Annotated in this window: 83 protein-coding genes and 3 pseudogenes; 26 read left to right on the plus strand and 60 right to left on the minus strand. The window is 56.3% G+C overall.

The annotated features are described in order from the left end of the window. Window positions 1–186: 186 nt before the first annotated feature. Window positions 187–1,242: a helix-turn-helix domain-containing protein gene (locus ACR1XU_RS20400; RefSeq protein ID WP_480908478.1), complete on the plus strand. Its 1,056-nt coding sequence runs from the start codon at window positions 187–189 to the stop codon at window positions 1,240–1,242. A gap of 31 nt (window positions 1,243–1,273) precedes the next feature. On the opposite strand, the gene ACR1XU_RS20405 is transcribed toward ACR1XU_RS20400, so the two are convergent. Next, a complete protein-coding gene (locus ACR1XU_RS20405; protein ID WP_480908476.1) occupies window positions 1,274–3,223 on the minus strand; it encodes a C1 family peptidase in 1,950 nt (649 codons plus the stop codon). Window positions 3,224–3,426: 203 nt separating this feature from the next. After that, entirely contained in the window at window positions 3,427–4,452 is a 1,026-nt protein-coding gene (locus tag ACR1XU_RS20410; RefSeq protein WP_480908474.1) for a zinc ABC transporter substrate-binding protein, read from the minus strand. A 57-nt stretch (window positions 4,453–4,509) separates the two neighbouring features. Between ACR1XU_RS20410 and ACR1XU_RS20415 the strand changes: the two genes are divergently transcribed. The 4 genes from ACR1XU_RS20415 (at window position 4,510) to ACR1XU_RS20430 (ending at window position 6,936) form a co-directional block, all read left to right on the plus strand. After that, a complete protein-coding gene (locus tag ACR1XU_RS20415; RefSeq protein WP_170613938.1) occupies window positions 4,510–5,022 on the plus strand; it encodes a transcriptional repressor in 513 nt (170 codons plus the stop codon). Then, window positions 5,019–5,753, plus strand: a complete 735-nt coding sequence (locus ACR1XU_RS20420; protein ID WP_170682418.1) for a metal ABC transporter ATP-binding protein — start codon at window positions 5,019–5,021, stop codon at window positions 5,751–5,753. The genes ACR1XU_RS20415 and ACR1XU_RS20420 overlap by 4 nt, the downstream gene beginning before the upstream one ends. Beyond that, window positions 5,753–6,547 carry a metal ABC transporter permease gene (locus ACR1XU_RS20425; RefSeq protein WP_170613936.1) on the plus strand — a complete coding sequence of 265 codons (795 nt, stop codon included), beginning with the start codon at window positions 5,753–5,755 and terminating at the stop codon, window positions 6,545–6,547. Before ACR1XU_RS20420 ends, ACR1XU_RS20425 begins: the two co-directional genes overlap by 1 nt. Before the next feature lie 149 nt (window positions 6,548–6,696). Further along, window positions 6,697–6,936 (plus strand): hypothetical protein, encoded by a 240-nt coding sequence (locus tag ACR1XU_RS20430; RefSeq protein WP_170682419.1) that lies wholly within the window; start codon window positions 6,697–6,699, stop codon window positions 6,934–6,936. A gap of 108 nt (window positions 6,937–7,044) precedes the next feature. Here the strand turns inward: ACR1XU_RS20430 and mtnA are convergent, their stop codons facing one another. The 13 genes from mtnA to ACR1XU_RS20495 form a co-directional block, all read right to left on the minus strand. Further along, a complete protein-coding gene (mtnA, locus tag ACR1XU_RS20435; protein ID WP_480908472.1) occupies window positions 7,045–8,148 on the minus strand; it encodes an S-methyl-5-thioribose-1-phosphate isomerase in 1,104 nt (367 codons plus the stop codon). A 144-nt stretch (window positions 8,149–8,292) separates the two neighbouring features. After that, on the minus strand, window positions 8,293–9,279 hold the full coding sequence (locus ACR1XU_RS20440) for a methylenetetrahydrofolate reductase (protein WP_480908470.1): 987 nt from the start codon (window positions 9,277–9,279) through the stop codon (window positions 8,293–8,295). Further along, complete coding sequence (locus tag ACR1XU_RS20445) at window positions 9,276–9,851, minus strand: methylenetetrahydrofolate reductase C-terminal domain-containing protein (RefSeq protein WP_170613933.1); 576 nt, start codon at window positions 9,849–9,851, stop codon at window positions 9,276–9,278. The genes ACR1XU_RS20440 and ACR1XU_RS20445 overlap by 4 nt, the downstream gene beginning before the upstream one ends. A gap of 194 nt (window positions 9,852–10,045) precedes the next feature. Then, window positions 10,046–10,555 (minus strand): hypothetical protein, encoded by a 510-nt coding sequence (locus tag ACR1XU_RS20450; RefSeq protein ID WP_480908468.1) that lies wholly within the window; start codon window positions 10,553–10,555, stop codon window positions 10,046–10,048. Continuing rightward, complete coding sequence (locus ACR1XU_RS20455) at window positions 10,548–13,346, minus strand: 2Fe-2S iron-sulfur cluster-binding protein (protein ID WP_480908466.1); 2,799 nt, start codon at window positions 13,344–13,346, stop codon at window positions 10,548–10,550. The genes ACR1XU_RS20450 and ACR1XU_RS20455 overlap by 8 nt, the downstream gene beginning before the upstream one ends. Further along, the gene (locus ACR1XU_RS20460) at window positions 13,343–13,609 is read right to left on the minus strand and encodes a sarcosine oxidase subunit delta (RefSeq protein ID WP_480908464.1); all 267 of its coding nucleotides are present in this window, start codon (window positions 13,607–13,609) and stop codon (window positions 13,343–13,345) included. The genes ACR1XU_RS20455 and ACR1XU_RS20460 overlap by 4 nt, the downstream gene beginning before the upstream one ends. A gap of 9 nt (window positions 13,610–13,618) precedes the next feature. Further along, window positions 13,619–14,869, minus strand: coding sequence for a sarcosine oxidase subunit beta family protein (locus ACR1XU_RS20465; protein ID WP_480908462.1), 1,251 nt, complete (start codon window positions 14,867–14,869; stop codon window positions 13,619–13,621). Further along, window positions 14,866–15,540: a TetR/AcrR family transcriptional regulator gene (locus tag ACR1XU_RS20470; RefSeq protein WP_170808161.1), complete on the minus strand. Its 675-nt coding sequence runs from the start codon at window positions 15,538–15,540 to the stop codon at window positions 14,866–14,868. The genes ACR1XU_RS20465 and ACR1XU_RS20470 overlap by 4 nt, the downstream gene beginning before the upstream one ends. Continuing rightward, window positions 15,541–17,091, minus strand: a complete 1,551-nt coding sequence (locus tag ACR1XU_RS20475) for a trimethylamine methyltransferase family protein (RefSeq protein WP_480908460.1) — start codon at window positions 17,089–17,091, stop codon at window positions 15,541–15,543. Window positions 17,092–17,095: 4 nt separating this feature from the next. After that, a complete protein-coding gene (locus tag ACR1XU_RS20480) occupies window positions 17,096–19,498 on the minus strand; it encodes a GcvT family protein (RefSeq protein ID WP_480908458.1) in 2,403 nt (800 codons plus the stop codon). Between the two features lie 151 nt (window positions 19,499–19,649). Beyond that, entirely contained in the window at window positions 19,650–21,380 is a 1,731-nt protein-coding gene (locus ACR1XU_RS20485) for a hypothetical protein (protein ID WP_480908457.1), read from the minus strand. A 103-nt stretch (window positions 21,381–21,483) separates the two neighbouring features. Next, window positions 21,484–22,194: an MBL fold metallo-hydrolase gene (locus ACR1XU_RS20490; protein ID WP_480908455.1), complete on the minus strand. Its 711-nt coding sequence runs from the start codon at window positions 22,192–22,194 to the stop codon at window positions 21,484–21,486. A gap of 21 nt (window positions 22,195–22,215) precedes the next feature. After that, on the minus strand, window positions 22,216–23,022 hold the full coding sequence (locus ACR1XU_RS20495; protein ID WP_480812908.1) for a gamma-glutamylcyclotransferase family protein: 807 nt from the start codon (window positions 23,020–23,022) through the stop codon (window positions 22,216–22,218). A gap of 109 nt (window positions 23,023–23,131) precedes the next feature. On the opposite strand from ACR1XU_RS20495, the gene ACR1XU_RS20500 reads away from it, so the two are divergent. Beyond that, window positions 23,132–28,342, plus strand: a complete 5,211-nt coding sequence (locus ACR1XU_RS20500) for an AAA family ATPase (protein ID WP_480908453.1) — start codon at window positions 23,132–23,134, stop codon at window positions 28,340–28,342. A gap of 42 nt (window positions 28,343–28,384) precedes the next feature. Here ACR1XU_RS20500 and ACR1XU_RS20505 read toward each other — a convergent pair whose 3' ends face one another. Together ACR1XU_RS20505 and ACR1XU_RS20510 are read right to left on the minus strand one after the other, a co-directional pair. Then, window positions 28,385–29,707 (minus strand): hypothetical protein, encoded by a 1,323-nt coding sequence (locus ACR1XU_RS20505; RefSeq protein ID WP_480908451.1) that lies wholly within the window; start codon window positions 29,705–29,707, stop codon window positions 28,385–28,387. Between the two features lie 4 nt (window positions 29,708–29,711). After that, window positions 29,712–31,910 carry an alkaline phosphatase family protein gene (locus ACR1XU_RS20510; RefSeq protein WP_480908449.1) on the minus strand — a complete coding sequence of 733 codons (2,199 nt, stop codon included), beginning with the start codon at window positions 31,908–31,910 and terminating at the stop codon, window positions 29,712–29,714. A 632-nt stretch (window positions 31,911–32,542) separates the two neighbouring features. Between ACR1XU_RS20510 and ACR1XU_RS20515 the strand changes: the two genes are divergently transcribed. Beyond that, window positions 32,543–33,121 carry a helix-turn-helix domain-containing protein gene (locus tag ACR1XU_RS20515; protein WP_480908447.1) on the plus strand — a complete coding sequence of 193 codons (579 nt, stop codon included), beginning with the start codon at window positions 32,543–32,545 and terminating at the stop codon, window positions 33,119–33,121. A gap of 40 nt (window positions 33,122–33,161) precedes the next feature. Here ACR1XU_RS20515 and ACR1XU_RS20520 read toward each other — a convergent pair whose 3' ends face one another. The 8 genes from ACR1XU_RS20520 to ACR1XU_RS20555 all read right to left on the minus strand — a co-directional run bounded on the left by ACR1XU_RS20520 (window position 33,162) and on the right by ACR1XU_RS20555 (window position 41,528). After that, window positions 33,162–33,734 carry a thiamine pyrophosphate-dependent enzyme gene (locus ACR1XU_RS20520; RefSeq protein WP_480908445.1) on the minus strand — a complete coding sequence of 191 codons (573 nt, stop codon included), beginning with the start codon at window positions 33,732–33,734 and terminating at the stop codon, window positions 33,162–33,164. Beyond that, window positions 33,731–34,279, minus strand: coding sequence for a decarboxylase (locus tag ACR1XU_RS20525; RefSeq protein WP_480908444.1), 549 nt, complete (start codon window positions 34,277–34,279; stop codon window positions 33,731–33,733). Before ACR1XU_RS20525 ends, ACR1XU_RS20520 begins: the two co-directional genes overlap by 4 nt. Next, a complete protein-coding gene (locus ACR1XU_RS20530) occupies window positions 34,279–35,373 on the minus strand; it encodes a pyridoxal phosphate-dependent aminotransferase (RefSeq protein ID WP_480908442.1) in 1,095 nt (364 codons plus the stop codon). The genes ACR1XU_RS20525 and ACR1XU_RS20530 overlap by 1 nt, the downstream gene beginning before the upstream one ends. Before the next feature lie 242 nt (window positions 35,374–35,615). Beyond that, a complete protein-coding gene (locus tag ACR1XU_RS20535; protein WP_170613915.1) occupies window positions 35,616–36,548 on the minus strand; it encodes an AEC family transporter in 933 nt (310 codons plus the stop codon). Window positions 36,549–36,734: 186 nt separating this feature from the next. Next, a complete protein-coding gene (locus tag ACR1XU_RS20540) occupies window positions 36,735–37,232 on the minus strand; it encodes a sarcosine oxidase subunit gamma (RefSeq protein ID WP_480908440.1) in 498 nt (165 codons plus the stop codon). A 1-nt stretch (window position 37,233) separates the two neighbouring features. Further along, a complete protein-coding gene (locus ACR1XU_RS20545; RefSeq protein WP_480908438.1) occupies window positions 37,234–40,104 on the minus strand; it encodes a 2Fe-2S iron-sulfur cluster-binding protein in 2,871 nt (956 codons plus the stop codon). Continuing rightward, complete coding sequence (locus ACR1XU_RS20550; protein WP_480908437.1) at window positions 40,091–40,348, minus strand: sarcosine oxidase subunit delta; 258 nt, start codon at window positions 40,346–40,348, stop codon at window positions 40,091–40,093. The genes ACR1XU_RS20545 and ACR1XU_RS20550 overlap by 14 nt, the downstream gene beginning before the upstream one ends. Before the next feature lie 13 nt (window positions 40,349–40,361). Then, on the minus strand, window positions 40,362–41,528 hold the full coding sequence (locus tag ACR1XU_RS20555) for an FAD-dependent oxidoreductase (RefSeq protein WP_480915656.1): 1,167 nt from the start codon (window positions 41,526–41,528) through the stop codon (window positions 40,362–40,364). Between the two features lie 438 nt (window positions 41,529–41,966). Here ACR1XU_RS20555 and ACR1XU_RS20560 point away from each other — a divergent pair, with 438 nt between their 5' ends. Beyond that, window positions 41,967–42,755, plus strand: coding sequence for a phytanoyl-CoA dioxygenase family protein (locus ACR1XU_RS20560; RefSeq protein ID WP_480908433.1), 789 nt, complete (start codon window positions 41,967–41,969; stop codon window positions 42,753–42,755). 44 nt (window positions 42,756–42,799) lie between these two features. Here ACR1XU_RS20560 and ACR1XU_RS20565 read toward each other — a convergent pair whose 3' ends face one another. Both ACR1XU_RS20565 and ACR1XU_RS20570 read right to left on the minus strand, forming a co-directional pair. Further along, on the minus strand, window positions 42,800–43,849 hold the full coding sequence (locus ACR1XU_RS20565) for an aromatic ring-hydroxylating dioxygenase subunit alpha (RefSeq protein ID WP_480908431.1): 1,050 nt from the start codon (window positions 43,847–43,849) through the stop codon (window positions 42,800–42,802). A gap of 98 nt (window positions 43,850–43,947) precedes the next feature. Beyond that, entirely contained in the window at window positions 43,948–44,877 is a 930-nt protein-coding gene (locus tag ACR1XU_RS20570; protein WP_170808145.1) for a LysR substrate-binding domain-containing protein, read from the minus strand. Between the two features lie 95 nt (window positions 44,878–44,972). On the opposite strand from ACR1XU_RS20570, the gene ACR1XU_RS20575 reads away from it, so the two are divergent. The 3 genes from ACR1XU_RS20575 (at window position 44,973) to ACR1XU_RS20585 (ending at window position 47,492) form a co-directional block, all read left to right on the plus strand. Then, the gene (locus tag ACR1XU_RS20575; RefSeq protein ID WP_480812898.1) at window positions 44,973–46,058 is read left to right on the plus strand and encodes a hypothetical protein; all 1,086 of its coding nucleotides are present in this window, start codon (window positions 44,973–44,975) and stop codon (window positions 46,056–46,058) included. Window positions 46,059–46,214: 156 nt separating this feature from the next. Beyond that, the gene (locus ACR1XU_RS20580; RefSeq protein ID WP_480908429.1) at window positions 46,215–47,171 is read left to right on the plus strand and encodes a fatty acid desaturase family protein; all 957 of its coding nucleotides are present in this window, start codon (window positions 46,215–46,217) and stop codon (window positions 47,169–47,171) included. 3 nt (window positions 47,172–47,174) lie between these two features. Continuing rightward, the gene (locus ACR1XU_RS20585) at window positions 47,175–47,492 is read left to right on the plus strand and encodes a non-heme iron oxygenase ferredoxin subunit (RefSeq protein WP_480908427.1); all 318 of its coding nucleotides are present in this window, start codon (window positions 47,175–47,177) and stop codon (window positions 47,490–47,492) included. Window positions 47,493–47,525: 33 nt separating this feature from the next. Here the strand turns inward: ACR1XU_RS20585 and ACR1XU_RS20590 are convergent, their stop codons facing one another. From ACR1XU_RS20590 to ACR1XU_RS20605, 4 genes are read right to left on the minus strand one after another with little or no spacing between them, the layout of a single operon-like run. Beyond that, window positions 47,526–48,407, minus strand: coding sequence for an amino acid ABC transporter permease (locus ACR1XU_RS20590; protein WP_170613904.1), 882 nt, complete (start codon window positions 48,405–48,407; stop codon window positions 47,526–47,528). 55 nt (window positions 48,408–48,462) lie between these two features. Further along, entirely contained in the window at window positions 48,463–49,296 is an 834-nt protein-coding gene (locus ACR1XU_RS20595; protein ID WP_480908425.1) for a transporter substrate-binding domain-containing protein, read from the minus strand. Between the two features lie 36 nt (window positions 49,297–49,332). Next, the gene (locus ACR1XU_RS20600; RefSeq protein ID WP_170613902.1) at window positions 49,333–50,175 is read right to left on the minus strand and encodes an amino acid ABC transporter permease; all 843 of its coding nucleotides are present in this window, start codon (window positions 50,173–50,175) and stop codon (window positions 49,333–49,335) included. Between the two features lies 1 nt (window position 50,176). Continuing rightward, entirely contained in the window at window positions 50,177–50,923 is a 747-nt protein-coding gene (locus ACR1XU_RS20605) for an amino acid ABC transporter ATP-binding protein (RefSeq protein WP_480492299.1), read from the minus strand. A 313-nt stretch (window positions 50,924–51,236) separates the two neighbouring features. Here ACR1XU_RS20605 and ACR1XU_RS20610 point away from each other — a divergent pair, with 313 nt between their 5' ends. The 3 genes from ACR1XU_RS20610 to ACR1XU_RS20620 are packed head-to-tail and all read left to right on the plus strand — an operon-like array spanning window position 51,237 to window position 53,803. Continuing rightward, on the plus strand, window positions 51,237–51,815 hold the full coding sequence (locus ACR1XU_RS20610) for a carboxymuconolactone decarboxylase family protein (protein WP_480908422.1): 579 nt from the start codon (window positions 51,237–51,239) through the stop codon (window positions 51,813–51,815). Between the two features lie 11 nt (window positions 51,816–51,826). Next, complete coding sequence (locus ACR1XU_RS20615) at window positions 51,827–52,414, plus strand: helix-turn-helix transcriptional regulator (protein WP_170613900.1); 588 nt, start codon at window positions 51,827–51,829, stop codon at window positions 52,412–52,414. Between the two features lie 12 nt (window positions 52,415–52,426). Beyond that, a complete protein-coding gene (locus ACR1XU_RS20620) occupies window positions 52,427–53,803 on the plus strand; it encodes an MATE family efflux transporter (protein WP_480908420.1) in 1,377 nt (458 codons plus the stop codon). A gap of 48 nt (window positions 53,804–53,851) precedes the next feature. Here the strand turns inward: ACR1XU_RS20620 and ACR1XU_RS20625 are convergent, their stop codons facing one another. Continuing rightward, a complete protein-coding gene (locus ACR1XU_RS20625; protein ID WP_480908418.1) occupies window positions 53,852–54,046 on the minus strand; it encodes a hypothetical protein in 195 nt (64 codons plus the stop codon). A gap of 197 nt (window positions 54,047–54,243) precedes the next feature. Here ACR1XU_RS20625 and ACR1XU_RS20630 point away from each other — a divergent pair, with 197 nt between their 5' ends. Then, a complete protein-coding gene (locus tag ACR1XU_RS20630; RefSeq protein WP_480492294.1) occupies window positions 54,244–54,735 on the plus strand; it encodes a MaoC family dehydratase in 492 nt (163 codons plus the stop codon). Window positions 54,736–55,107: 372 nt separating this feature from the next. Here ACR1XU_RS20630 and ACR1XU_RS20635 read toward each other — a convergent pair whose 3' ends face one another. Further along, on the minus strand, window positions 55,108–56,202 hold the full coding sequence (locus tag ACR1XU_RS20635) for an Ntn hydrolase family protein (protein WP_480908416.1): 1,095 nt from the start codon (window positions 56,200–56,202) through the stop codon (window positions 55,108–55,110). A 198-nt stretch (window positions 56,203–56,400) separates the two neighbouring features. On the opposite strand from ACR1XU_RS20635, the gene ACR1XU_RS20640 reads away from it, so the two are divergent. Next, window positions 56,401–56,739 carry a helix-turn-helix domain-containing protein gene (locus tag ACR1XU_RS20640; protein WP_170613896.1) on the plus strand — a complete coding sequence of 113 codons (339 nt, stop codon included), beginning with the start codon at window positions 56,401–56,403 and terminating at the stop codon, window positions 56,737–56,739. Between the two features lie 285 nt (window positions 56,740–57,024). On the opposite strand, the gene ACR1XU_RS20645 is transcribed toward ACR1XU_RS20640, so the two are convergent. From ACR1XU_RS20645 to ACR1XU_RS20695, 11 genes are all read right to left on the minus strand, one after another. After that, window positions 57,025–58,533 carry an aldehyde dehydrogenase (NADP(+)) gene (locus ACR1XU_RS20645; protein WP_480908415.1) on the minus strand — a complete coding sequence of 503 codons (1,509 nt, stop codon included), beginning with the start codon at window positions 58,531–58,533 and terminating at the stop codon, window positions 57,025–57,027. A 3-nt stretch (window positions 58,534–58,536) separates the two neighbouring features. After that, on the minus strand, window positions 58,537–59,532 hold the full coding sequence (locus ACR1XU_RS20650; RefSeq protein WP_170808136.1) for a 4-hydroxythreonine-4-phosphate dehydrogenase PdxA: 996 nt from the start codon (window positions 59,530–59,532) through the stop codon (window positions 58,537–58,539). Window positions 59,533–59,535: 3 nt separating this feature from the next. Continuing rightward, on the minus strand, window positions 59,536–60,246 hold the full coding sequence (locus ACR1XU_RS20655; RefSeq protein WP_170613893.1) for a GntR family transcriptional regulator: 711 nt from the start codon (window positions 60,244–60,246) through the stop codon (window positions 59,536–59,538). A gap of 1 nt (window position 60,247) precedes the next feature. Further along, window positions 60,248–61,162 carry a dihydrodipicolinate synthase family protein gene (locus ACR1XU_RS20660; RefSeq protein ID WP_480908413.1) on the minus strand — a complete coding sequence of 305 codons (915 nt, stop codon included), beginning with the start codon at window positions 61,160–61,162 and terminating at the stop codon, window positions 60,248–60,250. Continuing rightward, window positions 61,159–62,334 (minus strand): L-rhamnonate dehydratase, encoded by a 1,176-nt coding sequence (locus ACR1XU_RS20665; RefSeq protein ID WP_480908411.1) that lies wholly within the window; start codon window positions 62,332–62,334, stop codon window positions 61,159–61,161. The genes ACR1XU_RS20660 and ACR1XU_RS20665 overlap by 4 nt, the downstream gene beginning before the upstream one ends. Window positions 62,335–62,336: 2 nt before the next feature. Continuing rightward, window positions 62,337–63,836, minus strand: a complete 1,500-nt coding sequence (locus ACR1XU_RS20670; protein ID WP_170808133.1) for a tripartite tricarboxylate transporter permease — start codon at window positions 63,834–63,836, stop codon at window positions 62,337–62,339. A 5-nt stretch (window positions 63,837–63,841) separates the two neighbouring features. Then, on the minus strand, window positions 63,842–64,327 hold the full coding sequence (locus tag ACR1XU_RS20675; RefSeq protein ID WP_170613889.1) for a tripartite tricarboxylate transporter TctB family protein: 486 nt from the start codon (window positions 64,325–64,327) through the stop codon (window positions 63,842–63,844). Window positions 64,328–64,396: 69 nt separating this feature from the next. Beyond that, window positions 64,397–65,347, minus strand: a complete 951-nt coding sequence (locus ACR1XU_RS20680; RefSeq protein WP_170613888.1) for a tripartite tricarboxylate transporter substrate binding protein — start codon at window positions 65,345–65,347, stop codon at window positions 64,397–64,399. A gap of 500 nt (window positions 65,348–65,847) precedes the next feature. Beyond that, window positions 65,848–67,371 carry a tripartite tricarboxylate transporter permease gene (locus ACR1XU_RS20685; RefSeq protein ID WP_170613887.1) on the minus strand — a complete coding sequence of 508 codons (1,524 nt, stop codon included), beginning with the start codon at window positions 67,369–67,371 and terminating at the stop codon, window positions 65,848–65,850. A 1-nt stretch (window position 67,372) separates the two neighbouring features. Next, window positions 67,373–67,864: a tripartite tricarboxylate transporter TctB family protein gene (locus ACR1XU_RS20690; RefSeq protein ID WP_170613886.1), complete on the minus strand. Its 492-nt coding sequence runs from the start codon at window positions 67,862–67,864 to the stop codon at window positions 67,373–67,375. Window positions 67,865–67,940: 76 nt separating this feature from the next. After that, on the minus strand, window positions 67,941–68,924 hold the full coding sequence (locus tag ACR1XU_RS20695; RefSeq protein WP_480909651.1) for a tripartite tricarboxylate transporter substrate binding protein: 984 nt from the start codon (window positions 68,922–68,924) through the stop codon (window positions 67,941–67,943). Between the two features lie 108 nt (window positions 68,925–69,032). Here ACR1XU_RS20695 and ACR1XU_RS20700 point away from each other — a divergent pair, with 108 nt between their 5' ends. The 3 genes from ACR1XU_RS20700 to ACR1XU_RS20710 are packed head-to-tail and all read left to right on the plus strand — an operon-like array spanning window position 69,033 to window position 72,029. Then, complete coding sequence (locus ACR1XU_RS20700) at window positions 69,033–69,701, plus strand: response regulator transcription factor (RefSeq protein WP_480909648.1); 669 nt, start codon at window positions 69,033–69,035, stop codon at window positions 69,699–69,701. Further along, on the plus strand, window positions 69,694–71,043 hold the full coding sequence (locus tag ACR1XU_RS20705; protein ID WP_480915659.1) for a sensor histidine kinase: 1,350 nt from the start codon (window positions 69,694–69,696) through the stop codon (window positions 71,041–71,043). Before ACR1XU_RS20700 ends, ACR1XU_RS20705 begins: the two co-directional genes overlap by 8 nt. Then, on the plus strand, window positions 71,022–72,029 hold the full coding sequence (locus tag ACR1XU_RS20710; protein ID WP_480909681.1) for an ABC transporter substrate-binding protein: 1,008 nt from the start codon (window positions 71,022–71,024) through the stop codon (window positions 72,027–72,029). Before ACR1XU_RS20705 ends, ACR1XU_RS20710 begins: the two co-directional genes overlap by 22 nt. 145 nt (window positions 72,030–72,174) lie before the next feature. Here the strand turns inward: ACR1XU_RS20710 and sigZ are convergent, their stop codons facing one another. After that, a complete protein-coding gene (sigZ, locus tag ACR1XU_RS20715) occupies window positions 72,175–72,732 on the minus strand; it encodes an RNA polymerase sigma factor SigZ (protein ID WP_480915657.1) in 558 nt (185 codons plus the stop codon). Between the two features lie 131 nt (window positions 72,733–72,863). Between sigZ and ACR1XU_RS20720 the strand changes: the two genes are divergently transcribed. Both ACR1XU_RS20720 and ACR1XU_RS20725 read left to right on the plus strand, forming a co-directional pair. After that, a complete protein-coding gene (locus ACR1XU_RS20720; RefSeq protein ID WP_480915658.1) occupies window positions 72,864–73,574 on the plus strand; it encodes a glutathione S-transferase family protein in 711 nt (236 codons plus the stop codon). Between the two features lie 87 nt (window positions 73,575–73,661). Then, on the plus strand, window positions 73,662–74,705 hold the full coding sequence (locus ACR1XU_RS20725; RefSeq protein ID WP_480909296.1) for a PLP-dependent cysteine synthase family protein: 1,044 nt from the start codon (window positions 73,662–73,664) through the stop codon (window positions 74,703–74,705). Window positions 74,706–74,871: 166 nt separating this feature from the next. On the opposite strand, the gene ACR1XU_RS20730 is transcribed toward ACR1XU_RS20725, so the two are convergent. From ACR1XU_RS20730 to ACR1XU_RS20755, 6 genes are all read right to left on the minus strand, one after another. Beyond that, window positions 74,872–75,888 carry a GlxA family transcriptional regulator gene (locus tag ACR1XU_RS20730; protein ID WP_480909299.1) on the minus strand — a complete coding sequence of 339 codons (1,017 nt, stop codon included), beginning with the start codon at window positions 75,886–75,888 and terminating at the stop codon, window positions 74,872–74,874. Between the two features lie 340 nt (window positions 75,889–76,228). Beyond that, window positions 76,229–76,483, minus strand: coding sequence for a Na+/H+ antiporter NhaC family protein (locus ACR1XU_RS20735; protein ID WP_480909301.1), 255 nt, complete (start codon window positions 76,481–76,483; stop codon window positions 76,229–76,231). Between the two features lie 171 nt (window positions 76,484–76,654). Continuing rightward, entirely contained in the window at window positions 76,655–76,783 is a 129-nt protein-coding gene (locus ACR1XU_RS20740; protein ID WP_480909304.1) for a hypothetical protein, read from the minus strand. A 785-nt stretch (window positions 76,784–77,568) separates the two neighbouring features. Continuing rightward, entirely contained in the window at window positions 77,569–78,828 is a 1,260-nt protein-coding gene (gene gntH, locus ACR1XU_RS20745) for a guanitoxin biosynthesis MBL fold metallo-hydrolase GntH (RefSeq protein WP_480909307.1), read from the minus strand. Window positions 78,829–78,881: 53 nt separating this feature from the next. Then, the gene (locus ACR1XU_RS20750) at window positions 78,882–79,499 is read right to left on the minus strand and encodes a GFA family protein (RefSeq protein WP_480909309.1); all 618 of its coding nucleotides are present in this window, start codon (window positions 79,497–79,499) and stop codon (window positions 78,882–78,884) included. Between the two features lie 177 nt (window positions 79,500–79,676). Then, window positions 79,677–80,456, minus strand: a complete 780-nt coding sequence (locus ACR1XU_RS20755; protein WP_480909311.1) for a methyltransferase domain-containing protein — start codon at window positions 80,454–80,456, stop codon at window positions 79,677–79,679. 205 nt (window positions 80,457–80,661) lie between these two features. On the opposite strand from ACR1XU_RS20755, the gene ACR1XU_RS20760 reads away from it, so the two are divergent. Then, the gene (locus ACR1XU_RS20760; RefSeq protein WP_480909313.1) at window positions 80,662–81,294 is read left to right on the plus strand and encodes a tyrosine-type recombinase/integrase; all 633 of its coding nucleotides are present in this window, start codon (window positions 80,662–80,664) and stop codon (window positions 81,292–81,294) included. 507 nt (window positions 81,295–81,801) lie between these two features. Here ACR1XU_RS20760 and ureG read toward each other — a convergent pair. The 9 genes from ureG to ACR1XU_RS20805 all read right to left on the minus strand — a co-directional run bounded on the left by ureG (window position 81,802) and on the right by ACR1XU_RS20805 (window position 87,205). Continuing rightward, the gene (ureG, locus tag ACR1XU_RS20765) at window positions 81,802–82,431 is read right to left on the minus strand and encodes an urease accessory protein UreG (RefSeq protein ID WP_170613833.1); all 630 of its coding nucleotides are present in this window, start codon (window positions 82,429–82,431) and stop codon (window positions 81,802–81,804) included. Then, on the minus strand, window positions 82,428–83,099 hold the full coding sequence (locus ACR1XU_RS20770) for an urease accessory protein UreF (protein WP_480909316.1): 672 nt from the start codon (window positions 83,097–83,099) through the stop codon (window positions 82,428–82,430). Before ACR1XU_RS20770 ends, ureG begins: the two co-directional genes overlap by 4 nt. Next, the gene (gene ureE / locus ACR1XU_RS20775; RefSeq protein WP_480909319.1) at window positions 83,065–83,517 is read right to left on the minus strand and encodes an urease accessory protein UreE; all 453 of its coding nucleotides are present in this window, start codon (window positions 83,515–83,517) and stop codon (window positions 83,065–83,067) included. The genes ACR1XU_RS20770 and ureE overlap by 35 nt, the downstream gene beginning before the upstream one ends. A 28-nt stretch (window positions 83,518–83,545) precedes the next feature. Continuing rightward, window positions 83,546–83,770, minus strand: coding sequence for a DUF1127 domain-containing protein (locus tag ACR1XU_RS20780; RefSeq protein ID WP_170613839.1), 225 nt, complete (start codon window positions 83,768–83,770; stop codon window positions 83,546–83,548). Between the two features lie 120 nt (window positions 83,771–83,890). Then, on the minus strand, window positions 83,891–85,651 hold the full coding sequence (ureC, locus tag ACR1XU_RS20785; protein WP_480909322.1) for an urease subunit alpha: 1,761 nt from the start codon (window positions 85,649–85,651) through the stop codon (window positions 83,891–83,893). Continuing rightward, a complete protein-coding gene (locus tag ACR1XU_RS20790) occupies window positions 85,626–85,958 on the minus strand; it encodes an urease subunit beta (RefSeq protein ID WP_170613842.1) in 333 nt (110 codons plus the stop codon). Before ACR1XU_RS20790 ends, ureC begins: the two co-directional genes overlap by 26 nt. Continuing rightward, a complete protein-coding gene (locus tag ACR1XU_RS20795) occupies window positions 85,955–86,116 on the minus strand; it encodes a hypothetical protein (protein ID WP_480909325.1) in 162 nt (53 codons plus the stop codon). The genes ACR1XU_RS20790 and ACR1XU_RS20795 overlap by 4 nt, the downstream gene beginning before the upstream one ends. Before the next feature lie 17 nt (window positions 86,117–86,133). Continuing rightward, window positions 86,134–86,436 carry an urease subunit gamma gene (locus ACR1XU_RS20800; RefSeq protein ID WP_170613846.1) on the minus strand — a complete coding sequence of 101 codons (303 nt, stop codon included), beginning with the start codon at window positions 86,434–86,436 and terminating at the stop codon, window positions 86,134–86,136. A gap of 1 nt (window position 86,437) precedes the next feature. Further along, window positions 86,438–87,205, minus strand: coding sequence for an urease accessory protein UreD (locus ACR1XU_RS20805; protein WP_480909327.1), 768 nt, complete (start codon window positions 87,203–87,205; stop codon window positions 86,438–86,440). A 260-nt stretch (window positions 87,206–87,465) separates the two neighbouring features. Here ACR1XU_RS20805 and ACR1XU_RS20810 point away from each other — a divergent pair. The 4 genes and pseudogenes from ACR1XU_RS20810 to ACR1XU_RS20825 all read left to right on the plus strand — a co-directional run. After that, window positions 87,466–87,717: pseudogene (locus ACR1XU_RS20810) on the plus strand (ABC transporter ATP-binding protein); the annotation flags it as partial. Between the two features lie 636 nt (window positions 87,718–88,353). Next, window positions 88,354–88,886, plus strand: a pseudogene (locus tag ACR1XU_RS20815) (alpha/beta-hydrolase N-terminal domain-containing protein); the annotation flags it as partial. Between the two features lie 21 nt (window positions 88,887–88,907). Next, window positions 88,908–89,909, plus strand: coding sequence for an alpha/beta-hydrolase family protein (locus tag ACR1XU_RS20820; protein WP_480909330.1), 1,002 nt, complete (start codon window positions 88,908–88,910; stop codon window positions 89,907–89,909). 305 nt (window positions 89,910–90,214) lie between these two features. Further along, a pseudogene (locus ACR1XU_RS20825) lies at window positions 90,215–90,311 on the plus strand (IS5/IS1182 family transposase); the annotation flags it as partial.

Genomic DNA, 90,311 nt, shown 5'->3' on the forward strand with positions numbered 1-90,311 from the left:
AACCGCGTCGACAACGCATACGGCGACAGAAACCTCATCTGCACATGCCCTCCAATGTCAGAATACGAAGAAGCCGCTGAGTGAAAGATAAAACCCCTCGCCGGAAACATCCGGCGGGGGCACCATTCAGCCACCTTCGCAGCCACACTCCGGTGCACAAATTGAAAGCAGGTCACTGTTATTGAGATGAAGCACTATATCCCTAAAAACGCCAGCAGCGAGCTGGCTGAGCCGGCCGCGATCAAGGCCCTGAAGGTTCATGAAGTTGACGTTTTCGTAAAGGAAACGGGTTCACTGCCATCCACAGATATGATCGTCGAATTCTACGACGCGTTGAACGATCTGATCGAGGGGCACTCCTACAAGGTAAACATCCGGCGTGTCGCCGTTGAAAGCGCGGGGACACCCTTGTACTGGGCCGGACGGACCGCGATTTTCTGGGGCGATATTCACAAAAACTGGAAACTCTCCTCGCGCGAGCGCAACTGGACCTCGCAGGTGTTTAGCCTGGCACCCAGAACAATTCTGGTCGGTGGCGCCGTTCTGCTGCTGGCGCAGATGGGACGGGCCGACAAGACAGACGCCGCTGTCCATTCAAACTTTGTCGCCGCAGCGCAGGAAAACGGGTTGCAGCAATGCGGAACCGATACGCATCTTGCTTCGACAGGTCGCATGCACAGTGCTTCGACCCGGCTCAGCTCGCTGCGGCTGATGTCGGAATTCGTGTCGCTTGATCACGGGGCCTACATTGCGGAATCCCTGCGCGACTATATCGGTCTGACCGAGTCGGGACCACAATACCAAAGCCAACTGGCCATCCGGCTTATACAACGGTCGGGCGCAGACCCACTGGTCAGGCAGGCCGTGGACACTATGCTGACCCACATTGAAGAGCCGCTGAAAATCCCCGACATCTCGACCGTACTGGGTACGTCGACCCGGCAGCTTCAGCGAAGGTTTCTGAGCAAAACAGGAACCAAGCTGCTATGCACTTACAGGGCGCTGAGGCTGGAGCGTGCAAACAGCCTGCTGCGCAATACGGACATGTCATTGCGAGAAATATCTGCCGCGACCGGGTTTTCGTCGATCACGTCCCTGGGTCGGTCCTTTCGGACAATGTACAACAACACTCCGGAAAAGGTCCGGGAACAGCGGTTCTCCGGATGCCTGCCTGGACCGGTGAAACACCAAAGTTCAGGGACCGCCGCATTGGCCAAGTTTCCGTCCTCGGTCGCTTATTGAACTGACGTCTGCGTTCTAACCAGAGCGCATGTCAGTAACCGACAAGGTCGCTGGGCTGGAACCCGGTCGCCGGTGACGGTTTTTTCCCAAGGATATTTTTGAGAATATCGTTCATTGTCTTGCGATCATTGTCGAATCCGCCATGGGTGTGACTGTCCGTTATAGATGATGCACGCCCGGCAAAGTGCACTTTGTAGCCCTTCTTCCCGGGAACCTTTTTGCCGAACTTGTCCATGCCCAGGATCGGCATTTCCTTTTGGTCTTCAAATGCATTGGACACGAAATACAGCAGGGATTTCCGATAGGGCCCGACACTGTCATCCTGTTCGCGCTGATCGATAAGGTTATACTGCCAAAGGTTTGTGACACCGCTGGCAACTCCGGTTTTGCGTATTCTGGGGTGATAGCTTTTCTTGAACAGATCGATGGTGCAGGCCGGAGCCATCAGGGAACATGATGCAACCGGAGTGTTGAGTGGGTTCATTTTGTCCATGGCATCCAGCATGTGCGCCAGAAGTATCGAGCCCGCGCTGTGACCCACAAAGTGGATCTGAAGGGGTTTGGACCGCTGCGCGTTGCCCTTTAGAAGTGCCTTGACAGCTTTACGCCCGCCGCCCCCGGCCCTAAAGCTTTCCCGGGCGTCCCATTTCATGTCGCGCCATACAGCTGTTCCCGGTTTGCGGGCAAAAGATTCCAGGGCGGTATCGAAGAAATCCGACAGGCCGCCGACCCGAGCCTCGGCCCTACTGCGCGATGAAAAGACGACATCTGTGAGCGATTCAAAAAAACCGGTCTCCCACATGAAGTGGATGGGGTAAATTCCGTTGCGCTTGAACACTTCCTTCATCTTCCGGACGCGATTGGCCGAGGCGTTGGCGTTGTTCAGGCCGCCATGCGCATAGAATAACAGGTGTTCGTACCCACGCTCAGCCGTTGCGGCTTCGTCGGACAGAAAGTCCGCAGTCTCCTGTATGGTCGTCATCGGTGTCGGGTATTTCCCGGTTTCCCTAAGCTGACCGTCATCGAGATGGATGATGTGTCCGATGATGTCTTCGTGCCGGGGCGCGCGGACTTCCTGTGAACCGAACAGGGTTCGAGATTGAGGTGAAGGATTGCTGATTGTCAGGTCAAAGGCGTCCGGCGTCGGAACCGCCAGGCGCAACACCCAGGCATCCATAATGGTGGCGGACCAGTCTTCATACTTCCACAGGGCAATTCCCGGACGGCCATTGAATCCGCCCCAGTCCTCGCCCCATGAATTCTGGATCAGGAACCCGCGTTCATTATAGCCGACGATGATGAAGGCGTGTCCGCCCTCGCTGAAATATGAGGGTTCGATTTCGCCATCCGCCGGATTTCGCCATCCCCGGTGAATCCGCGCGGACACGTAGATGACGCCGACCTCATTCAAAGCGGCGTGGTAGTCGATAATTTCCGGGCGCATGCGATAATATGCGCCCAGTCCAAGGTTGCGGGCCTCTTTGGCGTGCTCAACAGTCAGATGCCAGCCGGAGTCACCATCCTGGTACGGTGCGGTTTCGTCGCTGCAGACGCCGTTGTGGTAGAACCCTTTCAAGGCCGCACGGATGCTGGACCCTTCGTAGTCTTCCCCGGGCCATTCATCGTTGATTTTGGCCATCTCATACAGCATGCGTGCACTGGCCATCGGGACCTGTGCGGACGGATCGATCCGTGCGTGGCGCTGCCGGTTCATCAGGGTGATCGCACTGGACAGGGCAAACCCGGTACAAGCCCCTTCCCGTCCCTGATCCCGTATGGGGCTTAGATCGGGATGCGGCGGATCCATCGTCAGGCGAAGCTGTCGCAATGTTGGCTTATATGCTCTGTCCCGCAGGTCAGTCATATCCCTGTGAGCGTTCAGCACCCGGTTACCAAGCCGCGGGGCCGCAGCAAGCGCTTTTGGCAAGCTGGACTTTCCGCCAGACTTTGACTTCCGCGATTTTGTGGGACGTTTGCTCATGACTTTTCCTCTCAAAAAACAAATGAATGCCGGGACAGCGGTAAATACTCGTTTTCAATGAGAGAAGTGTAGCCGAGGAGTTGCTGCGCGAAAAGCGTTGCGCTGAAATTCGGCGGATTCAAATGAATCCGCCGGTCAACCGAACGGTTTCCTTGCGAGGTTTCGGCCTGCACTCCGATTTCAGCGGAATGCAGGCCGGATGGTCAAAGGCAATCCGAGAGGGTGGTTGCAAGATTACGAAGAAGTTGAGGATAAAACGATGGACCCGGTTCGATATTTGCGCCGATCGGATCGCTGACGCCGATATTGGCCTCGGTCCCGTCCAGAACCGTCTGGACCAGTCTGGGGTCGAACTGAGGTTCGGTCAGCACACAGTCGATGCCCTCCGCACGAATACGGCCCTGAATCTCGGCGATCCGTGCCGGGCTGGGATCGGAGGCATCAGAAAGCGAAATTGCCCCGGCGGCCGGAATATCGAAGGCAACTTCGAAATATTGGTAGGCATCATGGAAGACAATGAACTCTTTCCCGCGCGCCGGTTCCAATATCTCGTTGATCTCGGTTTTCAGGGCTTCGATTTCTTCCCGTGCCGCCGCAGCGTTCGAGAAATAGGCACTTGCATTGTCCGGATCAGAGGCTGAGAGCTTCCCGGCGATCAGGTTCAGCCAGATTGCCGCGTTCTCGGGTGACAACCAGACATGAGTGTCGTGTGACCCATGATCGTGTTCAGCATGTTCGTCGTGATCGTGGTCGTCATGATCTTTTTCTTCGGCATGATCGTCATCATGTTCATCATGGTTTTCATGATCATTGTGGTCATCGTGATCGTGATTGTCCGAGTCGGCATGTGCTTCATGGTCATGCGCTTCGAACAACGCGCTCTCGCGAAGCTCCAGTTCGACCGTGCCCTCAGCCTCCATCAGGGATGTCACATCTGCGTTTTCCGAAAGCGTTTCGATTGCCCCTTCCAACCAGGGTGTCAGGTCTTCTCCGACCCAAAACACCAAGTCCGCGTCTTGTAGCGCAGCAGCGTCCGACGGGCGCAGGGAGTATTCGTGCGGCGAAGCTCCGGGTTGAACAATCAAAACCGGGCTGCCGACACCATCCATTACCCGAGCGACCAGTGAATGCACGGGCGCGATATCAACTGCGACATTCGGCGTTTCAGCCCACGCCACACTTCCAAACAAGGTTGCGCTGATGGACAGGGAAAGAAGCTTTCTGGACATGGGGTTCCCTATGTGATTGTATAACATTAATCGCTCAATTATACGATATGTAATAACATGACAAGTGACTTGCAGAACCGCGAGGAAGCCGTCAGCGTCGGGTTCGAACAGCATGACCATTCGGCCTGCGTTACCGACGCGATTGCGTCGGCAGATGCGCGTTGCGAGAAAGAGAACCTTCGCTTTACACCCGTTCGACGCAAGGTGTTGCAAGTGCTGCTGGAAGACCACAAGGCGCTTGGCGCCTATGCGATCCTTGAAAGGCTGCGCGAGGCGGGTTTCGGATCTCAACCACCGGTCGCGTATCGTGCGCTGGATTTTCTGGTTGAGCATGGATTCGTTCACAAAATCGAACGACTGAACGCGTTCGTTGCCTGCGCCCATCCCGGCGAAGCGCACGCCCCTGCCTTCATGATCTGCCGAAACTGCGAAATAGTCGCCGAGGCACAATCCACCCCCGAAAAAGGGGCATTGGGAGAAGCTGCCAAGACATCCGGATTCCGGATTGAACGAACCATCATCGAAGTAGAAGGCCTTTGCCCGACCTGCGTTGGGAAAGAAAATTCATGAGTCTGGCAACCATTGAAGGCCTCAGCATCCGCTACGGCGCAAAAACCGTGCTGCGCGATGTGAACCTGTCGATAAATCCGGGTGAGATCGTCACGATAGTCGGGCCAAACGGATCTGGAAAGACAAGCCTGCTGCGGTCCCTGATCGGGGCGACGCGTGCTTCGACTGGCCGTGTACGACTAAAACCGGGCCTGAGGCTGGGTTATGTGCCGCAGCGGCTGCATATCGACCCTACGCTTCCGATCACTGTGGAACGATTCATGCGTCTTCCGGGCGCCGTTGATCGATCGGCCTGCAGACAAGCGCTGAAACGTGCGGGCGTTCCCGATCTTTCGGGGCAGCAAATGTCGCAACTGTCCGGTGGGCAGTTCCAGCGCGTCCTGCTGGCGCGGGCTTTGCTGAATCAGCCCGAGTTGCTGTTGCTGGACGAGGCGACTCAGGGGCTCGATCAACCGGGTTCTGCAGCGTTTTATCAACAGATCGAAGCCACCCGTGCCGAGACCGGATGCGCCGTACTGATGATCAGCCATGATCTACACGTGGTCATGAGCGCCTCGGACCGTGTCATATGCCTGAACGGCCACGTCTGTTGCGAGGGTACGCCTGCAACGGTGGCAACCGCACCGGAATACCGGGCCCTGTTCGGTTCGGGGACAGGTGGTGCCCTCGCACTGTATCGCCATGACCACGACCATGGTCATGATCACGCTTCGAAGGAGGCTGCCGAGTAATGCTGGACGATTTTTTGACGCGCGCCACGCTGGCCGGGGTTGGTGTAGCGTGCGCAGCGGCACCTTTGGGTTCTTTTGTGGTCTGGCGGCGCATGGCCTATTTCGGCGATGCAACCGCCCATGCCGCAATTCTGGGGGTTGCCTTGTCCCTTTCTTTTCAGGTGTCGATCTTTGCAGGCGCGACTGCTGTTGCGCTTCTTCTGGCACTTACAGTGACGTTCCTGTCCGGGCGCGGATACACGATGGACACCTTGTTGGGGGTACTGGCCCATTCCGCACTTGCCTTCGGTCTGGTCGCCGTTTCGTTTCTGTCAGGGGTGCGTATAGACCTGATGGCCTATCTGTTTGGTGATATTCTGGCCGTATCACGCGGTGACTTGGCCGTAATCTGGGGCGGTGCGGCGCTGGTTGTTCTGTTGATCTCGTGGCGCTGGTCGGCATTGCTGACGGCGACCCTCAACACCGATCTGGCTTATGCAAGCGGTATTGACCCAAGACGAGAGCAGTTGTTTCTCACACTGGCGCTGGCTGTCACGGTTGCAGTTGCCATCAAGGTTGTTGGCGTGTTGCTTATCGGCGCAATGCTGATCATCCCTTCGGCAGCAGCCCGGCCTCTGGCCCGTACGCCTGAAAGCATGGCGGTGATAGCTGCCGTGATCGGCACCTTATCGGTTATTGGGGGGCTACGCGCTGCCTTGGAATTCGATACGCCTGCCGGGCCAACAATCGTTTGTGTGGCTGCCTTGCTCTTCGCGGCAACAAGCGTGACGAACATGGTGAACAGGGCAAACTAACCTCGGTTCATACACTGTCAAAACGTAATGTGGGTGGCAGGATATGAACGGAAAGTAGGCTTTCCGGGCATATATCAGCGCATAACTCGACGTCCTCCGGGAATTTCGTTGCCCAAATTTTGCCGCATTGTTAGAAATGGGCAAAAGGGGTGCAAAGCCCGGAGGCAAAAATCGAGCAGAAAGTCAAAAAATCGCGGCGCTTGGTGCCGGAATCCCTGGTAGGGAAACGTGAGGGCCTGTTTTTTCTTTGGGCAGAGCTTGAGCGGGCACGTATCCGGGCGGCAAGGGCACAGGAAGCTGCCCCTCACCAGGCCAAAGCGAATGGCATCAGCACAGGCAAAGCTCAGGCGTTTCATCCGTTCCACGTGGATGAATTCATTTTCTTCTAAAGCCTGAGTTTCGCCTTCGAAAGCATCTAGCCCGCCATAGTTAGGCGGGCTGCAAGTGCACCAGCGTTTTGCTAAATAACTATTTGATCTGTTCTGTGCCGTGCCAGATCAGGCAGCGCCGCGCTGCATTTCGGGGAACCCTGCTGCCAGACTTTCCTCTGAAGCTTCAAATACGCCACGTTCAGTGATCAGCCCCGTGACAAGCCGCGCGGGTGTGACGTCGAACGCAAAATCCATGCCTTCTGTTCCGTCAGGCGTCACTTGCACCGAGGAGATTTCGTTCGCATCGTCCCTGCCCCAGATATGCGTAACTTCGCGCGGATCGCGTTTCTCGATCGGGATTTCGCGAACGCCGTCACTGACCGTCCAGTCAATGGTCGGCGACGGCAGAGCCACATAGAAAGGCACATTGTTGTCATGGGCGGCCAACGCCTTGAGATAGGTTCCGATTTTGTTGCAGACATCGCCGCGGCGGGTGGTCCGGTCGGTGCCGACAATGACCATGTCGACCTGCCCGTGCTGCATCAGGTGCCCGCCTGCGTTGTCGACAATATAGGTGTGCGGCACGCCGTGGTTGCCCAGTTCCCATGATGTCAGCGCACCCTGGTTGCGCGGCCGGGTTTCATCGGCCCACACATGGATGGGAATACCTGCATCATGGGCGTGATACATCGGGCTGGTGGCGGTGCCCCAATCGACCGTCGCCAACCAGCCGGCGTTGCAATGGGTCAGCAGGCGGACCGGTTCGCCTTCGGGCTTCTTCGCTGCAATGTCGCGGATCAGTTCAAGTCCGTGGACACCGATCATCCGATTGATCTCGACATCTTCGTCCGCAATGTCATGGGCCAATTGCAATGCCGCTGCCGCCCGGTCAGACGGGGCCAACTGACGCATAGCCGTTCGGCACCGGTCCAACGCCCACCGAAGGTTGATCGCGGTCGGTCGTGTGGCGTGCAGCGTTTCCCAGGCCTGATCCATTGCCGCATCCGATGGGTCCAGCCGCATTTGCAGCGCCATGCCGTAAGCGGCGGTCGCTCCGATCAAAGGCGCGCCACGTACGCTCATTTCCACGATTGCGGTGCAAAAGGCATCCATCGTGTCGACAGGCCGGATCACCAGCTTGTGCGGCAGCCATCGCTGATCAATGATCTCCAGCACATCCTTTTCTGTGTTGAACCAGAGCGAGCGGTAATGCTTGCCGTCAATTTTCATGATGCAGACCTTCCCTTGAATTAGACCGCCACAGGCGCACACAGCCAGCGCCGCTGTCTTTCGGTTTTGTTGTTCAATACTCTAATGATATTCAAATTCTTTGCCACAATCCAAGTTCGCTGCGCTTGGACGAGGGCGCCGGTGTCATCGGTTGGTCCTGCGGCGGGCGTGCAGAACTCCGGCTTCGCGGATGATATCAGCAACCATATGTTCGCGTCGATAAGCCATGACATGCGCCCCAGCGACGCCCCTGATCTGCTGTACCTGCTGAAGCAGTTCAATGCAGATCCTTTTGCCTTCCTCGCTGGGATTGTCCGCTTTTTCAAGCCGTTCGATGACCGCGTCCGGGATATGAATCCCGGGCACGTTGTTGCGCATCCAGCGGGCCGCTCGGGCCGATGCTAGCGGGCCGACCCCCGCCAGAATGAACACTTTCTTGTCCAATCCTTCGTCCCGGACACGAGACATGAAAGATTCGAACAACGGCATGTCGAAAATGTAGTTGGTCTGGATGAAATCTGCCCCGGCAGTGATCTTTTTGGCCAATCGGTTTGGACGCCATTCATACGGGGGAATACACGGGTTCTCGGCTGCGCCCAAAAACATCTGCGGCGGCGCGGTTATTTTGCGCCCCGACAAAAATGTTCCGTTGTCCCGCATCGAGCGGATGGTGCGCAGCAACGTCAGCGAATCAAAGTCAAAAACCGGTTTCGCGCCGGGCTGATCCCCTGCACCGACCCCGTCGCCCGTCAGGCAGAGGACGTTGCTGACACCAAGCGCGGCAGCGCCCAGCACATCGCCTTGAATTGCGATACGGTTACGATCACGGCAGGAGATCTGATAGACGGGCGAGTACCCGGCCCGTGTCAGCAACGCGGATATGCCGATCGAGGACATGTGACAGTTGGCACCCGAAGCATCCGTTGCGTTGATGGCGTCGGCAACCTCGCTGAGCGGCTGGGCGGCATCGTAGACATCGGACGGATCGGCGCTGTCAGGAGGATTCAATTCGGCCGTGACGGCAAACCGGCCAGACCGCAGGACTTTTTCCAGACGACTGTGTGAGACAAATCCTTCCGAAAGTGCGGAACGGGATGAATGAGTGTCCAGCGCTTCGATATGACCAGTCATTTCTTACCGCTCCCGATATTTTCGGGTTCCTGCGCCAAAGGAGCGGCAACCGGCTCCATCGACCGGGCCTCGGGGAAGGACTGCGCCAGGGCTTGTTTGGCCAGGTCACGTTGATCCCGCGCACGCATTGCTTTTTCCCGACTGACCCGCAGCCACGAAGACGTCCCCTGCAAGGTGTGCTCGACCGGAGGCAAAACCTCATTGATCTGTGCCGCACCGCTGCTCATCCGGCTCGCCCCGCTCCAAGCCAATGCCCAGACGCATTTCATGTCCGGTTTCACTTCGCAGTATTCGCCGGGCCGAACCCCGCCGCAGGGGCCGTTGCGCAACTGTTTCGGGCAATTCATGGGGCAAGACATACCAGTTGATGACAAAACGCATTGACCGCACATGCGGCAATCAAACAGCAGCGATTTCACACCCCGTTCAACCAGCGCAACAGGTTTTTCCACCCGGTGATATCCGATCCGGTCGAACAGCGGGTCAAGCGCAACCATCGCCCTTTCCACGTATTTGTAAATTTTTTCAAATGTACCCGAATGCCGGACCGAAAATAGACGAAGGCGATACATGTTCCTAGCCCTCCTGCGGAATCTGGCGGGTCAGATAGCGGAATGCCCACCGAGCCCGATAAACCCCTCTGACTTAACGGTTCCTGCTTGGAGAAGCCAAGTCAAGCCAAACGTGGGTTTTTGCCTCACTCGCTGATCAACCGAACGACCATTCATCTGCCCAAAACGGGCCTGCGCTCGCGACACGGGTACTGTCAGAAAGCATTGGCCGCTTTGGTAAGAAACTCACACAAAGCGTGGTCGTGCGCATTTGCGACATGCAGGCGAAACCGGGTTTCCGATTGAACGCGGTAAAGAATGACCTCGAACCCGAAAAATCGACGGACCGCGCTTTTTGATGGCTGATCAAGCCGAATTTCGGTTCCGCGCTGTAGCAACTCCATCGCCCCCGGCCCACTCAGGTCAAAAACCGAATAGGCGTGCGAAACGTCAGAAACAGCCATGTTCTGTTCTTCGTGCCAGCCTTCCTGTCGGTCTGCTCCGTTGATCTCAAGCAATCTGTCGCGACGCAGGGCGATGGTGTAGACGTCATCTGCCACGACATCAGGCCAGCCGGTGCTCGGGGCCACCGACCGCGATGCAAGGTAGAGGCCGGACATCAGGGTCTGGCGTTCGAGATGCACTCGGGACATAGCGGCTGACCCCAAATCAATCTCTTGCCCGTATTGCCCAGCGGGGGCCCATTTGTTCCGGTCGTCACGCATTCAGACGCTCCCCTTCCGGGTCGTAGAAGCAAGGCGCGCACAACGTCGCCTTGCGTCGCTGGCCGTCGTGCCAGATGTCAATCATTTCGCCTGTTCGTTCTGCACCGCTTTCCATCAACCCCAATGCAATCGGCGCGCCGACACTTGGACTGTCATAGCTTGATGTTACGTAACCCAGCGAGCGGGGTGGTGTGTCACCAGTCACCATATGCGCGCCGGTCGGAATGGCCGATTCGCCCGCCGGAACGGTCAGGCCGACCAGTGTCTTGCGGTCCAAACGGTTGGCCGTGGCGGTGTGAAGGCTGCGGTCCCCGACAAATGGGGTTTTCTTCTTTTCCCGGGGGATGGAATAACCCAGATCGTGCGGCATGGTCTCTCCATCCGTGTCCTTGCCGATCATGATATAGCCTTTTTCGGCTCGCAGGACCGAGATTGCCTCGATGCCGACAGGGGCGGCGCCGAAAGGCGCAGCCGCCTCAACTGCGGCCTGCCACAGGCTGCGCCCAGACGATGCAGGGACCGAGATTTCATAGCTGAGGTCGCCGGTAAAACTGACACGTGACACCCGAACAGAGGCATCATTGAAGCTCCCTTCGCGAAATGTCATGTGAGGGAACGCCTGAGCGGACAGATCAATGCCCAGATCGAGAACCGTCAGGATTTCCCGGGCTTTGGGCCCGGTGACCGTAACCGTGACATATTGATGGGTCAGGTCGTGCACAAAAATACGATCGGGGTCGTTGCCATCCTGACGCCAGGATTCCAGGTGCATGCGCACGCTGTCCACGTGGCTGGACGAGCAGGAAATCACAAACCGGTTCTGATCCAACCGCGAGATCACCCCGTCATCATAAACGATGCCGCCTTCGGTCAGCATGAATCCGTAGCGGATTGCACCGGGTTTGAGTGTTTTGATGGTATTATAAAAGATGAAATTCACAAAGGCTTCGGCATCCGGGCCCATCACCTCGATCTTACCCAAGGGAGAGCCATCGAGAATGCCCGCGCTCTCGCGTGTGCGCACTGCCTCGGCCCGGATCAATTGTTCCGGCGTTCCGTTGCCGTACCATCCCGGGCGTAGCCACCCGCCATATTCACAAAGCGCCGCTTCAAGCGTGCGATGCTGCGGTTCCAGCGGCAAGCGTTTCAGCGGATTGCAAAGTTCCTTGGTCCGCGCCCCATGATAGGTCTCTATCGGGACCGGCACAAAGGGCGGGCGGAAAGTTGTGGTGCCGACCTCGGGGATTGGCCGGTCCTGAATGGCCGCCATTGCCGCAAGCCCGGCCATGTTTGATGTCTTGCCCTGATCGGACGCCATCCCAAGTGTCGTGTAGCGTTTCAGATGCTCGACCGAGACGAAGTTTTCGCGGGCGGCAAGTTCCACGTCTTTGAGCGTGACATCATGCTGAAAATCGATCCACTGGCGCCCTTTCGAGCCGGGTGTTGGCCACAACGGGTTAAGGATAATATTGGTGTTCGGACGTGTTGTAGTTTCGCCCCGACCGGCCGCACTTGCCTCATCCAGCGCTGCGTTCAGATCGTAGGTGCCGTTGGCCGCGCCGATTGCGACCATCCCGCCAGGTGCGGCACCAGGCAGGAAGGTCTGCCGCGTGGCGCACCAATCCAGTTTACCCCCAGCGTGCCGCCACAGATGCACCAGCGGCGTCAACCCGCCTGAGCTCAGCACGGTATCGACCGGATAGGTTCTGTCACCTGCAAAGATTGATTTCAGAGACTTGCCGCCAGAAACTTTGACCGGTCCCGTCGAAGGGTCGATTTGGACGACCCGCGCCCCGGTGTCCTTGAGCTTGGCAATGATCGGATCGGCCAATGAGTGATTGCTGAGAACCGCAACCTCCCGCCCGGCCAGAACACCATACCGCGCAAGATACTCGGCCGCGCCCATCAGCGACATCACGCCCGGCCGGTCATTGTTGGCAAACGTTATCGGCCGGTCCAAAGCCCCGCTGGCCAGAATGACGCGCCCTGCCCTCATCCGCCATAGGCGCGGAGCGGTGCCGAAAGGGCCGTTTTCAACCAGCCCAACCAAACCGTGGTCATAGACCCCAAAAGCTGTGGTCGATGTCAGGATGCGCCCGCCTGCCAACTCGATGGCCATTCTTTGCGATGTAACCCATTCTACCGGCGCCCCGGATTCAATCGCCTCGAACTGATAGGCGCTGCCGCCGGTTTCCGGATGATCATCGACCAGAACGACGTCCTGCCCGGCCTCTGCGGCAGTGCGGGCAGCGACCAGCCCTGCCGGGCCCGCGCCCACAACCAGCGTGTCGCAATGCGCATGAGTTTTGTCCGAGGAATAGCCGTCAAAAACGTCCGTCGACACTGCGCCCAATCCGGCCATTTTCCGGATCGATGGTTCAAACAGATGCCAGTCGGGCCAGATGAAGGTTTTGTAATAAAACCCGGCAGACAACCAACGGTGAAAGAAATCAAGGCCGCCCTTGATATCGAACTGTGCAGTGGGCCAGGCATTGACCGCGCGGACCTGCATCCCCTCCTCAAGATGCGTGGTTGTGGCCAGGCAATTGGGCAGTTCGCGGCCGTTCAAGGTGACTGTCATGATCGCGTTGGGCTCATCCACCCAGGCACTCCAGACACCGCGCGGACGATGGTACTTGAAACTGCGCCCCATCACACGCGCGCCGCTGGCCATCAGCGCCGAAGCCACAGTGTCGCCAGCAAATCCCTGATAGGGTTTGCCATCGAATGTGAAATTCAGCGGCCGGGTCCGATCAATCAGCCCGCCCGAAGTAGTGCGAAATGACGTCATGGCGCGACCTTTCTGAGAGGGGTCGAGCCAAGGACATCCATCGTCACACTGTCACGCTCCAACAGGAACACTTCGGCGCAGGTTGTGTGCATCCAGATTTCCCGGACCACTCCCTTATCGTTGCGGTGCATGTGCAGATAGCCTGCCCATTCCGCATCGGAAACCGCGCCGCTGGTATCCGGGCGGGTTTTTCCCGCCTCGGCTGCAAAGTGAAACTCGCGCTCCTCCCGGGGACCGCAAAAGGGACAGGGAAATATCTGCAATTCAACCTCCTAGTGCGGAATGCCAGAGGCCGCGCTTTCATCCACAAGCGCGCCTGTTGCGAAACGGCTGATGTCAAAGGGGCGGCTGATCTCGTGATGGCCGCCCGTGGCCATCAGATGTGCCAGCAGATACCCGCCCGCCGGGATCGCCTTGAAGCCGCCGGTACCCCAGCCGCAATTGAGATAGATGCCATCCACGCCCGACGGTCCGATAATCGGAGAACTGTCGGGCGTCACGTCGACGATCCCGGCCCAATGGCGCAGAAGCTTCACCTTGGCCAAGGCCGGCATCATCTCGGCCAGCCCGCCCAAAACGACTTCCTGCATCGGCAGGTTGCCGCGTTGACCGTAGGACGGCACTCGGTCCAGCCCACCGCCGACCACCAGCCCGCCCTTGTCTGATTGGCTGACATAAGTTCCCAGTGCCGGGCATAACACGACGGTATCCAGAACCGGCTTCAACGGTTCGGATACAAACGCCTGCAGCGCATAAGAATGGATGGGCAATTTGTACCCGGCAATTTGCCCCAGAACAGACGAATGCCCTGCCACAGAAGCGCCAATCACACCCGCGCGCACTTCACCCAATGACGTCTGCACACCGACGCAACGCCCGGCTTCCATCACAAAGCCTTGCACTTCGCAGTTCTGAATGATGTCTACCCCCAATTGGTCGGCCGCGCGCGCATATCCCCAGGCAACCGCGTCGTGCCGACCGGTTCCGCCACGCGGCTGATTGACACCACCATGAATCGGATAACGCGCATCGTCCCGGAAGTTCAGAACAGGAACCCGCTTGCGGATCTCTTCCCGGCTCAGAAGCTCGGCATCTATGCCATTCAGACGCATGGCGTTGTACTGCCGCGCGGCCATTTCCATGTCATGCTCGGAATGAGCGGTCACAAGCATACCGCGTTGCGAGAACATGACGTTGTAGTTCAGCTCTTTGGACAGGCGTTCGTACAACCGGACCGAAAAATCATAAAGCGCAGCGCTTTCAGGATAAAAGTAGTTGGAGCGGATCGCGGTGGTGTTTCGCCCGGTATTGCCGCCGCCAAGCCAGCCTTTTTCAAGTACGGCGACATTGGTCATCGCGTGGTTTTTGGCAAGGTAGTAGGCGGTTGCCAACCCGTGCCCGCCACCGCCGATGATCACCGCATCATAGGCTGGTTTCAGCGTGGCAGACCGCCAGGCTTTGGCCCAGCCTTTCTGACCGCGCAAACCTTCGCGAAAAACCTGAAATGCCGAATACCGCGTCATTCTTTCTTATCCATTGCCAGTGAATAGGCCACGAAACTCTGAATCAACTCAGCTGAAGGTTCCTTTCCGGTAAAACCCTTCAGGAACCCTTCGATCCGGCTGACCCGCACCTCCATGGTTTCGCGCATTTCTGCCGCGTGATATCCGATCTGCATGAAATACAGGATGCGGGCCCGCGCATCTGCGTCGCCTGCGTCGTAGCCGTGGCGCGCGTACATTTCGGTTATGGCGGCCAGTCGGGTTTTATCGGCGGCGTCGATCAGAGCATTGACCTGATCGTCCCGGCGCGCCCATTCCCGCACCGCAAAATCCAGCCCCTGATCGAACAGATCCGAGGTCACAAAGCAGCGGAAGAAATTGCAGACCGCAGCACAGATATCTGGCGCGGGTTTTGCGCAGTGGGTTACGATCGTTTGCGTGTTCCGTGCCTCCCACTCCTCCAGAAGCTTTGCCAGAAGATCGGCCCTGTCCTCGAAGTACCAGTAGAAGCTGGACCGCGAGACCCCAAGCCGACGGGCCAGAGACAGTATCTTCAGCTCGGCAACACCTTCGTGAACCAGAACGTCACGCGACAGGTTCAGCCAGTCTTCGCGGGTGACCTTGATGTTTCCGACCAGCGGGTCCTTTTCCGGGTCATCCCGGTTCAAAATTGGTTGGGCACGCTTGTTCATTCAACTCTCCGGCGGTGCACCGCCTTCCGCCGTGCGCTTTGCGATGAACTGTTTCAGGTTTTCGACCCGTGCACCATCCAAATCGGGTCTTTTGTCTGCAGCAAGAATATCTTTCCAGACCTTGGTCGCCCGCGCCGAGGCGCCAACTGAGCCGCGTTCGCTCCAGGTGCCGAAATTGGCATAGTCGTGCACAATCGGCTCGTAGAATTCGGTGCTGTAACGCTCCATTGTCTGCGGCGCGGCAAAGAAGTGACCACACGGCTCTACCTGCGACAGTGCCGAATCCAGTCCGATTTCATCGACCCCCGCCGCGCGCCCGGCGCAAAGTTCGGCCACCATGTTCAGAACCTCGGCGTCGGTGATGAGTTTCTCGTAGGAAACACTGAGCCCACCTTCGAGCCATCCTGCGGAGTGAATGATCACCGTTGCCCCGGCCATCAGGCATCCCCACAGGCCAAACTGGTTTTCGTTTGCCGCCTGCACGTCGTTCAGATTGGACGCTGAACCGGCAGCGGAACGCCAGGGCAAACCTATGAAACGCGCCAGCTGCCCGGCCGCAAGCGAGGCGTGAAAATGCGCAGGTGTCCCAAAGGCGGGCGCCCCGGATTTCATGTCGACATTGGACGTGAACGTGCCGTAGCAGACCGGCGCACCCGGACGGGCCAGCTGGGTCAGCGTGATCGCCGCCAGCGCCTCGGCATGGCTGAGCGTAATCGCCCCGGCCACCGTGATCGGAGCCATCGCCCCCATCAGCGTGAAGGGCGTGACAATCGAAAGTTGCCCGTGTCGGGCAAAATCGATCAGACCCTGCGCCATCGGGATGTCGAGTGTACGGGGACTATTGGTGTTTATGATCGTGTATGCATGTGGCGTGGCAAGGAATTCATCGTCCGACAGACCCCGAAAGTTCCTCAGCATCTCAAAATTGTCCATTGCCTGCGGTGTGCCACGGGAAAACAGGAACGGAAACTTGTCTGACAGCGTCAGTTGAACTTCGGTCGTGAAATAGTGCCGCAGATGGGTCGGCACATCCTGAGGTTCGACCGAGGGTGACAGCATCTGAAACACATCGAAGTGATGGTTGATCTGCGTGTATTCCCTGTAGTCCCGCGCCGAACCCGCACGCCGCCCCCGTTCGAGGTCGGTCGCGTTGGGTGCCCCGGCCCCGGCTTGAAATACAAGGCTGCCAAGCTCCAGTGTCACATCCCGGTGTCGCGCCCCCGCGCGGCAGGTGATGGACTTTGGCGCCGTTGCCAGCGCCGCGTCGACCATGTCGCGTCCTATATACACCATTTCGGTGTCCTCATCGACGCGGGCACCGCCCTCTGCGAAAATAGCCCGTGCCTCGGGCAACAGAACTTTTACGCCCAGCTCTTCCAGCAATCGCAGGGCAGTTGCGTGCATGTTCGCGATCTCATCTGCCGAAAACACGTCCATCGCCGGAAACGGGTTTTTGAGCTGGCGGTAGTTCACATCGCGCGCCGGGGTCCTGACGGTCTCGCCGCCGCGTCCCCTGCGCCTGCCACCCGGGCTGTTGTTTTCTGGGTTCATCGCATCACCCTGTCATCGCCAGACCTTGGGGATCATAGGGCGATGCGGCGATCACACGCGCCGTTTTTTCAACGCCCACCACATGGATCTGCAACTTGGTCCCTTCCTCGGCACATTCCCGATCCACCATGGCCATGGCCAGCGACTTCCGTACTGTGTGCCCGTATCCACCCGATGTGACAAAGCCCACGCGCCTGCCATCTTTCCAAACAGGTTCATAACCGCTGGCATCCGCATCCTGACTGTCGATCTCAACCGTGACGATGACCTGATCCGGTGTGGCCGTGCGTTCCGCTTCGGCCGCGGACTTTCCGATGAACGATTTGGACCAGTCGATCCAGCGATCCATTCCCGTTTGCGCGGGCGTGTACGCCTGCGTAAACTCGGCCGACCAGATGCCAAAACTCTTTTCCAGCCGCAGTGACAGCAACGCGTTGAAACCAACTTCACGTATGCCCAGATCCGCTCCGGCCTTCAGAAGGGTTTTTCGCAGAGCGATGTGTTCAGCCGCTCGACAGTGAATTTCGTATCCCAGCTCTCCCGCTACTGAAAGCCGGCCGACTTTGGCGCGGATCAGTCCGATATCGAACGTACCGCACCCCATGAACGGAAGGTCGTCGAGAGGGCCATCCGTCAGTTTTTCCAGAACCTTGCGGCTGTTTGGCCCCGACAGGCTGAACCCAACAATATCATCGGCAATGTCGCGGATCGCGACACCATCGGTCAGGTAGGTATTGAACCAGCGCATGTGCCATTCGCGCAGGTAGTAGCTGCCCATGATCCACCATGTGCCGTCGCCCCAGTTGAAGACTGTCAAATCACCTTTCAGCTTGCCTTCGGGGGACAGCATTGGGGCCAGTCTTGCCCGTCCGGGTCCAGGCAACTTGCTGGCCATCAGATTGTCCAGCCAGGCTTCTGCATTGGGACCAGAGATTTCGAAACGCGAGAATCCGGAGATGTCCAGCAGCCCGACGGTTTCTCGAACGGCTTTACACTCCTCGGCCACGAGATCGAATGCGTTGGATCGTTTAAGGGTTGGTGTTTCTGCAAAACCCTTGTCGGGGGCGAAGTACAGCGGAACCTCAAGTCCCCAACTGGCGCCCCACTGGCAGCCCGCTTCAGTCATGTCCGAATAGGCAGGCGCCATTTTCAGCGGACGGCCGGCCGGCAATTGCTCGTTCGGATAGGTCATCACAAACCGCCGGGTGTAAAACTGACCGGTGGTTTCCTTGATGTATTGTCTGTTCTCGGCAAATGGCCCGTAGCGCGCGACATCCATGCCAAAGACATCCGCCTCGGGCTCGCCATGGATCATCCATTCCGCCAGCGACTTCCCGACGCCGCCGCCTTGCAGAAAACCTGCCATCACCGCGCAGGCACACCAGTAGCCAGGCTTGCCGCGTACCGGACCGACCAGGGGGTTGCCGTCCGGTGAAAAGGTAAAGGCGCCGTTCACCCATGTTTTGACGCCCACATGCTGAAGATCCGGGAAACGCTCAAAACCCAGCGTCAGTTCTTTTTCGATCCGGTCCGGGTCCTCCTGCTGCAACTCGAATCCGTATTCCCAGGGCGCGCCGTCCATCATCCAGTGTTCGTGATCGATCTCGTAAATGCCCAGCAGTATGCCGTTCTGATCCTGCCGCATGTAGGTAAAGCCTTCGAGATCCACGACCAGCGGCAGTTCTCGTTCCAGCTTCTCGACGGCCGGGATCGTGTCGGAGATCAGGTAATGATGGTTCAGCGGCGAGACCGGCAGTTCGATACCGGCCATGCGACCCACCTGCTTGGCCCACAGGCCCGCGGCGTTGACAACATGTTCGGCGTGGATCGTCCCCTTTTCGGTCACAACCTCCCATCCGCCCTGGGTCTGGTTCAATTCCAGAACTCGGTTGTGTTCTATGACTTCTGCACCGTGCTTCCTGGCCGCGCCCGCATAGGCATGGACCGTGCCGGTGGTGTCGATATATCCTTCGCGCTCGGCCCACATGCCGCCCAGAATCCCGTGATCGGACATGATCGGGCACAGTTCTTTGGCCTCTTTGGGCGACACGAGACGCACGTCGTCGATGCCGATGGCCTGAAATGTCCGATACGCCGATTGCAACCATTCCCATCGGTCGGGTGTTCCGGCCAGGGTGAGGCCACCAGTCATGTGCATCCCGACGGATTGTCCGGATTCCTTTTCGATTTCGGACAGCAGGTCGATCGTATAGGCCTGCAATGCAGCGATATTAGGGTCCGCATTCAGGGCGTGAAAGCCGCCTGCGGCGTGCCAGCTTGAGCCCGCGGTCAAAATGTTCCGCTCGATCAGACAGACATCTTTCCAGCCGAATTTGGCCAGATGGTACAAAACAGACGCGCCGACAACGCCGCCACCAATAACGACCGCACGATAGTGTGACTTCATCGGTCCATTTCCTTCCCTGAGTGCTTTTGATCCGGACAGGCACAGTACTGTTCATAACTGTCCATTAGAGAACAGCATCAATAGACAGCTCTGTCCAGTGTTTTCTGCAAGGTACCCTTCGGGCACAAGCCCGCTTAAACTCGGACGCGGCCTAGTAGGATACCTTCAGGGTGTCACCGGTGATCACAAATGTCGGTGAATTGCCATCTATGGCATTTCCAACGAATTGCGCCACATCCAGTTCAGCCATGTTCGGAGCCTGAAGAACGGGGTACTCAACCCCGTTTTTCAGACCATGACCGCGAGGGAAGGAAAAAACCAACGTTACCGGGGAACGATTTACGTTTACGGCCCCGGAAACACTGAGCGTTGTGGGGTTCGTACCAAGCTGGACCTTCAGGATGCCATTGGTCAAATCCAGTTGTCCGATACCAAGGCCGCCATCATGTCCGCTGAGGTCCAACACGCCATTGCCGATCAACTGAACCGTTGCCGAGCCTCCGGTGGATTTGTCGGAAAACAGGACCTGACCACCATCGCCGCCACGCGCCCCTGCATAAGCAATCAAAGTGGCGCTGGCTGCAGTGCCCACATCCGTGAACGAGGTATATCCGCCCTCCTGACCCGGTTCATTGCCGCCCAGATTGTGAAAGATCGCAGTTTCTGCGGTCGGTGGAAGATTTGGCGCGCCGGTGCCGTAGGAAGATTCAAATATCGTATAGCCGCCAGCCTGACCGGGGTGGTTCCAGATTGTCGCCTTACCGGCACTGGAAAAGAATTCGTTCGGGGGTTTGATTGAAAAGATCGTATGCCCCGCGCCCGAGCTGCGGTTCACGGCACTTCCGAAATTCACAATGGTTGCGTTGGCGGCTGTGGCATAACCGTAGCGCGCTGTGAATTCGGTATGCCCGCCGCCTCCGGGCCAGTCTTTTGTTGCACCATAGTTGATATAGGTCCCGTCGCCCGCTGATGCGCCGGGATTGTCCATCGCAGGATAGTTGGGGTTGTTGTTGAAACTGGTCACGCCGCCATGCGCACCGTCGATTGTAGCCGGGTAGTTGTTGAACTTTCCCTGCCCGCCTGTCGCGCAGCCGTCAAAAGCGACGTCACCGCCATTGGCCCCATGCCAGTCCGCATCCACTGCGGTGCCGCCAAAATTCAGGTAGGTCGCCTGTCCGGCGGTCGAATAGTCGTAAAACTGCGTGTTGCCGCCATCACCGCCCGGGACAGTGCCACCGTGATTGATGAAAGTGCCCCGATCCGCAGATGCCGCCTGATGAAACACGGCATTGGCAAAGGTATCCCCGTCGCTGCCCAGAGTTCCAAAAATCGAAAAGGTCGCGGTTCCCGCGCGGGCACGTTCGCTGAATTTTACTGTGCCACCAAGACTGCTGTTTCTGTCCGGAGGGGGCACTTTCCCGGTTCTGAGGGTGAAGTACGCGGCCCCGGCATCGGCGTCGTCATGAAAGGCGATCGTGCCGCCCCCGTAGGTCGTTTCCAGCGACGGAGGGCCTGCGTAAAAACTGACCGGCCCCTCGCCAGCGGATGCAGAACCGGTGAACTTCAGCTGAGGTTGGTTGTAGGTTCCAAAGGACGCCACGATGAAGCTTTGGGTATTGAGCGATTGATTGACGATGCCGCGCCCGGTGATCGTCAGCGCGGGCTGCTTGGCAAGATCCCGGATTGTGAATGAATAGGCATCCGACTGTTCCGAAAACTCAAGACACTCGATCTGAGCCATTGAATCAGGAGTGAAGGTTATCGCGGTATGAGAGGATCCTCCGAACTGGGCGTTTCCAGTCGGTATCTGATCTGTGTCCCAGTTGTTTGGATCATTCCACTGATCGGAAGACGGATTTGCTTTCCAATTTGCGCTCGTCATGACGAATTCCTCTGTGAACAAACAATAGGTCTTGGGCACGCTCCCGAGGGGCGGGCCAAAAGTAAAAGGATGCGCGCGTGCCGTTTGCACACGCTCACTTTAGTCAAAATTCAAAAAGCCGCTTGAAAGTCGCCTTGTAGGCGTCAGACGCGCCACCCAACACCGGCGCGCCGTGGCCACAGAAAACGTGCCGGAATTCCAGAGCCGACAAGCGCTGAAAATCTTCGGCCTGAGGTTCAGATACCTGCATCCAGACCGGGCCGACATTGGCCGGTGTAAAAAACCCCATGCCTTCCATCATTTCGGCAGAATCCTTACTGAAGAATTCGTCAGGGTTCAGATAGTTCTGCAATGCGTCGCACGCGATCATTACACCGCCGTCCCGATTGAGCCTAAAAATGCATTCGGGGGTCTTGGTGGTCTTGAAGGTAAAAAGCTGCGCGTCTGATACCGGCAGTTCGCCGCCTTCGACCAGTTCACGATCCACCGGAACGCCTTCCTGACCGGCACCGGGCTGGGCCCAGTAGGTCGCGCCAAATGTGTCCCGGTAAAAGGCATCGTCGGCTCCGTGCAAACCACCGACCTGAACGACGTCGGTAATCCGGCCCAACTGCTCCAGCGCCTTCAACCCGTCATCGGAAAGCCTGACCGCATTGAACAATATCAGCCTGTCACCTTCGCGAACTATCGTCATGTTCCGGCTGAACTGCCAGTCAATGTCATTGAAATGCATCTCTCGTGTGCCGGTGACGAAAAATATGTCAGGCAAAGGCTCCGAGATGACTCCATGCGGAGACGCTGCCAGATGGCCCATAATTCCCCCCTTTAAAAAGCCCTATCCTAGCCTTTTTTCGGCTGGCAGGGAAGTATAGTCGAATTGACCTGCATACTGATACTCATCCGCAAAGGCGTGCAGATAGGTGTTCAGACAGTCTTTCTGGTCCGGTCGCAGCCGGTCGTTCAGGATATCTTCGAGACATTCGGTCCCGTCGCTGGTGTCCAGTCGCTTGAGCAAAAACACCGTGACTTCCCTGCCACCGAACCAGTCCTTCCCGATAGATTGCGCCGGACGCGCATTCGTCATGTCAAAGACAGATCCCGCCAGCACCGTCAGGTGCCGGGCAAGCCCGGTGTGGTCAATGACACGGGGAACAGGTCCCGGGTCAAAGGCGGGCAGGACCGGTGGCTGAAGAACCGGATGCCGGTTCAGCGCCGCAATGTATTCCGGGTCAATGCCGGCCTCGGACGCCCCGCGCGCCAGAATGTTCAGATAACGGCGTGTTGGCAGGCAGGCGTCGTTGACAAAATCCGGCAAGCCAACATAGGCCAGCGCCTGCTCGGTCCCCTGAACAGTTTCGATGTCGACCACAGTCCGGTCATACCCCACGCCATAGGCTTCCATCTGGTCGAGCGCTGCCAAGTCGGCCTCGTTGCAGCAATGCAGAACGCCCAGAACCCGGTCCTGTGGGTTTCCGGTGTGTTCGATATTTCCTACGCCCCCTTCGTGGCGAAAGAAATGCTCGACATTGAACGTCAAACGCCACCCCCTGAGCGTCGCCGCACGGGACGCCGAAGGTGTGACGCCTTTGGCTCTTAATGAAGTAAAATTCATATTAGAGCCGTATCCAAAATAGTTAATCAAGGTTATGCTCTATCTTAATTTCATCCTGTGTAATAATGCAGGAGCCCGCGTCTGTGTCACAGTTTTTTTAAACAGTTCCTTGTAGTCTTTCAGGAAGGTAGTTTCTGCCTTGCATCTTGAGATCGCCGGATACCAGATCGAACAGCAGATCGAGGCGTTTTACGCAAGTTCGCTTTTTCATGCCCGCAACAGCAAAAGCGGACAGCCGGCGATTGTCAAAACCTTGTCTGCCGAGTTCCCCGACATTCGGGATGCCAAGCGGCTGGAACGCGAGTATTGGCTGTTAAACGAGCTAGGCAGCCTGGACGGGATTATCCCGGTCACGGATATGGTCTTCCTTGGCAATGGTGCCCCGGTCATGATCAGCCCCGCGACCGGATGGACCTTGTCGCACTACCTGCGCGCCAAACGAACCGCCACATGGCCGCTTGAGCGTGTTGTCGACATCATAATCCGGCTTACCACTGCGCTGGACGCCATCCATGCGCGCGGTATGGTTCACAAAAACATCGCACCACAGAATATTCTGCTGGATGACACGGACTGGAGCGTCCGGCTGATGAATTTCGAAATCGCGACGGCACTGTCGCGGGAACATCAGGGGAAAGTCGCTTCGAAACTGATCGAGGGCCATCTGCCTTATATCTCGCCCGAGCACACCGCACGGATTTCGCACGATGTCGACTACCGATCAGATTTCTATTCTCTTGGTGTCGTATTCTTTGAACTTTTGTTTGGGCAATTGCCATTCAGGGCCGAAACGCAACTTGAATGGGTCCATGCGCACATCGCCAAGCGGCCACGTGTCCCGGATGATGCCGGGGCATATGTTCCAGCGACGCTGATCGAGATTGTGCTGCGGCTTTTGGCCAAAAACCCTGAAGACCGCTACCAAAGCTCGTTTGGTCTGTTGCACGATCTTGAGATCTGCCGCCGAAGCCTCTCGCGCACAGGTGAAATTGCGCCCTTTGATATCGCGCAGCGAGACACGTCCGAAACGTTTCGTGTTCCGCAAGTGCTGATCGGACGCGATGCCGAGCTGGAACACTTGACCCAATTGCTTGCCAAGGTAGAGGCCGGCGCATCCGAGCTATGCCTGATCTCCGGCAGTTCAGGGGTTGGGAAAACCGCGCTGGTCGCGGAACTGAACCGGCCAATTCTTGAGGCGCGCGGCTTTTTCCTGCGCGGCAAGTTTGACCAGTTTGAAAGGGTCAGACCTTATAGCGGCATTGCCGCTGCATTTTCCGGGCTGGTTCAGGAACTGCTGGCGGAACCGCCAGAGTCACTGGCGACGTGGAAATCAAACATAGTCGGCGCATTGGGACGAAACGCGCAGGTTCTGCTGGATGTCCTGCCGGATCTGGGGCTGATCATCGGACCGCAACCGCCGGTCCCGACCCTTCCTCCGACCGAGGCGCAGAACCGGCTGCAACTGACATTTCTAAGCTTCGTAAGGCTGCTGGCGGATGAAAACCACCCGCTGGTACTGTATCTTGACGACCTGCAATGGAGTGATGCACCGACACTTAACCTTTTGCAGAAAATGGCAACGGCCCGGGACATCGGTCATCTGCTTATTCTGGGCGCTTATCGCGAGAATGAAGTGGACAGCGGCCACCTGCTGAGCCTGATGCGCAAGGAGGTTGCCAAGACACGGACGGTACATGATCTGACCTTGCCGCCGCTCGATCAGGCGGTCGTGAACCAGATAGTTGCCCGGACATTCCGAACGGATGAGGCGGACACGCAAGAGCTTGGCGCTGTTCTTTTTCAACGAACCGAAGGCAACCCCCTGTTTGTAAAGGAACTGCTTCAATCCCTGTTCGACGATGGGATGATTAATTTTGACCGCACACATGGCCGCTGGACATGGGATCTGGCTGCGATCAGGAAGGCCGAAATTGGCGATAACATTGTCGAGTTCCTGATTGGAAACCTGAACAAACTTCCGGATGACACCAAGGAAACGTTGCGCATGGCCGCCTGTATCGGACACGAGTTCGACATGGCCAAGCTGTCGCTGATTCATCAGCGCTCTAAAGAGCAGCTGGGCATATCCCTGATGAGCGCCCTAGCCCGCAACATCATCCTGCCCTTGGACGACAGCTACCAGCTTTTCGATCAGGCCGCAGCTCTGACGGACGCCAGGGCAGATGCGGCAGTCAACCCGCGCTACCGGTTCCAGCATGATCGTCTGCATCAGGCCGCTTACGAGTTGATTGATGACGCCGAAAAACAGCCTGTTCATCTGTCGATCGGACGACTTTTGCAGAGCGAAGACACGGATGAGCCGCAAAACGAACGCCTGATCAAGATCGTTCGCCATCTGAACGTGGCCCGCGATCTGATCACCCGGAAAGATGACAAACGCGAACTTGCGGAGCTGAACCTGGCGGCTGCTCGCATTGCGCACAATGCGTCCTCGTATCAGGTGGCTTTGAACTATTTGCGTATTGCCCGGTCCCTCCTTCCTTCGAACCCGTGGCAAGAGGCCTATGGGCTGACCAGATCGCTATCATCGCTCTATGCACAAACCGCCTATCTGAACGGCTTGCATGACGAGGCCGATGCCGAGTTGTCGCGCGCGCTGGAAAACCTTCGGACCTCGCTGGACAAGGCGCGCGTTTTGTCGATGAGAACAAGGCATTACTCGACCTTGGGCCGGATGAAAGATTCCATCGATTCCGCCCTGGAAGGTCTGGCCCTTCTTGGGATCAGGTTCACGGCGGACGTCTCGGATGCAGAGGTTGAAGCAGAAATCGCAGAAATTTCGGTCAACCTGGCAGGCCGGGAGATTGCCGATCTGATCAACGCGGGCCGTATGACGGACGCCAATATGGAAACGGCGGTCGGGCTGTTGATGGAGATCTTTCCTGCGGCCTTTCTGTCAGGTGCCGGAAACCTGTTCCGTCTCTTGATCCTGAAATCCGTCAACCTGTCGCTGCGGTTCGGAAACTCGGCCGAAACCGCCTTTGCCTACTCGACGTACGGGATGTTGCTGTGCGGGGGCATGAACCGCCCTGCTGAAGCGATCGAGTTCGGCAAGCTCTCGCTTGCAATGAACGAGGCATATGACGACATCGCGCTGAAATCCCGCATTATTTACGTCTACACGATGTTCATCCACCACTGGGGCCACCACTGGAGCACAATGACAGAATGGTTCACCCGTGGCTTGGAGGCGGGATACCAGTCGGGCGATCTGTTGTATCTAGCCTATAACGCTCAGGATTGCATCATCTGGGACCCGCGTCTGGATCTTGAAACCGCAATTGCCGAACAGTCGCGATACATGGTGATCGTCAAAGACTGCAACTATGCGGACAGCTACGATTCAGGCAGTCTTTTTCTGCAGATGTTGCAGAATTTCGCAGGCAACACCCGGGATTTGTATTCACTTAGCGATGAGACGTTCGATGAAGTTTCCTGCCTGAATAGAATGACCGAGCGCGGGTTCATGACAGGTGTCGCGAATTATCACATTTATAAGACCGAACTTTACTGCCTGTACCGCGACTTTAAGGGGGCCGTTCCGCACGTGACCGCGCAGGAAAGGTTGATGGACAGTGTCATGTCGCTGCCGCAATCCGTTCGGTTCCGGTTTCTGGCCTTTCTGACCCATTCCGCAATTTACGAGACATCCCCTGCGGACGAGCAATCGCATCTTTGGCAGAAGATGGAGGATCACGCCAAACATATGGCCGACTGGGCCCAGCACTACCCCGAGAATTTCAGCCATCTCGACCTTGCCATGCGCGGAGAGTTTGCGCGCCTGCAGGGCGATATGTTGAATGCGCTGTCGTGTTATACCCGGGCCGTCGCATGTGCCGAAGAGAACGGGTTTACCCGCGACCGGGCCATGATTCACGAACTCGCGTCGTCGGCCTTTGAGAAGATCGGCCAGAATTTTGCGGCCAATGCGCATCTGGACGCTGCCCGCCGCCTCTACCACCGATGGGGTGCAAGGCGGAAGGTTGAGGTGATGGATGCCGAAAACCCCACCCTTCAACTCATCGCACCAGCCCGTTCATCGGGGGACAGGGATGCAGAAAACAGCGGATACTCGATCTCGCACAGCGCTCTGGACTTGCAGGCGGTCATGAATGCGGCCCGCGCGATTTCGGGCGAAATCGTGTTGAGCAATCTGCTGTCACGCACAATGCGCATTCTGCTGGAAAGCACGGGCGCGCAGCGTGGCGTTTTCCTGTCAATGAATGACGATCAATTGCTGGCCGAAGTTGAATGCGTCGAGGAAGAGGGCGACCTGGAAACACGCAATACTCAGTTTGAACCCGACCCCGATACCCTTGCAATGTCTGTTGTCAATTATGTGGCCCGAACCCAGAAACCTCTGGTTCTCGACGATGCAGCCGACCATCCCCGGTATGGCATTGATCCTTATGTCGTCAGGAACCAAATCCGCTCGGTCATGTGTGTTCCGGTGATCCGTTCCGACCGGTTTTCCGGGATTGCCTATCTGGAGAACAACCTGGCCGCCGGAGCATTCCCGGAGGAGCGGGTTGCAATTGCCGAATTGCTGACGGCGCAAGCCTCAATATCGATCGAGAACGCCAAACTTTATGTCGACCTTGAGCAGAAGGTCGAACAGCGCACCGCTGAGCTAAGTCAGAAAACAAATGCACTGGAAGCCGTCGCGAACCAGCTGTCCAAATACCTGTCACCGCAGGTTTATCGATCGATCTTCGATCGCAGGAAAGAGGTCAGACTGACGTCAGAGCGCAAGCTTTTGACGATCTTCTTTTCGGATCTGGTCGGGTTCACCGAGCTTGCCGAACAGATGAGTTCCGAAGATCTGAAGACATTGCTTAACCATTACCTGTCAGAGATGTCCGAAGTTGCTTTGTCTTTTGGCGCGACCATCGACAAGTTTGTCGGCGACGGAATTGTCATCTTTTTTGGCGATCCGGAAACCCGCGGGCCTGAAAATGATGCCATTGCATGCGCCAAAATGGCGATTGCCATGCGTGACAGACTTGGAGCGCTGCGCGAGGAGTGGCTGAAAGAAGGCATCCGAAAACCTCTGGAATGCCGCATGGGCATTCATACCGGATACTGCACCGTTGGCAATTTTGGCAGCGAGACCCGGATGGATTATACCCTGATTGGCCGCGCTGTGAACCAGGCCTCGCGCCTTGAAAACGCTGCGCGCACCGGTAGCATTCTGATTTCGCAGGATACGTATGACCGGATCAAACCCGAAATCGCCTGCGTCGAACATGGAACGGTTGAACTGCGCGGCATCGGGGCGCCCGTCAGAACATACGAAATCACTGGTCTGAAACAGGACGAAAACACCTGAGGTACATGAAAGACATCAATTGTCCCGTTCTTGGACGCCTCGCTAGCTGTGTGTCATGCTGTTCTTCGGTCCGGACGGAGGCGCAATCTTGCACCCGCAGGTTTCGTTCCCAGCTCTGGCGCACCGCGCCATCGCTTCGTCGAACGTGTATTTCGGGTGCGGCGGCGGTCCCGGACAATAGAACAAGTCCATCTGGGCCAGCGCGCACATGACCTGCGCGTCGTGTGGGTCACCGGGATTGGGCGGCCCGAGCCCTTTGGTGTTGCCGAACCAGCGTTGGCAGGCATTCTCCTTTGCCTGCTCTGGCTCGATATCGGGGTTTTTGGTGTATTCAAACAAAAAGGACGCAGCCACCAAATCCTGCGCCTCGTACATCCGAATATCCGGTATCTTTTTCGCGCAGTCCGTGCACTTTCCGGTCACTCCTGCCGCGATCATGTGATTGGCAACCATATACGGTGTCTCGCGCGGGTCGTCGGGGGAAATCCGTACTTTCCCGACCTGCAAGACCGGCGTTTCCGGCGTGCCGTTTTCGTCTTTCGGCATATCATCCTTGAACGCGACCCTGAACCAGCCGGGAGCCTGCGGATCATAAAGAGGTGATCCGCAGACCAGCAGCGGCAGCGTGTGACGCTCACCTGTTGCGTTGGGCCCATTCAGATAGAGGTTAAGCATCGATCGGATATAGCTGCGCTCGGGCGGGCCATCGAAAAAGCCCGAGGCCATCATGATGGGAAAATAGTCATTGGGGTATTCGCTTTGACCTGCACCGGGCGCGGCGATTGGATTTACATCCACAATGGTTCGGTAAAAACTCACGTCATCCGCGGGAATTCCGCTGGCCCGCAACACGGTATCCCAGCGATGCATGGTCATACACTCCAGAAAAGTACCCTGCTGCAACACCTGCCACGGCGGGTAATGCATCAGCAACAAACCCCGCTGACCCAGGACGTTCAGCCCCAGTGGCGGGAAGAGATGCCATTTGCACAGGCCGTCGTCCTTGTCGCTGTTGACCGGATAACCGGCCATCGGGTTCCAGACCCCAAGGTCCTGCAACAGGTTTTTTCCCGCGACCGCCTTGCCCGCGGCATCCGGCGCGAACAGTTTCTGATGGTGTTCGGCAAAGACAGACAACGCCGCTTCCGGCTGATCAGCCGAGATCGAAACCCGGTATTGCCCGCCTGACTTTGTGACCTGCACGTTGCCCGAGGAAAACCCGTCAGCCTCAAGCGAGTTCCTTGTGTAATGCGCAATCACGCTTTCGCGGTCGGTCAACCCGAGATCGGAATTGGCAAGTTCGGCAGGTGGGAACAGTTCGTTCAACAGCTCCACCGCCCCCAGAGAATAGGAAAACTCAGCCATCGGATCAGCCATCCGAACCGATAGGCGGATAGTCCTTGTCGTAAGGCACCGAGAGCTTAGGGTGATCGGTGCGCGGATCGCTCAGTTCAAACACGGATTCAAAAGTCGGTGCCGCCTGTACCCGATCGCCCAAGCCCCAGCGCGCACGCGGGATGCCGTGCCAGTCCAAAACCGTCGACAGCAGAGAGGTGCCTTCATACGGCTGCGGTTGGCCACTGCGAAACACCGTGTTGGATTTCACTCGCGGCGACACCACTATTGTCGGAACACGCGGGCCCAAAACATCATACTTGAACCCGTCGTTCACATCCCTCGGCCAGGCCGGTTGTGCCATCGGTGGTGCCTCATGGTCGTACATTCCTCCGCCCTTGCTGAACGTGATCACCAATGCGGTTTTGTCCCATTGCGGGCTGGCCCTCAGCGCCTCGTAGATCTCTTTCAGTTTGCGCTCGCCCGGAACCATGTCGCCGGAAGCACCGGGATGATACGAGGTCGCGCCACTTGGTGCGATCCAGGCGGGTTCGAGGAACGAGAATTTCGGCAGCATCCCAGCCTTCGCATCTGCAATGAATGTGCTGAGCGGCTGCACGTACTGAAACTTGCTTTTGTCCACGCTGGGCAACTGATTGCGCATATACAGGTGATAGGTGAACACTTGGTTCTCCCATTCCACCGAGTAATAAATCTTCCAGTCCTGATGGCCGTTGTTTTGAAGCACTTTCCAGATCGGCTGCCGCAAGGGCCGCTCTGCGTATTGCGTGTATTGCGGCTCACCTTCGCAGTTTACCGTAATGTTGTAGTTCGATCCCGACAGGGCAAAACCCCGGTTGGCAATTGTGCCGCCCGGCATGGGTGAAAACCAATAATCGCTCACCGCGTAATTCTCGGCCAGACCGTTCAGCACCGGTAATTGTGTCGGGCTGAACGAACTCATTGCTTCGGGGCTGAGGTTGTTGGACACAAATCCGCCCATGTCCGGCACTGCACCGCTTTGATAGGCAGGAAAACCGCCGCTGTATTGCTGCTGAATGCTGTCGGCTGTCGAATGAAACGGATCTATCTTGGGCGAGGAGAGTACGAACTGATCGCTCAGCTTGCCATCCTCATACTGGTGCACTGGATACGGGGTGCCTTTGTAAGTGTTTGTATAGGATTTTGAGTTTGCCTTGAACGGCGGTTCCGCGTTCACATAGTTCAGGTGGGGTGCGTCCGCCTCGTATAGCCAGCCCAGAACACTGTCCATTGTCCGGCTTTCAAGCATGTAGACGACCACATGTTCGATATTGGTGCGCATGAAATCCATCGTGCCGGGAACAAGGGCTTTGGCCGCATCAATGGGAATCGGCATCTGTACCGGAGTCAGCTGACCGGACACATCAAACCCCTGAGGCAAGGCGCCCTGTTTCAGGGGGCCGACAAACGGGTCGGGAAGGAAAGGATCAAACCCCCAAAGCCGGTAACTCCCATCTCCGGGCGCAATGTCCAGAATGTTCTCACCCATGGCGATTAGGTGGTGCGAGGCATCAATGTCCGGGCGCGTGCCTTCAGATATCGTCGGCATCGACAACGGATGCCAGTTTTGCGGATCAAAGTTCCACACGCGGTATTTCGAATGATCCGCGATCCATTCCAGCACATAGTTGCCCATGGGCAGCAATGCGCTACCGCCGGTGATCTCGGCAAAGGCATCCTGCGGCCCCATCGAGGTAGGCAGCGGGTCGGGCGGCGACATCGGGCTGGGTGCGGGATCGAAATTCCACAGCATGTATGTCCCGCGTGCAGCAGTCGGCATATAGGCCATGACATATCCCGTCATGGGCACAAGCTGCACGATATCCGTTTCAGAGGCATCCCAGGTATAGTGATCGAAATACTGCCAGAATTTGTGCTGCTTCCATTTCCCCGATTGCAAAGGCTGAACGCTCAGCGGGTCGGGGTTGGTCGGGTCAAATTCGAACAGATCATAAGGAACATGGGGATCTTTTGGGTCCTGAAGCTGCGACAGATCATAGGAGAGCATATACCCACCGATCGGACACAGCTTTGTGCTGGATGGAAAGTTTGATCCGGGCGACAACAGGATCTGTTCGAACAGCTCAGGCAGATTCATGTTCAGCCGCCACAGGCTGTAAGTGTCGCCGCTGTTGGCCTGGTTAATCAGATAGGTTGGTGCTGCATTTGCGATAAAGTCTTTCTCGGCCATGTTTCCGTCCAATCCATGCGGGGTCAAAAACTGAAAAAAGAGAGAAATGGGAAACGATTTGTTCACTAATTTGCAACAAATACGCCAAATCAAAAAGAAAAATCTTCTGACGTCCGAATGAGCCGCGCTTGGCTGGGGGTGGATTTTTGGCTTTGAGTTGCGCTGCTATGAGGCGCCGGAAACCGACCCAATAGACTGTCAGCCAGTTTTCCGTCGACAAAAACGATTGCCGTGGGCCACGTCCCAAGACGACGACCTACGTTCAAGATTGCATTACAGAACAAAGGTCTGCCGTGTGAACGTAATTCTGTTGTCATCGGCAGATGGGGGTGGTGCCGGGTTTTCCGGTAAACGAATTGAGCATCCGAAAACCATCATGTCCGATACGCGGGCGAGTGATAAAGATTGATAACATCATTAAGCTTCATTTGTGGATGCTCAAACCTGCGAGAGACCGGTTTTGTTCCGCCGAAAGTGAAAAGAATCACCGTGATGTGATTGCAAAAATCCAATCGGAGCAACGGATGACCAATAAGCCTCGCGACAATGCTTTTTTGTGAATCCTGCACTGGTAAGGATGTCGATGCTGTGCCAATCTCGTGCCCCGGATAACCTGATCGGCAGCGTTGAAAGTGGAAAAGAAAAACGACACTGAAAGTGAAGTCGGTCAGACGCTTCAGCGGTTGCGGCATGAACGGGAACTGACGCTGGGCGATCTTGCAGTTCGAGCGCAAGTATCCACTGCGATGATCAGCCGGATCGAAAACGCCAACGTCTCGCCTTCGCTGTCGACACTGCAATCTTTGGCGGATGCTCTGGATGTGCCGCTGATGGCGCTGTTTGCCCGGTCGGATATCGCCGCAGATGTTCATCACGCGCGCGTTGGCGATGGCCTGCCCGCGCGGCGCATCACGCAGGGGCATGCGCATGACTATCTCCTATTGGGCAAGCACTCGGCACCCGGGGGGATTTTTCAGTCTGCGCGAATTCGCATTTTAAAAGAGCAATCCGGCAACTTGCCCAGCTATCAGCACGAAGGTCATGTGTTCATCTACATGATCGAAGGTCAGGCCACCTACCGTTGCGGAGGAGAGAATTTCCAGATGTCGGCGGGCGATACACTGAGTTTTGATGCCAAGCTTCCGCACGGCTTCAGTGAAATCCTGTCTGATGCTGTCGAGTTCATTACGGTCTCAACCCGCCCGCAATAGGGCGCTGCCAAGCTTCGGCCTGTGAGGCCGAGCCTTGCAGCTATCGGCGATTGAGTGCTGCGCGAAAAGTCGAACGTGCCTCTGCACTGTGAATGTATGCGTAGTCTCTGGGATAGGAGGTTCCTGCCGTGACCTCCATCGAAACAAACTGAGGGCCTGCCAGAGACAGGATCTGCGGCGCGGCTTCGGCGAACCTGTCAACATTGGTGAATCGCTGAACCCCGGCATAGCCAGCCGCCCAGGCCATTGCAGCAAAGTCGACCTTTTCAGCGCCGGGCAACGGATGCGCTCCGTTCACCTCGTAAACCCGATTGGCCGAAAGAAAGTGATAGAGGTTCGACACGCCAGCGCCGGCGATCGTCACCAGCGACCCGAGGTTCATCAGCAGGCTGCCGTCGCCATCAAGAACAATTACGCTCCGGTCCGGATTGGCCAGTGCCAATCCCAGCCCGTGGGACGATGCCTGACCCATCGCGCCAACGGCGACATAGTTCAGGTCTCGCGGGTTCAGGGCCAGCCAGTCAAAGCAGCTTTGATAGACTGCAACTACAATGTCACTGTCATGAATCTGGGGGATCAGCGCCCGCAGCGCCTCGTCGCGACGCATCGTCATGACACCTCCGGAGGTCTGCCGATCAGAAAGATATGAGGCTGCGAGGATGCATAGGCCATTGCGATGGCCTGCGGTATGTGGGTTTCGTCGCCGGGTTCTTCGATCAGCGAATGCGTTACCTCCATCGCGTCAAGGACAGGGCGGATTATCCGAACACCGTAGGAGGAAGATTGATCCGGGTGCACATGTGGTTCCTTGCCCTGCAAACCAACCATCATCACAACGGGCAATTCATAATCCATCCCGATCGCACGAATTGCATTCAGGGAGTCCATCAACCCTGTCTGCTGCATCATCAGAACGGCCCGGGTTCCATTGTAGGACATGGCGCCGCAAATACTGACACCTTCATCCTCTTTGCAGATCCGCGTTAGTCGAAAATCGGGATCCTTGGAAACGGGCCACAACAGACCGTCGCTGGTGACGATATCCGGAAGGGCGACGATTTCCTGAACCTGTGCGGCCTTGAGCTGCGCAATGATCGCGCGCCCCGACGGGTATGCAACCTTTGGCGCGTCCACCGTAATTCCGGAAGACATACCCATTACACGCCACCGTTCAGGAATTTGGCAATTCCGTCCCGTGCAATTTTCAATTCATGCATATGCCCGACTGTAATGCGCAGATAGTCCGTGTACGCTGGCGATGCGAACCGCCGCACGGCAATGCCGTGCTGCAAAAGCGCGCGTGTCGCAGCTTCTGCTGACTTGTTGCCATCCGGGAAGTGAACAAGAACGAAATTTGCCTGACTGGGGATGACGTCCAGTCCCAACCACTGCATCTCGGCGGTGATCCAGTTCCTGCCCAAGCGGTTGGCATCGCGAACATACTGAGTGTGGGCTGTGTCCTCCAATGCGGCGATCGCAGCCATTGCCGAAGGCGAAGCAACCGGAAAGGTCAGCCCGATCCTGCGAACGACATCGACGATGTCGTCAGGCCCATACAACCAGCCCACGCGCGCGCCTGCCAGACCGTAGATTTTTGAGAATGTACGGCACATGACCACGTTTTGGGCCTCTTCAACCAGAATATGCGCTGGCTCGTAATCTTCGGCATCGATGTATTCTTCATACGCCGCGTCGATTATCAGCAGTACATTGTCTGGCAAGGCGGCGTGCAGGCGGCGAATTTCAGAGCCGTTCAGATACGTGCCTGCGGGGTTTTCCGGGTTGGCCAGATAGACGATGCGGGTCCGTTCGGTCACGGCTTCGATCATGCGGTCGACAGAGGGTTTGAAACCATCGTCCGCAACCGACACGACGCCTGCATCGTTGGCGTGCGCATAGTTCGGGACCTTCAGGTACCCGTTCGCGCTGCGGATCAATTCAGTACCCGGACCCAGATAAGCGCGGGCAAGCCGTGCCAGCAGGTCGTCCGATCCCTGCCCGGTTGTGATCCGCGTGGCATCGAGGCCGAAATGTTCAGCGATGGCCGGGGCGAGAGTTAGATCGGGGTTTTCCAGATACCGTTCGATTGAACTTGTGGCTGCCTGCGCGGCGGTCCGGGCCAAACGGCTGGGACCAAACGCGCTTTCATTGGAATTTAGCAGGACAGACGGTGGAGGTGATGCATCAATCGCCCCTGCGACCATGTGGGGTTTGATGCGCGAAATTCCTGATTTCGCCAAGGCTACTGTCATTGTTGTCCTCCAGCAGTCACTGGCCGGGTAGGTGGCGCTTACTTTTATCATACAATACTCACTTTTTAGCAACTCAATTTCAAAAATATTATGAATAAAGTAAGCCTTCATGGATGAAGGCGGCGCGACGCTTGTTTGCCCGGATACCTGCGGCATCGGGTTGGAATTGAAAGGCATGAAACGACAGCCCAAAGGGCAAACGGCTTTTGGGCAAACTTCAGCGAGGGTCGCTTGGAACTGTATTACCCGGCCATCGGAAGCAGTATCGCCAATGAAAGCGGTATACTGACCGCAGCTATCAGGGTCTGTAGCGTGACGATCGCCGCCATCAAAGGCGCATCTCCGCCCAGTTGTTTTGACAACGTGTAAGAGGACGCACCCGTCGGAACAACGGAATAAACCACGGCGATCTGCAGCACGTTCTGCGGCAGTCCGACGGCCAGTCCGATTACCAGAACCGCGACAGGGAAAACCACCATCTTGCCCGTGAACGCAAGGATCAGGGGTATTGTGCTGGCAGCCATTGCGCGGACTCTCAGGTTTGCGCCAACGGCCAGCAGAGTAATAGGCAGCGCCCCCGCACCCAGAACATCGGCCACATCGTGAACCACCGGAATCCGGTCTCCGATCAGCTGGTTGGCACCCACTGCCAGCAGGATTGAAATGACATAGGGGTTGCGGGCCAGTTCACGCAGAATGGCCAGCGGCAGACTCGTGGTTCTGTCGCTTTTCAAAGAACCGACCAGCATGATCACCATGACGATATTGGTGATCGGAACAAGGATCGCCGTAGCCAGAATGGCGATGTCAAACCCGGCCGGACCGAAAAGGTTTGCCGCCAGAGCAAGTCCTATGAAGGAATTGTGCCGGGCACTGCCCTGCAAAATGGATGTCCCCTGCGGCGGCGCGAAACCCATCAGGCGCGTACTGACAACCGCAAAGATCAGTGCAGCAACAAACCCGCCCAGGATCGTGGCCGAATAAAGCCCAAGCGCTGATTTGTCCAAAGGCGACATTGAGATCTTGCTGAACAGCAGGCATGGCATCAATACCCAGTAGACAAGTTTGTCGTTCAGGTTCCAGAAGTCCGTGCTGGGAATGCCACCTTTCCGAAGGGCCAGCCCAAGGGCAATAATCAGAAAGATCGGCAGAATAGAGGTCAGCGTTGTCAGCATGGCAATCAGCAATTCGAAAGGCGCTTATTGAGCGGACCTTTTCATGCCGGAAATTGCAATTCAACCGATGGTTTCGCTCTGACTTCAAGTCAGGATCTTTATTCTCGTGAATTCCGGAAATTGGTCCGCTAAGTGGCCCTATCTAAGGTGCAAGAACAAAGGCCCAAGCTGTGAACCGCCGTTTCTTCAGGCGGTCGCCCGGGCCAGATAATCCTCAATCATATCGCCAAAACTCTGTTCGACTGCGAATTCGAAACCGCCATCACACCTTGTCACGAGCGCCTTCAGGCCAAACACCTCGGAATAGGTCACGTCATCCGGGCCGAATATGGTTTCGTTCAGATCCAGCGGACAGGCAATGGCCATCACGTCGGCCGCCTCGGGTCCGGCAACGCGGAAAAACGTCAGCGTGTCCGAAATTCGTACGATGCTGATATCTTCCGGGCAATCCGCCGGTTTGAGCCTTTCCTCATATTCCTGCTCACGATTTGGCCCAGTCCGAACGATCCAGTGATTTCGGCCGACATGGTACAGTTCGGCGCCCCCTTGCCCGATCCGGGTATTGGGTTGTTTTGGCAAGCTCGGCAACAGGTCCTTGACCCAGCTTTCGATTGCCTCGGGTTGCCCCTTAAGATCGAAAAGTGCGCTCAGGCTCTGGCGTGCAAATTGTACGTCATAGCTCATCTCAGGACCTCAGACGTTTGCCGTCGGGGTCGTGAAACACCGGTCTGGTGATTGTGACCGGGATGACCTTGTCCCGAAGACGGACATACGCGGTTTCACCGTGCCGAGCATGTCCGTTTTCCAGCAAAGCCAACCCGACCCAGCGGTCGTTTACCACGCTCCAGACGCAGGCCGTAACCAGCCCTTCGGTCGCCTCCTTTCGGCCGCCGGGGGTCAGTGGCGCGCCTTCCGGAACCTGCTGGTTGGTGTCTTCGGGCAGAATGCCAACCAGTTCGCGGCGAACGCGCCCGCTTTCGCGTCGCAGCAAGACCGAGCGTTTGCCAAGATAGTCCGGCTTCTTTTTGGACATGACCCAGCCCATCCCCAGATCATATACGTCGACGGTGCCGTCGACTTCGTGACCCAGCGAAAGAAACCCCTTTTCGACCCGCAGAACATGGCTGGATTCCGAACCGACCGGCAGAATCCCAAATGGGGCACCCGCCTCCATCACTTTGTCCCACAGTTCGGCCATATGACGCGGGGCAACATTGACTTCAAAGGACAGCTCTCCGGTAAAACTGACACGAACGACACGGGCCGGAAACCCGGCAACAGTGCCGTCCCGGAAAGACATGAAAGGGAACGCGTCAGATGACAGATCAATGTCCGTACCCAGTGCCTGCATAACATCCCGGGCGCGCGGCCCGCAGATCGTGGCGTTGTTCCACTGGCTCGTGACTGTGGTGATCATCACCTGCCAGTCCGGAAACTCGGTCTGCAGAAGTTTCTCCATATGCTGGTTGATCGCATCCGCATGGCCCGTCGAGGTCGAGACCAGCCAGCGATGCGCGTCCAGCCGAAACGCCACCCCGTCATCCATGATCAACCCGTCATCCGACAGCATCAGCCCGTACCTCCCCTCGCCAGGTTTCAGGCTGGACATGACGTTCGTGTACAGAAAATCGAGAAAGCGCGGTACGTCGCGGCCCTTTAGTTCAAATGTTCCAAGTGGCGAGCCGTCATAGACACCGACACCTTCCCTGACAGCCCGGCATTCCCGGTTGACAGCCTCCTGCAATCCCTCACCGGGTTTTGGGAAATAACCAGGACGCCGCCAGCGTGCGCCAGCCTCGTACATCACCGCGCCGTTGTTTTTGTTCCATTGTGTCACCGGAGTGTGACGATAGGGAAACAGAACGCTGTACTCTCGCAGCCCTCCGATCGCGCCGAAGGAGACCGGAGTGTACGGAGACCGGAACGTTGTCGTACCGACCTCCTGCAACGGTACGCCCTTTTGCATTGCCACGGTGCCGATGATGTTGATATTGCCGGTTTTCCCCTGATCGATGCCCATGCCACCAGTCGTGTAGCGCTTGACGTGTTCGACATTGTCATAGCCTTCGCGCAAGGCAAGATGCACATCGCTGACCGAGACATCGTTCTGGATGTCCAGAAACGCCTTGCCGCGTTGCCCCGGCACATCGACACGCCAGAGCGGTTCGACGTCGTATGTCAGATCTTGGCCGCCGTCGATGATCCAACCCAGGTTCATTTCCCCGGCCGCGGCGCCCGTGGCGCGGCAAGCCTGGGCCGCTGTTTCGGGAACAAATGCGGCCAGATTGTCATCGAACCGCAGCGAGCTGCGGGATTGCGACCACAGATGCACAGTCGGGTTCCAGCCCCCGGAATGACCCAGTACATCGCAGTCAATCCATGTTTCAGCGCCGCTGTCGACGGCGACCGCGCGGACGGCGCGCAGACGTTTGTGCCCGCGTACACCCGCAGCGACGGTCCCCGGATGAACCGAGATACCCGGCACTTTGTCCAGCGCCGCCTGAGGCACCGTCTTGCGGCTATCGAGAATTGCAACAACAGCCAAACCCGCCGCCAACAGATCAGCGGCGACCGCGTAGACGCTGTTGTTGTTGGTGAACAAGGCCACACGTTGCCCGGGAACCACGCCCCAGCGGTTCACATAGGCCTGAACCGACGAGGCCAGCATGACACCGGGCCGATCATTGTCGGCAAAGACCATTGCACGCTCCGTGGCGCCGGTGGCAATGATCACTTCACCTGCGCGCACCCGCCAGCTGCGCTCCAGGATGCTGTTCTGTTCCGGCTCCCGTTCGTTCACGATCAGCAGGTTGTGTTCGCGATAAGCCCAGACAGTTGCGTTTTGCAGTTGGGTGACATTGTCCATCTTGCGCAATTCCCGAACTGCTTCGGCCACCCATTCCATTGCTGGTCGCCCATTGATGGTCAGCGTCCGGTTGAGCAGACTGCCTCCTGCCTCGGGTCCCTCATCCGCGATGAACACCCGCTTTCCTGCGCGACCTGCCTCAAGTGCGGCCTGCAGGCCGGCGGGGCCTGCTCCGGCGATCAGAACATCAGCATGGGCGTGCCGCGCCTCGAACCGGCCCGCAGAGGGGGGCTGAGAGGGTGCTGCGGCGAGCCCCGCAGCCTTGCGGATTGTGGGTTCAAACAAGTGCCAATCCGGCCACTTGAAGGTTTTGTAGTAAAACCCGGCCGGGATGAAGCGACCAAGCAGTTGGTTCACCCCGCCCAAATCGAAATCGGGCGAAGGCCAGCAATTGACGGAACGGGCGCTCAGCCCATCCCGAAGGGGTACGGTGGTTGCGGGGCGGTTGCCCGATGCGTCCTCGCCATCCAGTTCCACCAGAGTTGACGGTTCCTCGGGGCCATGACCGACAATGCCGCGCGGGCGGTGGTACTTGAAACTGCGGGCTGTCACACGAACGCCATTGGCCAGCAAGGCCGAAGCCAGAGTGTCGCCCTCGTAACCTTCGTGGCGTTTGCCGTTGAACCGAAACTGCAAAGGTCGATTGCGGTCTATGCGCCCCCCGGACGCGAGGCGGTTACGCTGTGCCATGGGGCGCCTCCACAATCTCGTGTGCCCGGGTATCGCGCCAGATCGTCAGCCATTCACCGCATCCGCGCGCGTGCCACCATTTTTCCTGCACAGGTCCCAATGGGTTTGGCACAACAGTCAGGTATTCGACCCACTCCGCGTCACTGACGGCATTCGGATCGGGCCGGTCCGCCCCGACCGGACCGCCAAAGATGAATTCGCTTTCGTTCCGCTTGCCGCAAAATGGGCAGGGTATCAGCATCATGGTCCTGTCCTTTTCATCGCGCCGTGGTGGTGCCGGCTTCCATCACGAATTCAAGATGACGGAACCGGTCGAGGGTGAAGGATGCCATCAGCGGGTGCGGTTCTCCTTTGGCGACCAGATGCGCCAGCGTCAGACCGCCCGCCGGGATTGCCTTGTATCCGCCCCACCAACCCGCCGTGACGAACAGTCCGGGCACTTCGGTCTGGTCCATGATGGGGGATGCATCATGCGCAATGTCCAGATGCCCGCCCCATTGGCGCATCAGTTTGAGTTTTTTGAAGGACGGGAACAGGGAAAGCATCGAAGCAACCGTGTCTTCAAAGACGTTTTGCTTGATGTCCCGACGAAAACTCTGCCCCATATCCGGCGCGCCACCGATCACCATTTCGCCTTTGTCGGACTGACTGAAATAGAACCCACTGTCCGGGCAATTCACTATGACGTCGACCAGCGGTTTGACCGGTTCCGACACAAAGGCCGTCAGGTTCATCGTCCGCAACGGCAGTTTTAGCCCTGCGGTTTCCGTCAGCGTCGTTGTATGGCCCGACACCGCCACGACAACCTTATCCGCGTGTATTGTTCCCCGATTGGTCTCGACACCGGCAATCTTACCATCCGAGCTGCGGATCAACGACTGCACGGCGGTCTGTTGTTGGATTTCCACACCCATGGCGTCAGCCGCACGAGCATACCCCCAGGCCACAGCATCATGCCGGTTCACGCCTGCATCGGTATGAACCATGCCGCAAATGACCGGCAGGCGCGCATCCGGCCCTCCGCCGGTCAGCGCCGGAATGCGACGGCGCAGCTCTTCTGTCGTGATCTGTTCATAGGTCGAGCCATAGATATCCATGACCAGTTGGCGCCGCCGCAGCTCCCGCAGTTTGGGCCAGGTCTGCACAACATCAACCATGGTGCGTTTTGAATGCATCATGTTGAAGTTAAGCTCGTGCGTAAGGCCTTCGTACATCGCAACAGATTTGACATAGAAAGGGATCGACTCGTCACGCATATAGTTCGACCGGATCGTCACCGTGTTGCGCGCGATATTTCCACCGCCCAGCCAACCGCGTTCCAGAACTGCGACATTTGTGATGCCGAATTCTTTCGCCATATAATAGGCCGTAGCCAGACCGTGCCCCCCTGCCCCGATCACAACGACCTCATACCTGTCTTTCAAGGGCGGGCTTCGCCAAGCCAGAGGCCAGTTGCGGTGTCCGGACAACGCATTCCGAGCGAGCGAGAATATGGAATACCTTTGCATGATGGTAATAATATTTATTATTAGTCAAATCTCGTCAATAAACAAATTTACCAAGAAGCAACCAAAATTTCGCGTCCAGAACCTCTGAACCGAACCGTTGTTTTGGCGGACCACTCGGGTTGCTTCCGTATTTTCTGACTATTCACACCAGTTTGGCTAGGATGTCGCCATGATACGCCGCGTTGAACAGTTTCATCGAAGCCTTGCCGGCAAGTGGTCGGCCCGGTCGAAATGGCCCTGTTTCATAATCAATTGCCGCAGTTCACCAGCTTCCTGAATCCATGAAAGCCCGGGCGCGTCGCGCCCATTTTCAACCGTCCTGCAATTCGGGCGGATTTAGTGGATGGAAATGCAATGACATATACAATTGACACAAAGGCCGTTCAGGAAGCCTATGCACGCGATGGTGTCGTGTTGCTGAAGAATATCCTGTCCGAGGAGTGGTTGGCCAAACTGCGCCAAGCTGTGGACACCGAAGTCCAAAAAGGCGACCGGTATTTTGCCTACAAAAACATGCGTGAAATGCCGGGCGTGTTTCAGGATTATTGCCTGACCTCGGACATAGGCCAACGTGTGGCAGAGGTGGCCAGCAGCCCCTGGACATCGTTGATATATGACCAGATTTTCGTGAAAGAGCCCGGCACACAGACCCAGACCGGGTGGCACACGGACCAACCCTATTGGCCGGTGTCTGGTCCGATCATGACCATGTGGATCGCGCTTGACCCAGTCGATCCTGACAATGGCGCACTGGAATTTGTGCGCGGATCACATGCCTGGGGCGCCAAATACCGACCGTTCAAAACCGATCAACTGGGTGGTTTCTTGCATTATCTTGAGCAGGACAACCCGGAATACATCGACATGCCGGACTTTAAGGCCAACCGCACAGATTATGACATCTTTCACTATGAGCATATGGAGCCCGGTGACGCTTTGGCCTTTGACGGGATGACCGTGCATTCGGCGATGGGCAACAGAACCACGACCCGCCGAAGACGCGGATATGCAATACGGTTTGCAGTCAAAGGGGCAACCTATGAACCGCGCGATGCGGTGACCGAATGGCTGCATGATGAAAGCCTGCAACCCGGCGCCCCGTTCGCAGGCGGACGCTTCCCGGTTATCTACGAAAGTGCATAAGTTGAATTTGGCAAGGGCCGGTGTTCCGGCCCTTCACCGCGACCTCAGGCAGATTTCGCGACGTTTTCCGTTGCAGCGTTTTCCGCCTCGATCGCGCGGTCAAGCACACGGCGGAACTGTTTTGCCCCGGCATCCAGGCCAAGATCTATGTGGGGCGTTTTGGCGTATTTCATTCCCTTGTGAACTTCTTCCAGCACGTCTTTGTCCTCAAGAAACGCCATTCGAGCCCCATCATTCATGAATTTCGAAACTTCGGCATTGTCCGGATAGGAGTTGCGGTGCTGGAACCAGAAATACCGCGTCCGGTCCTCATCAATCGGGGTCATGAAGTTGTACGAGATATTGATGAATGTCTCATCAACCGGGTCCTTGTCATATCCACCTGTACCAACGGGTGTGTAGATGGATTTGTTCAGTCCGATTGCCGGCATACACATCTCGTAATGCTGTAACCGGTCACAATCGCCGTCGAAGGACACCAGTTTCGCATAGTACGGAGACGGCGGCTTCTTCTCGATCCACCGGGATACGATCACGCCACGGTCCGTCTTCTCGACATTCAGGGGTTCTTCGTCGGTGCCCGCGCCTGCAAAGGACGTAACGTGCACCCAGGCCACATGGCTGGGATCCAGCAGGTTGTCGCAGACCCAAAGGTAGTGGCAGTCGATGTCCATCACGCCACCATCGGTCAGACCCCAGCTTGGATCGTCGAAGTTCTCCACCGGGAATATTTTGTCGGGATCGGCAAGCGCCGGATCGCCCATCCAGATCCAAAGCAGCCGATACCGATCAACCACGGGATAGGATTTCACAACCGCTCGCCGGGGCGTCATGCCACGTTGTGTGGGGCTGTCGATACATGTGCCGGAACAGTCGAAGGTCAAACCGTGATAACCGCACTCGACCAGATCGCCCTTAAGGTTGCCTTTCGAGAGCGGCAGCTTGCGATGGGGACACGCGTCTTCCAACGCGACCGGAGTTCCATCTTGCTGCCGGTACAGCACGATATTCTCGCCCAGAAACGTCTCGGCCCTCAGGTCGCGGCCGATATCCTTGCTCCACGCGGCGACATACCAGCAGTTCTTCAGATACATGATCCGGATCTCCGTTCGGTTTGTTGGCTTTGCGCCAGTATGGGGCAATTTGCCCGCGTTTCACCATGCCGGATTGGTAATGCGACATATAAGGTGGACTAATTTGAAACCGGTGCAGGATCGGGTATGTCCGGCTGCGCCCGAGCCTCTGCCTGAATCCAGTTCAGGAACTCGCTTACCTTCTGGCTGTCCTTGGTTTCGGGTCGGCGCACAAGCCAGTAAGACAGGGGCGATTGCGTCAGGTGGGGAAAAGGCCGTACCAGGCGACCATCGCAGAGCGCATCAATAACCAGAGGCTCACGACCAAGCGCCACACCCAACCCTTCGATTGCGGCCTGCACAACCATATTCGACTGCCCCAACCTGCGCGTGCGTAGTGCGGCAGGCAAACTTAAATCACATTGCCGCGCCCAGAAATCCCATGTCGGACTGGCCGTGCCATGGTGCAGGTTTTCATCCACCAAAAGCGTATGAAGGGACAGATCCTCGATACTCTGAAGCCTTGGCAGAAGGCCGGGCGCACATACAGGAAACAGCTGTTCCTTCATCAACAAATCGACCTGAAACCCGGGGTATTCGCCCAGTCCATATCGAATCCCGATATCTGCATCGACGCGTGAAAAAGGGTGTTGCCCGGTGTCGGTGGCAATCGAAATCGAAAGATCCGGGTGGGCCAGGTCAAAGTGAATAAGCCTTGGAAACAACCAGTTAAAGGCGAACCCCGGCAAGCACGAAATAACGATTGTCCGGTCACTACGGGTTTTGTCCCGCAAATGCGTGCAAACATCAGAAATGCGCCCTAACCCATCGGAGATTGCCAGGGCAAGTTGCTCACCCTCGCGCGTGGGGCGGGACTGGCGCGCTCCACGGACCAGTAATTCTCTGCCAAGCCATTCTTCCAGAGACCTGACGTGCTGACTTACGGCGCTTTGACTGACACCCAGTTCTTCTGCTGCGGGCGAAAAGCCCGAATGGCGCACCACGGCTTCAAATGCGCGAAGCGCCGAGTATGGTAGGTTCAAGATCATATTAGCCACCCTAATGCCAGCCATTATTTCTTTCAAATGGATTAGAACCGCGTGCGTCCATTAAATTCATTAAAGTCAGGTATTAGGGGTTATTGATGTCCGACACGACGCCCGAGCGAGGAGCGCGAAATCTGCTGGTGAACTGTGCGCGTGCATCCGCAGGCGACCGGCTGCTGATCGCGTATGAACCCCCGGAGTTTGGGTATTTTGATGCCGACTGCGTCAAGGTGGTCAGAAATGCCGCCCAGCAGCTGGGGCTGGTCGTTGACGCGGTCGATGTCGGTTTCAACCCTGACAACCCGCATCTTTCGCCCGATCTTCTGTCCCGTTTTCAGGCCGCGGACATCATTTTGTTTCTGGCGCGTCTGGGGGATCAGTTGCGGTTTTCGGACATGCCGCAGGGCAAGAAGATTATCGTCAGCTTTGCCGTGAACCAGGAGCTTCTGGGTTCAGGGTTTTCCAACGGACACCACGACGCATTTATGGAACTCAAGGCCGACGTCAACGCGGTTCTGGACAGGGCGGATGACGTACGGATCACCTGCCCTCTGGGATCGGATGTGCGTGGGCGACCAATTATGGATTTGAAACCCACCGGCGATACATCCATTTTGCGGTTTCCGATGTCCGTATTCACACCAGTTCCCGCGTACAGTTTTTCCGGTCGTGTGGCCATCAGCTTCCTGACGGGCACAGGATCGAAATATTATGACGACTATACACTGGAATTTGACAGACCGGTCTTCGCCATGATGGAGAACGGTCGCCTGACGCGGTTTGACGGTGACCCCGAAAATGCCGCCAGGGCCGAGGCACACTATGATCGGGTCGCCGGACAGTTCGGCATCGACCGGAATTTTGTACATTCCTGGCACGCGGGCATTCATCCCGGCTGCGGATACCCATGGGACATGCGGGAAAATTTCGAGCGCTGGGGAGGTGCCGCTTTCGGCAATCCTCGCATTCTGCATTTCCACACATGCGGAGCATATGCCCCGGGCGAGATCAGTTGGAACGTGATTGATCCGACAATCGTGATTGATGGGGCGACGTATTGGGATCACGGTGTTTTCCACGCGGAAAGGTTGCCCAACGGTCCGTCGATACTCGCCCGGCATTCCTGCGCCGCTGATTTGTTTGCAAATCCCGATCCAGATATCGGGCTGCGCGTGGCTGTCTGACCTATCCCGGCTTGATCGAATCACGCTCTGGTTAGATAATCCATTGTTAATAAGGCCTGACCGAGTTGGCCTTATGGTGCGGAGCACTCCCGTCTCCGGTGCCGGATCATGTGCAGAGGGCGCGACCCCCACACCGGCAAAAATTGTGGAAATCACATGCCAAAACCAATCGTCACGCCGCTGACTCAGGCCCTGGCCGAAGGAAAACTCACGCGCGAAGAACTCAGAAGCTACATGCAACGTTCGAACGGACCGGGATTACGCCACCTGGCGCTTTGGGTCCTGTTACTTGCCTTTACATCAACACTCATTACTCTTGCCTGGGACAGCTGGCTGATTTGGCCTGCCATGTTCCTGCAAGGCGTCGTTCTGGTGCACCACTTCTCGCTGCAGCACGAATGTGTGCACTACACGGTTTTTCGGACCCGCTGGCTGAATGATCTGGTGGGACAGATCTGCGGGCTGATCATCATATTGCCGCACCGCTTTTTCAGGTACGAGCATTGCGATCATCACACGTACACACAGCTGACCGGAGAAGACCCTGAACTGATTCCGCTGCCCAAGTCCTTGGGGCAGTACTTTCTGTACCTTTCCGCTCTGCCCTACTGGCGCGGCAAGTTCACAGAGGTGTTTCGCCATGCATCCGGCCGCCTGAGCGAGGCAGAGCTTCGATTTATCCCGAAGGTCGAACACAAGGCTGTATTTCGGGACGCACGTATGATGCTGGGTATCTATGCCGCACTGGTCTTGGCCATGGCGCTGACCGGGTGGTGGGGTTTGATCTGGTACTGGATCATTCCGTTGTTTCTGGGCGAACCGGTCATGCGGTTTGTGCGCATGACCGAACATGTCGGGCGGCCCACTGTTGCCAAGATGTCGGAAAACACCCGGACCAACCTGGTATCGGCACCGATGGCATTTTTGTGTTGGAACATGAACTATCACGCAGAACATCACTATGTCGCCTCTGTGCCGTTTCATGCATTGCCCCGTCTGCATGAAAAGCTGAAAGACCATATTTTCGTTGAAAATGGCGGGTATCTGGCCGCCCATCGCGACATTCTACGTCAGATCTTGCGGCGCAACCGCGAACATGCGGCAGAGGTTTGAACGATGGCGGCCGAAAGAACTTGGCGCGATGTGATCGCGGTGTCCAAACTTGAGAAAAACTGGGTCACGCGGGTCGAAATCGGCCCGCGCATGATTGCGGTCTACGATACGCCAACCGGTATCTACGCATCGCTGGCGTTGTGCAACCATGGCGGGGCCGATCTTTGCGACGGCTATTTTGATGGCCACGTGATCGAGTGTCCGCTGCATCAGGGTGCGTTCGACGTGCGGGACGGCAAGCCTGTGTCTGCCCCGGCCACGCGTCCTTTGCGGGTGTTCGAGACGCGGGTTGAAAACGGGATGGTTCAGGCCCGTTTCTGACAACCGCGCTGAACGTTCAGACGGATAACAAACTCATCTTTTGTCTGATCGTTTTTCGAGGCGTGCAAAAAGACGGCTGAGACCGAAACATACGACAAAGTAAAACGCTGCGGTCGTGATCCACGCCTCGAATATCATCCTAGATGAAGCGACAAGTTCAACTGTCTTGTAAGTGAGTTCCTGAACCGAAATCAGTGACAGGATCGAGCTGTCCTTGATCAGGGATATGAACTGGTTTGCCAGTGGCGGGACCACTTTTTTCATCGCCTGAGGCAGCACGATGTAGCGCAGCTCCTGAAAACGGCTCATCCCGATCGAACGGGCAGCTTCGCGCTGGCCTTTTGGGATGGACTGAATCCCGGCCCGGACAATTTCCCCCACAAACGCGCTTTCGAACAGGGCCAGAACGATGACGCCGGAAACCAACGATGGGAAACGCCGCATTTCGCCGAAGAAAAACGTCCAGATCTGGTTGTCTTCCTGTCGTGCAATTCCGCGGGCCCAGCGTTCTAGGTTCAACGCATCGATCAGTTGCTGGGACAGGAAAAAGAAGAAGATAAAAACAACAACAACGGGCGGGACATTACGCAGGAATTCCAGATAGGTGCGCGCCAGCATCCGGATCGTCAGGTTGGCCGAACAGCGCGCGACACCCAGTATCGTGCCCAGCAGCAAAGCCAGAATGCCCGAATAAATGCTGATGCGAATGGTGGCCGCCAGACCCTGCAACAGCAGGTTGGCAAAATACTCCTCACGACCTGTATGCCAGCCAACGATATATCCGGGGATCAGTTCCCAGCGCCACTTGTAGTTCAGCGTGCCTTCAATCGACACCCAGATATACCCGAAGAAGGCGAGCAAAATCGCCATGATCAGGTAATCAGGCCATCTGAGTTTCTTGAGGAAGTTCTGCACCGGGTCCGCTCCGCCTTAGTTCCGGGGGCGGTGTGCCCGCCCCCAGTCGGATTTGTTACTGTGCAACCTGATCAGCCCACTCTTCGGTGGCGAACCAGTAGTTGTGACGCTCTTCCAGCCAGCCGGACCGCCATTGCTGGGCAATCCAGTTGTTGAAGAAGTTCATGGCGTCAGGGTCGCCCTTGCGCATGCCAAATGCTTCACCGCGCGGGTCGAAAAGTTCGCCCTCGAGAACAACCAATGTCTCGGGGTTGCGACCTGCCTCACGGTTGGGGGTCGGTTGCGACGCCATCGTGGCATGGGCATTCCCGTTCAGAACTTCCTGAGTGGACGCGCCGTCTTCATCAAAAAGCAACAGGTTGGCTTCGGGAAATGCCTTGGCGATCACGGTCGCCGGGGTCGCGCCGCGACGGGCCGCGAAAGTTACCTCCGACGAATTCAGATCGTCGCGCGCCATGCCTGCCGTCAACTCCTTGTTCGCCAGGATTGCAAGGCCCGAAAATGCATATGGGTCTGTGAAATTGATTGTCAGGTTACGCTGTGCCGTCACGGACATGCCCGAGATGATCACGTCAAAATTGCCAGATACCAGCGCTGGAATGATGCCATCCCAGGCGGTGGGCACAAACTCGACCTCGACGCCCATGTCCTCGGCCAGTTTTCGGCCGACATCCAGTTCAAAGCCGATCAGATCGCCATTCTTGTCGCGCATCGACCATGGCACAAACAGCGACAGGCCGATCCGGATCACCCCGTCCTGTTTGATGGTTTCAATAACACTTTCGCTGGACAGTTCCTGGGTCGCGCTTTGCGCCCAGCCCGACGTCGCCACACCAGTCGCCACGACCGCGCCCAGGGCTGCCCCGAGCATTCTGCGAGAAAGCTTCATCTTGGTTCTCCTTGTTGTCCGACAATTGTTTCAGTTTTATTGGTCGACGGCATATTTCTTCTCCAGATGGCTTACGCCAATCGACAGGATCAGGGTCACCACCAGATAGACCAGTGCGATGGTGAACCAGATTTCGAAACTCATATACGTGTCTGAAATGATGTTGCGTCCGAAAGTGGTCAGTTCGGCCACCGCAATCACGCTGACAATCGCTGAGGACTTGATAAGGTGTACGACTTCGCCGGTCATCGGCGGCAGCATGAAACGGACGGATTGGGGGAGGATGATATAGCGATACGTCTGGGCAGGGCTCATCCCGATGGATTTGGCGGCCTCCCACTGACCGGTCGGAACCGCGTTAATCCCGGCCCGCAGGATTTCCGATATCAGGGCGGAATGGAACACGGCCAGCGTCAGGATGCTGGCGGTATAGCGATCAAACCCGAAAATCGGCCCCAGAACGTAATAGAACAGATAGAGCAGCACCAGCAGCGGGATGTTTCGGATCAGTTCCAGATAACCGACGGCGACGGCCGACCCAACGACCAGACCGGACAGGCGCAGCAGCGCCACGAACAATCCAATAACGGTTGCCAGCAGAAACGCGGTGACCGATAGCTTGATTGTGGCCACCAGCCCGATCGGGATTTCACCCCATTCGAACCCCAGTTCGGTGTTTCGGTACAGAAATTGCGGCACCCTGTACCATTGCCAGTTGTATCCCATGCCCTGCGCGCCAACGTAAGAGCCATAGGCAATCAGCCCCACGATGATCGCATACATGACGACGGAAACGGGGACCGAGCCGAAAAAGCGCTTGTAGAGCGGTGGCTTGGGCAGCGGCTGGCCCTTTGGTGCAGATATGCCCAGATCGCTCATGTCAGTGTTCCAGTATCTGGTTCAGGAACAACCGGCACCGTTCGCTGGATGGGTTGGTAAAGAACTGTTCCGGCGGCGAAACTTCGACGATCTGACCGGCTTCCATGAAAACCATCGTGTCAGCGACTTTGCGGGCAAAACCCATTTCATGCGTGACGACAACCATCGTCATGCCTGTGTCGGCAAGCTCGACCATCACATCAAGCACTTCATTGATCATTTCAGGGTCAAGTGCGGAAGTCGGTTCGTCAAACAGCATGATCCGGGTCTCCATGCAAAGAGACCGGGCAATAGCCACGCGCTGCTGTTGACCGCCGGACAACTGCGCCGGGTATTTGTCGGCCTGTTCCGGAATGTGGACACGGTCAAGATAGTTGCGCGCGGTTTCTTCGGCCTTTGCCTTCGGGACCTTACGTACCTTCATGGGGCCGATCATCAGGTTTTCCAGCACAGTCAGATGTGGAAACAGATTGAACTGCTGGAAGACCATGCCAACTTCCTGACGCAGCTCCCGAATTTCTTTGGCCCCTTCAAAAACCTCGATCCCATCAATCACGAGGCGTCCAGAATTATGCCACTCCAGCCCGTTGAAACAACGGATCAGGGTAGACTTCCCGGAACCTGAGGGACCACAGATGACAACCTTTTCACCCTGGTGAACAGTCAGATCGATGTTCTTCAGCGCGTGAAAGCCACCATAGAACTTGTCCAGATTGCTTACCTCGATCATCGGAGTGGGTTGGTTCATGCCTGACCTGTTCTAATTCGGGATCGCATATTGAGGGCGTTGTGAGTTCAGGAAGCCTGTGGCAAGAGCGGTCGCCTTCGGAAAAACCTGCGCGCGGAACACTTGTTTCGGCGCAATTCTGGATCGGCCCAAGCAGTGCCATCGACTTGGCGATACGATTGAGTGGGGCAATCTGGTAAGGCCATGGAATCCTCAATTATGTTGCGCACTGATTAATATGGTTGCTTAATATGCAATATTCGTCAATAAAAAACTCAGCGGGTAGTTTCTGACTGCCTGAAATTTGAGCTGACGGCCAACGGAAGGAGCATGAATGTCTGCCTGGATTCGGATGATTTCTGACGAGGATGCCGACGATCAGCTAAAGGCCGCATTGGACCTGGCCCGTACGCCGCACGGAACCGTCGACAATGTCATGCGCGTGCATTCGCTGCGGCCCAATACGATGAATGGGCACGTTATTTTGTACCGGGCCTGTCTGCACGATGACGTCAACACCGTGCCCATGTGGTTTCAGGAAGTCATAAGTTCCTATGTGTCCACCCTGAACGGCTGCCCCTATTCCTATGCCAATCACTGGGCCAATGCCCGGCATCTGATCGGGGATGATGCACGCGCCGACAGGATTGAAGCGGCGTTGAAGGCCAACCGCCCCGAGGACGCATTTGACGGCGCAGAGCTGGCAGCGATGATCTATGCCGGGAAACTTACCCAATCGCCCGCCGCGATGGCCGAGTCTGACGTCTCGGCCCTGAAGAAAGCCGGATGGGACGACGGAGAGATCCTCGAAATCAACCAGATTGTTGGGTACTTCAACTACGTGAACAGGTTGCTGAACGGTCTCGGCGTGACCACAGAGGGAGATGTCGTGGGTTATTACGCCGACGAGTGACGGGATGTACCATGCAGGATGACACTCCGGGAAGACAAATTGACCGCGCGATCGGTGCATCGCTGAAGGAGCTGCGCCAAAGCCGGAAACAATCGGCCCGTCGTCTGGCCGAGCAATCGGGCATTTCAGCGGCGATGGTCAGCCGCATTGAAAACGGGCTTGTGTCACCTTCGATTGATACATTGGCCGCATTGGCCGAGGCACTTGAAGTGCCTATCGTCTCGCTGTTTCGCGAAGCGCGGACAGATCACACCGACTATACCCTGGTTCGCCACGGACAAGGGCTGAAGTCTACCCGTCTTGCTGGCGGGCATTCCCATGAATACGTCAATCTGGCCCTGCATTCCCGCAAGGACCTGCGATTTCAGGCGCGGCGGGTCACTCTTCTGCGCGATGAAGGGCGCCCGCCAACTTATGTCGGCCACGGTGTCGTCTTTGTTCAGGCGCTGGAGGGTCAGGCTGTCTATCGTTACGGCGAGGCGCGATTCACCCTGTCAGCCGGGGACAGCATCAGCGTCGATGCCGAACTGAACCATGGGTTCGAAGAGGTTTTGACACCGGAATTCGTCTTTCTGACCGTTCAGGCCGAGCGCCCGTAAAGAAATGCTGAAATGGCCATTCCTGCCGATCTTGATCTGACGCGAGGGCCGATCTCGGTGCATTTTCGCACCTTGGCCATTCCCGGCGCCATCGGGATGCTGTTCAACACGCTCTACAATGTTGTCGACATGTTCTTCGCAGGGCTCTTGTCCACAAGTGCTCAGGCCGGGCTCGCACTTGGGTTTCAGGCGTTTTTTGTTGCGATCTCAATAGGCGTTGGGCTTGGCGCTGCAATGAGTGCACTCGTCGGCAACGCACTGGGCGCGGGTGATCATCGAAAGGCACGCAGACTGGCCGCACAAGGCATGAGCTATGGCTTCCTGGCCGCGTGCGTCCTTGCGCTGGCTGGTCTGTGGTATGGTCCTGCACTGATCCGTTTGGTGTCCGAGCCCGGGGATTATCGCGATGCAGGTCTGCGGTATTTCTTTTGGTTGCTCCTTGCTCTTCCAGGTTTTCTGCTGGCCTTTGGCTGTAACGGTATCCTTCAGGCACATGGCGATGCCGTTTCCATGCAGCGGGCGCTGATTGTCGCATTTTTCGCCAACATCGGACTGAATCCATTGCTGATCTACGGGGTTCCGGGCCTGGTTCCCGGCATCGGGTTTGATGGTTTGGCAGTTTCAACCGTGATCAGTCAGACAGGGGTCATGCTCTTCCTGATACGTCAGGTGCTCAGACGGCGCAGGATGCAACGGATGCGGGCGGGGAATTTTGTTCCGCGCCTGGAAAAATTCACTGAAATCTCGGTACAGGTGTTGCCCACAGCCACGTCGTTCCTGGTGATGTTGCTGTCCGGGTTCGTGATGCAGTTTGCGCTTAAGATTTTTGGCGAACACGCAATCGCAGGGTACGGCGTGGCCATTCGTCTGGAGCAAATCCTGCTGTTGCCCGTGTTGGGCGTCACCGGCGCCCTTCTGCCCATAGCCTCCCAGAATTTCGGAGCCCGCGACGGTGCGAGAGTGCGCGAAGCCTTGTTCTATTGCTGGAAGATTGGGTTCATCATGACCGCCATCGCCGCACCTGTCCTGTGGATTTTCGGCGGTCCGGTTCTGGGCCTGTTTACTGACGATCCCGAAGTGATCCGCGTGGGACTAAGCTACCTGCGCGTCGACAGCCTGATCCTGCCGTTCTACATGATGCTGTTTTCGATCAACTCGCTTTTGCAGGCACTGAAAAGGCCGATCTGGACCGTCTGGATCAGCCTGTATCGGCAGGGTTTTGGGGTTGCTTTCTTCGTCTGGATATTTGTCGGCCTGCTGAGTTTCAACGAAATCGGCGTGTGGATCGGAACGGCCGCAGCGGTCATAACCGGGTGGATGATTGCCGTTCTCATTGCAACACACGTGGCACGTCGCGAGCTTGGTGGACTCTGGAAGCCGGTGATCTAATCAGAGGCCGGTACGTATGCTGCCAGTGATGAAGATTTGGCTTTCCCACTAGCTCGTTCTCGGGGCCACTGAATCCGTCCGGCGGACCTGAGGGACGATGTCGCTCAGCGCCAAGTGTTCCAATTTCGGCGTAATGGCCAGAATGGCGCTGCCATGTTCCAGCATGTCCGGGATTGAGCTTGCATGTACAAGACCGCCGGCCTGACGAATGATCAGGGATCCCCGCCAGAGCGTCCCGGTCATTCAGGTGCGCCACGTAGTAGATGCAACGACATCCATCGATCACATCGTCCAAGAGGTTCTGACTTATTGCAGCAGTCCATCGGTCTCGCGACGAAAAGTGATTATTGAAGGCGGCATTCACCTTTACTGAGGTCAGTTTCAGGTTCAAACAAGTATACGTTGCGTTTGCCACTTACGTCTGATCGGCAGGCGTTGGGTTGTCGTTGACGGACAACTGCGCGTTTTTCTATGCTCTTGGAATGATCAGCGGCAAGTTTTTTGACGATCTGTCAGTCGGAGACACCTTCGAGACTGGTGGGATTACGCTCACCGAAGGCGCAATAATTGATTTTGCACTTACGCACGATCCGCAGCCCTTCCACGTGAATAAAGTGGCGGCGAAGGAGTCGATTTTCGGCGGGATCATTGCCAGCGGCTTTCAAACCATAGCGCTCACCTTCCGGCTGTTTCGTGATACCGGCGTACTCACTGGCACCAACCTGGGCGGCCATGGCATGGACGAGGTACGATGGCTCGCTCCGGTGTTCCCGGGAGACACACTTCGTGCTCGTGTTACGGTTGAGGTGCTCACACCATCACGCTCGAAGCCGGACCGGGGAACGGTACGGTTCCGCTATCTGACGTTTAACCAGGATGATATCGAGGTGCTCAATTTGGTGATGGATCACGTAATGGCACGGCGGCAATAAGTCGGTTGAATTTCATATTTCGGTAGTTGGGTTCTGAGTGTTTTCGGCGCCTCACCGGATCGCGGTCCTGGCCGGCCTCCGCACTTTAAAATCTGCTCGGAGCACTCTATCGCCAACGGAGAGGTTCCAGCATCCTTTCAACAGGTTGCCGAAGGCTATTGCACTCGCCCCTTTCTTACCGTTCGTCGGATTGTCGCATTGCTGCGTGGCGACCTGTCAGACCGTACTTCGGTTCAAAGGCAATATCCTGTCGCCGCCAGAGATTGGCAGTGCGCAACAAAGTTGACGGGGATATTGGCAGCGGGGCATTTCAATATAAGAAAAGCCCCCGTCGGGTAACGGGGGCTGTTTTTGAGTTTCATAGGAGTTGCATCAGGAGCCTGCTTCGGGTTTCGGGCACGGGCGGAACTCGATCATCCGCATACCTTCGTTGGCTTGATCCATGGCATCCGCACAGACCTGACCACCGTTAAGATCGTGGGCGATTTTGGCATCTGTGATCGAGTACGAAATTTCCGCAGCGGTCGCGAAATCCCGCACTGTGATGACGTCGTCTCCCAGGATCGTTCTGCTGGTCTGTCTGGTGGTATAAGTCGCTCCGATGGTTGGGTCGATCACCTGCTGCGGGACACTGGCACCGCTGTCATACATGTTCTGTACCGTTCCCAAAGCTTCCGGCTTGGACATACCACCCAGAGAAATGTTCTGGTTAAGCCAGGTCAGACGCAGGTGTCGGCTTGCCGAGGAAATGTCCGCCGGAACGTTCTCTGCAGTCTTTCCATCTTCCGCATTGAACGCTGCAATGTTCTCGCGGTGGTACTGCAACAATGGCGCGTTCGCTTTTACCCCAAGGTCCGAACCTTCAACATTGCCGGAGTAAACCAGAACCTCACCGCCCTCGTTCACTTGGAACAGAACGACATCACCATTTGCGTCCACGGCCGAAACATGCACTCCGTGCTGACCCGCATGACCCAAATCTGCTGACCAGGCGAACTGGAACTCACCCGAGTTATACGCCTCGGCGATTTCGGGGGCGGTGTCGTACATTGCGACCAGATAACCCGGCGCGTCGGCCAAGTTCACGGCCGGGGCGCCATTGTCCTTGTAATCACCAATGTAGTCTGCACTGGGGGACATATAGAGCGTATCCGCAACCATTCCCTTGTCGTTGAAGGCCTGTGCCTGAACACCGTGGAAAGACTCGTTCTCTACCCAAGCTACAGTGAAGTTCTTCGCCGGTTCGTCTGATTGGCGCGAGTATCCATCGGCTTCGTAAGATGTGACGTCATCGCCAACGCCGAAAGTCACAAGATCCATTCCGGTTTTTGTGCCCCAATCTACTGAGCGAACATAGGCGACACCGTGGTCTGATTGCTTGGCAAGCCGCGAGCAGGCGTCCGCTGATGACGCCAATGCGGTCGAGGCCATGAGGGTTGCCATCATTACTTTTGAAAAGAGGGTCATTGTCGTTTCTCCGTCTATCTAGTGTGATTGATCATCTCTGTGAGGCCGATATAGACGTTGAATCATCTATGTGCAATGATTTTGCGCACATTTCCGGTATGCTGTTTTTGCAATGCCACCTTTGCCGGTACCGTTGACTGATGTGTAGATCGCCATTAACCCAAGGAATGACAGAACATTATTTACCGATGGAAAATCATGCAGGTTGAGAGCGACGTCGAACTCGGAAAGCGAATTGCAAAAAAAATCGCGGACCTCATCGAAGAACAAGGCACCAACCCTGGTGCTGTAGCGAAAGCGGCGGGGCTTGGCGTGACGTCGGTCAGAGACCTGCTGAGCGGCAGGGCGCGTACGCCGAACGTCGCAACTCTGGTTCGAATAGCGAATGTGCTTCACGCTGATCCGGGAGACCTCATTAGCCCCCAGCAAAGCGACCCCCAGGCAAATGCACTGTACTTTGCGTTAGACGCGGACAATCAACGCCGTATTCGCGCCATCATGCGAGCGTTGCTCAGCGATCAGGAAGCACGCCAGTAATGCTATTCCGAAATGGAACAGCACACGTCAGTCATGGGCTCGGTGTCGACCTTGAACACTCGCACAAATCACTGTGGAGCGGCTCGCCGAGCTAACCTTTCCCGACAAGAGCAATGTCATCGGCCGACGATGGTTTGTTTTACGCCCCGCGCCGCCGCACAGTTGCTGCAGCAAAGTCAGCGCAACCGGCCCTTCCGGATCGACACATCTGAAGGCTGATGATGAACTGTGACGAACCCGGCCGATTCCGATTTCATTTGCCTCTCCCGGAAACGACAGACGAGGCTAGAACTGCTCTGGCAACATTACGTCCGGTACGTTCTGGAAGCATACAGGCCGCAAGAAACGGCGAATGGCCAGTGTACCGACGGATGTTGCCCCAAAGTTCGTGGAAGCCGGGTATGGACCTCCATGTACCATTGTGTCGCTGACTTCCACACCAGTCGGGAAGCCGTTTACAAGGATCCGGCCAGCTTTGCGTTCAAGAACTGGCAACAACGTTTGCGCAATTTCCGCGTCATCTGAATCCATGTGCAGCGTACATGTGAGCTGCCCCTGCAGGGACATTGACACTTCCCGCATCTGGCCGATGTTTTCTGCGACTACCAGGAGCCCCAATGGCCCGAAAACCTCGTGTCCCAGTGTTTCACTGCCCAGCCAATCCTGCGCCGAGACCTGATAAAGGAAAGGGGTTGCCGTTCGCCCGTCGGACGCGGTTGCCAGCAATTCGGTAACAGACGGTTCTGCAGCAATCATCGACTGACCGCTACGGTATGCCGCCGCAATGCCGTCTGTCAGCATGGTTTGAGGGGCGGTGTTCTTCAAGCCTTCGACTGCGGCCTTGGCAATTGCTTCGGCGTGGTCCTTCAAGACGACTGCAATGCCGGGGTTGGTGCAGAACTGGCCGGCACCCATCGTAAGCGAACCTGCCCAACCGGCGCCAATCTCAGCACCCCGTGTCGCCGCGGCTGCCGGAAGGATGAACATCGGGTTGATTGAGCCTAGCTCACCAAAGAACGGAATGGGTTCAGGACGCTGCGCACAAAGATCGAACAGTGCCCGGCCACCGGTCAAAGAGCCGGTAAACCCTACCGCTCGGATCAGCGGGTGTGTTACCAGTGCCTGCCCTGCCGCCATCGTGTCACCGTGAACGAATGAGAAAGCGCCAGGATGCGTGCCCGTCTTGTCGATTGCGCCCTTGATGGCTTCTGCAACAATCTCTCCGGTCCCCGGATGCGCGGGATGGCCTTTGACCACAACAGGGCAACCGGCGGCCAGCGCCGAAGCGGTGTCGCCGCCAGCGGTTGAGAACGCAAGCGGGAAGTTTGATGCCCCGAAAACGGCAACCGGCCCGATAGGGCGCTGTACCATTTTCAGATCAGGACGCGGCAAAGGGGCTCGATCCGGCAACGCTTTGTCATGGCGGCGGTCCAGATAGTCACCTGACAGTATATGAGAGGCGAACAGGCGCAACTGGCCTACGGTACGACCCCGCTCTCCCTGAATCCGAGCTTCGGGAAGGCCGGTTTCCTGCGTGCCAGTTTGGGTAATGAGATTGCCGCGCGCGTCGATCTCATCAGCAATCGCATTCAGCAGGGCCGCGCGGTCTTCGCGGGTGGAATACCCAAAGCTCCAGAATGCCTCTTCGGCGGCTTGGACCGATGCGTCGATATGGGCGGCGGTTCCGGATGAAAATTCATGTGCGTCCCCACGCACCGGGGAGGATGAAAATTTCACGTCTCCAGCGATCCATTCACCTGCAATCAGGTGTTTTCCGTGCGGCTTGAAAGTCATGTTTCAGTTGTCCCAATGCGTGACCATGTCACATGCGATGTCAAAAGCAGCGCGGGTTGCGCCGACATCCGCACAGCCCTGGCCTGCGATATCAAACGCCGTTCCGTGGGCCGGAGTGGACACGGGGAATGGCAGCCCACCTTGCACCGTCACACCACGGTCAAAGCCAAGCAGTTTCAGCGCTATCTGACCCTGATCGTGATACATCGTCACAACCGCGTCGATTTCCTTGGCAACCGCCTTGAGGAACACGGTGTCGGACGGCCACGGACCATCAACTGACATCTGCCCCCGCGCCAGTTTGCGGACTGCCGGTTCGAGGATGTCGATCTCCTCGGTGCCGAAATTTCCACCGTCACCGGCATGCGGATTGATCGCGGCCACTGAAATCCGAGGGCGATTTAAACCAGAACGGCGCAGTGTGTTGTGGATCAGATGCACCGCTTCGGCAACGCGTTCTTCGCTGATCATGTCGGCCACGTCACGCAGGGCGACATGACTGGTCACGCGGCTGGTCCACATGCCGTCAAGCGTGTTGAGTTCCGAGATGTAGTTCGTCACGCCCAGCTTTTCGGCCATGTAGTGAAGCTCGTCATCATGACCCAGCCCCGCCAAGTGCATCGCAGCCTTGTTGAACGGTCCAAATACGATGGCGTCAATCACACCGGAGCGCGTCAGTTCCAGAGCGGAATCCAGCGTTCGCAGAACCGATGCTCCGCCAGCTTCGGTCACTTCGGCAACCCTCACTTCGTCAGGCGCAATCGTCTCCATCTCGTGCAGGGCGAACGCAGGGGCTTGGGTCCAGTCGCCCAACACGTCTACGGGGGTCAGGTCATAAGTTTCACCGGCGACGGTCTGTCCCGTTTCAAACACATGCCTGTCGCCGATCAGCAGAATGTCCGCCGCCTCGGAAACGCCCTCCGAAGTCAGCAACCGTGCGATCAGTTCCGGCCCGATGCCGCTTGGATCACCGGGAATAATACCAATTCTGGGCTTCATCTTTCAGTCCTCGGACTTTGCTCCACTGCTTTGGGCGTGAAGGCGTTCAATATTCTCGATTGTACTATTCAGGTGATCGCGCAGCGCCCGCCGCGTCGCGGCTGCGTCACGTTTTTGCAGGGCGTCGGTGATCCGCGAGTGTTCGGACAGAGTATTGTCACGGCGATCAACCTGTTGCGACGACAAGAAACGTGCACGCCAAAGGCGGGCGTTATATTGCCGGTGCGTTTCGATAAGGGGCTCATTCCGGCTGGCTTCAACGATGGCCGCGTGAAACTGCATGTCGAGTTGAAAGAACTCCAGCGGTTCGAGCTTTCCGGAACCTTTGGACATACGAGCGCCCAAACGAACGATTTCGGCTATTTCAGCCATCGTTGCTTCGACGCAGGCGATTTCACCCGCCAACGCTTCGAGAGCGCCCAAGACCGAAATATACTGCGTCAACTCGTGCAGAGAAGGGTCGGCAACGTGCGGGCGCCGTGTGGCCGAGTACTCCACCAACCCTTCAACTTCGAGCAACCGCAAGGCTTCGCGCAAAGGCGTACGGGATACGCCGAGCGCCTCGGCCAGATCACGTTCGGGAATTGCCGTACCGGGGGCAAGCTTACCCAGCAGAATAAATTCGCGCAGGTTGTCGGCGGCTTCTTCGGCAAGTGTCTTGCGTGGCTTTACACCACCTTCTTCTTTCAGGCTATCAATCCAGCTCTCGCTCAAATCACTTCCCCCAGCTCAAAACCATAGGATCCAACGGCCGCAGCAGGTCGATCAGACGCGAGCGGATGGCGGGATGCAACGGCGGAATTGGGTGGCGGCAAAATTCTGATTTGATTACGCCGCCTTCGACCATCGCGGCCTTGCACGATTGCCAGCCGCATTGACGGTTTTCGTGATTAATTGCCATGGCTACTCGACCATATGCGGCTGTCGCTTCGTCGATGCGTCCGGCATGGTGGCGGGTCAGCACCGGTTTGATCTGATCCACGATCATGCCCGAGGTCATCGAACCTGTTGCACCGGCATCCAAATCCGCCAGAAGGGTGATGGCCTCTTCGCCATCAAAAGGCGCTTCGATTGCGTCGCCACCCTGTTCTATCAGCGAACGGATTTTGTTGGCGGCACGGGGGCATTCGATCTTGAACAGCTTCACTTCCTCAATCTCTTGTGCCATTCGCACCAGCAGTGGCACAGGCAGGTCCACACCGGAAAGTGGTGCATCCTGCACCATGATCGGAATGCCGACCTCGCCAACAGATGCGAACTGCTCGAAGCTCTGTTCGGGTGTGCCTTTCAGAAGTGCACCATGATATGGCGGCATCATCATTACGATGTCAGCCCCCAAATCCTTGGCGAATTGCGCGCGCTCAACGGCTATCTGCGTGGCATAGTGGCTGATCGTTACGATGACCGGAACCCGTCCCGCGATATGTTCGACCGAAAGCCGCGCCAGTACTTCGCGTTCGGCATCCGAAATCAGAAACTGCTCCGAAAAGTTGGCCAGAACGCAGATTCCATCCGCCCCTTGATCAATCAGGCAGTCGAGCACCCGTTTCATACCTTCGAGATCAAGCGTCCCGTCATCATTGAACGGTGTTGGCGCAACCGGCCAGATACCTGCGTATTTCCGGTTCATTCCTTCACCTCGAAGTCATGCAGATGCTTGTCCGAGATCTCGATCCCGAGGCCGGGCTTGTTGTCGTCCAGATCCAGATAGCCATCCACGGCATCCGGGTCGCCTTCGAAGATGTAATAGAACAGCTCGTTTCCGACCTCGACGTCGAAGACCGGGAAGTATTCGCTGATCATGCAATTCGCATTGGCCATAGTCAGGTGATAATTGTGCATCTGACCTGCATGCGGGATGACCGGAACCTGGAAAGCTTCGGCGACGGCGTTGATCTTTTGCGCGGCCGTGATGCCACCCACGCGGTTCGTGTCATATTGCAGCACACTGACGGCTTTCTTTTGGATCAGATCCTTGCAGCCGATGAGCGAAAATTCATGCTCCCCGCCCGAGATGGGCACGATATTCATGGCATTCAGTTCACGGTATCCTTCCACATCGTCGGCAATCACCGGTTCTTCCAGCCAGCGCGGTTCGTACTTCGCAAGCTTGGGCAGCATCCGCTTGGTGTAATCGACGTTCCAGCCCTGATAGCATTCCAGCATCAGGTCGACGTCATAGCCAATAACTTCACGCACCGCTTCCACGCGTTTGAGGTTTTCCCGCATGCCGGTCATACCGTCCTTGGGGCCCCAGCCAAACCGCATCTTGTAGCCTTGATAATTGTTCTTCCTGGCCTCTTCTGCCTCGGCCTGCATCGCTTCGATCGGCCCCGAATAGAGCTTCGAGTAATAGACCGGTATCTTTTCCTTGGTGCGGCCGCCCAGCAACTTGAACACAGGCTTGCCCGCCAGTTTGCCCATCAGGTCCCAGATGGCGATGTCGATGGCCGAAATCGCTGTCATTCCAATACCCTTACGGCCCCATGCATGCGAGCGGCGGTACATCTTTTCCCAGAGGTAGGCAAAGTCGAACGGGTCTTCGCCGATCACCATGGGCGCGAACCATTCGTCGATGGCCTTTTTCACAACACCTGGCGCGAGTGCAGCGTTGCCGATGCCGACTGTGCCATCTTCGGTTTCAATCTCGCAGGTCAGCCACTGGTGAAACCGGAAAGAGGACATCGCATCGCCCTTTTCCCACAACAAGTCGCTGGCGTTGGTGCAGAAATTACCCTGCGGTGGAACGGTCTTGCCTTTCCAATTCCAGACCCGGGTGCGGACGGATTTGATCTTGGTCATTGTTATTCTCCGGTCGACTTAAGCGGCGAGCGTTGTTTGAAAAGGCGTCCCCACAGCAGCGGGCCAAACAGAGCCAGGACCGTAAGAACAAAGAAGAAGAGCGTAAGCGGACGGGTCAGCATGAGCCACCATTTTTCGTCCAGCATCACCATCGACTGACCGAGGCGTGTTTCCAGCATACCGCCCAGGATCAGGCCGATGGCCATGGGCACCACGGAAAAACCGTAACGGCGCATGAAGAAGCCCAGTATCCCCGAGCCGATGGCGATCCAGACATCCAGCATGGATTGTTCCAGCGCATAGGCACCCACGATCGAGAAGATGAAGACACAAGGCCACAAGATCTGGATCGGGATCAGCGTGACGCGGGCAAAGATCTTGGCACCCCACAGTCCGATGAAGAAGAACAAGATGTTCACCAGCATCATCGACCAGAAGATTGCGAAGGCAAAGTCGGCCTGTTCGGTAAACATCGTCGGGCCGGGTCGCAGGCCATGCACCATCAGACCGGCGAGGATCACAGCAGCCGTCGGGCTGCCTGGAATCCCCAGCGCAAGAGTCGGAACCATCGCCCCACCCGTGGCCGAGTTGTTTGCGGCCTCGGACCCAGCGATACCTTCAAGAGAGCCGTTGCCAAACTCTTCAGGCCTCTTCGACCAGCGCTTGGCCTCGTTATAGCCGATCATCGAGGCTACTGTCGCACCTTCAGCTGGCAGAATGCCGATGAACGTGCCAATACCGGACGACCGCAAAATGGTTTTCCAAACCCGCGAATAGTCTTCGCGCGATGGCAAGCGGATGGCCTTCATGATGACGCGCTTGCGCTCCACATGCAGGTTATCGGCCTGGACCAGCAGTTCTGAGATGCCGAACACACCGATCATGACGGGTACGAATGGGATACCTTCGCTCAGCTCGTTCAGGCCGAAGGTGAAACGCTCGATCGAGGTCAACAGATCGATGCCGACAGTTGCGATCAGCACGCCAAACGCGCCGGACAGGATGTTCTTGACCGGCGATCCATCTCCAATTGTTGCCAGCATCGACAGACCGAAAACTGTCAGCGCAAAGTATTCAGGCGGTGCAAAGTTATACGCAGCCCGCGCCATCAAGGGTGCAGCGGCCATCAGGCACACGACCGAGATAATTCCACCGATGGTCGAGGAGACAGCGGCCATCCCCAGCGCGCGGCCTGCCTCTCCCCTTTGCGCCAAGGGATAGCCGTCCAAGCAAGTGGTGGCACTGGCCGACGTCCCGGGCGTATTGATGAGAATCGCGGTGATCGCTCCGGCAAAAGTCGCCGCGCAATAAATTGTCGTCAGGATCGCAATGGCCGGAATGGGCTCCATCGTGATCGTAAAGGGAAGAAGCAGCGCAACACCTGTTGTCGCATTCAATCCCGGGAGAGCGCCGACCAACACCCCGCCCAGTGTCGCTGCAAATATCAACGCCAGCAGGTTGGGATCAGCAAGAGCCAAAAGGCCGTTCAGAGCAGCATCCATTGTCTTTACCCGTACCAGAGGTTGGTGAGGATCCCGCGCGGGAAGCGGACCTCGAATATGCCGTTGAATAGGAAGAACACCGCCAGCGGCGCGATGATGCCGACCAGTACAAGTGCCCAGACACGCCGCTCACCCCACAGCGCCGCGAGCGACACGGCAAACAGGCCCAACCCCAGAAAGAGATCAATCTCGGCGATCAGCAGGAAACCGATCAGCAACCCGATTGTGGACTGCACAAGTCGCGAGAGCCTGGCAGGTGCCTCATCACGGTCCTTAAAAAGCAACCAGACTGACAGTAGAACGATCAGGCCGATAACCAACTGAGGGAAATCAGAGGGCTGCATGCCGCGTTTCAGGATCGGCGGAACGCGCTCGAATTGCGTCGACAGCCAGAAGGCCCAGGCGCAAAACACCAAGATCCCCAGCGGGACAGCAAACTGCGCGAAACCACCCTTTGGACCATGTCCGGTATTGTCATTGGACTTTTGCATCAGTTTGTACCCGTCCGCTGGAGAAGTTAGCGCGGCAAGCACCTGACCTGCCGCGCTAAATGCTTAAGATTACTCGATAAAGCCCAATTCTTTCAGAGCGGATTCCATATCGGTGACCATAGTGGTGATCTGGTTGCCCCACTCATCGGAACCCACGACCGAAGTGCTGTCCAACCCGACGGATTCCAGGAAGCCTTGGTATACGCCATGGTTCATGGACTTCAGCAGGGAATCCTCGATCTTGACAGCAACATCATCGGGCGTGTCGGCGTGAACAACAAATCCGCGAACCGTCGAGAAACTGACATCAATGCCCATCTCCTTGGCGGTTTTCACATCTGGCAGACCTGCCATACGCTCGTTGGCCAAAACAACGATGGGGCAAACGTCGCCTGCGTCGATCTGAGATCCGGCTTCGGCCAGGTTCAGAACAGCCGCGTCAACCGCACCTGCAACCAGTTGGGTCGCCAGTTCACCACCGCCTTCGAAGGGAACAATTTTCGGGGTCTGCATGCCGCCTTTCTTGGTGAACATGAACGCCGATACGTCGTCAATGTTGCCCAGGTGGGTGGTGCCATAACTGATTGGTGCTTCTTTCTGAGCTGCAACAAAGGCTTCGGCATCCTCATATGCACCGCAACGTACCATCAGGATCTGCGGGTCATCGGTGCCGCGGGCGATCGGGCGGATATCGTCCAGAGACATCTTGGTCTTGCCTTTTGCAACTGTCGCTGCGTGACCGATGGTGAAGGTCAGGATCGTGTAACCATCCGCCGGGACGGTCAGGTAGTGGTCCATGGCGACTGCACCGCCGCCACCTTTCTTGTTTACGACAACCATGTCGGTGCCCAATTCGCGACGGGCACGCAGCATCATCATGCGAGTGGTGACGTCCGTACCACCACCGTTTCCGGCATGGGTCACGACCTCGATGGTTTTGGATGGGTACTCATCAGCGGCGGCGATGGTACCGGTCAGGGTCATGGCTGCAACCGAAACGGTGGCAAGAAACTTCATCATTTTTCGATCCTCCTAAGTTCTCGAACCGGGCCTCCTCAGATCCGATTCGCAATCTCGCCCGGATTTCGTATCAGGTATTTGGAATTTGGTATACCAAATTTTTTTCTTGGGGATGCGTGCCTGAAAACGCAGGTACGGGAAACAGCAAAGTTGCTTCGCTCATGTATTCAGATGAGCGGTCGACCCGTTCTCAAGGCTGGCTTTGAACAGCGCAGCAATTCCAAAGGCTTTTGCAAGAATTGAGCGAAAGTCTATGTATAAGTGAGGCCAGCAACGCGCGCACAGCAAACTTCTGCCATCAGCGCTTTCCAAATGTTTGAAGCGTGAAAATGAATGGCCGCTTCGGACACGCGGACGCTTGCCAGCAGCCCCTCAGGGACTGACATATGGACTTTGCGATCTTTTCACCGAACCCCAAGAACATCAGCTTTCGCTGTTTGGCAACTGAAAGCACAACGGTCTGTTCATCCAGTCTCTTGAACCTTCATCGACAAAAACAATCAGTCACCATCGGCGACGCCTTCTGCCCGTGCAAGCGCTCGGCGCTGGCGATAGCTGGGAAGGACGACCAATACGACGGCCAGCACCAGCAGTCCCAAAGTCATTGGACGTTCCCAGATAAAGCTTACTCCGTCATACAGTTGCATCGCGCGCGAGAAGTTGTTCTCCAGCAGCGGGCCAAGGATGAACCCGATCAGCAGGGGTGCAAGCGGGTAGTCGGCAAACCTCAGCAACGTGGCGCAAACACCAAAACCGACCAGAATAAGCAGTTCGGTCGCGTTGTTCTGCCCGATATAGGCACCCATGAGGGTGAAGAACAGAATGAACGGTATAAGGAAGTTGCGCGGTACGGCCAGAATCTTGGCGATGTAGGGAATAAGCGGAAGGTTCAGGATCAACAGAACCAGATTGCCCAGATACATCGAGATAATGACCGCCCAAAAGATCTGCGGTTCGTCAACCATGAGGCGCGGACCGGGCGACACGTTCAGGGCAATCAACGCACCGAGAAGGATCGCCGTCGTACCAGACCCGGGAATGCCGAGCGTCAGGAGCGGAACAAACGACCCCGTACACGCGGCGTTGTTGGCACTTTCGGGTGCGGCGATCCCCTTGACGGAACCTTTGCCAAATTGCTCCTGCTCTTCTTTGGACGCGATATTGCGCTCGACGGCGTAACCGAGGAAAGAGGCGATCGTCGCCCCGGCCCCGGGCAGCACTCCGATGAAGAACCCCTGAAGGGATTGACGTCCGATGACCGGGGTAATCCTGCGCGCCTCGTCGCGTGTGATCCTAAGGTCCTTGATCTCGCCGGCCTTTTCGCCATCACCCGTCTTGGATCGGTTCGGATCAAGCACCAGATAGATCGCCTCGGGCAACGCGAACATCGCCATGGCCAGAGTTATGAAGCCAAAGCCCGACTGCAAATCCATGATGCCCATCGTGAAACGCGGTGAATTGAACAAGACACCTTCTCCTACGGTGGCCATGATCAGGCCGAGAAACGTCATCAACAGCGCCTTGCTGACCTGCCCGGTTCCGGCAAAAGCCGCGATGGCCGAAAGCCCCACAACCATCAGGGCGAAGTATTCGGATGAGTGGAACAGAAGCGCGACTGAAGCCAGCGCAGGGGCGAAGATCATCAACAGGACCGCGCCAATCGTACCACCCGCAAAGCTTGAAATTGCGGCGACCGTTAACGCTTTGCCAGCTTTGCCCTGGCGCGTCATGGGGTAGCCGTCAAAGCTCGTGGCCACGGTTGAGGCAACCCCGGGCGCATTGATCAGTATCGATGAGGTCGAGCCCCCGAATACCGCGCCATAATAGACACCGGCCAGCAGGATCAGTGCCGCCGAGGGATCACCGATGGTGATTGCGACCGGGATCATGATTGCGATGATCGACATCGGGCCCAGGCCCGGCAACATGCCGATGAATGTTCCGATCAGGCAACCGCCGACAACCATTAGAATGTTGGTGAATGTAAAAGCCGTTGAAAGGCCCGTCATTAATCCTTCGAGCATCTCAAACTCCGTTCAGAAGTGATGGCATCGGGCTGAGGAAAATGCCCAGGACCACATCAACCAGATACCAGATACTGCCTGCCGCGATGGCCGCTACCACAGCCATCAGGACATAGCGGCGTTCCCCCAGAATGAAGTTACCGCAAGTAAGAAACAGGAACGTGGCCGCCAGGAACCCGAGCGGGCGGAGCAAAAAAGCATATGCAACCATGAGGCCTAACAGAGACAGCGCTTGCCCAACTTTGTACTCGCCCAATCGGGACAGGTTGATATCCGCGGCTTCCTCTTTCGCCGGGGCTTTCTCGAAGCCGAGCAGAATAGCCAGTGACAGCAATATTCCACCTGCGGCAAGAACCTTGGGAAAAGTCGACGGCCAGAGCGGCCGCTGTTTCATGATCGGCGGCAGCAGATCGTCCATTGTGAAATAAGCCGCGTAGCCATAGGCAAGACATAGCATCAGGATGACAAGCGCTATCCAGCGATCAATCACCATCGACCTCTCCCTCTTTTATCGGTACCACGCCCGGGCATTCCCGGGCGCATTTGTGTTTGGAAGCGAATTAGCGTGATCAGAGGAAGCCAAGCTGCCGCATCAGATCGCCGATAACCTTCTCTTGATTTTCCAGGAAGGTCTGGAAATCGTCGCCGGGGTTGTGAATGTTCACCCAACCGTTGCGCGAACGAACTTCTTCCCACTCAGCCGTGTCGTACATTTTGGCGATGGCCTCCTGATAGGCCGCCAATTGTTCGGCGGGCAGACCCGGTGCCGCGAAGAACCCACGCCAGTTGACAAACGTTGTGTCGTTGCCTTGCTCGACCATGGTCGGTGCATCCGGGTACGCATCCACGCGATCCGAGGACGTCACTCCGATGATACGGACCTCTCCGGCCTTGGCCAGTTCCACGGCTTCGGAAAAGCCGGTTGAAACCGCCTGTACTTCGCCAGACAGCAAACCCGCCATCGTCGCACCGCCGCCGTCATATGGGACATACTTCATCGCGACCGGGTCGGCGCCCGCCGCCTGGAACACCATCGCGGCAACCAGATGATCCATCCCGCCCGGGACCGAACCACCACCTACGGCAACGCCCGCGGGATCGGCGTTGAACGCCTCGATCAAGCCATTGACGTCTTGAATGTCGCTGTCCGCAGGAACAACCAGCGCCGCGTAGTCACCGATAGTTCCGGCAACCAGTGTCAGATCGCGGAAGCTTTGCGGGAAGACACCAGTCAATGAACGGATCACGATAGGCGTTGAGTTCACCATCAGCGTGCCGTGATTGCTGGCCGCGTTTTCGATCAGATAACCGATGGCTTTGCCACCACCGCCACCTGACATGTTCTCGTAGCTGGCAGTGCCAACAAGACCCGACTTGGTCAGCGCTTCACCAGTTCCGCGCGCCGTGCCATCCCAGCCGCCGCCGGCTCCGCCGGGGATCAGAAAGTGGATGCTGTCCACGACCTGGTGACCATCAGCGGCCGCCGAGCCGACAAGACCAAACGCCGCAACAGCCGCAAGAAGGGCCCGACGGCCCAGTTCGAAATTCGACATAATGTCCTCCCAATTGACAACCGTCCGCACTACGGATCAGTTGATGTTGGAGAAAGCACACCAACCTGACACAGACCTGTCACGCAGAAAAAATCGTTCCAGAGCGCAATGAAGTTCCTTCTTGTCGAAGACAATCTTGACCTTGCCAATGCCATCGCATCACGCATGCGAATAGATGGTCATGTCATTGATCATGCAGAGAAACTTGAAGACGCCTCGGCCTTTGTTGCGACCGGGGAATACGATCTTATCCTGCTCGATATCATGTTGCCTGATGGCGATGGCCGCACGTTCCTTGAGAAGCATCGCGCCAGTGATTTGGACACTCCGGTGATCGTCCTGACCGCCCGAAGCCAGGTGTCGGATCGAATCGGTTCGCTTGATCTGGGCGCTGATGATTATGTCACCAAACCCTTTGATCACGCAGAGTTGGAGGCCCGTATCCGCGCCGTCCTGCGTCGCAGGTCCGGCAATGCAAGAACCACGATCGAGATCGGTGGCGTCGTTTTCGACCCGGTCGCAGGCCACCTGACTGTCGGGGGTGAGGCCGTTACAATGCGCAATCGCGAACTGCGCCTTCTTGAACTGTTTCTCAACGCACCCGGCCAGATCTTTTCCAAGAACAAGCTGTCCGATCGGTTGTTTTCCTACGATGAGGACGTTTCGGAAAACGCGATCGAGGTTTACATTGGACGCCTTCGCAAACATTTGTCAGCCTCGAAGTTGAGGATCACCACATTGCGTGGCCTTGGCTACCGATTGGACCAAGATGGATAGCGTCGCGGTATCAGGATCGCTCAGAAATCGGTTGGTGCTGACCCTGATCGGAGGCGCTGCGGTTCTCGCACTGGTCTTGTTTTTCGCCGTCCGAAACTTTGCGGTGCAGGTGGCGCAACAGGGTCAGGACAACATCCTTGACGCTTCGGTCACGTCGATGCTGGACGCCGCCACAATTCGGGATGGCATGGTCGAGCTTGACCTGCCTTACTCGGCGTTTTCGATGCTAAGCACTCCGGCCGACGACCGCGTGTTTTATGCAATCCTGCAGGACGGCCAATTCCTGTCGGGCTACGAGGACCTGACATTTGCCGATGACCAGACATTTCAATCCGACAAAATTCGCGGTTCAGACGTCCGGAAAATCAGCGCAAGCCGCACCTTGATCGGGGCGAACCGACGAACAGAAATCCAGATTGTCCTTGCGCAAACGCAAGACGCTCTTTCCGAAACACTCGATCAGATTTCACGAAATGCTGCCCTTCTCGGTATCGGTTTTTTTGGGCTGGCTGCTGGACTTTCATTTTGGGCGACGTCGACCACAATTGGCCAGCTTGGCAAGCTGACGACATCCGTCGCGCGACGGGGGCCGCAGGACCTGAGCCCGTTCGCCAAACCAGTGCCACGGGAAATGGCGCCACTGGTCAAGTCGCTCAACTCGCTGATGGGACGGCTGGACCAGTCCCTAAGCCAGTCCGAGGACTTCATCGCAGAGGCTGCGCACCGAGTCCGCACGCCACTTGCAACCGTCCGTTCCTACGCGGAAGCCACGTTGCAGCGTGTTGAAAAAGAGGAAAATCGCGAAGCCATGCGGTCGATGGTGAAGGCCATCGACGAAAGTTCTCGTGCGGCAGGTCAGCTTCTGGATCATGCGATGATCACATTCCGGGCCGATCATCTGGAACGGCACGAGATCGACCTTGTCGAACTTGTGCGCGATCTGGTTTTGCGCCTGACGCCCATCGTGGAAATGAAAGATCTTTCTCTTTCTTTGGTAGGGGACGCGCACGTTCGTTATGCCGGGGACGCGATTTTGATCCAAAGCGCTGTGCGAAACTTAATTGACAATGCGATGAAATACGGACCTGTCGAAAGTGAGATCGAGATCACGGTTTCGAGCAAACCGACCCCCCGGATCACGGTGTGCGACCACGGGCCCGGTTTTCCATCTCATGAAATCGAAACTCTGACCACGCGTTTTCAGCGTGGAGCAAATGCCTCGAATACCATCGGCTCAGGACTAGGACTGACGATCGCGCGGGATGTCGCATCGGTCCATGGCGGCCAGCTAATTCTGAAAAACCGACCGGAGGGTGGCGCGTGCGTAACCTTATCGCTTTAGGTTTGATCTGGCTGTGCCAAGTCGGATGGGCGCAGGACTGGGAAGATCGGCAGATCTTCAACGAAACCCAGGCGACCACGTCCCTGCGTGTAATTTCAAGCACAGACACGGACCTGTTCGCGCCACTGATCGAAGCCTTCGTCGCCAGCAATCCGGACGTGGCCATCGAATACCTGGTCACCGGAACAGCCGATATCGACCGGCGTTTTCGTGAGGAGCCCGAGGCTTTCGATATTGCCATTTCCAGCGCCATGGATTTGCAGTTGAAACTCACAAACGATGGCTACGCCCTAGCTCTGGAGGACCTTTCACATCCGGCCTGGGCGCAATGGCGGCAAAGCCTATTTGCCTTCACCTCTGAACCAGCGGCCATTGTCATCAACCGCGCCGCCTTCAAAGGGCTCCCAATCCCGCAATCCCGGCAGGAGCTGATCGAGACGCTGCGTGCGCACCCAGACATATTCAGAGGCCGCATTGGAACCTACGACGTTCGCCAATCCGGTTTGGGCTATCTTTTTGCGACGCAGGACGCGCGGGCGTCCGAAACGTTCTGGAGGTTGATGGAAGTGATGGGCGGGCTTGATGCCCGGCTTTATTGTTGTTCGGGCGAGATGATCGACGACCTTACCAACCGAAAAATTGCGGTCGCCTACAATGTGCTTGGCAGCTACGCCGAAGCGCGTGCCGAAAGCCAGGACATCCTTGAAATTGTGCTGCCCTCTGACTACCCGACAACAATGATGCGGACAGCGTTGGTTTCAAGGGCATCCGGTGAACCGGCAACAGCCCGGCGGTTCATCGAGTTTGTTCTGAAGTATCAATCCAACCCCATGGACGGAGCGCGTACTCTGCCGCCGCTTCAGGAAAGAAAGAACGGCACGGAACACGCAACTATTGCGCTTGAACCAGCCTTGATGACATTTCTGGATACCCTGAAGCGAAACAAGTTTCTTTCAGAATGGGAAAATGCGCTGATACACAAATAAGATCGCTTGGCGGTGGTCAGTTTTTCCTGTGTCCGAACATTGGTCGATCTTAAGGGTCTGATCTATTTGGGCTCCTGCCAGACTTCGAAAGATGCGCAGCATTTCGTGCACTTATTCCTCTTCAAGGACGCTTCGCGGTGATGGTTCAACACGGGCCACAGTTTCCCACTTTGCGTTCATAGCCAACAATGTTGCCCTTTTGATCCAGAGAGAAATCACAGCAATTCTCGAAAAGTTTGCGCAGTTGACGACGGCTGGCCTGCACCTGGGACTTCAATGTTGAGTAGCTGACACCGAGTTCGGCCGCTTGATCTTTTTGCGATACGCCCTGCAAGTCTATCCTGCGCAGCAGCTCGCCCATTTCGGGCGGCAGAGCATCTATGAATGGTGCAACACAATTCTCCAGCACATGCTGGTCATTTTCATCCAGATCGCCGTACCAAAGGTCATCCGGATGAACAGATTTGTGCCGCCCTCTGCTTCGATAAAAGTCAGTGATCGTGTTGCTCGCAATCTGAAACAGCCACGATTTCAGGCTTTTGACCTCATTTGGACCGCTTATGCCCTGGTGCGCTTTCAGCAGGATCACTTGAAGCAGATCTTCTGCATCTTCTTCGTTCGGTACTTTTGAGCGAAGGAATGCAAACAGGCTGGCCCGGTATTCTGACCAAACATTCTCGAGATCCGGTTTCGCTTGCGCCATCCGTAGCCACCCCATCACCGCCAAAAAATATCACTCAAGATCAACTTGTTGGAAGGTATTTTCCCAATAGGTTCGTCTTTTTGCATCGCTGGTCGTCTTACAGGTCGGATCAACCAGAAAGGACTTCACCCATGATCAAGATCGTCAGTTTCAAGATCTGCCCGTTCGTTCAGCGCGTCACCGCGATGCTCGAGGCCAAGCAGGTTCTCTATGATATTGAGTACATCGACCTGAAGAACAAGCCCGCGTGGTTTCTCGATATCTCACCCACCGGCCAGGTTCCTGTATTGATCACCGAAAACGGCCAGTCATTGTTCGAATCCGATGCAATCGTCGAGTACATCGACGAGATCACGCCACCACTCCAGGAGAACTTGACGCCCGAGCAGCGCGCGACCAATCGGGCCTGGAGCTATCAGGCAACCAAACATTATCTGGTTCAATGCAGCACGATGCAAAGCGCCAACAAAGAGGTTTTGGACGAACGCATGGCGAAACTCAGAAAATCCTTCGAAAAGGCCGAGCGCCAGTTGGGTCAAAGACAGTATTTCTCGGGCGACACGATTGGGAACGTGGATATCGCCTGGCTCCCTCTGCTGCATCGCGCGGCAATTGTTGAGGAGCACAGCGGTTACGACATGCTCTCGGATTTCCCGAAAGTAAAGGCCTGGCAGCAAGCGCTTTTGACCAGCGGAGTTCCTTCGAATTCTGTGCCTGAAGACTTTCACCAGAAGTTTTCTGACTTCTATCTGGCCGAACGGACCTGGCTGGGACGTGGGGCCAATCCGAACGAAGTCCCTTGCGAACCAACACAAACCAAATCGGTTGCGTGCTGTGGATAACATGACGCGTCGGACCCTGCCCATTTGCCATCTGCAAATGGGCGGGCGCATAATCGAACAGGATAAAACTGCGGACATGAGGGTGAAATGAACTGTTGGGTCGCGGGCGCTATCGCAAAGATCAATGCAGATGCACACAGGTCGGCGGATACACACCTGTTCAAACTGCCGGTTCCGCATCTGGAAGGCGTGGATATCTACCTGAAGGACGAAAGCACACATCCGACGGGCAGTCTCAAACATCGGCTGGCCCGATCCCTGTTCCTCTACGCCTTGTGCAACGGCAAAATCAAAGAAGGCACAACGATCGTCGAGGCGTCATCCGGCAGCACGGCGGTGTCCGAGGCCTACTTCGCGCGTATGATCGGCGTTCCCTTCATCGCTGTAATCCCGAGAAGCACCGCGCACAGCAAGATCAGAATGATCGAGTTTTTTGGGGGCCAAACGCATTTCGTAGACTCTGCACCGGAAATGCACGGCGCATCGGTTGAACTTGCCAGGTCCATTGGCGGCTACTTCATGGATCAGTTCACTTATGCAGAACGGGCCACCGATTGGCGCGGCAACAACAACATAGCGGAAAGCATCTACCGTCAGATGGAATGTGAACCTCATCCAGTGCCTGCGATGCTGGTGATGAGCGCGGGCACCGGCGGGACGTCGGCCACGCTTGGTCGTTTCATTCGCTATAAAGGGTATGATACCGCCCTGACCGTCGTCGATCCGGAGAACTCTGTGTTCTACGACAGCTACCTGACGGGAGACCGAAGCCTGACGTCTGAAACCTCCAGCCGGATCGAGGGCATTGGTCGACCCAAGGTCGAGCGCTCATTTCAACCAGATATCATCGACCGCATGATCAAAGTGCCGGACGCAGCAAGTGTCGCCACGATGCTCTGGCTGGAAAAGCGGATCGGAAGACGCGCCGGCGCGTCGACGGGAACCAACCTTTGGGGTGCGTTGCAGATTGCAAACGAGATGATGGACGCCGGCCGGAACGGCTCGATCGTCACCCTGCTGTGCGACAGCGGAGATCGGTATCTGGATACGTATTACGATCCAGATTGGGTCAAAGCACATATCGGAGATGTCCAGCCCTTCGCCCAGGAACTGGCCGGTGAACCAAACTGAGGCCGGGGCTGTTCAACAATGCCTCACTGATCGACTTTATACACTGTAAACCAAGGCTATGCGTCCGTTGTTTCAATGCGCGGACCCAAAGCGGACCCTGGCTGGCCGTACCGAACCTGTGTCAAAAATCCAGAAGCCAAGAATTCAAACCCCGGCCAGACGCCAATCATGCACGCCTGTCCGACCACCCCCTTCTGAATGACGTTGGCGCCTCGCCGTAGCGTTTTTTGAACCGCACCGTAAGCTGTGTCGCGCTGCCAAAACCTGTCGCGGCCGCGATTTCGGCAACCGTCATCTCAGTTTCGCTGAGCAATGCGTAAGCCCGCGAAACGCGCAGTTCGATGTAAAACTGAACAGGTGAAGTTTCGACATATTTTTGGAAAAGACGCTCAAGCTGGCGACGAGATATCTGCACGGCTTCGGCTATTTCAGAGATATCCAACGGATCTTCCAGGTTTGCCTGCATGATCTGCATGGCGTTGATCAGGTGCTGGTTGCGACTGCCCAATGCCACCGAGAAGGCTGATTTCTGAAGCGTTTTACTATTGTTGGACCGAAAGTGGATGCACATGTCTGACACGATGACCGCCAGTTCGTTTCCAAAATCGGATTCGATCATGTCCAGCATCATGTCGGTAGCGGCATTGCCACCACCACATGTCATAAGCTCATCGTCGATCTCGTACAGGTTTGCCGACGGTTCCAAATTAAAAAAATGTTCGGCAAATGCAGGATGGTTCTCCCAATGCAATGTGAACCGTCTGCCCCCCAGAACCCCGGCTTTTGCAAGGGCAAAAGCTCCTGTGCAAATACCACCCAGATTACACCCAAAGGTTCTCTGACGCCTGATCCACGCCAGAACTTTCGGGTTCGTACTTTCCGCCGGTTCAATTCCCGAACACACAAGCAGTCGCGAGGATCTCGGTAGATTATGCAAGGCAGAATCCGGCGTAATCTCTATCCCGTTCGAACAAGAAACCGGCCTTCCGTCCTCCGTGATCAGAAACCACCTATACAGTTCCTTGTTTGTAACCTGATTGGCGATCCTCAGGGGTTCCACCGCAGCGCTAAAGGCCAGCATGGTCAGCTTTGGCAGCAGCAGGAAATAGATTTCTCTGGCCGACCCATCATACTCTATACGATAGCTGGCGGCGCCCTTTGGGACAAAGTTTCTTGGGTTCATTTTCGCTGCTCCCAGCTTGGATCAGGACGGATGGAAGGCACCAATACGCATTGAGTTTTGGTGCAGGACGGTCAGGTGATCATCTGCGCAACAGGTTAACCGCCTTCCTCCCTGGACCGTATCCCATCGTTGCTCGCTCTGGGTCAGAAGAGCCCGTCATGGCGTAAATGATACCAATGACTGGCGACGGCCAGCAAGCAAGCAAATGCGAGCGGAATATACAGCAGGTTTACGAAATTGCCGTCTGCGATACCCAAGCCAAGCGCCGCGCTAACGAACGCACCGCCCGCATTCAAAGGGATCAGCGGAGAAACCAATGTCCACCTTTCTCAAGGCCACGTTACAATTTCAACGGGGAACAGCCCATGGCGCGACAGACCGGCGCATACATTCGCCCCGGCAGTGCGATTGACAAATATGGATCACCCGTAACGGTATTGGTGGCAACGGATCTCAGGACCGCCGAGGTCGGAACACCGGCGAAGGTCTTTTCCTTTGAAAGGACCACTTTGATGATGGCTTTAAGGCAACTCACGCGTTCAAGCGCTCTGCCGAAACCCAGGGCCACCAGCACCAATGAGATTGTCCATATCATCGACTGAATGCCGCTGCGGTTCAAAACGAGATCAATCTCAGGAAACCCGGCATTGATAAAATAGCCGTTCTTGCCGAAAGTGAACGCTTCAAGCAGTCCGGCCGCCTGAAAAAAATGGCCATGGAGCCGCCCGCAACAGTCCAGCAAACAGCGACGAGATTGGAGGTTGTTTCATGACGGCCAGTATAATGACCAGAACAGCCGGAACGCATCATCCAGCGCGATCGTGATTGCGTGAATAAGCTCTAACGAAACCTGAGACGTATCGATCAGAGTGAAGCCGACGACAAAATAGATCACGAGCGCGAGCGCTATATGGTCCTACCGGAATATTGGAGTTCGTTGGGGCACTTGCGCAGGCATGATGCATTCCTACGCTAATGAAAAGACAGTCATGACAAAACTGTGGGATATGTCCGAAGAAGCGACAGGGTTCATTTGAGCGCTTTGAGCTTCACTGCCGAAATACAGATCTTCAGGCAACGTCCTAATCTGCCAATTTCCGCACGACCCAGCGCCGCATTGGCGTTTCCAACACGCGGAAGTTGGCCCACCCTTGGTTTCGAATATTAATATGGCACCAATCGCAAACCGTCCAAGACAACTCAACAAAAACTCAAAGACAGATCATCTGCAGAAACAGGTGTGAGTGGTTCGAATCCGGTCAAGGCTAAGATTGCACTCAACGAACTGGAAATCTGTTCCGGGAGGCTCAGTTCCGCCATCATTGTGACGCTCCTTAGGTCTGCCAATATAGCCAACATATCGAAACTGTTATGGTTGCCGGTAAGAGACTGAATGCCCCGGGGAAGTGCCGTTCTTGAGACCGGAAAGAGCGGTATATGGACCGTTGTTTCGCTAGACGCTGCCGAGGGGCCGTATTCATTCTAAAGCGGGCCTCGTGGCTCAGGAAACGAACGGCAAGTTTGTCCGCAGAGTCGTCATTAATGCACTGCACCGAGAATGACCCTTTTGCGGACTAAGCTCCAATTCGCTTCCGAGCTGCATCCCGGCCACAGGACTTCAGAAATGCGCAGAAAGCCGACCTTGGAGCTTCCTGTTCTTGGGGTGCTCGGACGCCTTATTCACTCTTGGAAGGGAATGCTGGTATAGGCTCCGACTTCGTCATTTCCTGTGCGTTCGTTGAATGCTCTGATCATTTCGTTTGTAGCTTTGGCCGCTTCGCGGTCCATGCTCTCGAGATCAAATTCGGAGAACGGGAACTCTGCAGCTGAGTCAGGCGGTTGCTTGGGCATTTGCACTGGTGCCGGGAAAGACTCTTCGTTGGGCACTCCTTGGCGAGTACGAATACTATCTTTGGTTACGTTCCAGGTCATGAAGTCCGCCGCCAAGTCCAATGGCCCGTCATATGTCTCTCGTATTGCTGAATAGACAGACAGCGCAATGTCATGATCGTTTTGGAAGTGGTAACAAACCGCCAATCTTGGTTCAGTTTCAGACATGATCTTACCGAATGCTTGTGCGGAAGTGTGCCCCTGAGAGCCCACAAAAATTGCTTCGGAAGGCGCAAACCCATATTTCTCGATCATGAATTCGGGAGGGGTAAAGCACTCATGGATTGCAAGGTCCGCACCCGCCGCATGCTCTCTCCACCATCGTGTTGGAAGCGTATCAGACGAAAAAGCAAATTTTAGTCCGTTCCATTCAAGCAGAAAACTCACTGCTTGTTCACCATGTATGGCCGGCAGGGTTCTGACCTGAACACCGTTTTCGTCAAAAATGACGTTATTTACGATTTTCCAATCGAATTCGTTGACCTCAAGTTGTAACCCTCGGGGATCGACCGCGGCCCCACGAGTCGCTTCTTCCCATGCCCACATTTTCTTCATGTGATCGGCCCAAGACTTTGTTCCCCACTCAGGTTTGATGCCTTCGGGTCCCCAAAGACGAACAGGCGTTAGGCGGTTGTTTACGGGGCCGGTGAAGTAAAAGGCCGGAAAATCACCAGCGTGATCTAGGTGCAGGTGGCCCAAGAAGACTTTATCCAGCTGATCCAGTGGAATCCCAAGCGCCATGATCCGTTCATAGGATCCCTCTCCCATGTCGAAGATGAACTTTTCGCCATTACCCAATTCAACTAAGAAACATGCCGCAGCTTGCTTTAGGCGCGGCTGAGGCATACCGGTTCCACAGGCAACAACTCGCATTTCGTCAGGACCAAGAGACTCGGTTCCCGGATAATAAACAGTTTGGTTAGGAAACGGCTCGGTCCTCGACCATTGGGATGGATCATTGCTCTGCGCGACCACAGTGTTTGCCGAAGCCAAAAAAACCGTAGATATGAACGCCAAAATACAGTTTTTATTTTGCGCGGAAAAAGCCATTGCAATTGCCTCCGATCAGGGTCAACTGGAATTTTCAACAGTCTGAAGCCGATTCATAATAGGATCGCAGATTTTGAATGCGTCTGGCAAGGTTTCAAGAAATTGCCGGATTTGCGGCATGGATTTCTTTTGATTTTGTTGCTGCTTTGGGCTCGGTGTGTACGACTGCAACGCGGACCAAAGCTGCCACTTGGAAAACCAGGTGGTTTACCTATTTGCTGACACCCGTCCGGATCGTTTGAGGTGTATAGCAATGTGCCTTCAAACGCGTCGAGATCATCGGTCATTTGTAGCCAAGGCAATTTGCTTTGCTTGTTGACGTGAAATGTCGGTTTGAAATCCCCCGGGTTTTCGAGCGACGCAGCGTAGAGGTGCATGCCACCCAGATAGTGATCGGCTTCAAATCCAATGGGTGACCCGCTCGTCCCGCAAAAGTGCCTGAAAACGCCATTGGAACTTTCATAGGTGTGGGGTTTGTCACCGGTCCACTCAAAGTTATCTATTGGCACACCGAACCATGCGACCACCGGCGCGGCACAATTCCGACTGCAGTCATCGCAGTGGCAATAGCATGCCCATGTTTGATCACCCCCGTAGACCAAGCTTGTTCTCTTACCAAGACAAAACCCACTCGTTGCCATTTCGACCGTCCTCCATACCTTCGGAAGCATAGGACGCAGACCGTCTTTGAGATGGGTGTTCTAGACGTATCATAAGCAGAGTGCGTCTGAGTTCAGGGTCCGCTATTTACTCCAAGCGGCCACCTGACGATTTCGGTTACAAGAAAATGTGCGCAACGACAGCTAAGCGGACCTTTGTTTCGTTGAGCAACCTTTCTGGTGCGTTCTTCAAACCGCTTTTCGAGCCGTCACAACAAAGTGGGTTAGCGAAAAGAAAAAACGTCCACTGTCTGCCAGCAAACGTTGCTCTTCCGCCCAATTCCTGGCTTCCTCCACTGGAACAAGTTTCTTGGCTTCGGCAAATCCGCGCATCAAGGTGATCATCATATTCGCCAGCCCATCGGGCTTCAGTTGCGTATCACAAATTGTGATTGGCGTGACACTTTCCACCGAGAAGCCAGCCTCCCTCAGCAATGGTGACAAAAGGGCCGGAACGCGGCGTTCGGCGAAATGATGATCCCAGGCCTTGACCATTCGCTCCATTCTGTCCGGTGCGTCGCTGTGCCAAATCAGACTGTCAAAGTGAATATCGCCGATGACGAGTATTCCGCCGGGTTTGAGAGCGCGATGAATTTCAGACAAAGCCGATGGAACATCGTCCAAGTACTCAAAGACCTGCACCGAAACAGCCTTGTCGATCGTATTGGACGAAATCGGTAGGTTGTCTGCTGAACCGGCAGCAAACTCAACACAGCTTTGGCCTTGGCACCGTTGTTGAGCCGACTGACGCATGTCTTCACTTGGGTCCACGCCAATAATACGACCGCTAGCCCCCACTGCCCGGGCAAGCTCTAGGGTCAGAAGCCCGTTGCCGCAGCCAACGTCAAGGATCGTTTCACCTGGACCGGGCCTAAGGGCATCAAAGGACCCCTGACGCCGTCTTGTGACATCAGCGCCTTGGTACACGCTATCCAGAAGCCGGGTGGTTTCTGCATCGAATTCAAGCATGAAGTGTTCTCAGTCGCTTTAACCAATGCAATGGCATTATCACATCGGTGCATGAAAGTCTGCCTTGGGCTCTCTGCGGTCATACGCTGCGCTGCTCACGAACGTTGGATATGCTGATGAAACCTGCCATTTGGCCCCTTGATAGATTCAGTTGGTCGACACGGTGTCGGTGCATGGAGAGGGAAGGAAGGATGGAGGACAATTGATGTCCATTTTTCAACTTCCTGCCATCACACCGAAACGCCCGCCGTGGAATAAAGGTCGCCTTATAGGCCAAAAACGCCCGCTTCTCGCGAAGCAGGTCTGGGCCATCCGCGTCCGGCTTGAACTCTCAGACAATCTCAGGGACTTGGCACTCTTCAATCTTGCGATCGATAGCAAGCTGCGAGGCTGCGATCTGGTTCGCTTGAACGTTGCCGATCTTGTTATTGGTGATCGTGTCCGCGAACGCGTGACAGTTGTCCAGAGCAAAACAAAGCGGCCAGCCCAATTCGAGGTTTCGGAAAACACCCGCCAGTCCATCTGGACCTGGGTATGTCGCCCGGAGATGCTTGGATCCACTTTCCTTTTCCCAAGCCGCTTCCACGAAAGGCCGCATATATCAAGGCGACAGTACGCGCGTCTGGTCCGCGATTGGGTGTCGGCGATTGGTTTGGAGCCAAGCGATTACGGCACGCATTCACTAAGACGCACCCAAGCGGCACTGATCTACCGGAAAGCAGGCAGTCTACGCACGGTGCAGCTCTTGCTTGGCCACACCAAGATCGACAGCACAGTTCGATATCTTGGCGTTGAACTGGAAGACGCGCTGAGTATCGCAGAAAAGATCGACGTGTGAAGATTGGGCGGGCGGCAAGAGTCGCCCGCTTTTCGTGACTGGCAATTGTCGCATCAGTGCTGACCTTCCACTGGACTTCCGAGCCGAGACGAGCGCCACCGTCGTTGATTGAGTTGAATTTCTCGCCCGGATCGCCGGGGCTCAGGTCAGTAGCTGGGTTGTCATCATTGCCATGTGAATGCTTGCGGGAAGTAAGCAGTCACTCTAGAATATTTCGGCGAACGTCCTCTTCGAGAGCGAAAAGCGGGCGTCGCAATTTCGCGCCGTGCGTGCCCCTCAGCGGAGAAATATCGGAGGGTGAAACTCGCAGAGCGCGCAAAAAACCGGCCTCGAAAAATGGCTTGGTTGTGTGTAGTTGTATGGCTGAGCTTATTGCTCTTCCTGTACAGACAACAGCTAGGTGAAGAAAAAAGATAACGTCCAGACGAACGAGGAAATGAAAGACTGTACTTTCGGCCTCTCCAATCGACTTCAGGTGCCGACAATTTGGCATTTTCGTTCTGGGTGCTAATTCGCTTCTGAAATTGTTAACCCACCCCGCTTCACCAAGAGGTCAACAATTGCGGCAACCCCTTTTTTGTGACGAAGGGACGAAAACAAAAAAGGCCGTCCTTTGCGCATTCTGGCTGCGTCTCTTTCCATGACCTCCAGTGAAGCGCCAACATGCGGCGCCAGATCCGTTTTGTTTATGACCAGGATGTCGGATTTTGTTATGGCCGGTCCGCCCTTTCGTGGGATTTCCTCACCAGCGGCGACGTCAATCACATAGATTGTGAGGTCCGCGAGCTCCGGGCTGAAAGTAGCCGACAGGTTGTCGCCGCCGCTTTCGATAAGAACAATATCGAGATCGGGATGGCGTTCCTGCATTTCAGCGACCGCTGCTAGGTTGATCGATGCATCCTCGCGGATCGCTGTATGTGGACAACCGCCGGTTTCGACGCCGATAATTCTATCTTGGGGAAGAATTTGCATACGCATCAATGCTTCAGCGTCCTCCTGAGTATAAATGTCATTGGTGATGACACTCACCGAACAGACGTCGCGCAGAGCTTCAGATAAGGCAGCAGTCAAAGTGGTCTTTCCGGCTCCAACCGGACCACCGATGCCAACGCGAAGAGGGCCGTTCATATTGTTCATGTACGGAATATCCTTGAATACTGTGTTTCGTGTTTCATCGACGCTATGTCCGTCAGGAACGCAGTCGAACTCAGTTCTTCTAAGCCTGCCATTTGCGCTTTTTCGGCGATATGAGCGCATAGCGGTGTCAAGTTACGTATCAGTCTCTGAGAATCGGTTTGGCCCAGCGGCACTAGGCGCGTTGCGCAGGCGACCAAGTTGCTTGCAAATGCTTGTAAATACATCTTTGTCGCCAGTAACATGGGGAGGCCCTGCAGACGTGCGGCGTGGCCTACTGAAACTGGATAGGCATATTGTTGGATATCTAGTTCCCAGACGTCTCCTGTGACCGTCCCGAATGCTTGTCCCAGCAATTCGGTTTCCATTTTTCTTTCAGATGACGCGCAGATGGCCCGCGCTTTGGCATCGACACTGATAAGTTCATCTTTATCCTGAGCGTTGTATGCGGACACTACGAACAGAGCGTCATTCCATCCAGATCCATATTCCAGCGCATGTGAAACCCAGGCTTGGGTATCTTGTGAACTGGAGACAGCTCCCTCGTCAATTGCAGCTTCCAGCCCATGAGAATAGGCAAAGCCCCCTACGGGATATGCCGGAGACAACCACTGGGTTAGCGTAAGGATATCAGCGTCAGTGGGCGTGGCCATGAGTCCTGCCGTGGCCATAGGCCCCACCTTCGGGGGTGAACGGTTCGTGAACCTCCCGAACCGAGGCTCCGATTTTCAGAAGCATATCTCGGATCACATGATCGACCTGAATCAGAAGCCGATCCTTTTCGATTTGGCAGGGCGTGTGGCGATTGCCGATATGCCAAGCAATGCGCTTCAGGTCCGGGGCTTTAACCTCCAGCAACGCTTCGGGTGCAGCCTGTATTTCCACTTCGCGACCGTCATCCAGAACCAAAGCGCCACCGTGGTTCAACGAAGTCGTTTGTGCCAGATCGATGAGAATCTGTTCGCCACTTTCGCAGGTCAAAACCTTGCGCCGCAAAAAGCGGTCGTCATAGGTTAATGACAGACAGTCTGCTGGATCGCTATGCGTGTGATCCGAATACTTACGTGCAATACAGAGCAGGGCGGTCATACCGTCGCCTCCTCTGCAGGGGGAATGGTCAGAGCCAGATTGAGTCCGAAAATACCCGATGCACGATCCGTTCGCGCGCCAGGCCGCGCTTTTTCAACTCTTCGTCGCTCAGTGATTGCAGGAATTCGACTTGCCGGACGCGTGATTGAGCTTCGGCCACGCTGATCAGGGCCGAGTAGATTGACGATCCGATGGATGCGATCAAATTTGGCAGCGAAAAGCGTGCGTGTGTTTGTGCTGTTGAGTGTGCCATTTGGACCCTCGTAAATGTTGGTCCTCCCATTGGATTTAATATTTGTCATAGTGGCCTCATTTAGAAGAGCGTGTTTGGTCATTTCAGCCTTGCGCGGGCCGCAACTCAGCACATTTTTGATCAGAACAAAAAGTATCGTTGCGCCATTGGCAGGACTTCGGCGGGTTGGCAGGTCAGCAACTCGCCATCCGCCCGGACTTCGTAGGTTTCCGGATCAACTTCGACTTGCGGCGTCGCGTTGTTCAGCAGAAGATCCTGCTTGCCGATCTCACGCGTGTTTTGGACGGCGACGGTCTGTTTTGCCAATCCCAGTGCATCACCGATCCCGTCCGCATAGGCGGCTTGCGAGACAAATGTGATTGCCGAGTTTTCTACCGACCGACCATATGCGCCAAACATGGGGCGGCTATAGACAGGCTGCGGTGTGGGGATAGACGCGTTGGGATCGCCCATCTGCGCACACGCAATCGTGCCGCCCAGCAGAACCATCTCGGGCTTCACTCCGAAAAAGGCAGGGTTCCATAGGACTAAGTCGGCGCGCTTGCCTTCTTCGATGCTACCGATCTCATGGCTGAGGCCGTGGGCAATGGCTGGGTTGATGGTGTATTTCGCGATGTAGCGGCGGACGCGAAAGTTGTCGTTCTCACCGGTTTCTTCGGGTAGACGACCGCGCTGTTTCTTCATCTTATCGGCGGTTTGCCAGGTGCGGATCAATACCTCTCCGACCCGACCCATGGCCTGGCTGTCAGACGCGATGATCGAGAACGCGCCCATGTCGTGCAGGATATCTTCGGCTGCGATGGTCTCGCGCCGGATGCGGCTTTCGGCAAAGGCCACGTCCTCGGGGATGGACTTGTCGAGGTGATGACAGACCATCAGCATGTCCAAATGCTCTTCGACCGTATTCACTGTGAAGGGCCGCGTGGGATTGGTCGAGGACGGCAGAACGTAGTTCTCGCCGCAGATCTTGATGATGTCCGGGGCGTGTCCACCGCCTGCGCCTTCAGTGTGGAAGGCGTGAATCGTGCGACCTTTTATGGCCGCCAAGGTGTTTTCCACAAAGCCTGATTCATTCAGCGTGTCAGTGTGGATCATCACCTGCACGTCCATTGCATCGGCTGTCGACAGGCAGCAGTCGATGGCGGCGGGGGTTGTTCCCCAGTCTTCGTGCAGTTTCAGGGCACACGCTCCGGCTTTGATCTGTTCCTCCAGTCCAGCGGGTAGAGAGGCATTGCCCTTACCTGCAAAGGCTAGATTCATTGGAAACGCATCAGCGGCCTGCAACATCCGCCCGATATGCCAAGGTCCAGGGGTGCATGTGGTCGCCAGCGTACCATGCGCAGGCCCTGTGCCGCCGCCCAGCATTGTGGTCAGGCCGGAATTCAGCGCGTCCTCGATTTGTTGCGGGCAAATAAAGTGGATATGGCTGTCGAACCCGCCCGCCGTCAGGATGCGACCCTCTCCTGCAATTGCCTCAGTACCAGGGCCTATGATGATGTCCACGCCAGGTTGCGTATCGGGGTTGCCGGCTTTCCCAATCTTGGCGATACGCCCGCCCGTCAACCCAACGTCCGCTTTGTAGATACCGGAATAATCGACGATCAGTGCGTTGGTGATCACCGTATCCACGGCCCCTTCGGCGCGGGTGGCCTGAGATTGCCCCATCCCGTCGCGAATGACTTTGCCACCACCGAACTTGACCTCTTCCCCATAGACATCTTCGCGGTGCCCGGTTTCGCTGAAACGCGCAGCCGTTGCGCGCTCAACGATCAGGTCCTTCTCAACCTCGATGATCAGTTCGGTATCTGCCAATCGTACTTTGTCACCAACCGTGGGGCCGAACATTGACGCATAGTCACTTCGGCTGATCTTGCCCGGCATCTTTCAGAGCCCCCATGATATGCATATTGAAACCGTAGATGTGCCGGCGCCCGTCAACTGGCACCAGTATGACTTCGCGAGTCTGGCCCGGCTCAAATCTCACAGCCGTGCCTGCCGGGATGTCCAACCGCATCCCCAAGGCCGCGTAGCGATCAAAATCCAAGGCAGAGTTGGCTTCGGCAAAATGGTAATGGCTGCCGACCTGCACCGGTCGATCACCGGTATTGGCGACAACAACAAGACGACTGCTGCGTCCTGCGTTGAGTGTCAGTGAACCCTCGGCAGGTATGATCTCACCCGGGATCATTTAGGCAGATTCAATATGACCGTGATGGCGATGACCGCGATCAATGCCAGCCCAGCTGCGAGCAGGGCGAAATCACTGCCATGGGCATGAATATGGGTATCCGTATGGGCCAAAGCAGGACCAGCCAAAATAAAAGCGGGAAACAACAATCGGTTCATTTGGAACTCCTTGGAAATTAGCGGATTGGGTTGTGAACAGTGACAAGCTTAGTGCCGTCTGGGAAAGTAGCTTCGACCTGCACCTCGTGGATCATCTCGGGCACGCCTTGCATGCATTGGTCGCGGGTGATCACTTCGGCGCCGGCTTGCATCATATCGGCGACTGAACAGCCATCGCGCGCGCCTTCGACCACGGCGTCGGTAATCAGGGCAATGGCCTCGGGGTGGTTCAACTTGACACCGCGGGCCAGCCGTTTGCGGGCGACCTCAGCAGCCATGGCAACCAGTAGTTTGTCTTTTTCACGAGGGGTCAGGTTCATCTCAGAGAATCCAGCAACGGGGTAATGTGTCTTTGTTCAGCCTGCGCAGAACCGGGACCAGAGTGCGGCGAAGGGCCAAGCTGTTGTGGGCTAGAACACGGATAGCCAGCAGGTCATTTTGGATTAGTGTTGCACCGGCGTCGTCGGGCAGCATTCCGCGAATAGAATCCAAATGACCTTCGGCAGCCTCCGATGCAAAGACGATCAGTGCCATCGCCCCTGCGCCGTTTGCAATATGCGGCTTGGATAGGTGAGAGTGCCAATTACCGGAGAACCGCATCGCATCCAGGAACACCAGCTTTCCTTCGTGTCGAATCTCGATCCGATCGCTTAAGCGGATATCGGTCAACGTCTCGCCCATGGCGGCGCGCCCAAAGACCAGCGGCTCTACCATCAAAACCTCGGCACCCGGTTGCTTGTCGATCTTCAGGCGTCGTTCCAAGGCACTGCCGTTGAACAAAATGCTCTCTTGCGGCAACCAATTCAGGCGGGCTCCTGCTTCAACCGTCAGATGATTGATAACCTGGGCACGTTCTTCAGGTTGGGCCTTGTAGGCACGCTCGCAGGCTTGTGTCGTCAGTGTCAGCGCGGTGCCTTCCGCTGCCTTGCCTGAAAACCGGAATGAATCGCCGCCTGTCACACCACCTGCAGTGTTCAGAAGAACCGCATCAAGATCAGGCGTCGGGGTTCTGGGAAACAGGCATTTCAAAGACCCGGACTGGCGCAACTTGTCGAGCACGGTCCTTTGGCCCAATTTCTTGGTGCTCAAGTAGACGGTGCCTGCAGCACGGGGCGGCAGCGCACTGTACGTCGGCAATATGGCAGCAGCTTGGGTAATCGGGCACCTTTAAAGCGTCGTTTTGGTGCCACTTGTTTCTCTATTGTAGGGTCGGAACGCTAATCTGCAGCGTCTCAAACTGCCTATTTCCATATCGTGTGGCTAAATATTAGACAGAGACGTCAGTCCTAGATGAAAAAACAGGCACACCTTGCCGACTTTCTAATTTGGGTCAAAGGTAAGTTGCCAAACTTGCTGCGATGCAGAACCGGCGCAGGAGCGACCTTCCTGGCGGTAAGCAGCAACAGCTGGCCATCGCGCGAGCGCTGATCACGAGGCTGCGACTGCTGCTGAATGAGCCAACCGAAGGCATTCAGCCGAAGTTAGTCCAGCAGATTGGCGAAGTGATCTGGCACCCTAGAACGACGAGTGGAACAGAAATTGTCGTAGTCGAGCAGTATTTCGACTTCAAGTATGACCTTGCTAAAAAGATTGTCGTGTTGTGACGTGGAGAAGTCATGGTCAAAGGCATACGATGCTCCTTGGCTGGCAGTTTTCAAACGGGAGCTGCATTCCTTGCCACGCGGAGGCAACGACGTTCAAGTCGACAGCTTTGCCCATTTTCTGAACTGGTCCAAGGGACAGGGACTCTACCGGGCTCTGGGTCGAGATCACCAGATCAACATCGAACTCCGGGAGCGCAATCGCGAGAGGTTCAAATGACGGTAGAGTCCCGGAGTAAAGCTTGAAGACGCATCGAACTGTGTTTCAAAGGTGGTCACCTAATTCGATCCCGCGAGCGGTCCAAATGACTGCTCGCAACCGCTAACCAGTCTTTTGACTATTGCCCCGAATGACCGCTCCGAGCCCAAAGCGGACATGTCCGTTCCACATATTATGTGCGTCCTCAGGGAGAGGGACCGCAAAAGCTTTGGTGCTTGCGATACCCCGGAACTTGCACAATAAACATGGCCCATCGCGCTGCGGTTCACTAAGCTGACTGAGTTTTCCTGGTTCATGGAGGAACGATTGTGCGGTGGATAAGACCACTGATTGCCGGAGTATCCCCCCCGTGCCTGCTTTTAGGTCTTCTGTTCTTTGCAGCCTCGCTGACCCCCTCCCTCATTCCACGCGATCCAATGGTTCAGGGATTATTAGGCGGGATCTTGGTGGCGCTTGGCTACCTACTGGGACGTGTGCTCGAATTGATTTGGCAGGCCGCCGATCTGCCTCGCATGCGCGGACGTCTAGCGCTTGTTGGCAACATTGTCTTTGCGGCTCTTGTTGCCGGATTTTCAATATGGACGCTGACTTTCAGCTTTGAATGGCAGAATGAGCTACGCGCAAAAATGGGGATGGAGCTTGCAGATGCAAAGCACCTGGCGCAGATCCTCTTGGCAGGGACCGGAACCTTTGCGCTTTTTTTCTGATCGGCGCGTTCGTGGCGGCCCTGTTCCGATGGGTCAGGGACCGCTTCTATCGCTTCATGCCGCCGCGCCGGGCCAACGTTCTGGGCGTTGTGACGGTCGCCCTACTGCTCTTCGTCGTCACCCGCGACGGCATTTTCGACTGGTTTGTTACAGGCCTGGATGAAAGCTTCGAGGCCGCTCAGATGCTTTTTGATATCGCGCCTGACCTGCCCGAAAGACCGGATCAGGCTGGTTCCGAAGCGTCTCTGATTGACTGGGCGGCGATGGGTCAACCTGGTCGAGATTTCGTCCTGGATGGCCCGGACGCCGAAGCGATTTCCGCCTTCACAGGCAAACCCGCGCTGGACCCTATTCGGGTTTATGTCGGCCGGGCGAACGGCGAGTCACCGCAAGAGCGGGCCGAACTGGCACTTGCCGAGCTAAAACGGCTAAGGGCTTTTGATCGGGAAGTTCTGATCGTTACTAGCCCCACAGGAACCGGTTGGATGGATCCGGGTTCTCACGATCCGGTGGAATACATGCACAATGGCGACATCGCGACGGTTAGCGCCCAGTATTCCTACTTACAATCACCTCTGGCACTGGTTCTAGAAACCCGGACCGGCCTCGATCAGGCGACCGCGCTTCTCGACGTGGTGCACTCCTATTGGCGGACGCTGCCAAAGGATCGCCGCCCAAGATTTTACGTGCATGGTCTGAGCCTTGGTGCCTGGTCGTCAATGCACGCCACCAACCTCTTCCGCCTTGCCGACGACCCGATCGATGGAGCCTTCTGGGCCGGCCCGCCGTTTCCGTCACGGTTCTGGCAGCAAGCACAAAACGCGCGCGAACCTGGCAGTCCATGGGTGCTCCCCATCATTGGGAACGGGTCGTTCGTTCGATTTGCGTCTCACTTCTCGGATGCCTCTCAAGCCATCGCCGACTGGGGGGAGATGCGGATCGTATTCCTGCAGTATTCCAGCGATCCGATCGTTTTCTACGATCCCAGTTCGCTTTGGCGGGCACCGCCCTGGATGAACGAAACTCCGGCTGAAGATGTATCAAAGCAACTCGTCTTCATCCCGATAGTCACGCAGTTTCAGTTGGCCCTCGACATGGCGTTATCTTTTGGTACGCCACCAGGACATGGACACGCCTATTTTGCTCAGGATTACATCTCGCCCTGGGTCGAGGTCACGGCCCCTGCGGACTGGACTGCTACTGACACCAAACGGCTGAAAGCGCATTGCGATATCGGGTACCAGCTTGGATGCCGGAACCAGTGAGCCAGTGAGCCAGTGAGCCAGTGAGCCAGTGAGCCAGTGAGCCAGTGAGCCAGTGAGCCAGTGTTGACGTTCCTTACTCTGTCTTGCAAGCTCTGCACAGGCCGTCGCTAGAAGCTGAGAGTTTATTCCGCATTCCTGAGAAGCGGCGCGCAAGGCGTGCGTCTGCTTCGGGCTCGCCCTGGTCGTTCGGCCAAATTCAGTGAACGACTGCTATGCGGACTTTGCCGTCATTGACATCACAGGGCTCTGTTGCACAAATCCCGTGTGGGATTCATCTCATGAATCCAGCGTGGTAGCTGGGATGCATGAGCAGACCTACTCCCCCGGCCTACAGGACCAGGAACTGGCCAGCCTACAATGAAGCGCTCAAGCGCCGCGGCTCGCTGGCGATCTTGTTTGACC

Source organism: Ruegeria sp. D1(2025), assembly GCF_056536425.1.

What these genes read in the sequence shown, in the direction of transcription:
- sigZ (WP_480915657.1), bottom strand. Translation starts at nt 72,732, where the DNA reads ATGGCGCAAGCGAAACCGGATCTCGAGAATGTTTGGTCAGAATACCGG.
- ACR1XU_RS20560 (WP_480908433.1), top strand. Translation starts at nt 41,967, where the DNA reads ATGACATATACAATTGACACAAAGGCCGTTCAGGAAGCCTATGCACGC.
- ACR1XU_RS20795 (WP_480909325.1), bottom strand. Translation starts at nt 86,116, where the DNA reads ATGAACCGATTGTTGTTTCCCGCTTTTATTTTGGCTGGTCCTGCTTTG.
- ACR1XU_RS20570 (WP_170808145.1), bottom strand. Translation starts at nt 44,877, where the DNA reads ATGATCTTGAACCTACCATACTCGGCGCTTCGCGCATTTGAAGCCGTG.
- ACR1XU_RS20660 (WP_480908413.1), bottom strand. Translation starts at nt 61,162, where the DNA reads ATGAACCGGAAATACGCAGGTATCTGGCCGGTTGCGCCAACACCGTTC.
- ACR1XU_RS20480 (WP_480908458.1), bottom strand. Translation starts at nt 19,498, where the DNA reads ATGAAGTCACACTATCGTGCGGTCGTTATTGGTGGCGGCGTTGTCGGC.
- ACR1XU_RS20665 (WP_480908411.1), bottom strand. Translation starts at nt 62,334, where the DNA reads ATGACCAAGATCAAATCCGTCCGCACCCGGGTCTGGAATTGGAAAGGC.
- ACR1XU_RS20580 (WP_480908429.1), top strand. Translation starts at nt 46,215, where the DNA reads ATGCCAAAACCAATCGTCACGCCGCTGACTCAGGCCCTGGCCGAAGGA.
- ACR1XU_RS20650 (WP_170808136.1), bottom strand. Translation starts at nt 59,532, where the DNA reads ATGAAGCCCAGAATTGGTATTATTCCCGGTGATCCAAGCGGCATCGGG.
- ACR1XU_RS20615 (WP_170613900.1), top strand. Translation starts at nt 51,827, where the DNA reads ATGCAGGATGACACTCCGGGAAGACAAATTGACCGCGCGATCGGTGCA.
- ACR1XU_RS20670 (WP_170808133.1), bottom strand. Translation starts at nt 63,836, where the DNA reads ATGGATGCTGCTCTGAACGGCCTTTTGGCTCTTGCTGATCCCAACCTG.
- ACR1XU_RS20625 (WP_480908418.1), bottom strand. Translation starts at nt 54,046, where the DNA reads ATGACCGGGACGCTCTGGCGGGGATCCCTGATCATTCGTCAGGCCGGC.
- ACR1XU_RS20735 (WP_480909301.1), bottom strand. Translation starts at nt 76,483, where the DNA reads ATGATATGGACAATCTCATTGGTGCTGGTGGCCCTGGGTTTCGGCAGA.
- ACR1XU_RS20585 (WP_480908427.1), top strand. Translation starts at nt 47,175, where the DNA reads ATGGCGGCCGAAAGAACTTGGCGCGATGTGATCGCGGTGTCCAAACTT.
- ACR1XU_RS20690 (WP_170613886.1), bottom strand. Translation starts at nt 67,864, where the DNA reads ATGGTGATTGATCGCTGGATAGCGCTTGTCATCCTGATGCTATGTCTT.
- ACR1XU_RS20705 (WP_480915659.1), top strand. Translation starts at nt 69,694, where the DNA reads ATGGATAGCGTCGCGGTATCAGGATCGCTCAGAAATCGGTTGGTGCTG.
- ACR1XU_RS20535 (WP_170613915.1), bottom strand. Translation starts at nt 36,548, where the DNA reads ATGCTGACAACGCTGACCTCTATTCTGCCGATCTTTCTGATTATTGCC.
- ACR1XU_RS20485 (WP_480908457.1), bottom strand. Translation starts at nt 21,380, where the DNA reads ATGACGAGCGCAAATTGGAAAGCAAATCCGTCTTCCGATCAGTGGAAT.
- ureE (WP_480909319.1), bottom strand. Translation starts at nt 83,517, where the DNA reads ATGACCGCCCTGCTCTGTATTGCACGTAAGTATTCGGATCACACGCAT.
- ACR1XU_RS20575 (WP_480812898.1), top strand. Translation starts at nt 44,973, where the DNA reads ATGTCCGACACGACGCCCGAGCGAGGAGCGCGAAATCTGCTGGTGAAC.
- ACR1XU_RS20490 (WP_480908455.1), bottom strand. Translation starts at nt 22,194, where the DNA reads ATGGGCCATCTGGCAGCGTCTCCGCATGGAGTCATCTCGGAGCCTTTG.
- ACR1XU_RS20550 (WP_480908437.1), bottom strand. Translation starts at nt 40,348, where the DNA reads ATGATGCTGATACCCTGCCCATTTTGCGGCAAGCGGAACGAAAGCGAA.
- ACR1XU_RS20465 (WP_480908462.1), bottom strand. Translation starts at nt 14,869, where the DNA reads ATGACGCGGTATTCGGCATTTCAGGTTTTTCGCGAAGGTTTGCGCGGT.
- ACR1XU_RS20730 (WP_480909299.1), bottom strand. Translation starts at nt 75,888, where the DNA reads ATGAACCCAAGAAACTTTGTCCCAAAGGGCGCCGCCAGCTATCGTATA.
- ACR1XU_RS20760 (WP_480909313.1), top strand. Translation starts at nt 80,662, where the DNA reads ATGTCCATTTTTCAACTTCCTGCCATCACACCGAAACGCCCGCCGTGG.
- ACR1XU_RS20565 (WP_480908431.1), bottom strand. Translation starts at nt 43,849, where the DNA reads ATGTATCTGAAGAACTGCTGGTATGTCGCCGCGTGGAGCAAGGATATC.
- ACR1XU_RS20510 (WP_480908449.1), bottom strand. Translation starts at nt 31,910, where the DNA reads ATGGCCGAGAAAGACTTTATCGCAAATGCAGCACCAACCTATCTGATT.
- ACR1XU_RS20800 (WP_170613846.1), bottom strand. Translation starts at nt 86,436, where the DNA reads ATGAACCTGACCCCTCGTGAAAAAGACAAACTACTGGTTGCCATGGCT.
- ACR1XU_RS20440 (WP_480908470.1), bottom strand. Translation starts at nt 9,279, where the DNA reads ATGACTGGTCATATCGAAGCGCTGGACACTCATTCATCCCGTTCCGCA.
- ACR1XU_RS20455 (WP_480908466.1), bottom strand. Translation starts at nt 13,346, where the DNA reads ATGACGTCATTTCGCACTACTTCGGGCGGGCTGATTGATCGGACCCGG.
- ACR1XU_RS20450 (WP_480908468.1), bottom strand. Translation starts at nt 10,555, where the DNA reads ATGCGTGACGACCGGAACAAATGGGCCCCCGCTGGGCAATACGGGCAA.
- ACR1XU_RS20475 (WP_480908460.1), bottom strand. Translation starts at nt 17,091, where the DNA reads ATGAACCCAGAAAACAACAGCCCGGGTGGCAGGCGCAGGGGACGCGGC.
- mtnA (WP_480908472.1), bottom strand. Translation starts at nt 8,148, where the DNA reads ATGAAAATTGACGGCAAGCATTACCGCTCGCTCTGGTTCAACACAGAA.
- ureG (WP_170613833.1), bottom strand. Translation starts at nt 82,431, where the DNA reads ATGAACAATATGAACGGCCCTCTTCGCGTTGGCATCGGTGGTCCGGTT.
- ACR1XU_RS20620 (WP_480908420.1), top strand. Translation starts at nt 52,427, where the DNA reads ATGGCCATTCCTGCCGATCTTGATCTGACGCGAGGGCCGATCTCGGTG.
- ACR1XU_RS20520 (WP_480908445.1), bottom strand. Translation starts at nt 33,734, where the DNA reads ATGACGATGCGTCGCGACGAGGCGCTGCGGGCGCTGATCCCCCAGATT.
- ACR1XU_RS20675 (WP_170613889.1), bottom strand. Translation starts at nt 64,327, where the DNA reads ATGCAAAAGTCCAATGACAATACCGGACATGGTCCAAAGGGTGGTTTC.
- ACR1XU_RS20400 (WP_480908478.1), top strand. Translation starts at nt 187, where the DNA reads ATGAAGCACTATATCCCTAAAAACGCCAGCAGCGAGCTGGCTGAGCCG.
- ACR1XU_RS20780 (WP_170613839.1), bottom strand. Translation starts at nt 83,770, where the DNA reads ATGGCACACTCAACAGCACAAACACACGCACGCTTTTCGCTGCCAAAT.
- gntH (WP_480909307.1), bottom strand. Translation starts at nt 78,828, where the DNA reads ATGGCTTTTTCCGCGCAAAATAAAAACTGTATTTTGGCGTTCATATCT.
- ACR1XU_RS20820 (WP_480909330.1), top strand. Translation starts at nt 88,908, where the DNA reads ATGGGTCAACCTGGTCGAGATTTCGTCCTGGATGGCCCGGACGCCGAA.
- ACR1XU_RS20770 (WP_480909316.1), bottom strand. Translation starts at nt 83,099, where the DNA reads ATGGCCACGGCAGGACTCATGGCCACGCCCACTGACGCTGATATCCTT.
- ACR1XU_RS20750 (WP_480909309.1), bottom strand. Translation starts at nt 79,499, where the DNA reads ATGCTTCCGAAGGTATGGAGGACGGTCGAAATGGCAACGAGTGGGTTT.
- ACR1XU_RS20505 (WP_480908451.1), bottom strand. Translation starts at nt 29,707, where the DNA reads ATGGCTGAGTTTTCCTATTCTCTGGGGGCGGTGGAGCTGTTGAACGAA.
- ACR1XU_RS20640 (WP_170613896.1), top strand. Translation starts at nt 56,401, where the DNA reads ATGCAGGTTGAGAGCGACGTCGAACTCGGAAAGCGAATTGCAAAAAAA.
- ACR1XU_RS20680 (WP_170613888.1), bottom strand. Translation starts at nt 65,347, where the DNA reads ATGATGAAGTTTCTTGCCACCGTTTCGGTTGCAGCCATGACCCTGACC.
- ACR1XU_RS20700 (WP_480909648.1), top strand. Translation starts at nt 69,033, where the DNA reads ATGAAGTTCCTTCTTGTCGAAGACAATCTTGACCTTGCCAATGCCATC.
- ACR1XU_RS20410 (WP_480908474.1), bottom strand. Translation starts at nt 4,452, where the DNA reads ATGTCCAGAAAGCTTCTTTCCCTGTCCATCAGCGCAACCTTGTTTGGA.
- ACR1XU_RS20595 (WP_480908425.1), bottom strand. Translation starts at nt 49,296, where the DNA reads ATGAAGCTTTCTCGCAGAATGCTCGGGGCAGCCCTGGGCGCGGTCGTG.
- ACR1XU_RS20645 (WP_480908415.1), bottom strand. Translation starts at nt 58,533, where the DNA reads ATGACTTTCAAGCCGCACGGAAAACACCTGATTGCAGGTGAATGGATC.
- ACR1XU_RS20530 (WP_480908442.1), bottom strand. Translation starts at nt 35,373, where the DNA reads ATGACAGTAGCCTTGGCGAAATCAGGAATTTCGCGCATCAAACCCCAC.
- ureC (WP_480909322.1), bottom strand. Translation starts at nt 85,651, where the DNA reads ATGCCGGGCAAGATCAGCCGAAGTGACTATGCGTCAATGTTCGGCCCC.
- ACR1XU_RS20720 (WP_480915658.1), top strand. Translation starts at nt 72,864, where the DNA reads ATGATCAAGATCGTCAGTTTCAAGATCTGCCCGTTCGTTCAGCGCGTC.
- ACR1XU_RS20525 (WP_480908444.1), bottom strand. Translation starts at nt 34,279, where the DNA reads ATGGGTATGTCTTCCGGAATTACGGTGGACGCGCCAAAGGTTGCATAC.
- ACR1XU_RS20470 (WP_170808161.1), bottom strand. Translation starts at nt 15,540, where the DNA reads ATGAACAAGCGTGCCCAACCAATTTTGAACCGGGATGACCCGGAAAAG.
- ACR1XU_RS20635 (WP_480908416.1), bottom strand. Translation starts at nt 56,202, where the DNA reads ATGACCCTCTTTTCAAAAGTAATGATGGCAACCCTCATGGCCTCGACC.
- ACR1XU_RS20605 (WP_480492299.1), bottom strand. Translation starts at nt 50,923, where the DNA reads ATGAACCAACCCACTCCGATGATCGAGGTAAGCAATCTGGACAAGTTC.
- ACR1XU_RS20445 (WP_170613933.1), bottom strand. Translation starts at nt 9,851, where the DNA reads ATGTATCGCCTTCGTCTATTTTCGGTCCGGCATTCGGGTACATTTGAA.
- ACR1XU_RS20600 (WP_170613902.1), bottom strand. Translation starts at nt 50,175, where the DNA reads ATGAGCGATCTGGGCATATCTGCACCAAAGGGCCAGCCGCTGCCCAAG.
- ACR1XU_RS20420 (WP_170682418.1), top strand. Translation starts at nt 5,019, where the DNA reads ATGAGTCTGGCAACCATTGAAGGCCTCAGCATCCGCTACGGCGCAAAA.
- ACR1XU_RS20425 (WP_170613936.1), top strand. Translation starts at nt 5,753, where the DNA reads ATGCTGGACGATTTTTTGACGCGCGCCACGCTGGCCGGGGTTGGTGTA.
- ACR1XU_RS20685 (WP_170613887.1), bottom strand. Translation starts at nt 67,371, where the DNA reads ATGCTCGAAGGATTAATGACGGGCCTTTCAACGGCTTTTACATTCACC.
- ACR1XU_RS20405 (WP_480908476.1), bottom strand. Translation starts at nt 3,223, where the DNA reads ATGAGCAAACGTCCCACAAAATCGCGGAAGTCAAAGTCTGGCGGAAAG.
- ACR1XU_RS20725 (WP_480909296.1), top strand. Translation starts at nt 73,662, where the DNA reads ATGAACTGTTGGGTCGCGGGCGCTATCGCAAAGATCAATGCAGATGCA.
- ACR1XU_RS20610 (WP_480908422.1), top strand. Translation starts at nt 51,237, where the DNA reads ATGTCTGCCTGGATTCGGATGATTTCTGACGAGGATGCCGACGATCAG.
- ACR1XU_RS20755 (WP_480909311.1), bottom strand. Translation starts at nt 80,456, where the DNA reads ATGCTTGAATTCGATGCAGAAACCACCCGGCTTCTGGATAGCGTGTAC.
- ACR1XU_RS20415 (WP_170613938.1), top strand. Translation starts at nt 4,510, where the DNA reads ATGACAAGTGACTTGCAGAACCGCGAGGAAGCCGTCAGCGTCGGGTTC.
- ACR1XU_RS20790 (WP_170613842.1), bottom strand. Translation starts at nt 85,958, where the DNA reads ATGATCCCGGGTGAGATCATACCTGCCGAGGGTTCACTGACACTCAAC.
- ACR1XU_RS20545 (WP_480908438.1), bottom strand. Translation starts at nt 40,104, where the DNA reads ATGGCACAGCGTAACCGCCTCGCGTCCGGGGGGCGCATAGACCGCAAT.
- ACR1XU_RS20695 (WP_480909651.1), bottom strand. Translation starts at nt 68,924, where the DNA reads ATGTCGAATTTCGAACTGGGCCGTCGGGCCCTTCTTGCGGCTGTTGCG.
- ACR1XU_RS20540 (WP_480908440.1), bottom strand. Translation starts at nt 37,232, where the DNA reads ATGAGCTATGACGTACAATTTGCACGCCAGAGCCTGAGCGCACTTTTC.